88 protein-coding genes (1 of these 88 only partly in view) are annotated in these 115,343 nt (G+C 57.2%); 42 read left to right on the top strand and 46 right to left on the bottom strand.

From position 1 onward, the window contains the following. Positions 1-217: 217 nt before the first annotated feature. From BXP70_RS19150 to BXP70_RS19120, 7 genes are all read right to left on the bottom strand, one after another. Entirely contained in the window at positions 218-3,238 is a 3,021-nt protein-coding gene (locus tag BXP70_RS19150; RefSeq protein ID WP_086595726.1) for a PAS domain S-box protein, read from the bottom strand. Between the two features lie 162 nt (positions 3,239-3,400). Then, complete coding sequence (locus BXP70_RS19145) at positions 3,401-4,465, bottom strand: chemotaxis protein CheB (protein ID WP_086595725.1); 1,065 nt, start codon at positions 4,463-4,465, stop codon at positions 3,401-3,403. Positions 4,466-4,589: 124 nt separating this feature from the next. Then, positions 4,590-4,958 (bottom strand): hypothetical protein, encoded by a 369-nt coding sequence (locus tag BXP70_RS19140; protein WP_143436581.1) that lies wholly within the window; start codon positions 4,956-4,958, stop codon positions 4,590-4,592. 276 nt (positions 4,959-5,234) lie between these two features. Then, complete coding sequence (locus BXP70_RS19135; RefSeq protein WP_086595723.1) at positions 5,235-5,888, bottom strand: response regulator; 654 nt, start codon at positions 5,886-5,888, stop codon at positions 5,235-5,237. 2 nt (positions 5,889-5,890) lie between these two features. Then, positions 5,891-9,358 (bottom strand): sensor histidine kinase, encoded by a 3,468-nt coding sequence (locus tag BXP70_RS19130; protein ID WP_086595722.1) that lies wholly within the window; start codon positions 9,356-9,358, stop codon positions 5,891-5,893. A gap of 206 nt (positions 9,359-9,564) precedes the next feature. Next, a complete protein-coding gene (locus BXP70_RS19125) occupies positions 9,565-9,759 on the bottom strand; it encodes a hypothetical protein (RefSeq protein ID WP_086595721.1) in 195 nt (64 codons plus the stop codon). Between the two features lie 610 nt (positions 9,760-10,369). Beyond that, positions 10,370-11,518, bottom strand: a complete 1,149-nt coding sequence (locus BXP70_RS19120) for an MBL fold metallo-hydrolase (RefSeq protein ID WP_086595720.1) — start codon at positions 11,516-11,518, stop codon at positions 10,370-10,372. Between the two features lie 400 nt (positions 11,519-11,918). Here BXP70_RS19120 and BXP70_RS19115 point away from each other — a divergent pair, with 400 nt between their 5' ends. The 3 genes from BXP70_RS19115 to BXP70_RS19105 all read left to right on the top strand — a co-directional run bounded on the left by BXP70_RS19115 (position 11,919) and on the right by BXP70_RS19105 (position 14,436). Next, positions 11,919-12,725 carry an SDR family oxidoreductase gene (locus BXP70_RS19115; RefSeq protein ID WP_086595719.1) on the top strand — a complete coding sequence of 269 codons (807 nt, stop codon included), beginning with the start codon at positions 11,919-11,921 and terminating at the stop codon, positions 12,723-12,725. A gap of 63 nt (positions 12,726-12,788) precedes the next feature. Next, positions 12,789-13,595 carry a helix-turn-helix domain-containing protein gene (locus BXP70_RS19110; protein WP_086595718.1) on the top strand — a complete coding sequence of 269 codons (807 nt, stop codon included), beginning with the start codon at positions 12,789-12,791 and terminating at the stop codon, positions 13,593-13,595. Between the two features lie 148 nt (positions 13,596-13,743). Then, positions 13,744-14,436 carry an SDR family NAD(P)-dependent oxidoreductase gene (locus BXP70_RS19105; RefSeq protein WP_086595717.1) on the top strand — a complete coding sequence of 231 codons (693 nt, stop codon included), beginning with the start codon at positions 13,744-13,746 and terminating at the stop codon, positions 14,434-14,436. A 114-nt stretch (positions 14,437-14,550) separates the two neighbouring features. On the opposite strand, the gene BXP70_RS19100 is transcribed toward BXP70_RS19105, so the two are convergent. The 4 genes from BXP70_RS19100 to BXP70_RS19085 form a co-directional block, all read right to left on the bottom strand. Then, entirely contained in the window at positions 14,551-14,847 is a 297-nt protein-coding gene (locus BXP70_RS19100) for a putative quinol monooxygenase (protein ID WP_086595716.1), read from the bottom strand. 12 nt (positions 14,848-14,859) lie between these two features. Continuing rightward, a complete protein-coding gene (locus BXP70_RS19095; protein ID WP_086595715.1) occupies positions 14,860-15,489 on the bottom strand; it encodes an NAD(P)H-dependent oxidoreductase in 630 nt (209 codons plus the stop codon). Positions 15,490-15,597: 108 nt separating this feature from the next. After that, the gene (locus BXP70_RS19090; protein WP_086595714.1) at positions 15,598-16,170 is read right to left on the bottom strand and encodes a TetR/AcrR family transcriptional regulator; all 573 of its coding nucleotides are present in this window, start codon (positions 16,168-16,170) and stop codon (positions 15,598-15,600) included. A 110-nt stretch (positions 16,171-16,280) separates the two neighbouring features. Then, positions 16,281-17,168 (bottom strand): ThuA domain-containing protein, encoded by an 888-nt coding sequence (locus tag BXP70_RS19085; protein ID WP_086595713.1) that lies wholly within the window; start codon positions 17,166-17,168, stop codon positions 16,281-16,283. Positions 17,169-17,422: 254 nt separating this feature from the next. Here BXP70_RS19085 and BXP70_RS19080 point away from each other — a divergent pair, with 254 nt between their 5' ends. The 7 genes from BXP70_RS19080 to BXP70_RS19050 all read left to right on the top strand — a co-directional run bounded on the left by BXP70_RS19080 (position 17,423) and on the right by BXP70_RS19050 (position 27,184). Further along, positions 17,423-18,013, top strand: a complete 591-nt coding sequence (locus tag BXP70_RS19080; protein ID WP_086595712.1) for a TetR/AcrR family transcriptional regulator — start codon at positions 17,423-17,425, stop codon at positions 18,011-18,013. A gap of 139 nt (positions 18,014-18,152) precedes the next feature. Continuing rightward, a complete protein-coding gene (locus tag BXP70_RS19075) occupies positions 18,153-18,893 on the top strand; it encodes an SDR family oxidoreductase (RefSeq protein WP_086595711.1) in 741 nt (246 codons plus the stop codon). A gap of 33 nt (positions 18,894-18,926) precedes the next feature. Next, positions 18,927-19,685: a glucose 1-dehydrogenase gene (locus BXP70_RS19070; protein WP_086595710.1), complete on the top strand. Its 759-nt coding sequence runs from the start codon at positions 18,927-18,929 to the stop codon at positions 19,683-19,685. A gap of 70 nt (positions 19,686-19,755) precedes the next feature. Beyond that, complete coding sequence (locus BXP70_RS19065) at positions 19,756-21,222, top strand: MFS transporter (protein ID WP_086595709.1); 1,467 nt, start codon at positions 19,756-19,758, stop codon at positions 21,220-21,222. 248 nt (positions 21,223-21,470) lie between these two features. Beyond that, the gene (locus BXP70_RS19060) at positions 21,471-22,355 is read left to right on the top strand and encodes an MBL fold metallo-hydrolase (protein WP_086595708.1); all 885 of its coding nucleotides are present in this window, start codon (positions 21,471-21,473) and stop codon (positions 22,353-22,355) included. 225 nt (positions 22,356-22,580) lie between these two features. Beyond that, positions 22,581-25,730, top strand: a complete 3,150-nt coding sequence (locus BXP70_RS19055; RefSeq protein ID WP_245849685.1) for a SusC/RagA family TonB-linked outer membrane protein — start codon at positions 22,581-22,583, stop codon at positions 25,728-25,730. Between the two features lie 23 nt (positions 25,731-25,753). Beyond that, positions 25,754-27,184: a SusD/RagB family nutrient-binding outer membrane lipoprotein gene (locus tag BXP70_RS19050; protein WP_086595706.1), complete on the top strand. Its 1,431-nt coding sequence runs from the start codon at positions 25,754-25,756 to the stop codon at positions 27,182-27,184. 252 nt (positions 27,185-27,436) lie between these two features. On the opposite strand, the gene BXP70_RS19045 is transcribed toward BXP70_RS19050, so the two are convergent. The 3 genes from BXP70_RS19045 to BXP70_RS19035 form a co-directional block, all read right to left on the bottom strand. Beyond that, positions 27,437-30,517 (bottom strand): glycoside hydrolase family 2 protein, encoded by a 3,081-nt coding sequence (locus BXP70_RS19045; RefSeq protein WP_086595705.1) that lies wholly within the window; start codon positions 30,515-30,517, stop codon positions 27,437-27,439. A 111-nt stretch (positions 30,518-30,628) separates the two neighbouring features. After that, positions 30,629-32,359 (bottom strand): T9SS type A sorting domain-containing protein, encoded by a 1,731-nt coding sequence (locus tag BXP70_RS19040; protein ID WP_086595704.1) that lies wholly within the window; start codon positions 32,357-32,359, stop codon positions 30,629-30,631. 163 nt (positions 32,360-32,522) lie between these two features. After that, on the bottom strand, positions 32,523-35,108 hold the full coding sequence (locus BXP70_RS19035) for a pectinesterase family protein (RefSeq protein WP_086595703.1): 2,586 nt from the start codon (positions 35,106-35,108) through the stop codon (positions 32,523-32,525). 365 nt (positions 35,109-35,473) lie between these two features. Between BXP70_RS19035 and BXP70_RS19030 the strand changes: the two genes are divergently transcribed. The 4 genes from BXP70_RS19030 (at position 35,474) to BXP70_RS19015 (ending at position 38,633) form a co-directional block, all read left to right on the top strand. Next, entirely contained in the window at positions 35,474-35,998 is a 525-nt protein-coding gene (locus BXP70_RS19030; RefSeq protein WP_086595702.1) for a sigma-70 family RNA polymerase sigma factor, read from the top strand. A gap of 346 nt (positions 35,999-36,344) precedes the next feature. Then, positions 36,345-37,388 carry a ribokinase gene (gene rbsK, locus BXP70_RS19025; protein ID WP_245849684.1) on the top strand — a complete coding sequence of 348 codons (1,044 nt, stop codon included), beginning with the start codon at positions 36,345-36,347 and terminating at the stop codon, positions 37,386-37,388. A 355-nt stretch (positions 37,389-37,743) separates the two neighbouring features. After that, positions 37,744-38,145, top strand: coding sequence for an SHOCT domain-containing protein (locus tag BXP70_RS19020; protein WP_086595700.1), 402 nt, complete (start codon positions 37,744-37,746; stop codon positions 38,143-38,145). A 224-nt stretch (positions 38,146-38,369) separates the two neighbouring features. Further along, positions 38,370-38,633 (top strand): hypothetical protein, encoded by a 264-nt coding sequence (locus BXP70_RS19015; RefSeq protein ID WP_143436580.1) that lies wholly within the window; start codon positions 38,370-38,372, stop codon positions 38,631-38,633. A gap of 36 nt (positions 38,634-38,669) precedes the next feature. Here the strand turns inward: BXP70_RS19015 and BXP70_RS19010 are convergent, their stop codons facing one another. Beyond that, on the bottom strand, positions 38,670-38,879 hold the full coding sequence (locus BXP70_RS19010; RefSeq protein ID WP_218779816.1) for a hypothetical protein: 210 nt from the start codon (positions 38,877-38,879) through the stop codon (positions 38,670-38,672). 100 nt (positions 38,880-38,979) lie between these two features. On the opposite strand from BXP70_RS19010, the gene BXP70_RS19005 reads away from it, so the two are divergent. The 3 genes from BXP70_RS19005 to BXP70_RS18995 all read left to right on the top strand — a co-directional run bounded on the left by BXP70_RS19005 (position 38,980) and on the right by BXP70_RS18995 (position 40,312). After that, positions 38,980-39,264, top strand: coding sequence for a hypothetical protein (locus tag BXP70_RS19005; protein WP_143436579.1), 285 nt, complete (start codon positions 38,980-38,982; stop codon positions 39,262-39,264). Positions 39,265-39,553: 289 nt separating this feature from the next. Next, positions 39,554-39,841 carry a hypothetical protein gene (locus BXP70_RS19000; protein ID WP_086595696.1) on the top strand — a complete coding sequence of 96 codons (288 nt, stop codon included), beginning with the start codon at positions 39,554-39,556 and terminating at the stop codon, positions 39,839-39,841. A 33-nt stretch (positions 39,842-39,874) separates the two neighbouring features. Continuing rightward, positions 39,875-40,312 (top strand): hypothetical protein, encoded by a 438-nt coding sequence (locus tag BXP70_RS18995; RefSeq protein ID WP_086595695.1) that lies wholly within the window; start codon positions 39,875-39,877, stop codon positions 40,310-40,312. 366 nt (positions 40,313-40,678) lie between these two features. Here the strand turns inward: BXP70_RS18995 and BXP70_RS18990 are convergent, their stop codons facing one another. From BXP70_RS18990 to BXP70_RS18980, 3 genes are all read right to left on the bottom strand, one after another. Continuing rightward, positions 40,679-40,942: a hypothetical protein gene (locus BXP70_RS18990; RefSeq protein WP_086595694.1), complete on the bottom strand. Its 264-nt coding sequence runs from the start codon at positions 40,940-40,942 to the stop codon at positions 40,679-40,681. Positions 40,943-41,130: 188 nt separating this feature from the next. Further along, the gene (locus BXP70_RS18985; RefSeq protein WP_086595737.1) at positions 41,131-43,203 is read right to left on the bottom strand and encodes a glycoside hydrolase family 65 protein; all 2,073 of its coding nucleotides are present in this window, start codon (positions 43,201-43,203) and stop codon (positions 41,131-41,133) included. 146 nt (positions 43,204-43,349) lie between these two features. After that, positions 43,350-44,987 carry a DUF6377 domain-containing protein gene (locus BXP70_RS18980; protein ID WP_086595693.1) on the bottom strand — a complete coding sequence of 546 codons (1,638 nt, stop codon included), beginning with the start codon at positions 44,985-44,987 and terminating at the stop codon, positions 43,350-43,352. A 1,220-nt stretch (positions 44,988-46,207) separates the two neighbouring features. On the opposite strand from BXP70_RS18980, the gene BXP70_RS18975 reads away from it, so the two are divergent. From BXP70_RS18975 to BXP70_RS18920, 12 genes are all read left to right on the top strand, one after another. Further along, positions 46,208-49,282: a SusC/RagA family TonB-linked outer membrane protein gene (locus BXP70_RS18975; protein ID WP_086595692.1), complete on the top strand. Its 3,075-nt coding sequence runs from the start codon at positions 46,208-46,210 to the stop codon at positions 49,280-49,282. 22 nt (positions 49,283-49,304) lie between these two features. Next, complete coding sequence (locus BXP70_RS18970) at positions 49,305-50,873, top strand: RagB/SusD family nutrient uptake outer membrane protein (RefSeq protein WP_086595691.1); 1,569 nt, start codon at positions 49,305-49,307, stop codon at positions 50,871-50,873. 235 nt (positions 50,874-51,108) lie between these two features. After that, complete coding sequence (locus tag BXP70_RS18965; RefSeq protein ID WP_086595690.1) at positions 51,109-51,993, top strand: sugar phosphate isomerase/epimerase family protein; 885 nt, start codon at positions 51,109-51,111, stop codon at positions 51,991-51,993. A 48-nt stretch (positions 51,994-52,041) separates the two neighbouring features. Beyond that, on the top strand, positions 52,042-53,718 hold the full coding sequence (locus BXP70_RS18960; protein ID WP_086595689.1) for a GMC oxidoreductase: 1,677 nt from the start codon (positions 52,042-52,044) through the stop codon (positions 53,716-53,718). Between the two features lie 19 nt (positions 53,719-53,737). Continuing rightward, positions 53,738-54,352 (top strand): gluconate 2-dehydrogenase subunit 3 family protein, encoded by a 615-nt coding sequence (locus BXP70_RS18955; RefSeq protein ID WP_086595688.1) that lies wholly within the window; start codon positions 53,738-53,740, stop codon positions 54,350-54,352. Between the two features lie 237 nt (positions 54,353-54,589). Next, a complete protein-coding gene (locus BXP70_RS18950) occupies positions 54,590-55,747 on the top strand; it encodes a Gfo/Idh/MocA family protein (protein WP_218779815.1) in 1,158 nt (385 codons plus the stop codon). Positions 55,748-55,857: 110 nt separating this feature from the next. Then, entirely contained in the window at positions 55,858-56,910 is a 1,053-nt protein-coding gene (locus tag BXP70_RS18945) for a sugar phosphate isomerase/epimerase family protein (protein ID WP_086595686.1), read from the top strand. Positions 56,911-56,998: 88 nt separating this feature from the next. Further along, positions 56,999-57,520 (top strand): c-type cytochrome, encoded by a 522-nt coding sequence (locus BXP70_RS18940; RefSeq protein ID WP_086595685.1) that lies wholly within the window; start codon positions 56,999-57,001, stop codon positions 57,518-57,520. Between the two features lie 158 nt (positions 57,521-57,678). Next, positions 57,679-58,932 (top strand): nucleoside permease, encoded by a 1,254-nt coding sequence (locus BXP70_RS18935; protein ID WP_086595684.1) that lies wholly within the window; start codon positions 57,679-57,681, stop codon positions 58,930-58,932. 106 nt (positions 58,933-59,038) lie between these two features. Next, the gene (locus BXP70_RS18930; protein WP_086595683.1) at positions 59,039-59,911 is read left to right on the top strand and encodes a hydroxypyruvate isomerase family protein; all 873 of its coding nucleotides are present in this window, start codon (positions 59,039-59,041) and stop codon (positions 59,909-59,911) included. A 91-nt stretch (positions 59,912-60,002) separates the two neighbouring features. After that, positions 60,003-60,749: a 3-keto-disaccharide hydrolase gene (locus BXP70_RS18925; RefSeq protein WP_245849683.1), complete on the top strand. Its 747-nt coding sequence runs from the start codon at positions 60,003-60,005 to the stop codon at positions 60,747-60,749. 295 nt (positions 60,750-61,044) lie between these two features. Continuing rightward, positions 61,045-61,257 (top strand): hypothetical protein, encoded by a 213-nt coding sequence (locus tag BXP70_RS18920; protein WP_086595681.1) that lies wholly within the window; start codon positions 61,045-61,047, stop codon positions 61,255-61,257. 74 nt (positions 61,258-61,331) lie between these two features. Here the strand turns inward: BXP70_RS18920 and BXP70_RS18915 are convergent, their stop codons facing one another. Continuing rightward, positions 61,332-63,614 (bottom strand): mechanosensitive ion channel family protein, encoded by a 2,283-nt coding sequence (locus BXP70_RS18915; RefSeq protein ID WP_179197745.1) that lies wholly within the window; start codon positions 63,612-63,614, stop codon positions 61,332-61,334. A 389-nt stretch (positions 63,615-64,003) separates the two neighbouring features. Between BXP70_RS18915 and BXP70_RS18910 the strand changes: the two genes are divergently transcribed. Continuing rightward, a complete protein-coding gene (locus tag BXP70_RS18910; protein ID WP_086595679.1) occupies positions 64,004-64,921 on the top strand; it encodes a pirin family protein in 918 nt (305 codons plus the stop codon). Between the two features lie 30 nt (positions 64,922-64,951). Here BXP70_RS18910 and BXP70_RS18905 read toward each other — a convergent pair whose 3' ends face one another. Further along, on the bottom strand, positions 64,952-65,542 hold the full coding sequence (locus BXP70_RS18905; RefSeq protein WP_179197744.1) for an RNA polymerase sigma-70 factor: 591 nt from the start codon (positions 65,540-65,542) through the stop codon (positions 64,952-64,954). Positions 65,543-65,903: 361 nt separating this feature from the next. Between BXP70_RS18905 and BXP70_RS18900 the strand changes: the two genes are divergently transcribed. From BXP70_RS18900 to BXP70_RS18865, 7 genes are all read left to right on the top strand, one after another. After that, positions 65,904-66,920, top strand: coding sequence for a FecR family protein (locus BXP70_RS18900; protein ID WP_086595677.1), 1,017 nt, complete (start codon positions 65,904-65,906; stop codon positions 66,918-66,920). Positions 66,921-67,007: 87 nt separating this feature from the next. Continuing rightward, positions 67,008-70,358, top strand: coding sequence for a SusC/RagA family TonB-linked outer membrane protein (locus BXP70_RS18895; RefSeq protein WP_179197743.1), 3,351 nt, complete (start codon positions 67,008-67,010; stop codon positions 70,356-70,358). A gap of 24 nt (positions 70,359-70,382) precedes the next feature. Then, positions 70,383-71,999, top strand: coding sequence for a RagB/SusD family nutrient uptake outer membrane protein (locus tag BXP70_RS18890; RefSeq protein ID WP_086595675.1), 1,617 nt, complete (start codon positions 70,383-70,385; stop codon positions 71,997-71,999). A gap of 512 nt (positions 72,000-72,511) precedes the next feature. After that, the gene (locus tag BXP70_RS18880; RefSeq protein ID WP_179197742.1) at positions 72,512-73,078 is read left to right on the top strand and encodes a biliverdin-producing heme oxygenase; all 567 of its coding nucleotides are present in this window, start codon (positions 72,512-72,514) and stop codon (positions 73,076-73,078) included. Beyond that, positions 73,075-75,375: an ATP-binding protein gene (locus BXP70_RS18875; protein ID WP_086595672.1), complete on the top strand. Its 2,301-nt coding sequence runs from the start codon at positions 73,075-73,077 to the stop codon at positions 75,373-75,375. The genes BXP70_RS18880 and BXP70_RS18875 overlap by 4 nt, the downstream gene beginning before the upstream one ends. A 4-nt stretch (positions 75,376-75,379) precedes the next feature. Then, on the top strand, positions 75,380-75,826 hold the full coding sequence (locus BXP70_RS18870; RefSeq protein ID WP_086595671.1) for a response regulator: 447 nt from the start codon (positions 75,380-75,382) through the stop codon (positions 75,824-75,826). Between the two features lie 8 nt (positions 75,827-75,834). Next, positions 75,835-77,130, top strand: coding sequence for an ATP-binding response regulator (locus BXP70_RS18865; protein ID WP_143436578.1), 1,296 nt, complete (start codon positions 75,835-75,837; stop codon positions 77,128-77,130). A gap of 102 nt (positions 77,131-77,232) precedes the next feature. Here the strand turns inward: BXP70_RS18865 and BXP70_RS18860 are convergent, their stop codons facing one another. The 8 genes from BXP70_RS18860 to BXP70_RS18825 form a co-directional block, all read right to left on the bottom strand. Then, positions 77,233-77,643 (bottom strand): hypothetical protein, encoded by a 411-nt coding sequence (locus BXP70_RS18860; protein ID WP_086595669.1) that lies wholly within the window; start codon positions 77,641-77,643, stop codon positions 77,233-77,235. Between the two features lie 441 nt (positions 77,644-78,084). Further along, positions 78,085-79,605, bottom strand: coding sequence for a glycoside hydrolase family 32 protein (locus BXP70_RS18855; protein ID WP_086595668.1), 1,521 nt, complete (start codon positions 79,603-79,605; stop codon positions 78,085-78,087). Positions 79,606-79,771: 166 nt separating this feature from the next. Beyond that, positions 79,772-81,304 carry a glycoside hydrolase family 32 protein gene (locus tag BXP70_RS18850; protein ID WP_086595667.1) on the bottom strand — a complete coding sequence of 511 codons (1,533 nt, stop codon included), beginning with the start codon at positions 81,302-81,304 and terminating at the stop codon, positions 79,772-79,774. A gap of 47 nt (positions 81,305-81,351) precedes the next feature. After that, positions 81,352-82,272 carry a carbohydrate kinase family protein gene (locus BXP70_RS18845; protein ID WP_317044476.1) on the bottom strand — a complete coding sequence of 307 codons (921 nt, stop codon included), beginning with the start codon at positions 82,270-82,272 and terminating at the stop codon, positions 81,352-81,354. A 98-nt stretch (positions 82,273-82,370) separates the two neighbouring features. Further along, positions 82,371-83,708, bottom strand: coding sequence for a sugar porter family MFS transporter (locus BXP70_RS18840; RefSeq protein WP_086595666.1), 1,338 nt, complete (start codon positions 83,706-83,708; stop codon positions 82,371-82,373). A 225-nt stretch (positions 83,709-83,933) separates the two neighbouring features. Continuing rightward, positions 83,934-85,655, bottom strand: coding sequence for a RagB/SusD family nutrient uptake outer membrane protein (locus BXP70_RS18835; RefSeq protein ID WP_086595665.1), 1,722 nt, complete (start codon positions 85,653-85,655; stop codon positions 83,934-83,936). A 21-nt stretch (positions 85,656-85,676) separates the two neighbouring features. Continuing rightward, positions 85,677-88,853, bottom strand: coding sequence for a SusC/RagA family TonB-linked outer membrane protein (locus BXP70_RS18830; protein ID WP_086595664.1), 3,177 nt, complete (start codon positions 88,851-88,853; stop codon positions 85,677-85,679). A gap of 832 nt (positions 88,854-89,685) precedes the next feature. Next, positions 89,686-92,475, bottom strand: a complete 2,790-nt coding sequence (locus tag BXP70_RS18825) for a substrate-binding domain-containing protein (protein ID WP_086595663.1) — start codon at positions 92,473-92,475, stop codon at positions 89,686-89,688. Between the two features lie 234 nt (positions 92,476-92,709). Here BXP70_RS18825 and BXP70_RS18820 point away from each other — a divergent pair, with 234 nt between their 5' ends. The 3 genes from BXP70_RS18820 to BXP70_RS18810 are packed head-to-tail and all read left to right on the top strand — an operon-like array spanning position 92,710 to position 95,242. Then, complete coding sequence (locus tag BXP70_RS18820) at positions 92,710-93,882, top strand: acyl-CoA dehydrogenase family protein (protein ID WP_086595662.1); 1,173 nt, start codon at positions 92,710-92,712, stop codon at positions 93,880-93,882. Between the two features lie 46 nt (positions 93,883-93,928). Further along, a complete protein-coding gene (locus BXP70_RS18815; protein ID WP_086595735.1) occupies positions 93,929-94,639 on the top strand; it encodes a PIG-L deacetylase family protein in 711 nt (236 codons plus the stop codon). A 3-nt stretch (positions 94,640-94,642) separates the two neighbouring features. After that, positions 94,643-95,242 carry a class I SAM-dependent DNA methyltransferase gene (locus BXP70_RS18810; protein WP_086595661.1) on the top strand — a complete coding sequence of 200 codons (600 nt, stop codon included), beginning with the start codon at positions 94,643-94,645 and terminating at the stop codon, positions 95,240-95,242. 41 nt (positions 95,243-95,283) lie between these two features. Here the strand turns inward: BXP70_RS18810 and BXP70_RS18805 are convergent, their stop codons facing one another. The 8 genes from BXP70_RS18805 to BXP70_RS18770 form a co-directional block, all read right to left on the bottom strand. Next, a complete protein-coding gene (locus tag BXP70_RS18805) occupies positions 95,284-96,480 on the bottom strand; it encodes a glycosyltransferase (RefSeq protein ID WP_143436577.1) in 1,197 nt (398 codons plus the stop codon). Between the two features lie 357 nt (positions 96,481-96,837). Further along, positions 96,838-97,278: a nuclear transport factor 2 family protein gene (locus BXP70_RS18800; protein WP_086595659.1), complete on the bottom strand. Its 441-nt coding sequence runs from the start codon at positions 97,276-97,278 to the stop codon at positions 96,838-96,840. 667 nt (positions 97,279-97,945) lie between these two features. After that, a complete protein-coding gene (locus tag BXP70_RS18795) occupies positions 97,946-98,803 on the bottom strand; it encodes a DUF4097 family beta strand repeat-containing protein (RefSeq protein WP_245849682.1) in 858 nt (285 codons plus the stop codon). After that, positions 98,800-99,672, bottom strand: coding sequence for a DUF4097 family beta strand repeat-containing protein (locus tag BXP70_RS18790; RefSeq protein ID WP_086595658.1), 873 nt, complete (start codon positions 99,670-99,672; stop codon positions 98,800-98,802). The genes BXP70_RS18795 and BXP70_RS18790 overlap by 4 nt, the downstream gene beginning before the upstream one ends. Next, positions 99,620-100,525, bottom strand: coding sequence for a HEAT repeat domain-containing protein (locus BXP70_RS18785; protein ID WP_086595657.1), 906 nt, complete (start codon positions 100,523-100,525; stop codon positions 99,620-99,622). Before BXP70_RS18785 ends, BXP70_RS18790 begins: the two co-directional genes overlap by 53 nt. 9 nt (positions 100,526-100,534) lie before the next feature. Continuing rightward, positions 100,535-101,059 (bottom strand): RNA polymerase sigma factor, encoded by a 525-nt coding sequence (locus BXP70_RS18780; RefSeq protein WP_086595733.1) that lies wholly within the window; start codon positions 101,057-101,059, stop codon positions 100,535-100,537. Between the two features lie 314 nt (positions 101,060-101,373). Then, on the bottom strand, positions 101,374-101,742 hold the full coding sequence (locus tag BXP70_RS18775) for a DoxX family protein (RefSeq protein WP_086595656.1): 369 nt from the start codon (positions 101,740-101,742) through the stop codon (positions 101,374-101,376). Positions 101,743-101,903: 161 nt separating this feature from the next. Continuing rightward, positions 101,904-102,347 carry a winged helix-turn-helix transcriptional regulator gene (locus BXP70_RS18770; RefSeq protein WP_086595655.1) on the bottom strand — a complete coding sequence of 148 codons (444 nt, stop codon included), beginning with the start codon at positions 102,345-102,347 and terminating at the stop codon, positions 101,904-101,906. Between the two features lie 270 nt (positions 102,348-102,617). Between BXP70_RS18770 and BXP70_RS18765 the strand changes: the two genes are divergently transcribed. Then, a complete protein-coding gene (locus tag BXP70_RS18765; protein WP_086595654.1) occupies positions 102,618-103,241 on the top strand; it encodes an FMN-dependent NADH-azoreductase in 624 nt (207 codons plus the stop codon). Between the two features lie 173 nt (positions 103,242-103,414). After that, a complete protein-coding gene (locus BXP70_RS18760; RefSeq protein WP_143436576.1) occupies positions 103,415-103,915 on the top strand; it encodes a hypothetical protein in 501 nt (166 codons plus the stop codon). Between the two features lie 126 nt (positions 103,916-104,041). Here the strand turns inward: BXP70_RS18760 and fabF are convergent, their stop codons facing one another. The 10 genes from fabF to kdpC all read right to left on the bottom strand — a co-directional run. Continuing rightward, complete coding sequence (gene fabF, locus BXP70_RS18755) at positions 104,042-105,295, bottom strand: beta-ketoacyl-ACP synthase II (RefSeq protein WP_086595652.1); 1,254 nt, start codon at positions 105,293-105,295, stop codon at positions 104,042-104,044. 183 nt (positions 105,296-105,478) lie between these two features. After that, positions 105,479-107,038 carry a DHA2 family efflux MFS transporter permease subunit gene (locus BXP70_RS18750; protein WP_086595651.1) on the bottom strand — a complete coding sequence of 520 codons (1,560 nt, stop codon included), beginning with the start codon at positions 107,036-107,038 and terminating at the stop codon, positions 105,479-105,481. Positions 107,039-107,082: 44 nt separating this feature from the next. Further along, positions 107,083-107,679, bottom strand: coding sequence for a TetR/AcrR family transcriptional regulator (locus BXP70_RS18745; RefSeq protein ID WP_086595650.1), 597 nt, complete (start codon positions 107,677-107,679; stop codon positions 107,083-107,085). Between the two features lie 227 nt (positions 107,680-107,906). Continuing rightward, the gene (locus BXP70_RS18740; RefSeq protein ID WP_086595649.1) at positions 107,907-108,644 is read right to left on the bottom strand and encodes an SDR family oxidoreductase; all 738 of its coding nucleotides are present in this window, start codon (positions 108,642-108,644) and stop codon (positions 107,907-107,909) included. Between the two features lie 79 nt (positions 108,645-108,723). After that, positions 108,724-109,626: a helix-turn-helix domain-containing protein gene (locus BXP70_RS18735; RefSeq protein ID WP_086595648.1), complete on the bottom strand. Its 903-nt coding sequence runs from the start codon at positions 109,624-109,626 to the stop codon at positions 108,724-108,726. Positions 109,627-109,757: 131 nt separating this feature from the next. Continuing rightward, positions 109,758-111,617 (bottom strand): ATP-binding protein, encoded by a 1,860-nt coding sequence (locus BXP70_RS18730; RefSeq protein WP_086595647.1) that lies wholly within the window; start codon positions 111,615-111,617, stop codon positions 109,758-109,760. A gap of 237 nt (positions 111,618-111,854) precedes the next feature. Next, positions 111,855-113,015 carry a histidine kinase gene (locus BXP70_RS18725; RefSeq protein ID WP_086595646.1) on the bottom strand — a complete coding sequence of 387 codons (1,161 nt, stop codon included), beginning with the start codon at positions 113,013-113,015 and terminating at the stop codon, positions 111,855-111,857. A 171-nt stretch (positions 113,016-113,186) separates the two neighbouring features. Beyond that, positions 113,187-114,071 (bottom strand): HAMP domain-containing protein, encoded by an 885-nt coding sequence (locus BXP70_RS18720; protein WP_086595645.1) that lies wholly within the window; start codon positions 114,069-114,071, stop codon positions 113,187-113,189. Between the two features lie 108 nt (positions 114,072-114,179). Continuing rightward, positions 114,180-115,292 (bottom strand): porin, encoded by a 1,113-nt coding sequence (locus BXP70_RS18715; RefSeq protein ID WP_086595644.1) that lies wholly within the window; start codon positions 115,290-115,292, stop codon positions 114,180-114,182. 7 nt (positions 115,293-115,299) lie between these two features. Continuing rightward, positions 115,300-115,343: the 3' end of a potassium-transporting ATPase subunit KdpC gene (gene kdpC, locus BXP70_RS18710; protein ID WP_086595643.1), read on the bottom strand. The gene runs 523 nt beyond the window's last position; the window shows 44 of its 567 coding nt (coding positions 524-567); its start codon lies off the right edge, out of view; its stop codon occupies positions 115,300-115,302.

Here is a 115,343-nt window from a genome sequence, read left to right as displayed (position 1 = left end):
GTACCGCCACCTAGCTACCCTTACGTCCCGTTGGAGGTAGTGTATTTTTAGGTGTTTGCCAGCGGCGGGCACCAGGCCAACGACCGGCCGTTGTAGTGGTGCTCACTACGGTCGTGCGTTCACGCGACTAGCTACGGACGAATTAGTTTCCCGCCGCCGCTTACGTAGCCAAGCCCCTCACTCCCCTACAGGTTGAGTTGGTGCTAGCTCTACGTTTCTAGGCGGGAGCGGACGTTGTAGCGGTGGGAAAAGGTCGGTAGGGTAGATAGACCGAGAAGGTGGTACCTACCTGTAGTTGGCTCTGGACTTCCACGCGCCCGCCTTCGTTCTCAACGATACGCTTAACCATGTATAGGCCCAAGCCAGAACCCTCTACGTGCGTATGCAAGCGCCGGAACATAGTGAAGAGTTCTTGGTACTGGCTTTTCGCAATACCCAATCCGTTGTCCTGAACGCGCAACACGAGATACTGGCCTGCTGGGTCTAGCTGGCAGAAAATACGCACCTGCGGTACCCGGTCAGGGTGGCGGAACTTCACCGCGTTGCTGAGCAAGTTGTAGACTACCGAGCGCAGATTCTTCGGGGAGAACCACACGCCGGGGCAGGCGGCTACGTCCACTACGACCTGCGCTCCGGTTGCGGCCAGCAACGGCTGCAGGTCCTGGCGCACTTCCTCAATAACGGGCTGTAGCAGCACCGCCGTAACAGGTGCCGTGTGCTCCTTCTGCAACTTCACAACATCACTCAGGTGGTCGAGGGTGCGCTTAAAACGCGTCACCGCGTCCTGCATCATATCGAGGATCGGCTGTAGCTCGCGGGTGAGTGGCAACTCGGGCGGCAACTGCTCCTGCACCAAGGACACGAGGCCTTCGATGTTCGTAATAGGTGCTTTCAGATCATGGGAAGCTGTATAGATGAAGTTGTCCAGATCGATATTGGTGTGGGTGAGCTGCGCATTCGAGTGTTGTAGCTGTTGTTGCGACTGCCGCAACGCTTGCTCGGCCTCTTTGGCCGCCGTGATATCGATAACGACCATGACGTGGCCGCTTACTTGACTCTGACCATTTAGGAGCGGTACAGCGCTCACCCGCGTCCAGACCTGCGTGCCATCCTCCTTCGTGTAAACCATCTCGACGCCGGGCACCACCTCCTCGCCCCGCAACGCCCGGGCGCCGGGAAACTCGGTGCGGTCGAGCAAGTGGCCATCCGGGTGGTAGGCGCGCCAGCGCCCGCGCCGGGCGTCGCGCGCGGGGATGACGCCGGTCGACAGATACTGTTGCATGCTACTATTGGCTAGCACGACGTTGCCCCGAATATCTACAACGCCGACGCCAACGGGCAAGGCGGCAAACACCACGGCAAGTTTCTCTTCGCTGGCTCGCAAGGCTTCCTGAACGCGGACGCGTTCCACGGGTCCCCAGATGCGTTCGGCAACCTCTTCGACCAGCGCTACCTCTTGCGCCGTCCAGGCCCGGGGCGTAGTTTGGTTGGCAACAAAGGTGGCTACTAGTCGCCCTTGTTTCAGTAAGGGCACCACTACGGCCGCGCGAATATCGTTGCCTCGGTAGGCGGCCCGTTGCTCGTTGGGCAGCACGGGGTCAGTGTCGACGTCGCGGCAGACCCAGGTTTGGCCGTCTAGCAGCCAGGGCATGGCCCAGTCGCCAAGCGGGTAGCGTCGCGCGTGGCTTGGGGCACCGGGCCGGTGCCAATCGTGAGCCACCACGAACTGCTGGGCGGTTTCATCAATGTCGATGTAGTAGGCGCGGTCCACTGCTAGGTGCTCGCCGAGCAATCGGGCGGCGGTGACCTGTACGGCGACCGAGTCGGTGAGCGGGCGCAGCGTATCGCTGAGCTGAAGCAGGAACGTTAGCTGCTGCTCCCGCGCGCGCAACGTTTCTTCGGCCTGCTTGCGGTCGTCGATGTCGGCGGAAGAGCCATACCAGCGAATGATCTGGCCACTGGCCGGGTCGCGAAACGGCTCGGCGCGCACTAAAAACCAGCGGTACGTGCCATCGGCAGCCCGAATGCGGTGTTCTACTTCGAAGACGGTGCCAGTGCGCCGGGCTTGCTCGAAAACCTCCATTGTGCGGGCTCCATCGGCTGGGTGCACAAACCCACCAGCCACCGCGGCGGCCGTGCTTGGCTCAAAGGCTACGCCGGTGTAGCGGCTCCACTGCCGGTTGAAGAACTCCGTGCGGCCTTCCCCATCCGTGATCCAGATGATCTGCGGCACAGCATCAGCCATGGTTCGAAACCGCTTTTCCGACGCGCGCAGCGCTGCCTCGCTGCGGGCGCGCATCACAGCCGACCAGGTGCGCTCGGCCGTTTCCTCCAGCAAAGCTAGCTCCTCATCGCGCCAGGCGTGCGCCTGCGGGTAGTGCATGAAGAGCACGGCGATGAGCTGCCCGTCCTTGAGCAGGGGCACGTTGATGGTGGCCCCAAGCTGTAGCACCGCGTGGGCGGCTTTTTCCTGCTCGCTCAGCTCCGGGTCGTGGGCAATATCCGGCCGTACGACGGAGCGGCCCTGCTTAAAGGCGCGCAACAGCTCCGGGCCGTAGTCGTCGTAGTGGTAATAGCCTTCGAGGCTGGCCACGCCCGCTTGGGTGTAGTTGCGCGTCACGACGATGTGCGCGTTGTCGCCCTGGTCTTCGGCGTAGCCCACGCGGCTGGCTCCCACATATTGACCTAGGGCGCAGGCGGCCTCATACTGAATGCCGGCTGGATCGGCTAAGGGGCGCAGTCGGTCGCTGAGGTGGAGCAGAAAGGCCTGCTGCTCTTGGGTTTGCCGCAAGGCTTCTTCGGCCTGCCGGCGTTTTGGCTCCGCAGCCAAGGCCGCCGCTTCTGGTTGAGCAGCCTCCGTCGTGAGGCTCAACAGCAGCCCGCCACCCACGCGCTGGCTTTCTACCTGCCAGCGGCCCAGCTGGTCATTGAGCGTGGCGGTCAGTTGGAAGCTGCGCCGTTCGTTTGAAAGAAACGCGTCGAGTAGCGCGGCCCAGCTCTCATCGGTTCGGCAGTTAGGAAACTGTTGCACATACGCAGTCGATGGTTGGGCCGGCAAGCCTAGCATTTGTTGCGCAACGGGGTTGAGAAAGGCGAAGGCTAGGTCCTGCAAGGTGCCTGCCGAATCGTACACCGGCGTACAGAGCACTAGGCCGCTGGACGAAACGTCGAGCACCGTCGTGAGCAACGATTCGCAAGGGAACACATCGGGGTACTGAAAGGAGGCAGCAACAGGCATGGAAGAGCTACCTAGGGAGTGAAGATACACCCTAGGTAGCGCTGTCTACGAGTCTATAACGGATAGGGAGGGAGAAGCATCCTTTTGCTTCTTCTAGAGCGAGTAATTCTCGAAAGAAATAGACTTCTCGCCGAAGGGCCTCACACGAATAGCCGCGCTAGGCTAGCCCAACTTCTTTCGTTCAAACTGTAGGTCGCCGCTGAGGGCTTCGTGCTTCAGGATTGAGTCGTGCACGATGCGGGCCTGCTGGCCGGTTTCGTCGGCTTTGCGGAAAAACAGTTGCGCCACCGCTTCTTGTAGGTCGTCGGCAAAGTGGCGACCTAGGTTTTGCAGCAGCATCTTGGTTTCTTCCAGCCCGCGCATAGATTGGTAGAGCATACTTTCTACCGACTGGGTAACCTCGCTGAGCAAGGCGCTGACGGTGTACGCGTGGCCCGTGTGGCAGCGGTAGCGAATAAGCTTGCCTTCAATGAGTTGCGTTAGCGCCCCGTGGCAGTCGGGGCAAGTCAAGGGTGTGGGCCGACCTTTGTCGATGATGCCTAGCTCGAAGCCGCCTCCCTGCTTGGCAATGGTCAGTTCGATTTTGAGTAGATCTAGCTCGGCGGCGGGCAGGCGGGTTTTGGCGGGCGCGCGCTCTTGGGTCAGACGACCTAGCAGGGCACCTAGCTGGGCCAGCGGCACGACGTAATCGGCCGCTACAAATTCTAGGGCGTTGGTCGGCATGGAGGGCTGCTCGGCATCTTGGGGGTCTTGCACGATGGCCCGCCCGCCCATGCGCTGCACCGACCACAGGCCCGAGGTGCCATCATCGAGGTAGCCAGTCAGCACGACGCCAATCACCCGGGGACCATACGTGTAGGCCGCCGACCGGAATAGGGCGTCGATGGAAGGCCGGAAGCGGTTCTCCTTGGGCCCTCGCGTGACCAGCACCCGGTCGGCTTCCAGTAGTATGTGGTGGTCAGCGGGGGCCACGTAGATGACGCCTGGCTCCACCGTTTCCTCGTTTTGGGGGTGCCGAACCGGCAGGGCCGAAACCGAGCTGAGTAGCTGGGGCACGATGCTGGGCGAATCAGCCGCTACGTGCAAAACCACGAAAATGGGAGCCGGAAAATCGGCCGGCAGGGCTTGCACGAGGGCCATCAGGGCCGCCGTACCGCCCGCGGAGGCGCCAATGACGACAATATCCCGGTAGGGCTTCCGGCTTTTTGCGGGTGGGGATGTGGTCATGGCGTTTTTTAGGGCTAGGTTACTTACCGAGGCTTGGTGCGAAGGACACTAGACCTAGCGCCTCTCAAGGTGCGCACCGCCTCCTTCATGGATACGGCTAAGCGGGCAAGCTAGGGCAACTGCTTCAGGCACTCATTGCAAGAGAAGAAGAAATGGCTGCCGGGCCTAGGTCAGGAAGAAGCGGCCGGTTGTCGTTCCCCACTACCGGAAACAAGGTTCCTAATCCCAATTGGGACAGGCTGTGGTGCAATACGAGCGGCACGTTGCACAACCAGACGCGCGTCCCGCGCCGCCGCAAGCACAACAGCTGCGACACAAAGTGGCACACGCCCAGTGGGTGCGGAATACCTAGCTCGCCGCAGTCGATCAGGAGCTGCGGCAGGGGCGCTACCAGCAGCTCCGCCAGTTGCTTTGCATTCAAGCTAGCTAAGACAACGGGCGTGAGCGCAGCGGTAGTCGAATCATTCAGCATAACAGCAGTAGAAACTTGCATACACGGAAAGAGGAAAAAGTGAGTGAACCACCAAAGCGCGGCACGAGGGGGCGCTTGCAACAGCGAGGCGCAGCTAAAAAGCCGCTTGGAAAACGAGCCTACCAATACGGCGCTCGTGTTGGTCTGCGGGAAACGCAGCCGTCCGACAACACTACAAAGGAACGGCTTCCTATGCCGCGCCAGCCCCGCAGATTTACGGGATTCGCTTGGGGTGGCTACCTGATTATGGCTCCGTATGAATACGCAGTACGGCTAGGTTGCCTAGCCACTACCGGGCTAAAACCAGCCTTGCTCCATGGCATATTTTACCAAGGCCGGCGTGTTGCTGGCGCCGGTTTTCTCCAGCAGGTTCTGGCGGTGCGACTCGACCGTACGCCGACTGGTAAAGAGCTTATCTGCAATTTGTTGATTCGTGAGCCCCGTGGCAACCAGCTGCAAAATTTCCCGCTCCCGGTGCGTCAGCGTTACTTTAACCCCGGCGCCTAGGGTCGTGCTTGGCTGGCCCGACTCAAGGCGGAGGACTTTTTCCAATAGGCCCAAGCCAATTTCCGAACAGAGAAACCGCTGGCCGGCGGCAACGCTCTGCAAGGCCGCAACCACTTCGTGCTTCGCCGCATTTTTGAGCACGTAGCCGTGGGCGCCCGCCGCCAGTGCTTCCCCAATGGTATGCTCGTGGGTCATCATCGAGAGTAGCAGGATGCGCAGGTGCGGGTACTCGGCCCGCAGCCGGTGCGTGGTGGCGAGGCCGTCGAGCCCGGGCATGTTCAGGTCGAGCAGCACCACGTCGGGGGCGATGGTGGACAATTGGTCGAGCAGCAGCTGCCCGTTACTGGCTTCGCCTACCACGTCGAACAACGGGTTGCCGGCGAGCAGGGTACGCAGGCCTTCGCGGATTAGGACGTGGTCGTCAACGATAAATACGCGAATCATGGCTATGAGAAAAGAGGAAGGGGAATACGCAAACGAATATGCGTGCCGAATTCGGGCGAGGAGTCGATGGCGACGGTACCGCCCAGCAGGGCCACGGCGTCGCGCACGGTGCGCAGACCTAGGCCTTCGGCCACGGTCTGCGGGTCGAAGCCGCGGCCGTTGTCTTCGGCCCGCAAACTGACCCAGTTGGGTAGCGTTTCTAGTTCCAGCAGAGCCCGCGTGGCCCCGGCGTGCCGCACGATGTTATGGGCCAGCTCTTGGGCTAGGCGGAAGAGGGTAACTTGCACGGGTTGTGGTAGTTGTTGTTCCTCACTCCACACCTGACACTCGATGCGCAGCTGCGGCGTGGATAAATCGCGGCATACGTCGCGGACGGCCACGGCGAGGCCAAACTTGGCGAGGGAGGTGGGCACCAGCTCATGCGCCAGGGTGCGGGTCTGGCGCATGGCTTCAGCCAGCAGGCGAGCGGTTTGCTCGTGCAGGGAGGCCAGGGCGGGCAACTCTTGCAGGGCGGGGGTATCTAGCTGATCGAGGCGCAGCTTGGTGGCGTACAGCACTTGGCCTAGGCTGTTGTGCAGCACTTCGCCCAGGCGTTCCCGCTCGTTTTCTTGGGCTTGCAAAATGGCCAGCAGCAGCTCCTTGTGGCGGTCCAGCTTCAGGGCTAGGTTTTCGGCTTCCAAGCGGCCTAGGTCGCTCACATCCAAGCACACGCCCAGCACCCGCACCGGGGGGCCCGGCGAGTGGGGGAGCGGCACGGCCTTGCAGCGTACCGTTTTGACCGCGTCGCCCACGCGCAGGCGCAGCGATTCGTCAAACGTATCGGTGCCGGCGGCCAGGGTGCGTACCAGGCGCGCAGCGAGCGGCCGGTCGTCGTCCAGCACGGCATCGAGAAAAAATTGGGGCTTGACCGGGCTACCTACTGCCCGACCTAGGAGGTGATACAAGCCGTCAGACCAGATAAGTTTTTTGGTAACCAGATCGTAGTTCCAGCTACCCATGCCAGCCACTGCTTCCGACTCTTGGAGAAGCGCTAGGCTCTGGATTTTGGCTTGCTCCAGCAGCTTGCGCGCCGTGATGTCCTCGGCTGTGTACAGCAGCCCGTCGGCTAGCTTCACGGCTACCAGCCGCAGCCAATGGTTGTGCCCTTGCTGATCGTCCAGCACCTCAAAGTCGGCGCGGCGGCCGGTTTCGACCACTCGCGCGAGCTGCTCAAACACCAGGGAGCCCGTGCCCGCCGGGTGCAGGGTGCGATAGTGCTGACCGATCAACGGCTGGCCGCTGTAGTACGCCTGCGCGACGGGGTTGGCCAGTACGTACTCAAAATCGAGGAGGAGGCCGGCGTCGTCGCGCACGCTGCGCAGCAGAGTTACGGCGTTGGTGGTCAGGTCGAACACCGATTGCAACCTAGCTTGGCTTTCGCCCAGGGCTTGCGTGCGCTCGGCTACCTGCCGTTCCAGCTGGGCATTAAATTCCAGGAGCTGCGCTTCGGCTTGCTTGCGGGTACTCACGTCGCGGGCCGTTCCTAGCCACCCGGTAAGCTCATCTTGGGCACCGAGCACTGGAATAGCGCGCGAATGCGCCCAGCCCACGGTGCCATCGGCCCGCCGCACGCGGTGCTCTAGATCAAACGGGCGCTTTTCGCGGATGGCCTCGGCAATGACGGCTTGCACCTGGGGCAAGTCCTCGGCCGGAATGTACTCCTCCACCCAGGCGCGGGTCGGGCCCGAAGCGTCGGCCAGAAAATCTTTGCCGATCAGTTGCTCCATCTGCGTCCAGTCGGCGTCCATCCGGTACACGGTATCGGAGGTGGCGGTAACGAGCAACCGAAACTGCTCCTCGGATTGGCGCAGGGCTTCGGCCGCTTCGTGGTCCGCCGTCACATCGAGCAGCACGCTGCTGACGTGCGCGGGCTTTTCTTGCTGCCGCTCCACTACCCGCCCCACTTCGGCAATCCAGCGCACGGCCCCATCGCCAGGACGCACAATCCGGTAGCTCGCCCGAAACTCGCCGTGGGCTTCCACCTGCTGGCGGATGCTCGCCCACGTTTCGCGGTCGTCGGGGTGCGTCAGGGCCATGGCTTGCACCAGCGTCAGCAGGCCCTGCGCGGGGTCGAGCCCCAGCATCCGAAACCGCTCTTCGTTGCCCCACATCGTATCCTGTTGGTAGTCCCAGTGGCAAATACCGAGGTGGGCTAGCTCCACGGCCTGCCGCAGGCGGTCTTCCGATTCGCGCAGGGCCTGTTCGGTTTGCTTACGGGCAGTGATGTCGCTGAAGAGAACGGCGACGTGCCGATCAGGCGGGGAGCCCACGGCAAAGGCATTCACATCAAACCAACGGCCAACGGACTCGGCGTACCCGTCGAAGCGCGCCGGCTCCCCCGTGCGGGCTACCTGGCCGTAGATGGTGGCCGAGAACGGCTCCCTGGTAGGTACCAACTCGCTGGCAGGTACCAGCTCGCTCATGGTCTGGCCTAGGGCGGGGCTCAGCCCCGTATGCTTTTTGAATGCTGGGTTGACGTCGAGAAAGCGATAATCAAAGGGCTGCTGCGCCGCGTCAAATAGAACCTCCACAATGCAGAAGCCTTCGTCCATGGAGTTGTAGAGCACCGTGTAGTTAGCGACGGCGCGCTGGGCTAGCTCGTCTTTCACGCGCAGCATTTCCTGGGCCGCTTGCTCGCGCTCGGTCACGTCTTGCAGCAGGCCCAGCAGCTTCACGGGCTGGCCCGCAGCGTCGCATTCCACCCGGCCGTGGGCTTCCAGCGTGCGCAGTTGGCCGTCGGAGCGGTAGATGCGGCGTTGATAGGCGTACGGTTGCTGGTCCGCTACGGCACGAGCGAGTATCTGCTCGACACGCCCTGGGTCCTCGGGGTGGGAGCGGGAATCAATGAGCGCCACACTAGGGATAAAGGCGCCGGGCTCCTCCCCAAACAAGCGAAACAAACCGTCGGAAAAATGTAGGTGGCCCGTAGCCAGTTCCAGCTCGTAGCTGCCGGTGCGGGCCACGGCTTCGGTGCGCCGGAGCAGGTTGTCACTGGCAAGCTGCTGGGCTTGCTGCTGCCGTTCCTCCTGCTTCTGCGCCGTAACGTCTTGCCAGTACACCACCCAGTGGTCAGCTTGCCGGGCGGTGGTCATGCTGATCCACTGCTGGTGTTGGGGCAGAAAGAACGTGCTAGGTATTAACTGCCCGCTCACCACCAATCGTAGCGCCTGCTGTAAGTTGGGGGGCAACGTGCCGGCGGTGTCCGGGCCTAGCTGTTTTCCTTGCAAAGCCTGCCCCGATATGCCCCACCAGTGCGCCGCTTGCTGGTTGAGGTGCAGCACCGTGCCCTGCGCATCTAACACTACCACGCCCCACGGCAGCGTTTGGAACAAAGAGTCCACCTCCGTCCCGGCCCCGTCGGCAGCACCGACGGGTTCTGGGGGGACGGCGGGGTCCGCCGAGGGAGTAGCACGAGGGTTAGTTTTACGCATGCATCGACAGCTGGCAACCAGGAGTAATTGTTGCCTTTCTAAGAGACTTACGCAGGAGCTTCCATTTTAGCTAAAAGCTAGAGTGCGTGAGACCTAGAACCTTGTAAAGGGAACCTAGCCCCTGCCGGGGGGCTGGTCCGTTTTCAGGTTAATGACTTGTTTGTAAAGGGTGAGTAGCCGAGACCGAGAGAACGGGCCGACCTAGGCTAGGGAAGAACGTGGATGGCCTGGCGCATGTCGGTCCAGCTTAGCTCGCCGGCTACGTAGCGGGCGTAGAGCTGTCGGTCAGCAGGCGTGACCTTGGTTTTCAAGCCAGGAATAACGTCCTGCATCTGAGCTAATACCCAAGCCCGCTGTGCGGGAGTTTGGGCGTTGGGGCCAAAGCGTGCATCGTATGCCATACAAAGAACCGAAAAGGAGCGCCGTGGTACGCTGCCCCAAAGGTGCGGTTTGAAAAATCGCAATGCGCTACGGATAATACGAGAATGGCGCTGCGGATTATACCTAAATTTTACAGAGCAGGAGGGCCATATACGCTCGCTGTCTGTCTGATGGCCAACCTCTTGCAGCTAGTAGTTATCCTTGTGCTGGCCTAGGCCGGAACGGATTCTCTGGTAGAGCTTGCCGGAACGTGCCTGCCTAGCCCTGCCGATTGCAGCCGGCCGCCGTTTGCTCAATGTTTGCTCAATGATAGCCTAATGGGGCGTTCGGCTTGCGACACGCCAGCGACAGAAACAGTAGAAATTCACGCCGTTTAGGATGACAACTGGCACATGAGTCAATCGGTTGCTGCTTGAAAACAGGTATTGGTGTCGCCGAATGATCACCGGCTAGCCTTGCTCACTTGAGCCCGAATTCGGTTCAGCAATGCCCCTTGATACCTAGCTACAAAGCCATGTACCCTAGCGAAACCCGGTCGAGTACTCCAAGCAGTTGTTTCAGCAACGCTTTGAAACAGCAGCGCCTCGGTCTTGGCCTGACGTAACACGCAACAAGGTGCTAGCTATGGCATTACGGGTTGCTCTTACTCGATAACTCTTCCCACCACCGCTCCTGTGGTAAGGGGTTCCCAAGCACCACAGGCTGACCTAGGCGAGGGGTAGTGAGTAGCAAGTCGGGATGGGCGGCGGCAGCGGCTAAGGCGCGTCGCACCGGCTCGTTCCACGGGTGGCGTGCCTCCGTGAAGGCGCCCCAGTGCACGGGCAGCATTACGCGGGCGCGCACATCCAGGGCCGCTTGTACGCTTTGCTCAGGCTCCATATGAATCTGAGCCCAGTCGGCATTGTATTGTCCGCATTCTACCAAGGCTAGGTCGAAGGGCCCATACTGGCGACCGATGGCGGCGAAGTGCGTGCCGTAGCCTCCGTCTCCGGTGTAAAAGAGCCGCTTGTTGGGGGCCTGCATCACCCACGAAGTCCACAGCGTCGTGTTGCGGTTCCCGAGGCCGCGCCCCGAAAAGTGCCGGCTAGGTGTACTGATCAACGTGAGGCCCGGTAGGCGCACACTGTCGCCCCAACTCACTTCCCGAATGTGCTCGGGCGCCACGCCCCAGGCCCGCAGATGCGCGCCAATACCTAGGGGTACGCAGAACAGGCCGACTTTATCCTTGATTTTCTGCACCGTCTGATAATCGAGGTGGTCGTAGTGGTCGTGGGAAATAAGCACGGCGGCAATAGGGGGCAGCTGTTCGGGGCGAATGGCTAGCTCGGGGTTGTAGCGCTTGGGCGTCGCCCAGCGCGCTGGGCCCATGCCGATGCTCAGCATGGGGTCGAGCAGCAGGTTCTGGCCAGCTATTTCCACCAGGCTCGCCGAGTGGCCAAACCACGTTACGCGCACCAGGTCGGGCGTTTTTTGGGTGATAGTCAGCGAATCTAGCTTTTGCCAGGGGAGCGGACCGGGTGGGTCGGCATGCGGTGCGGTTTGGGTCAGAAACTTCCACATCGTGCTGATGGTGCTCCCGCCCGTCATTACCGCAGTGGGTTGCAGATTTTGAAATTCGCCGTCGCGGTAGTGGCCGGTTTGGACGAAGGCGACGCGCTCGGCCTTCGTAGGCTTGCCGCCGAGCTCGGGGCTCAGAAAGTTGAAGGCCACGGCGGCCAGTAACAGGGTCCCAGTAAGTCCGCTGATGGTCATCAGGAAAGTCTTGAAGCGTTTACGCATTCTAATAGGAAGTCAAACGGTACATGCGCTTGCGGCACACACCTACTCTAAACGAGGGTTCAATGAGTTCTACTGGCCATAGCCGACCTAGGTGATGAGCGCATACAAAACGGGCACACTAAAGGTCGTCAGCAAAGGTAGCAGGAGCATCCTCCTAGTACGGGCCAGCCAACCGTCTGGCGGCTTGGGTGCCAGCACCGGAAGCAACTACCAGCGGCAGTACGCCCAAGATACAGGCAAGCAAGATGATGACGATAAGATATAAACGCACCTACGCTGCTTCTACGGGAGTATCAGCAGCATTCTTTTGTGACCCTCACAACAAGGTAATTTGACCGTTTCAACAATACGCCCACCGGGCCTTTTATCTTCCTTTGCAGAGCAAACACACGCACGAAAGATGAAAACAATATTCATTACCGGCACCTCCAGTGGCTTGGGTAAGGCAGCCGTTCAGCTGTTCCATCAGAAAGGGTGGAAGGTCATTGCCACCATGCGCGATACCACCAAAGCGGGGGGCTTTGACTTACTGGAAAACGTAACGGTCTTGCCGCTGGACATTACTAAGCCGGAGCAGATAGCTACCACTGTCCGAACCGCAATTGCGTCGGGCCCCATAGATGTCGTCCTGAACAATGCGGCGTATGGCGCTATCGGTCCGCTGGAAAGTGTGAGCCCAGAGCAGCTCGCTACACAGATAGACACGAACCTGCTGGGCGCCATTCGCGTCACCCAGGCCTTTATTCCGCATATGCGGGAAAAGAGAAGTGGTTTGTTTATCACTATCACGTCCGTTGCCGGCCTCGTGACCTTCCCGTTTGATAGTATCTATCATGCCGTAAAGTGGGGGCTGCATGGCTGGAGTGAAGGACTAAGCTATGAGCTAGCCTCCTTTGGGGTGGGGGTTAAAACCGTTGCGCCCGGCTTCATCCGCACCGCGTTTGGGGCCAATATGGTGGTAACTACCTCCGAGCCTTACCAGCAGCAACTCGATCAGTACTTGCACGTGGTCAACAGCATGATGGACCCCACGACCAGCGGTTCGACGGCGGAAGAAGTAGCCGCACTAGTTTATGAGGCGGCAACCGATGGCAAAAGCCAAGTCCATTACAGGGCTGGCGCAGACTGCACAAGCCTGTATGAGCGCCGGGTAGAAATTGGGGCAGAAGCCGCTATCAAAGAAATGGCTAGCTTGTTTCTGGGGTAATAACGTTCGGCAGACTGGCCGGCTTCGCTAGGTCGTCTGGTTTGCTTTAAGTAATTGCATCCTATGGCCAATACGACCGATCCGCACGTACCTCAGCTTGTGTATTCCTGCGTTTCAAAAAGAGTTGTCGAAGGTGAGCTCTTCATTCGGCAGCATGTGGTCGACTACATCATCGCCGGCACATCCGAAGTTTCTTTTGGCGGCCAGTCGCATCTGTTTCAAGCCGGCGACTTTCGCTTCGCTGCCCGTAACCGCCTCAGCAAGTTTGTGAAGCAGCCGCCACAAGGTGGAGAATACCGCTCCCTTTCCATTTGCATCGACCAAACCACTTTACTGGAATTGAAAAGTCAATTCCAATCCGATGGAGCGGACGCTGCGGCCTACGACAACGTGTTTGTCTTAAAACCCAACCCTCTATTCAACAACTACATCGACTCCTTGCTGCCGTATGTAGAACATAACCACCAGCTAGAGGCCTCATTGGTCAGGGTTAAAGTAAAAGAAGCGGTATTGATTTTCCTGGCGGCAAATCCCCATCTGAAAGCGTTGCTTTTCGATTTCAACGAACCCGGCAAAATCGATTTGCAGGCGTACATGGAGGAGCATTACCACTGCAACAGCACTTTGGAGCACTTCGCTTACCTGACTGGTCGAAGCCTTTCCACCTTTAAACGCGACTTCGGCAAACTATACCACACAACGCCCAGCCGGTGGCTAGTACAAAAACGGCTGGAAGACGCACATTATCTATTAAAGGAGAAAAAGCGTAAGTCTACGGAAGTATACTTAGAGGTAGGCTTCAAAGACTACGCGCATTTTTTTGTGGCTTTTAAAAAACACTTTGGCATCGCTCCGTCCATGATGCAATGATCTTAGGGCAAATGGCGCGTATACTGGCCACTACTTTTCGACAATTGTTTCTGAGGTTCCTTCGAGGCCTCGCCTGCCTGTGCAGGAAGGTGACCACCTTCCTGCACAGGCAGAAAAAACATTCCTTCTTGTACCTTAAATGCACAGCATGGAAATGACTAAAACAGTCCTGGTTATCGGTGCTTCGCGCGGGCTGGGGCTTGCGCTGGCCGAAGAGTACTGCCGGCGCGGTTATCAGGTAATTGCCACCGTCAGAAAGCCCTCTGAGGCGCTGATCCGTTTACAGCAGGCCTATCCAGGTACGTTGGAAATTGAAGACAACGTCGATATAGTCCAACTACACGAGGTGCGTTCCTTGCAGCAACGGCTACACGCGCGGACCCTAGATGTTCTATTTGTCAATGCTGGTATCAGCCGGGCAACGGAACAAACCCCTCTACAAGTAGAGGAACAAGATTATTGGGAGATGCTGCTGACTAATGCCTTAAGTCCGATGCGCGTGATCGAATTGTTTCACGCCCAAGTAACGCAGCAGGGCGTCATTGCCGTGATGTCTTCCGAACTCGGAAGCATTACCCAGTCAACCGGGTTTTGGGAATTGTACAGTTCTAGCAAGGCAGCACTGAATATGCTGATGAAGGCCTTTGCCGCCCGCCATCCGCACGACCCGCGCGCGTTACTACTCATTGCCCCAGGGTGGGTACGCACCGATATGGGGACGGCCGATGCGGTGCTCGACGTTTCGGAGAGTATTCCGCGGGTAGTAGATGTGGTGACGCAAAACGAGGGCAAGCCTGGTTTGCGCTATATGGATCGTTTTGGCGAGATCTTACCTTGGTAACGAGCAAAATGGGACTCAGTGCAAATGGTGCTGCCAGCGAACATTTGAAATCCGCACTGTTCGTTCAAACTTGCTGACGAAAGGTTAGATAATCATCCGAGCTCGTGGATCAACTCACAGGTGGTGCAGCAAGGTCATGGTGGGCTTTTGGGCCAACTTTCCTTGCACTCCGGCGAAGAATGCCTGCGTGTACGGCGCATCTAGGTGCAGTTGGTTAGCTGCTTCGGACGAGAAAACCTCGAAGAAAATCAGTGTATTCGGGTCGTCCTGCTTGGCCGTTTGCACAAAGATTTCGCAGCCCGGTTCGCGTAGGGTGGGGATGAGGGTAGCCTTGGCCAGCGCCGTGATTTCGGCCAGATGCTCGGGCAATACCGTCACTTCGGCCAGCAGCATAAACGTTTGCGTTTCCATACGGGGTTGGCGTTAGCGCGTGGCGATGATGGTTGCCTCGTCTTTGCGGACTTTGGCGAAGGTGGCAAACTCGTCGTCGGGCGCCCGGAAGCCGAGCACGGTGAGCACCGTCGCCGTTAGGTTTTGCTCGGTCAAACCCAAAATGGCATTCACTTGCGCCGGGTCGAAGCCTTCCATGGGCGAGGCGTCGACGCCCGACTCGGCAGCGGCGCTGATAAGCACTCCTAGGGCCAGGTACGTCTGGCGCTTGCCCCACTCGATGCGCTGCCCGGCCGACAGCTTGTTGATGGCGGCATTGATTTGGGCTTCGCGGGGCGCGAGGGCCTCGCGCGGCGCTTTGCGGGCCACGGCGGCCGCGTCGATGTAGTTGGCGACCGACTGCTCGTTCAGATTAGTCTCGGTGGCAAATACAAGCAAGTGCGACCCACCCAGGATTTGCGGCTGGCCCATGGCGGCCTGGCTTATCTGCTCGCGGGTAGCTAGGTCGTTGACCAAAAATAACTTGTAGGGCTGCAAGCCATACGACGAGGGCGACAAGCGCACCGTTTCGAGCAAGTCCTCCAATTGGGCTGAGGTCAGCTTTTTGGTGGCGTCGTACTTTTTGGTGGCGTAGCGCCACTGGAATGATTTCAGCAATGACATGCTTGCGAAGGGGTAGGGGTGAAAAATAAACGGCAGGTAAAAGGCCTGGCCGGTGAAGTGAAAAGCTAATCTACCTACATGCAGGTAGGTAGCACAGGTAAATTTTTTTTAGCGAATGCTTTGGCGCAAATAATCCAGCGCCTGTTCGAAGTGCTTCGCCCCGTGCGTCCGGCCAATACTCAGCGACCCCACCAGCGTACTCGTCCAGCCCGAGGTCATGGCCTCGGCCGTGCCCGCAAACTTGAATTCCCCGGTGCGCAGGCCCTCAGCAAAGGTGGCGGTCAGCCAGGTCGCAATCTGCTCGACGTGGGAATCGATGGCCTTTTGCAATGCCGGCGAAATATCCTGGTAGCAAGCCCCAAAACTCCCCACGATGCACAGCTTGCGCCCGTCTTCGAGGTAGTGCCGGTAGATGCCCAGCAGCGCCTCTACGCGGGCAGTAGGCGACTTGGAAGCCCAGCTTTCGGTTGCCGCCGCGAAGTCCGCCTTGGCTTGCTCAATCACGGCTAGCCCTAGGTCGTCCTTGGCCGGGAAGTAGTGGTGAATGCTGGCGTTCTTAATGGACAAGTCCGCCGCAATCTGCCGGTAGTTGAACGAATGGTAGCCAATGCCCTGGATATAGTTCTGGGCCAAACCGACAATTTTTTCCCGGGTGTTGCTGAGTGGGCGAAGGGCTTTCATAGTAGTGGCTCTGGTTTGGTGCGGCAAAGATAACCTACCTATCTGTAGGTAGGTTAATTTGTTTTAAGTTTTTTAGATGTCTATTGAAATGGCCCACTCATAGCACGCCATTAATGCCGGCCTAGCCACCGCAAACTATTGAGGATAAATCGGCTCTGTGCCGGGCTGCTGAACGTGGCTGATAAGGACTGGTTGGTGCCGTGCTCGTAGTCCATGTCGTTGTGACCCATGTTGGCGTATACCATGCGGTAGCGCCGGTTGGTCCAGGCTACCGGGTAGTAGCCCGCGTGCCAGATTTCGTGAGGCTTGGGGCCAGTGCCGAGCGGAAAGCTGCTCGGGTCGATGGCCAGCAGCACGTCGATGTCGGGGTTTTGACGCAGGTCATGTTCCCATTTATACCATTCATTGGGGGCCGAGGTGAAAGTGGCCGGCAGGTGCCGGGTAGTTGGGTGGTGCTGGTCAGCTACTTGCAGCACGGCCGCGGTGGGCCGCCAAGTATTGCCTACGTACTGCCCGGACCCCAGAAATCGTTCGTGGTACCAGTCCCAATTCTGCGCGTAGGTGGAGGGCGAGAGAGCAAACGCCGCGAAGTGAAAGCCCAGCCACGCCCCACCGCGCTCCATGTATTGCTGAAAAGCTGCCCGCTGCGCTGCCGTTTCCGGCCGCGTATCCAAAAACACCACCACTTGGTAGCGCTTCAAGAACTCGGCATTCATATTCTGCCAGTTAGACGTGGTATCGTAGGTGAAATGGTGCTGCGCCGCCATGCGGGGAAACCATTGGTTGGCCTCGCGCACAAAGCTGATGTGGGCCAAATCGTGTTTCCCCGTGAAGAAAGCAATGACTTGAAAATCCGGCTGGCGGCTTGGTGCTCGCCCTCCTAGGCTAGCCAAACCTAGGCCCAGCGCCAGCCACTTCCTCCACCCACCAGCCCACCAGCTGCCCGCCGAGCGCTTGAACGCAAGAGGATTCTCCCGAGCCTTTTCACCTGTTTGCATGCAACTTCAACGTAAAGAGAAGCAGCCTCTGCCCTTCGCCGAGGGTGAGGCCGTTAGAATAAAAAGCTTTTTTCCAAGATGGCAAAGTAGCGCTTTTAGCTTCGTTGCGTTTTCCAATCACCAGTCAGGATTCGTTAGCCGAAGGCTAAGCAGTAGAACCTAATGGGCTACTGAAAGACCGAAAAATATTGTGCTAGTAATTTCTTAAAAAAAGACTTTTTGGTCTATATTTGCATCGTCATCCCGCCACCGTCATGCGCAAAGCCGAGCGAACCAAGCAAACCATCATCGAGCAAGCAGCCCCTTTATTCAACCAAAAGGGTATTGCGGGCACAACCATTGATGACGTGTTGCAGGCGGCTAAAGTCGCGAAAGGCTGCTTATACAGCCACTTCGAGAACAAAGACGACCTTTCGGCCCAAACGGCCGACTTCCTGCTGGCTAAGATTACGGGCCGCATCCAGGAAGCCATGAGCCACGCGACATCGGCCAAAGGCCGCATCTTCGCCTACCTCGACTATTGCAAAAACCCGCTGGATACGACTGTGGTGGGCGGTTGCCCCATCTTCAACCTGGCCGTGGAGGCCGACGACAACAACCCCGCCGTGAAGCAAAAGGTAGGGGCCGTGTTGGAGGCGGCCCAGGAGAGGTTCGTTGCCATTCTGCAAGAAGGCATTGCCCAGGGAGAGTTGGCACCGCGCCTGAATGCCGCGGATTTTGCCTTTAAAATGTTCTCCGCGGTGGAGGGCGCTACCGTCATTTGCCGGGTGCTCGCCAGCAGCCAGCCTATGCACCGGCTAGTCAAAACGCTTAAGGATGAGCTAGAATCCTACTCGCTCGAGTAGGCTTTTTTAGCTTTGAAAATAGACCATTTGGTCTTTTATTAAATTAAAGTATTGGCCTCTGGGCAGCCAAAATTGTCTCTAAAAATAGACTAAAAAGTCTTTTTTATTCATTTTACCCTTCACCTTTTTTTCAACCACCATGAACATTTCCAATAAAACCATCCTCATCACCGGGGGCGGCTCCGGCATCGGCCTAGCCACGGCGCAACTCCTGCTCGAGAAAGGCAACCGTCTCATCATCACCGGCCGCAGCGAGGTGCGCTTGCAGCAGGCCCTAGCGCAGCTGCCCGGGGTGACGGCCATTGCTTCCGACCTGACCGATGCGGCGTCCGTCGCTTCGTTGGTAAGCCGGCTCGAAGCCGAGTTCAGCGACTTGAGCGTGCTCATCAACAACGCCGGCCAGGCCTATGCTTACCAACTAGCGACCGGAGCCGACGCTTTCACCAAAGCCGGCGAGGAAATCACCACTAATTATCTGGCCGTCATCCGGCTAACCGAGCAGTTGCTACCCCTGCTGAGCCGCCAGCCCGAGGCGACCATCGTGAATGTGACGTCGATTGTGGTGTTTGCGCCGAGCGCTTCCATCCCCACTTATTCGGCCAGCAAAGCAGCCTTGCGCTCCTACACCCAGGCGCTACGCCACACCCTGGCCAAAACAACGAAGGTGAAAGTATTTGAGCTGTTGCCGCCGTTGGTAAACACCGACTTTTCAACCGAAATAGGGGGGGAGAATGGTATTCCGCCGCAGCAGGTAGCCACGGAGCTAGTCGCGGGCCTTGAGCAGGATGTGCAGGAAATTATGGTTGGCCAAACCGCTCAGCTATACGAGTTTCACCGCGCTTCCCCAGCCGAGGCCTTTGCGGCCATGAACCAAGGCTAGGTTGCTAACTTAGGATAAGACCATACATCATCAATGGAAAACGCACAGAAGTTAGCCGGCAAAGTGGCTTTGATTACGGGCGGTACGCTGGGCATTGGCCTAGCTACCGCGAAGCGTTTCGTCGCTGAGGGTGCTTACGTCTTTATCACCGGCCGGCGACCGGCTGAGCTAGAAGCCGCTGTGCAGGAGCTAGGTGCAAATGCCAGCGGTATTCGGGGCGACGTGGCTAGCTTAAGCGACCTTGATCATCTCTTTGCCGCAATTAAAGAGCAAAAAGGATACCTCGACATCGTATTTGCTAACGCCGGGGTCGCGGACTTGGCGCCGCTCGCCGATGCCACGGAAGCGCACTTCGATAAGCACTTCGATATCAACGTGAAGGGTACGTTCTTTACGGTGCAGAAAGCCCTACCCCTCCTGCGCGACGGGGGCGCTGTTATCCTTACCTCTTCCACCGTGGGCTCGCAAGGGCCAGCCAACTTGAGCGTCTACAGCGCCACCAAGGCGGCCATCCGCTCGTTTGCCCGCACCTGGACGGCCGAGCTGAAGGACCGCAAAATCCGCGTCAATGCCGTGAGCCCCGGCTCCATTAACACGCCCGGCCTGAGCGCGTTTGGCCAGACGCCCGAGCAAACGGCCCAAATTTTTGAATCGCTAGCTAGCCAGGTGCCGTTGGGCCGCCTAGGCGACCCCGACGAAATCGGCAAAGCCGTGGTGTTCCTGGCCTCCGACGACAGCAGCTACATTGCTGGTATTGAGTTGTTCGTGGATGGGGGAGTAGCGCAGATATAAGCGGATTTATCATGTCGGCGGGCAACGCTCAGCCAGACGCAGCGGCGGGGCTTTCAAGTAACCAGGAAGTATGAAGCAGAACCCACATTCCTTTATCGACCGCCGCACATCGGTTGCCCCCGCTCACCCGTGGGGACTGCTCCTGGTAATTCTGACGGCGCCGCTGCTCTCCGTGCTCGATGTGTTCATTGTGAACATGGCAATTCCGGCTATCCGCTCCGATCTAGGCGCTACTGGCGCCGACTTAGAGCTGGTTATTGCGGGGTATCTGCTAGGCTTTTCTTCCTTTCTGATCACCGGCGGCCGAGCCGGCGACCAATACGGCCGGCGCCGATTGTTTATTCTGGGGCTAGCCCTGTTTACGCTCACTTCCTGCCTGTGTGGGGTGGCGCCTAGCATTGGGCAACTCATTGGCTACCGCTTTCTGCAGGGCGTGAGCGCGGCGGCCATGCTGCCGCAGACTATTGCGCTCATCCAGGTAAGTTTTGCCGAGTCGGAGGCGCGTAACCGGGCATTTGGCTACTACGGCATCACGCTGGGCCTGGCCTCGATGCTAGGGCAACTGTTGGGCGGCTACTTAGTCAGCACCGAATGGGGCGTAGCGGGCTGGCGGCTTACGTTTCTGGTCAACCTACCCATTGGGCTAGTAGCCATCGGTGCGGCGCTGCGCCTGTTGCCGGAAACCGCCCGCAACCAAGGCCAGCGCTTCGATGTGGGCGGTGTGGTGTTGCTCACGACGGGCCTAGGGGCTCTGCTCTACCCACTGAGCGTGGGGCGCGAGCTAGGCTGGCCGACGTGGAGCCTAGGTATGATGCTGGTTGGGGTCGGGCTGATGAGCTGGTTTTGGCGGCAGCAAGGTGCGTTGCGGCGGCAGGGCGGCAATCCGCTGCTCGACGTGGGGTTATTTCGTTACCCTTCTTTTAACCTAGGTTTGGGCACGCTCGTTTTCTTTTTTAGCGTGCACAACTCCTTTCTGCTGATTAGCACGGTGTATTTGCAAAGTGGGCTGGCGGTGAAGGCACAAGCCGCGGGCACCACCTTCGTTTTTTTCGGCGGTGGATTTCTGCTTTCGTCGTATCTCTCTATTCGTTACATCGCCCGGTTCGGGCGGCGCTTGTTGCAGTTTGGTTTGCTCCTGATGCTGCTTGCCTTGGCCGGACAAGTCGCTTGGGCGCCCACCTTCGCGGCTTCTCTCACTGGCTTAAAAGGCCTGTTGTTACTCTATGGCCTAGGGAGTGGCTTGGTCATGCCATCGTTGCTGAACGTCGCCCTGCGCGGACTGCCGGGCTACCTAGCTGGTGGGGCTGCGGGGGTGTACGCCACGTTTCAACAGGTAGCCTCGGCGCTTGGCGTCACGATGATTGGAGGCGTGTTCTTCTCGCTGTGGCACGCCGGGCAGGCCGCAAGCTACGTGCGTGCCTTTCGCTATGGTTTGGCGCTGGATATGGGCTGCTTGCTGCTTGCGGCGCTGTTGCTGGAACAATTACCGGAAACGGAGCCAGCTGCTCCCCAAACTGCAGCGCCTGCCCTTGAGTAAACTAGATAGCTTACCCGTGCTGCTCCTGCGCTTCTCCAAAACTATGGTTGAATCCCTGTTCATATATTACTACTGACCGCCGGCGAACGTCAGGCGAGTAAGAAACGAAAACCATTCAAGTGCACTTCTGATTTAAGCAGAGTACTTGGATGGTTTTGTTCTTTTTGTGTGGCAAAGCCAACGGGGTATGCCTTTGCTGCCGCTGCCTCCCACTCAGAGGTTTTGTCCTAGGAGTTTACTAGCCTTCTATGCCCACTTTTCCTCCAGCTGCTTCTGTGTGGCAGCACTTTACGCTGAATGATTGGCAAATAATTGCCCTAGCTGATGGCACGACCACGGTCGATTTAACCCAAGTGCTGCTAGACCGAGAGGTACAAGCCGTAATGCCGCTACTCGATGCAGCGGGCCTTACGAACCCAGTTACTATTTCTATTAACGCCTACTTGCTGGACAACGGTCGGCAACGCTTCCTGCTGGATACGGGGGCGGGCGGCTTGATGGGCGGCACGGCGGGCCACCTAATTGCTAGCCTGGCGCAGGCTGGCTACCAGCCCGACCAGATTGACGCCGTGCTGCTCACGCACATCCACGGCGACCACTCCGGCGGGCTGCTAAGCGGCGAGAGCCTAGCTTTTCCGAATGCCGTGGTATATGTTAACGAATTGGATACGGCTTACTGGCTTAGCGAGACGCAGATGCGACAGGCCCCGGCCGCCCGCCAGCGCAGTTTCGAGAATGCCCGGCGTAAGCTATTGCCTTACCAAGCAGCTGGCAAGCTACGGCCGTTCACAGCGGGTAGCGCTTTGCTACCAGGCATAGCTACTCTTGGTCGCCCGGGCCATACGCCTGGCCACACGTATTATATCTTGGAAGAGCTAGGCACCCGCCTTGTATTCTGCGCCGACCTTGCTCACTTCGTTCCGCTGCAACTGGCTGACCCGACTATAGCGCTGGTTTACGATGTAGACCCGGCACAGGCCATCCACTCGCGGCAGCTGGCCCTAGCCGAAGCTAGCGCGGCAGGTTATTGGCTGGCAGCTGCCCATGCGCCGTTTCCTGGCATCGGGCGGATTGAGGTGGCAAAAACCGGCTACCGGTGGCAACCCATTGACGCAGCTACTAGCACACTATAAGTAGACCTTATCGAGCTTCTTTTTGACAATAGACAAAAGACAATTTTACTTATTGCTACCAATCTTGGGTTGCGCGCTCTTGACGAGAAGTGCTGCTACGCAAACTAAATAGTTTCATAGTGTTACCGTAACACTCTCATAATGCTGCGCCAATAGCTTTGCGGGCTACAACCAAAACGCAAATGCATGGCATTCAATTACTTAAACTTTTTAAGCAAACCTTGTGTGGCGGCTGCTTCGGTCGTTTTGCTCAGCCACACGGCCTTTGCCCAAGCCCCGACGGTAACAGGAGTTGTGACTGATGAGAAGGGCCAGGCCTTGCCGGGGGCAACTGTCGTAATCAAAGGCTCCACGACGGGCACGTCGACCGATGCTAGTGGCAACTACTCCCTGCCGGTGAAGAGTAACACCGTGCTGCTGGTCACTTACATTGGCTTCGTTACCCAGGAAGTTCCCGTCGGCGCCCAAACCACCGTGAACATTCGCTTGGTGCCCGATGCCAAGCAACTCAGCGAGGTCGTGGTGACGGCCTTGAACATCAACCGCGAACAGAAAGAACTCGGGTATGCCACGCAGACGGTAAGCGGGGAAAGCTTGGTGCAAGCCCGGCCAAACAACTTCGTCCAGGCGCTGTCGGGCAAAGTAGCCGGGCTGAACCTGCTGTCGTCGGGCTCAGGCCCTGTTAATTCGACGCGGGTTTCGCTGCGCGGCGATAATTCCCTGAACCCCAATGGCAACAATGCGCTGATCGTGCTCGACGGCGTGCCCATGAACAGCGGCCTGACCAGCTCCGGCGTGGGGAGTGCCTACGGAGCGGGTTCGGGCAACGACGTTCCCGTCGACTTTGGCAACGGCATTGCCGACATCAACCCCGATGATATTGCTAGCATCACGGTGCTGAAGGGGGCCAGTGCCACGGCGCTTTACGGCAGCCGTGCGGCCAATGGTGCGCTGATCATCACCACCAAGTCGGGGGCTCGCGCCACGAAAGGGATTGGGGTGTCGGTTAACAGTAACTTCAGCGTGAACACGGTGCTAAAATGGCCGGACTATCAGTATGAATACGGCCAGGGCACTGGGCGCTCCTTCAACGCGGCGGGCGAGCCTTACTACTCTTACGCCGCTTCGCCGGACGGGGCCGGCACGGGCGGTACCAGCAGCGCCTTCGGACCTAGGTTCAACGGCCAGCACTACTACCAGTACGATCCGGCTACGCAGACGCAATCTACCGACCCTGTGCCGTGGGTGCCCTACAAGGATAACATCAAGGGTTTCTGGCGCACTGGCTCCACGATTACCAATAGCGTCGCGTTGGAAGGCGGTAACGAAACCAGCTCGGCCAGGGCCTCCATTACCCACTCCAAGAACCAGTGGATCATGCCCAACACGGGCTACGAGCGCATGGCGGCGGCCCTGAGCGTGCAGCACAACATTTCCAAGAAGCTCAAGCTCACGGCGAAAGCGACGTACACCAACCGCAAGAGCGACAACTTACCGGCCACGGGGTACAACAACCAGTCGATGTCTTACTTCATGATTTTTCAGAACCCCAACGTGAGTCTGGACGCGTACCGGGGCATCTGGAAAAAGGGACAGGAGCAACTCGACCAGATCCACCCGTTCAGCTCCTTCATCGACAATCCTTACCTGATTGCCTATGAGATGACCAACTCCGTGGATGCGCGCAATACGGTGGGCAACCTAGCGGCCACCTACCAAATTTCGCCCAAGTTCGATCTGCTGCTGCGCTCCGGCCTCACGATGGGCCAGGAAGAGCGCGAGCAGCGTCGCCCTTACAGCACGGCCAACTTCCAACGCGGCTACTACAAGCAGCAGAACATTGCCAACTCGGAGTCCAATACCGATTTCCTACTTACCTATCACCAGAAGCTTAGCAGCAAACTGGAGTGGCGAGCCTCGGTGGGCGGTAATGCCATGAGCCGCCGCTACCGCAGCACCGACGCGTCGGTGGTGGGCCTGGTGATTCCGGGCGTGTATAAGCTGACCAACGGCGCCAGCAGCCCCTTGCTGCTGACCAGCATCAGCAATAAAAAGATCAACAGCCTCTACGCTTTCACCACGTTGGCCTTCGACGAGAAGATTTTCGTGGACCTGACGGGCCGTAACGACTGGTCGAGCACGCTGCCGATGCAGAACAATTCGTTCTTCTATCCTTCTATCAGCTCTAGCTTTATCCTGAGCGAGTTGCTGCCTCTGCCGCGCCAGATCTCACTCTCCAAGCTGCGCTTGTCTGCGGCTCAGGTCGGCAACGATACCGACCCGTACCGGACGCGCAAGTACTACGGGCAGAGCGACTTTCCTGGCTCGGGCTCAGTGCCAACCACTTTGCACAACGCCAACTTCAAGCCCGAAATCACGACTAGCTACGAGGCGGGCTTAGAACACATTCTGTTTCAGGGCCGGCTCGCGCTCGACGTGACGGTGTACCAGAACGTGACGCGCAACCAGATCTTGGACGTGCCCCTGGACCAGACCACCGGCTACAGCCGCGCCGTGCTGAACGCCGGGGCAGTACGCAACCGCGGGATCGAAGTCGTGCTGAACACCACTCCCGTGGAGCTAGCCAACTTTCGCTGGAAGAACACGCTCACCTGGTCACGAAACAAAAACAAGGTGCTTGAGCTGGCCGATGGCGTAGACGACCAGCAGGTGATTGGCGCGGGCGGCAACGCCACCATCATTGCCAAAGTGGGTGGCACAACCGGCGACCTCTACGGCTTTGGTTTTCTGCGGGCCCCCGATGGGCAGATCATTTACAACAAAGACGGTCTGCCGGCCCGCCCGGCTGATATTCAGTACATCGGCAACGCCTATGCGAAGTGGAAAGGTGGGTTCCTAAATGAGTTTTCCTACAAGAACGTCCGCTTCAGCTTTTTGCTTGATGGGCAGTACGGAGGCATCATTTACTCCCAGACCCACCACAAAATGACGGAGCAAGGCAAGCTGAAGCACACGCTGAAAGGCCGGGAAGAAGGGTACATTATCGGGGAAGGCGTGGTGGCTAACGCGGACGGCACCTACGCACCCAACACCACGCAAGTGATTCCGGCTACCTATTACGGCGACTACTACCGGCGGGCCAATGTGGAATCCAACTCCTTCGACGCCTCTTACCTGAAGCTGCGGGAAATGCGCTTGGACTTCACTTTTTCCAAGCAACTGCTGGCTAGAACGAAAGCCCTTACCGGCGCCACCATTGGCCTCTACGGCCGCGACCTGGCCATGCTGACGCGCTTTCCCATGTTTGACCCCGAGACGGCCGCCCTGAACGGGGGGACCCTGCTGCCCGGCGTCGAAATTGGTCAGCTGCCCTCGATGCGCACCATGGGCGTGAACGTGACGCTGAACTTCTAATCCCGCTTAGTCTCTCCAACCTTATGATTAAGAAAGTTTTATTGCTGCTGGCCTTGAGCGGCAGCATGGTTTCGTGCACCGATGAGTTTGAAGAACTCAACACGGACCCGACGCGGATTGAAAAGATAAGTCCTGGTACGCTGTTAAATCCCATTCTCTACGAGATGGCTAGCTTTAACACCGACCGCAGTGCGGGCTTCACCTTTGACCTGATGCAAGTGTCGCTGCCGTACCCCAGCGTCAGCGGGGGCATCCACCGCTACGACGTGAGCGAGAGTGCCGGCAACTCCACTTGGACGACCTATTACCGCTGGCTGGCCAACCTCAAAGAGATGCGCGTGGCGGCCGAGGCAGCGGGAGATCCTAACTACCAAGCCATTGCCCTTACGCTGAACGCGTGGACCTATTCCCTGCTGACAGACTGCTTCGGGGATGTGCCCATGACGGAGGCCGCCCGCGGGGACGAGGGCTTGTTTTATCCAGCTTTTAATTCGCAGCGGGAGATTTATGCGCAGATTCTGGAGGACCTAGAAACCGCCAATGGCCTGTTCGCCCCGGCTAAGTCCATGGCATACGGCACGGATCTGCTGTACGGCAACAACGTAGCCAGCTGGCAGAAGTTCTGCAATTCGCTGCATATGAGGCTTTTGTTGCGCGTAGCGAAGCGCACGGAGATGAATGCTGCCACGAAGCTGGCCGAAATCATTAACAATCCCACGAAGTACCCCGTCTTCACCCAAAACAGTGAAGCGGCGCTGCTGAAGGTCACGGGCGTAGCGCCCAACTTGTCGCCCTGGGGCCGTGCCATTGACTTTACCACGGGGCGCGCCGCGGCCGAGTTCTTCGTGGAGAATCTGAACACGCTCAATGACCCGCGCCTGCCTAAGTTTGCTAGTCAAGCGCGGGCCAGTGATGGCAAAACCATCATTGGCTATAAAGGCATCCCGAGTGCTTACACGGGCAGTGATGCGCAGTTCAAGTACGTGCCTTCTAACCTGAACGTCGCGTTAATAACGGCGCCCATGGTTTGCGTGATCATGACTTATGCGGAAGTGGAATTCATCAAAGCCGAGGCGGCGCAGCAAGGTATTACCAAGGGCGATGCCAAAACCGCTTATGAGAAAGGCGTAAAAGCCGCTGTGGAGCAGTGGGGCGCCACGCTACCGGCTACGTACTTTCAGAACGCGGCGGCGGCGTACGATGGCACCCTCGCCCGCATTATGCTGCAGAAGTACTACGCGCTGTTTTTCAACGATTATCAGCAGTGGTTTGAGTACCGCCGTACCGGACTGCCCGCCTTGCCCAAAGGCCAGGACTTACGCAATGGTGGCGTGATGCCGGTGCGCTTTCGCTATCCTACCACAGTCCAAATCAGTAATGGCGCCAACTACCAAAAGGCCGTGGAAGCCATGGGGGGCGATAACATTAATATCAAAGTATGGTGGGAGAAGTAAGGCGCGTAGCTAGTCTATGCTCCCTAGCTTCAACTGACGGCAAGCAACGCCTTGACTGACAAGGCCGAGTAAGGTGCTAGCTAGCCAAGCGTGCCTTGGTTGCTGGTCCATTGCCAAAGCAACTTGTGCGCCTACGACCAAATAAAAGCCCCCAGCAAGCTAGTTTGCTGGGGGCTTTTATTTGGTCGTATATCTCTTCGCTAGCAAAAGGCTCTGGGCTTACTTGGCTTCAACCTAGCTTTGCCATGTGGGCTAGGGCTGCTCGCCAGCCCAGCGGAGCATATTCAGCAGGAGTTGCTGGCCCACGATGTTGGCTTTGTTGCTGCCGGAGGTATTCAGGGACGCCAGCGCCGCATTTTCGCCGTCGCCTTCGGCTTTGGTAGTGGCTTTTACGCCGCGGAGCGTGGAGAAAATATCGAGGGCGCAGAGCACGATACGGCCCCGGCCGTGCGGCACGATGCTCAGCGCTGAGTACACCTCCTTCTTGTGGTCTGACACGCAGGCCACGACGGTTTCGCCGTTGAACAGGCGCAGACCTAGGCGGTTGCGGTCGTAGGTGGCAAAGCACTGGTACTCCCAGTTGAACACGCCGGCCGGCGGCAGCCCAGTGAACAGCGGGTGCTTTTTCGCGAAGAAGTTGCCGCCGTACCACGATGTACCTAGCTCTTTCAGGCCGCGGTAATCTACCACCTCTTTCCGACCTAGGTGGGTGGCCCATTTGTCGATGTTATTGACCACGATGAGCGTGTTGCCCTCGTTCACCCATTCCAGAATGTCGGTCACAAGGGGATTACCGGTTTGCTGGGGGGTGAAGGCGCCCACCAGCAGATACTTGCCCCGCGGCCTGCCCAATTTGAACTCCTTGAACGAATTCACGCCCACCGCCCGCAGGTAATTGGCGAGCACGCCGCTGGTGTCAGCCACCATGCCGGCCGCGGGCAAACCGGCGGCGTTCAGCTTCACGGCGAATAGTTTATCGTCGCCGGAAGCCACGACGTTGCTCCCGCGCAGCAGCTCGGCTTTGACGGTGGTATAGCCCGCGCTGGCCGGAATCAGGGGCAAGCCCGCCGACAGCAATTCGCCGTACCGGGTGCCGCCCGTCACGCGCACGGGCAGCGTTTTGCTGAGCACGGTGCGCCCCTGCTCGTCGGTGGCCTGCACGCGCAGGCGGTAGCTGCCTTTCAGATTAACTTCATTGATGAGGTGAAAATCTACCCGGGAGGTGTCGCCGACGCCCAGCACCTTGCGGGTCAGCTTCACGGCCACGTATACGGGGCGGTTGTAGCGGGCAATCAGCTGCACGTCGCCCTTGGGGTTGCGGTAGTTGTCCACGATGCCGGAGTGGTTTTCCAGCATCATGCTTTCCCAGCCGTTCACGGCGTAGCCATCGACAATGTTATTCAGACGAATATTCTCGATGGCGCGGCCTTGGTAGTAGTAGGCCGTGTTGCCCATGGCCGTCGTCAGGGCGTCGACGGTTGGGAAGAGTTGCCGAAAGCCGGGCGTGTTGGTCAGAAACTGGTCGTAGGCGTCGTACCAAGCTAGGTAAGAAGCCGTTTCCCAGCCGATGTTTTTGCCGGTTTTCAGAATCTCTTCTCGAATCAATTGCAAGCGCGGGGGCGTGCCGATGGCGCCCTCCTCGCCGTAGTAGATGATTTCGTCTTGATGGTCGGTGTAGCGCAGATACTTTTTGGGGCCGCTATACAGGTTGTCGTGGTACACGCCGGGGCCGCCCGCGTGGTGCTGGTCGAACCAGCCGTAGGCGCGAAACGTGTTGTCGTAGGGCCGCAGGTGCAGCTTGAACCTAGGATTGGGCTTGAGCGTCGGGTCGCCGTTGGAGGAGTTATAGGTCAGCAGGCGCGTGGGGTCGAGCTGGTGAGCCGCGCACATTTCGGCACTGTCCTTAGCTTGGGGCGGCGCGCCCCGCTCGTTGTGCAGGTTGTAGATGACCAGGGACGGGTGGTTTCGGTCGCGCCGAATCATGCGCATCACCTTCTCCGTGCGGGCCGCAAAATAGAAATCGGCCTGCTGCTTGCCGAGCGAATCGGTGGGGTTAAAGCCGTTGGCGGGGTACTGATTGCCGCCCGGTTCCTCAAAGTAGAGCAACCCTAGCTCGTCGGCGTAGTCGAGCACGTTGGTTTGGCCAATGGTGCGGTGGAAGTTGAGCATGTTCAGCCCCAAGGCCTTCGCCGTTTCTACCTGCTTGCGGGCCAGCGCGTCGGAGGGCATGATGCCGTTCACGGGCCAAAATCCCCAGGAAATAGACGTGCGCAGTACGATGCGTTTGCCGTTTAGGAAAAACTGCCGGTCGCCGCCAGCCACGTCGCGCACTTCAAACCAACGAAAGCCAAACCGCTGCTGGTAGCGGTCCTGGGTGCGGTCGGCGCCCTTCCAGGTAGCGGTTAGCACGTATAGATTAGGACGTTCGATACTCCAGAGCGCGGCATTTTTCACCCGCACTGTCATGGTTTTCAGGCTTTGGCCAGCGGGCACTTGCGTTTGCGAGTAATCTTGCGCAAATACGGTTCGTTGGGCGCCGCTGAGCTCTTTTACTTCTAGGTGCAGGGTGCCGCTGGTTGGTTGCGGGCTTTGGTTGTCGGTGGTTACCTGCACCTCCACCTCATCGAGCCTAGGTTTGTTTTTCACGAACACATCCTGCACGTATACCGGATCAGTGGCGACCAGCTCGACCTTACCCGTGATGCCACCAAAGCCGTGCGTGGGCTGAATCCGGTAGTTGCCCCACATAAAGGTCTGCGAGTCGCGCCAGTCGAAGTTGCCGTTGGGGTCGGTGATGCGCACGGCCACCGCGTTGTCTTGGCCGTAGCGTACAAACTTGCTGATGTCGATTTCAAACGGCGTGCTGTTGACTAAGTCGTAGCCAACGAGCTGCTGATTAACAAACACTTCCGCCCGTAGCCGCACGCTCTCGAAGCGCAGCGTCACCCGCTTGCCCTGCATGGTCGCGGGAACCGCCAGCTTCGTGCTAAACCACGATACTCCTAGGTAGTTGCCACTCAACCCAAACGCATTGCCGTTTTGCCCCCAGAAGTACTGCTCCACCGTGGCGGGCAAGTGCACTACCTGGGCAGAGGTATTTTGCAAGGCCGCCCAGCCGCCGGTCGGGGAATTTATGGGCAGCTTCGCTAGGTTCACGGGCGGGGCGTAGAGGCGGTCGTGCACCCAGGGCGCGGCGGGGTCGAGCCACAGCCGCCACTCCTGCTGGGACAAATCCTGCACCACGCGGCCACTGCCGGATTGCGCTTGGGCCAGTACGCTAAGTAAGCAAAAGCTAGTTAGCGTCAGCAGGTGAGAAAGACGAACTCTGAACATAGAAGCAAAGCGGCGTAAAATATTGTACTAATACTACTTACATGAAAGCGCCCCCTAGCTTTAGCTTCAACCCAGTTAGTTGAAACCAAAAGCTAGGGGGCGCACTGGGTGTTATTGCTTCACAAACGTTGTGGTGAGCGTTTCTTGGCCGCTGGTAATGCGCACCAAGTAATGGCCAGCCGCTAGGGTAGGAAGCGTTAGCTGGGTGCTGGTGGTGCCCGCCTGCGCGGCCATGGTCGCTACCTGCCGTCCCTCAAACGTGTAGAGCGTGATGCTAGCCTTCTCCTTAAACGTGGGGTGCGTGATGGTCAGGCTCTTCTGCGTCGGATTCGGGTAGATGTGCACCCCGAGCTTCTCGCTCTGCTGGCGGTTGCCTAGTATAACAGTGGGCACCAAGCTATTGAGGTAGGTTTCTACCATGGTGTAGCCAGTGCTGCTCAGGGTGTTGCGGTCGGTGGGGTCATTGGGGTTCAGGCCGTTGTTAAGCTCCCACGTGTCGGGCATACCGTCGTGGTCCGTGTCCGTTGGGGCCGTACCGGTGTTGTACACGGGCCAGCCACCCACAGCTTCTTGCGTATCGATGATGCCTTGGTTCAGGCCGTAGGTGGTGCTGCCTTCGGGACTGCTGCCGGTGGCAGTGCCCGTGCGCGTTTCGTTCACGATGCGCGCGTCCACCACGTCGCGCTTTGGGAGCGAGGCGCCCGCATTGGCCAGCACGGCGAGGTAGGCATCCTCCGCCGATTGGGTGGTGATGGGGGCTAGACCTGGCGTGGGCGCGTTTTGCTTGAACTGGGGCAGAGCTGCAGCCGGGTAATAGCGCGCCACAATGCCGCCGTTCCAGTTGTCCGCCGTCACGGCGGGATAGTTATTTACGTAGTTGCCATTGGCATACACCGTGGCAAATGGCTTGTTCGGATTGGCGGCATCGTAGGCGTTGGTGTTGTCGAAGATAAGTTTGGCGCGCGAGGCGGGCGTGGCAGGTCCCGCTTTGTAATAGTTGTTCACGAGGTTCAGCTGTCCCGAGCCTCCGTTGATCTCCACCTCGTTGCCGTAGGCGGCGTTGTTATTGCCCCAGTTATAAATCACGTTGTTGCGGTAATCCACAATGGCTGTGGTATCGTGGGCCCGGGAGCCGTTGAAGCGAATGGTGCGGCTGTGATGGTGGGCAATCAGGTTGTGGTGGTAGGAGGAATATTGCCCGCCCCACACGCCGGCGTAGCCGTGGTCGCCCTTGCCGTTGAAAGACGAGTTCAGGCTCTCACTGAAAATGGACCATTGCACCGTCGAAAACTTGTTGTCGTAGAAGGTGCCGACTTCCTCAATGGCCCAACTCAGCGAGCAGTGGTCCACGATGAAGTTCTTGCAGTTCTCCATGTTCATGCCGTACACCGCGGGGCTGTTTGAGCCTTGAACGTCGCCGGGCCGGGAGCGAATGTAACGCACGATGATGTTGTTGCCGAAAAGCTTAAAGGTGCTACGCTTCAGGCAGATACCATCGCCGGGCGCTGTCTGGCCGGCAATGGTCACGTTCGAGCGGCTGGGGCGGAGCGCCGTCTTTAGCTCGATAATGCCACCCACCCGAAACACAATGGTAAGGGGCTGGCCCGGAAACTGGTTAAAGGCGTCGCGGAAGCTGCCCGCGCCCGCGTCGTTTAGGTTAGTAACCTCTACCACTTGGCCGCCCCGACCGCCGGTGGCAAAGCGCCCAAAGCCCTCCGCTCCCGGAAATGCGACTAGCTGCGCATGAGCCGGCAGAGCAGCTAGCGCACACACGGCAATGAGACCCGTTGTAAACCGCTTGCCACGGGTCAGTGGGCGTAAGAAAGTAGGAAAGGAATGCATAAAGATGATGGGTTTTAGGTAAGAAAAAGAGGTATAAAAGCACGTATTGAGAAAGAAGAAACCGTTTGTTAGCGCACTTCACTGCCTTAGTTTCAAGCGCTTTAGCACGTGCCACAGAACGCTTGACGAAGGAAAAAGCCGCCATACCTAGGTTCGCGGGCCACTACTGCTTCTGGAGCGTAGCCGAAAAGTGCTGCTTGCCATCGGTGTAGCGCACTAGGTAGTGGCCGCTAGCTAGGGCCTGCAGGTGCAATGTTGTTTGCTGACTGCCAGCTGTGCACGCAATAGTGGCGACGCATTGCCCAAGCGCGGAGTAGATGCGCACGATACTGTGAGCGGCGGCGGGGTGCACCAACGTAGCCTGGTTGGTTACAGGGTTGGGGTAAAGCTGCACGAGGGTGGCCGTCGCCGAACGAGTGGCCGTAATGATGGTCGTCCCGCCTTTCACCACCACGTTGCGCAAAGTGGCAAAGCGCGCCGACGTGGAACCCGAACCACAGCTGTAGTACAGGCGGAAAGTCAGGCGCTGATCGGGTTGCAGGGTAACGCCACTGGTGCCAGCAAACGCCAGGCGGTACGTGCTTTGGCTACCTAGCAGAATAGGCGTCGCGAACCCACCATTGGCGGTGCTCAGCAGCGAGCCAGTCGGCCCCCAACCTCCGCTCACATCAGCCGAATCAGCCGAGAATCCGGTTCTCGACCAAGCTACTGCTAGCTTCGTGCTGCTGGTCGAGCCAGTCACGTAGGAGGTCAGCAGCAGCGAATCAACCCGCATGGTAATGCCACCCGTGGGTACTACCTGAAACTGCTCGTAGTAGGTGCGGTTCAGGTTGCTGCCGTTGCCGCCGGCTGAAGTTAGCCACGAACCCTCCGCGAGAGGAGCAAAGGCTTGCCCGTATTGGGCGGAGTAAGGCGGAACGCCAGCCGTAGCCGAGCCATTGGAGAGCACAAACTTGCGGAAGGTAGGGGTACTAGCTTGCACCGCCGCGCGCACGGCGCTGCTGTCCTGATTGTTGCGCGTCATGGGCCACCACTGCACGACGCCGGATTGTGGCAAGGGCGCGGCTTGTGTTATGCCGTTAATGGACAGCGTGATGGTCGTGGCGCCGGTGCTGGCTAGCGTCAGATTGCCGCTGTAGGTTCCTGTCGCTGAGGCGTTCAGTCGCACCCTAAGGATCGTGCTAGCTACTGTGTTGTCGGTTGCAGGCAGGGTAAGCGGCGCCGTAGTTGTGTACCAGGTGGTGCCATTGTTGGAAACCTGGTAGCCTGCGGGCGGGGTGATAACGAGGCCGGCAGTTAGGTTCTCGCCTGCTACCAGCACGCTTTGTTGGGTCGACGGCTGCCCCAAGCCTTGCAAAAAGGGCTGGAACGCGCCCGTGGTGGTGATTGTGGTAGGACGGGAAATTTGCAGCGTGTCGCTGAGGTGCGTGAGCAGGCCCGCTTTGCTAGCCCGTACGTAGTAGAAAAGTGAGACACCTGCCGCCGGAACAGCATCCGTCGTGGCAAAGTTGACGTCGATGGCGTTGGCGGCTGTGGTGGTGTACAGCGGCGTGTACGCGCCGTTGCGCGTCGCGCTACGAAATACCTGATATTGCACACCCGCAATAGGCCAGCTCGCGTTCCAGGTGAAAGCCGACGGCGTGGTGCTGGTTCCCTTTACGGCCATGAAATTCGTGATGGCAATTTCAGGCGCCTTGCTAGGGCAGAAGTTCGGGTATACCGCGCACGGGTCCCAGGTGCCCAGCATGGCAGCGCGCGTGTAGGTCGCCGTGTCGGCGTCGGTGAGCTGAATCGACCACGGCACGCGCTGGCTCACGTCGAGCAGGTTACCGTTGGTGTCCCGACTTTTGTACTCGGCGTAAGTGATAACACTGGTGTTGGTGCCGGCATCCCAGCTGCTCCAGCCTTCTGGTTTGACAACGTTGGGGCCTATTACGGTGCTGAGCCACACCACTTTGTTGTGGGCGCGGTTGGCGTTCGTATTACTAGCGTCATTGCCCCATGGCCGACCTAGGGTGTAGGTGGTGGTGCCGCGGTTGGCCGGAATGTAGCACTTGCGGAACACGTAGCCATATGCTTGGTTCTGCGGGGTATTGGCCGCCGTGATGTAGCCGCCGCTGCCACCGTCGCGCCGGGTTTTGGGATAGATCACGCAACCCTCAAATAGCCCCCGGGCACCCCCATAAATGAAGTCGACGGTGCCATCGATATAGCAGTCCTTGAAGTAGTTGCGGGCGTTGTTGGTATTGGTGTACACCGTGTCCTGCCCACCCAGGAAGCGACAGTTCTTAAACGCCACGCGGTCGGCGGTGATGCGCATGGCCAGCGCCTGGGGCGAGTCGCCGGTGGTATTCTCGAAAGTGATGTTTAGGGCCGAGAAGTCGGGGCCGCTGATGGTCACCGTGGCCGATGTGGTGGCGCTGAAGGTGCCGCCGGCGGGGTTGGGTTTCCCGTTGTAGTCGTCGCCGGTGAGCACAACGCCTGCCACGCTCTGACCAATGAGCTGCAAAAACGGCTTGGTTGCCGGTACGGTGACTTTCTCCTTGTACTTGCCATTCTTGATGTAAATGGTGTAGGGCGTGGTGCGGCCCGTCGGGGCGGCGTTGATAGCGGCCTGCACGGTAGTAAAGTTGCCGGTGCCGTCTTTGGCCACAACTACTTCATAAGATTGAGCGTGAGCGGCTAGTGTTACCAGCATAAGTAGCCAAGTTGCGCCAACGTGCTGCCATAGCGTAAAGAAGTGTTTCATGGGTAGGAATTAGAAGAGCAGAGCAAGGGGAGAGGCTAGGCCATAGCCAGATTTGGGCACTACCTAGCTGCGCAGCAGGAAGGGTGGCTAGCCATCCTAAAGGTTGAAGTATTTAGAAGCCGTGCATTGTATCATTTAAGCATTGTATTGTTTGTTCTTTGCATGTTCTTCGCAAAAAGCAAAGCCATTTCGTAGCCAGCCGAAAAAAGGCGCTTAGGCCAGAGGCTTTGGCGATTTTAATGAGTTCCTGCACCTTGTGGGCCTAGGCGCCGTCCTTTGGAAGGGCTTGCCTCCCTAGACTCACCACTGCCCCCGGGCCTTTGGTATTAACTTTCACAACCTTCTGTGCGCTGCCCGCCTAGGCTTTGGACGTAGGTGGCAATATAGAAGGCAGCCCGGCAAAACATTTTTGGTATTTTACCAGGCGGCTCGCGCTGCACAAGGATCCAGAAGTTTGTGCCAGCCTCATCCACGACATTTTCCTGAACTTGTGGTTGAAGCGTCACCAGCTCGCAGTAGATTTCTTTCCGCGCTACCTCATGGCCGCCACACGCTACCATGCCTACCGCCACGGCCGCACGGCACGCCAAATTCCGCTGCAGTATTCTGACGATCTAGCCATGACTACTACCAGTCGCAATGCGGGGGAAGAGTACCTGCACAGCCACGAGTTGGAGCAGCGCGTAGCGGCTCATTTAGCGCAGCTGCCCAAGCGTTGCCAGGAAATCTTCTGGCTCAGTCGGCGCGAGCAGCTGTCGGGCGACGAAATTGCCGCGCGGCTCGGAATCTCCAAGCGCACCGTTGAGAATCAAATTACCGCCGCCTTGCATCACCTTAAGCTGTCATTGAAAGACTTACTGATCGTGCTCCTCTTGTTGGGTAATTGGTAGTAGAAACGCGGGAGTAGTTTCCGAAGCCATAGGCGGCAGTCAATAGCTAGGATTTGCTAGTCGTTTTTGAAAAGATGAACGTGAATGCTTGTGTCTAACAGGTGTTTATTGTAGAATACGCTGGGGCTAATAGCCAGGGGTGGTTCTGCTGACCTTCGCTCGATAACTCCCTTGTACCTAGCCCTGCTGGAAAATGCGCGACTGCCTAGCTACCTAGATTGTTTGCTCGTGTTTGCGTGCGGATAATAAGTGGGCCTGAAACCTAGGGTGTCTGTCGTGCTACGTATAAGGCTTCCTAGTAGTACACGGAGTTGTATCTTGGCAGGGCTTGCCACCGTCTTCCTAGATGCGCGAATGCACCCGCCCGCGAACCGCTCGACTAGGTGAGGTGCCCGACGGCGACACGGTCGGGGGAAGCGATGGACCGGATAACGCATTGGGCTGGCATCAATCCCTACTACGAAACAAGAGCATGAACACGGAACGCCCCTTATTGGTGATCGTAGGCAGCGCTAATACCGATTTGGTCGTGCACACGCCGCAATTTCCTGTGCCGGGCGAAACCCGCCTGGGCAGTGCATTTCAGCTCTCCTGCGGCGGCAAGGGCGCCAACCAAGCGGTTGCGGCCGCCCGGCTAGGTGCCCGCGTCGCGCTGGTGGGCAAAGTCGGGCGCGACGACTTTGGGCAACGTGCGCTGGCCAACTTGCAGCAGGAAGGGTTAGACACGACTCACGTGTACCAGCACCCAGAGGCGGCCACCGGTGTGGCCATAATTACGGTCAATGCTCAGGGACAGAACACGATTGTCGTGGCCCCCGGCGCCAACCACGAGCTGCTACCCGCCGACCTAGACCAGGCTGTTACTCTGCTCGAGCAAGCGGCTTACCTGGTGGTGCAACTCGAAATTCCGCTGCCCACGGTGCTCTACTTGGTGGCGTGGGCCCGCCGCCGGGGCAAGCGCGTAGTGCTGAACCCCGCGCCGGCCCTACCCTTACCCGACGACGTGTACCACGACTTATTTCTGCTAACCCCCAATGAAACGGAAGCCGAAGCGCTGACGGGCGTCCCCGTGCGGGATGCCGATTCGGCACGGGCGGCAGCGCAGGTCCTGCGCGAGCGGGGCGTGCGGAACGTGGTGGTGACCCTAGGAGCGCAAGGCGCTTTCTTGCATACAGCCACCTACACGGGCCTGGTACCGGCACCACATGTGGAAGCGGTAGACACCACTGCTGCCGGCGACGTCTTTACCGGCGCGCTGGCGGTGGCGCTGACGCAAAACCTAGACTGGGAGAGGGCCGCGCATTTTGCCTGCCAGGCGGCCGCCGTAGCCGTGACCCGATTGGGCGCGCAGGTATCAGCCCCTTACCGGCACGAGCTCCTGGCCAGCTAGCTATCCGGGGCAAACGCTGTCGTCACCCTATTAAAGCAGTTACGCCGCGCCCCAAACCAACTGGCTCGTTCTTACGCGCCGCTACCCTTACCCCCGACGTATTTGCCCGCTTGTTCGTTAGTCAGGTTATGCATGAGGCCAAGGCAGCTGCCCTGACGTACCACTTCTTTTGAGGAAACCGCTGCCGCTGAGGCGAGGCTGCGCCAACTGGATAGCAACCTCACGGCTGCACAAGTGAGAAACAGCTAGCGCACGGCAAACCTAGCTGAAAGAATGTCGGCAGAAGGAGGATAGAAAGTAGGTAACAGGCGTATATTACCCAACCGAAGCTGAACGACTATTCGGAACTGAACGCATGGAAGAAAAAAAGCACTGGGACTTTAGCGGCCACGCCAGCATCGCTATCGAGAATAATCAGCTAACCTGGAAGGCAGCAAGCGGGCAAGCTGGTTCGTATCCGCTGCCAAGTGTAAGTGGTGCCAATTACGAAGCGGGCGGCTTCCTGCGCCTGATCGCCACGCTACAGAACCAGTTGATTCCCGTGCCTAAGACGCTGGCCTCCGAACAAATGGTCAGCGAAATCCAGGAGTACCTAGCCGTCTTTCACGAACAAGCGGATACCCATACGTCGGCGCCGGGGGACGGCCACACGAATAGCGGGCTGACGGATGAACTGGCCAAGCTAGATCACTTGAAAACGCTGGGCTTCATCACAGAGGAGGAATTTCATCAGATGAAACAGAAGCTTCAGCTCTAATAGTTGCTGTTCTGGCTAGCGTCTGCGGTGTATTGAGCTATCAATTCGTAATCTACAGACGACAACTAGTGCTTCGAAAGCCCCTTGTATAAGGGGCTTTTTTATTGTAGGTACTATTGGCAGAGCTGAACATAGCCGCGCGTAGCTCCTGAGAAATATAGCTAGCTGTTACGATAGGAATCGGCTGCCTTGCGTAACACCTCTATTCACTTTCTCTTTCCGCCATGACCACGCCTACTCCTGATCCCGCTGCCCATCTCTCGCAGATTGTCCGCTACAGCCTCCAGCTACCTGCAATGGTCGACCCGGCTAGCCTAGCCACCGTGCGAACCTTGCTCATGGATCACCACTTGGTCGTCGACCGCGTGGTACCCGGGGAGGCGTTAGTCGCTTCGGCCACGAGCTCAGATCCGGATTGGCCAGCTATTAAGCTAGCCCTGCAAGAAGCAGGCTATCCTCTCATCCACACCACCACTGTTGATGATTAAGCATTGGCGGCTTCGCCATGACGTAGTCGCCGGTGGTTACTCTACCAAGCACTTCCTGAGCTTAACCTCTTGTTGCAAAACTCGTTCTGCTGCCACCGTGATGGGTAGTGATGGGCTAAACTCTAGAACCAGCGTGGCAGCGCTCCTAACCGTACGTGGCGCACCTAGCGTGCCGGTGGCAATGCTCAGCGGCATAATAAGCAGCGTTTTAATGATGACCTGCGCCGTACCGATGATGAGTTGCAATCTTTGCAAATGAGCACTCAAAGGGCACCGAATTTCTGCTTCCCGTCATGGAGAATGGGGAAAAAGACTAGATTTGGAGGTCGTATGTATGTCCTTGCTGATGGCTGCTCAAGCTTTACTCACACGTTTACGGGCCCTTGGCCAAGCATTGGAAGAGGCCACTGATACCGGGGATGTAGGGAGTAGTAGCCCATTACACCAAGCTCGCGAATTTCTGCTCACGCACTTACCCCAGGAGCCTAGCCTGCCTTATCGAGCGGATGATCTGCTGGAAGAGCTAGCTCCTTCGCCGCACATTCATTTGCGCTGGGAAGAGGAGCGAGAGTTGGTGCTAGAAGGCTTGGGGATGCTGCATTACCTATGGCAGCGGCAGCTGACTTCCTAATGAAGCTAGCTGCCGCTGCCATCGTGTTTGTACGGTTTCGTCGGAAGCGCTTTTACTTGGTGGCAAAATTGCATAAACATAAACTAGTTGAATCAAAAGAAGTTTCAATTGATATAAATGCAATATCAATTGATTTATCAATATGGCGAGTACAACCATAAGTCAGAGACTCAAACTCCTGATTGATGCACTAGATTTGAAATTAGGTCCTTTCAGTAGAACCTTAGGGGTAAGTGAAACCAACGTTCGTAATTACATAGAGCGTGGGTCTAAGCCTAGTTCTGATTTTTTGGAAAAGTTGATTAACCATTTTGAACATGTCAATTCAACGTGGCTGCTGACCGGGCGAGGAGAAATGCTTCTCAATGAGACGAAGTCGTTACAATCAAAGCACGCAGGTAAGCATAAAAGCCAAGCCATTAACACCGACAATGGCAGCGCCCTAATGAACTTCAACACCGTTGATGACTGCCGACGCGAGCTAACTGCTGCCAACAATACCATCGAGCTTCTCCGTAGCCAGCTCCATGACAAGGAGCGCATCATTCAGCTGCTAGAGATGCAGCTGCAGAAGTAACCTACCGTCTACTTAATCTTTTTCTCTTTTCTCATGCCCACAGAACTAGTTAACGGGTTCGGCAAAGTCTACCTCACCATCGAATACGATCCTGCTAACCAGTGGGTGTACAACAACTGGGTTGGCTATCAAACCTATGTGGGGATCATCCGCGGGGCCGATGAGTGCTTATATCCGCTGCTAGAAAATCAGTGTTCTTACCTGCTCAACGACAACCGCCAAGTGCTCGGTCCGTGGGACCATGCCGTACAATGGCTCGTCACCGATTGGGCCCCGCGTGCCGTTGCGCAGGGGCTTACTCACTTCGCCCAAGTGGTTAGTCCAGAGTCGTTTGCGGCTCAATCAGCTGATGCTATGTACAAGGGCATCAGTGACCGATTCCAAATGCGCATGTTCGACAACATCGTCATTGCGCAAACCTGGTTATACGAGGAGCAGAAGCTTGCCGCTAAGAGGCGATTAAACGGGTAAACGGTATTTCAGCTGCTGGAGAAGAAGTTGAGAAACGGCAAATTGGCTGGCCGAACAGCGTAGTTCATATAGCATCATTGAGCCGGCCTGTGCCTGCCTCTAGCGGAATCGTATAGAAGCGTAGCTGACTATAACTCACCGGGTACTAACAGAACTTACCGCACTTGTACTGAATGAAGCGGTTAGTAGTTGCCACTAAGCTACTTGCGGCGGGGAGTATAATTGGGAACAGGCTTCGTATAACTGATCTTCCTACAGCACAACGCTACGATCACTCGGTAGCCAACACAAAGCAGCGCTTTCGTGCATAGCAGTTGAGCCACTTGTAAAGGGTGAAAAGAGTAAAATGGGAGCTAGGCTTGTTATTTAAGCAGGCATAAAGCGGTCTTCGTCGAAGCTAGGCTCGGCCACGCGGCCGCTGCTCAGCTTCATAACGGGGTTGCTGATTTCGGTGAGCAGTACGCCGAAGCCCCAGGGTTTTGGCTCGATGTCCCGAACGTGATACACTGGTCCGGAAGCTGGTACTTGTAAATTGGAGGAAGCAACTAGAGCAGGCCATTTGGCATCTACACAGATGATGGCTTGGCCTACGTGAAATCTAGCAATAGGGTGATTGTACTCTTCTGACATTGATGGGTAGCATATAAAGCAGTTCTGAGCGCTTCTAAATCAAAATCGCGCCATATTTCTGCTTTAGCTCCTCCCACACAAGCAAAATAGTACGCCCTGCCAGAAAATTCCTACATTCTATCAACAGAAGAGAATTGCTTGTTCGCTAGCCGGAAAAGGTTACTCTCCTGCGCCGATGGCCTAGGTGCTCAACGCGTGACAGAATACGTTTTGTGTTGCGGGCCGACGCCTGTGATTTTCACGGCTTGCCAGCCCGTCGGTAGCGTTGTTTTGCGCTGTACGACACCCGTAGGGGCAATATCAAGCCCGCCGAAGCCCATGAGCACGGCCTGGAGTACCCCGCCCGCTCCAGTGGCAAAGTAGGGATTGGTACCTCCCTTCGTCTCGGCAATGACCCGGAAGGGAGCTAGCAGATTAGGCGCGTAGGCGTCCTGGAAAAAGTGCTGTGCCTTATCACCATCGCCTAGCCGCGCATAGAGCAGCGCAAAGATAGCCTGGGTCATGGCGGGGGTGCCTTCATTGGGCACGCGGGTTTCGTAGTAAGCTAGGTCCTTGCGGATTTGGGCGGGTTCCTTTACCACGCCTAAAGGGTAGGCCAGCAAGTTTACGTCGCCCTGCTTGATGCCTTCGCCGTGGTAGCTGGCGTGCTCCTGGGTTACGCCGTCGGGGAAGTGGAGCAGCGGAATATTCTGCGCGACGTGTTGCCAATCGGGATTGGCTGGTAAGCCGAGCAACTTGGCAGCAGCGGTAGCATTGCGCAGGTTGACTTGGGCGGCGGCGTTGGTGAAGGCGTTGTTATCGACGTTTTCGGCCCACTCATCGGCGGCCACCACATTTTTGATATCGTAGTGGCCGGGGCCGTTGCGCTCCACCCGGCTCGTCCAGAAGTCGGCCGTGGCTGACAAGATGGGCCAGCCAGTTGAACGCAGCCACGCCTTATCTTGCGTTACGCAGTAATACTGCCAGGCGGCCAGCGCTACGTCGGCCGAGATGTGGTGTTCAAATGGTCCGCTCAGAGCCCACACGGGGGTTTCTTCCACGCCCGTATCGGCGCTTTCCCACGGAAACATAGCTCCTTGGTAGCCATGCGAAAAAGCATTGCGCTTCGCTGCCTCCAAGCGTCGGAAGCGGTACTCTACCAACGACTTGGCAATTTCTGGGTGCAGCACTGCTAATACCGGGAACATCCACAGGTCCGTATCCCAGAACACGTGTCCGTTGTACCCTAGGCCCGAAAGACCCATCGGCGAAGGCGAGTAGTCGGTGCCAGCCCGCGAGAAGCTGTAGAGGTGGTAAAGCATGCTGTGCACATCTTGCTGGGCCTGGGCGTCGCCCGTTATCTGGATGTCGCTCTGCCACAGGTCTTGCCACGCTTTGGTGTGAAAAGCTAGCAAGCGTGCTTTGCCCTCGAGACGAGCAAAAATGGTGAGGCGCTCGGCTTGGTTGAGCGGATCGGGGTCGTGAGCAGAGGTGATGGTGGAGCCAGCCACGGCATAGGTGTAGCGTTGGCCTGCCTTTAGTGTTTTGCCAAACTTCATGAGGTGCATGTTGCTGTCCCACATCTCATGAATAATGCGGGGCTCTTGTTCGTGCGGCTCCTCAAACAGAAAGCTGGTGCTGGCGCATAATTGTAGCTTACCGGTTGGGCTCTTAGCCGCGGAAGTTAGCAAACTTAGCGTAGCATGTGGCCGGTCGATTTCGTTGTAATAGTTCTGCGCTTCGCGCAGGGCGTCGGGGGCTTCGAGCACGCTAGCGGCCGTGAGGGCTAGGTCCTTTTTGGCCGTGATAGCGACGTCGAGCAGCGCCGTGAAAGGCAGATGGCGCAAGGCATAGTAGGTGTAGCTGATGGTTGCCTTGTCCGCGTAATCGAACGTGGTAGTGAAGGCCGCCCGTTGCATGTCGAGCTGCTGACGGAAGTTGGTGGCGTCCTGCGCGTTTAGGCGGTGCCCATCTACTTCCAAGTACATGTTCAACAGATTGAAGCCATTGAGAAAGTTGCTGACCCGCCCGCGGCCGTATTGGTCGTACGTGCCGGCTAGCACCACATTCTTCACCTGAAAAGGCACGGGCGAGGAAACAATACCCAGCACGCCGTTGGCCACGGTGATGCCGTAGTAATTAGTAGGGTCAATCTTATCGGCGGTGATGCGCCACGGATCAGGCGTTTGCGCAGCAAGCGGCAGGTGCGCAGCTAGTAGAAGCAGCCAAGCGTAGAAATAAACTTTCACGGGCGGAACGGTACGGTAAAGAGTGGGAAACATAGCAGCAGCGAACGGCACAAGAGCCACATCAACCCGTGCTGCCATACGGGGGAGGAGGGGGCTAGCTTTTACGACACGCTACAGGTAGCTAGGTAACATAAAGCATCAGCCAAGTGGCACGGCACCAACTTAGCGAGCAGAGCGGGCTACGTTGCCTGGATAGCCAAGACGCGTGCTTCAAACGCTTCGTTTGGCAGAAAAGAACGGTTCTTGACCCGCGTTTTGTAGGCGTATACGGTATGAATGGAGTAGCCTAAAATGCGGCTGATCTGCTCGTTATCATTGATGCCTAGGCGAATAAGCGCAAAAATGCGCAGTTCAGTCGTAAGCAAACTGTTTTCGGCCAGCTGGATGCGGTCGGCTTCCGTGAACAGCGCATTGAACTCGGCGACGAAGTTAGGGAAGAGGTGAATAAAGGCGGTATCAAATCCTTTGAAGAGGGCAGTTCGCTCCGATTTGATATCAATATCTTTTACCAGCTGTTGCGCCGCTGCTACTTGCTTCGTTGAGAGCAGGGTGTTTAGCTTTTTCTGCAACACCTCTAGCTTATCAATGTAGCGGGAAGTGTTATTAAAATAGTAACCAATGTATTCTTCCTTTAAATGATTGGCTTCGTTGAGTCCCTGGTTCAACTCCCGGAGCTTTTTGTTCAACTCATGCTGCTTGTCGTTGAGCACGTGCAATTTGGTGTTGTTTTCGTTCAGTTCTTGGTTAGTAATAGCCAACAAACGTCCCGTTGACTGCAACCGCCGCAACTGAAAGTAAATAACGAAAGCAGTGCCTAGCAGAAGAGAGGCTAGTACGCCAATCGCAAGGGCGTACCTTTTGGCTTCTCGGCGCTGCTTCTCAACAATTGTAATCTTCTGGCCATCAATTAGAGAGGAGATAGGCGACATCTGCACCAGCCGTTGGCGAGCCGAGTAAAAAGTGGCACTGTGGCGAGCTTCCTTGATGTAGCGGTAGGCACGTTGCAAGTCGCCCCGCTGGTAGCAGTAATCAGATACGTTGAAGAGGGCAATACCTTCCTTCGTCGACGACTTGATATCGTTGATGGCCGCTAGGGTCATGTAGTGGAGAGCTAGGTCACATTGCCCGGCATATTCGTAGAGCTTAGCTAAGTCGCTCGAACTAATGGCTAACTGATGCGCCGTTAGTGGCAAACGCCGAAGCTGGCGGTAGATGTTTTTGCCCGCCGCCAAGTCATTTTGCTGCTTGGCCCTAAATAGCTGTTGCGATAAATCGAGATAAGAACCAGGCTGGCCATACCGCGCCGATGTATCAGCGTAGGCGTAGGATTTGGCTGTGTAAAAAGGGCTATAGTAAGAATCTTGGTTGTATTCCGCTAGCTCGGTATAAACAAGACTGTACGTTGAGTAGAATTCGGCGCGGTACTGAGGCGCTAGCAAACGGCGGTTTATGGCCCTTAAGGTGTCAAATGCGTCCTTATACAAGCCACCCGAGCGTAATGTAAAAGCTAGCTTTGTACGGGCCGTCTGAATTTTAGTGGGGTTTCGTAAGGTACGGGCTAGCTTCCCTAGCTTCAAGCTGTAAGCAAACGCCGAATCATACTTAAATACCTGGTATTCATTGCAGATCAAAAGTACTAGGTCGAAGCTAGCATCAAGATCGGCTTTGCCTGAGTGAAGCTCTGCCTTAAGTGCCGCTAATCGGTTGAGCCGCTGTTTGTCGTAATTCGTCTGGTTGGCTAAGGTGTAGTCAAGCGTTTGGAGGAGGCTATCTGTTTGCCTGTCGTTGGCAAAGCTTGCTATGGGTTGTAATAGCAAGGGACATAGACCGATGAGCCACGCAAGTAACAGGGTAAGAGGTTGTGACACGGGCAGGAGTGGGATGCATAGTGAAAGATCGGAGGGATGTTGCGCAGATAAGGTGTGACTCGCGGCAGGGACAGCCGATTGACAATCCCTTAAACTGTTGGTAACTAGGACAAGCTCAAACATCTTGAGGCAGTTCGGCCCTAGCACAAAGAGCGGCTAATGGAGCTACTAAATCAGGCTGATTTAGGAATGAAATCCTAAGCTAATACAGCTACTGAAGGGCAAGCGCTACTAAGAAATTCGCGGATCTTAGCTAGCTAGGCACGGTAAGATAGTAAGACTCTTCGCACAATAGCAATGCTAAAGAAGAAAGGTCTTTCGAACAGGAAGCGTAGAGAGCTAAACCCATAACGAAGACTCGCAGCCTAGTAGACTATAACGCCTAAAAAGAGGCATCATGAGCTATATTGGTCTAATAAAAAGTTTATATAATTTTCTAGCATATTTTTTATAATGTGCTGATATAAAGGATCTTATCACTGAAAGGTAATTATAATTTTTGATACATTGTTTGTACACATTTTTAGATAAGCACTAGAGCAAATTCTTTTGTCAAACTTGTCTTAGATAGCTACTGCAATCGTTTGCGGTATAAGCGCTTCTTCAGCTTGTTAGAAGATGCTGTTGGGCTTGTATAAACTTGACTACCCACTAAGTGCTTCTGCTCGACGCATTAACTACGGATTGAAGACTGAGCAAAATAATACAACGACTATAGGAGGCAGTCTGCGGTCATGATACTGATAAAGCTTCACAAAGTTGTAGACCAAGAAATACTCACTGCACCTGTTTGAGAACCTAGGTAGACAGCTCGAAGCAGCTTTTGAAGTAAACTTAAAAAGAGCACGACACTGCTTAGAAGTAGGCTCGACGGTAGTTTGTGCTCTTAGTATACTATGGAAGAACTTATCAGACCTCCGTTGGCTGATGTAACAGAGTTAGGTGCTTATACCCTGAGCAAGGCTTAGGGAGTGTCCGTCCAAGCAAAGCCGAAAAGCATATTCGGTGGAAGTAGTAACCTAGAGCGACTCCGTTTTCCCTTTAGTGCCACCCAGCCATTGAGCTATGAAGCATCGTTTTCGAAAACGTTTGCCCCTGCTTTAAAACGTTTGCGGTGCCTCGCTAGGAAGCTAGGTGTAGTTTATTTCCCACTCTTTATCCATCCTCTTATGCGTAACAACTGGTACAAGCGACACAGTACGTCTGAACAGTCAGTAGCCACGCAAGCTACTAGTACTCCGCCGCTGCTGAAAGCGTGGGCGCTTTGCTTGCTAATCATCCTGGTCTCCTTGGTAAGTCAGGCGCAGAACACACGGACCATCACGGGCAAAGTAGTAGATGCGCAATCCAATGGCTTGCCCGGTGTGACGGTAGTAGTGCCAGGCACTACAGTAGGAACTAGCACTGGCGCCGATGGCAGCTTCCGAGTAGACGTGCCCGCTACGGCTACCACTTTGTCCTTCTCATATGTTGGATATGCCGCCCAGCAGGTCAAAATCACGGATCAAGCAACGGTGCAAGTAACGATGCGCGAGGATACCCAAGCCTTGGCCGATGTAGTCGTGGTAGGCTACGGCACTGTGAAGAAAAATGACTTGACGGGAGCGGTCAGTGCTTTGAACCCCAAGGACTTCAACAAAGGCACTTTCACCTCGCCCGACCAACTCATTCAAGGACGAGCCTCAGGGGTGCAGGTGACGCAGAACAGCGGTCAGCCCGGAGGTGCCAACACCATTCGCATCCGCGGCAACGCTGCCGTAACGGGTACTGGTCAACCTCTGTACGTAATTGACGGAGTACCGCTCGATGGTCGTTCGGCCCGCCCCGGCTTGAATACCACCTTCGGTGATAGTCCAGACAGCAACCCGCTCAACTTCTTGAATCCCAATGATATTGAGTCGATTGATATTTTGAAGGACGCTTCGGCTACGGCTATTTATGGTTCGCGTGCGGCCTACGGAGTAGTCATTATAACTACGAAAAAAGGTAAATCAGGCGAGCCCAGACTCGATGTGAGCGTGTCGGGTGGCTTCTCAAAAATTCTGCGCCGCATTGATGTACTCGACGCCAATGAATTCCGGCAAGCGCTAACGTACTACGGGGCTTCGGCCAGTAACGATAGAGGCTTGAGCAACGATGCCCTCGGAGCAATCCTGCGTACGGCTTCGGTACAGAACTACAATGCCGCTATCAGCGGTGGCAACGAAAACGCCCGCTACCGTTTGTCGCTCGGCTATCTTGATCAGCAAGGAATTATCAAAAAGACCGGCTTCCAGAAGTACAGCGCCAACTTCTCCACCAACATGAAGTTCCTGGAAAGCAAGCGCCTAGGAGCGGATATTAGTATCACCGCCAGCCAGTTTCGTGAGCAGCTAGCGCCCGTTACCAACAACGGCGACTACCGGGGCAGCCTTATCGGCCAGGCTTTGCAGTGGAACCCTACTGACTCGTTATACAACGCCAAGGGACTTCCAGTATCGAGGCTAGGTACCTCCACGATTAATCCCGTGGCCATGCAGCAGTACTACAACGATAACTCACGTGTAACCACAGCCCTAGCTTCCATCTCGCCCTACTACAAATTCACAGATTGGCTGGAATATCGCGCGCTAGTTTCGGCTAACTACAGCACGGGCGTTCGTCGCACTTCTATCGATCAGCGCCTCAACGTTGAGCAGTACCAACGGCTAGGGTATGCGGCTGTCAGCAACAACGAGCTGCTTACCCAGCAGATGACCCACACGTTGAATTTCAATAAAAAGCTTGGCGGCAACTTTAATTTGAATGCACTGCTAGGCTACGAATACCAAAAATTTGGCAACTCGGGTACGGGCTTAAGTGGCTTAGGACCAGTAAACACGCAGACGGGCAATCCGGTAGGCTTTGGTACGTATGGGTTGGATTACACGAACTACCTACAATTTTCCAACCCTTCGGGCCGCAAGATTACAGCCTTTGTAGACCCTGTGTCGGAGCTGCAATCGTACTTTGGGCGTGCCATTCTTAACTATAAGGAGCGTTACCTCTTAACGGCTACTTTGCGCGCTGATGGTAGCACCAAGTTCGGCGACAACAACAAGTACGGCTACTTCCCGTCGTTGTCAGCTGCCTGGGATATTAGTCAGGAAGATTTCTTTGCTGTAGAAAGCATCAACCAGTTGAAAGCGCGGGTAGGCTACGGCCGCACCGGTAACCAAGAGTTTCCGGCTGGCTCAGCCCGAGGACGGTACGCCTTCCTACCTGACAACGGCGGCCTAGGCCAAACCAATAACCCCAACCCTGATCTGAAATGGCAATCAGATGAGCAGTATGATGCGGGCCTCGATATAGCCTTGTTCAACAATCGCCTGACCCTGACGGCCGATTACTTCTATAAGCGTACCACGGACCTGCTGTATCCTAGCGCGCCCATTCAGCCCGCTGCACCAGCCGCAAACGGAGTGTCGCTCGTGACCTGGAGCAACCTCGATGGTGTGATTGTCAACAAGGGAGTGGAGCTAGCTACTGGCATCACGGCCATTGATAATCCACGGATTGGCTTGAGCTTCAATGCTAACGCTACGTTCATCAAAAACAGAGTGTCGGACGTGAGAGGCGTAATCCAGACAGGCGCACTCAACGGCCAAGGCTTGTCGGACGTGACGGTGGAGGTAATCCAAAGCGGCTTGCCAATCAATGCTTTCTATACGCAGCAATTCCAAGGAATAGAGGCTGGCTCGGGCCAATCTACTTATGCCGATAATGGTGCATTCCGCTACCTAGGTAATCCAAATCCGACAGCCATAGCGGGGCTGAGCGCCAATGTACGCTTCTTGAAATTTTCCCTAACGGCCAACTTCAACGGCGTGTTTGGCAATAAGATTTACAACAACACTTTCAACAGCGTGCTCAACGTGAGCCAGATACAGGGCGGCAAAAACATTGCGCGTGAATTCTATAAGTCGCCCGTTAAGGAAGCGCTCAGCAACCGCCTCGCGCCTTCTTCTCGCTTCTTGGAAAGTGGTAACTACGTGAAGCTCTCCAACCTGACATTGAACTACGCCTTTGGTGACCTAGGTCGGGTGTTCAAAGGCACTAGCATTTACGTCACTGGCCAGAATCTCTTCCTCATCACGAAGTACAAGGGCTTCGATCCTGAGATCAACACCAACAAGTCGGTGAACGGAGTGCCCTCAGTAGGTATCGACTACACCGGTTATCCGACGGCTCGCACATTCACGTTCGGCGCCAACTTTTCCCTGTAACCCACTCAGCAACTAGTATTGTATGAAAAAGGTATTCAGTGCAGCGGTCTTGCTGGCCCTACTCCAGCTGGTCAATAGCTGCGAGATCAACGAAGAGTTTCAAGGTTCTCTGACTACTGATCAAATAGGTGGCAGCGGTTCTTCTAATACGTCGTCCTTGCTCGATGGTGTATACACGGCCATGCGCAGTCCTTTCCAAGGAGCAGGTCAAGTATTTGCCCTTTCAGAAGTAACCACCGACGAACGCCTGATGCCCACGCGTGGAGGCGACTGGGATGATAACGGCAAGTGGCGCCAGCTGCACCTGCACAACTGGGACGCCAACCATATAGAAATACGCAACAGTTTTAATAACCTGAACGCCGTTGTATTTGCCGCAACGGACCTGCTGCGCTACAATCCCACGCAGCAACAGCAAGCGGAAGCGCGCTTCCTGCGCGCTTGGGCCACATATTGGATTCTCGACCTTTTCGACCAAGCACCCTACCGCGACCCAGGGGAGCCCGTGACGCAGCTAGCCCGCGTGCGAAAGGGTATTGAGGCGCTCGACTACGTCATCAGTGAGGTGAACGAGGTGCTGCCCAACCTGCCCGATGCACCAGCCTACCGCGCCAACAAGGACGCGGCCCGCGGCTTGCTCATGAAGTGCTACCTCAACCGGGGTGTATACACCAATCGTGCGGCGCCTACGTTTGCCCCGGCCGACATGAACCAAGTTATCAGCCTCGCCGACCAGATCATCAACACGGGGCGGTACAAGTTTGCGACCAACTACTTCGATAACTTCGCCCCCGATAACACCAACATCGGCACGGAGAACATCTTCACGGAGCTTAACCAAGGCGGTGTGAGCAGCGGTGCGCAATACGACTTGTGGCGTTTTATCTCGCACTACAACATGGTGCCCAGCGGCTACAACGGCCCCACGGCGTTGTCTGACTTCTACGACAAGTTTGGCGCAAACGACATTCGGCGGGGTACTGTGTACAGCTATACCAACGGGCCGCTCAACCCCGGCAAACGCCAGAACGTGGGCTTCTTGGTTGGGCAACAGTATAACCTGAACACGGATGCGCCCCTGACAGACCGTAGCGGCGCACCCCTCGCTTTCACGCGAGAGGTGAGCATTATTGAAACCGATGCCAAAACACTAGAGCGCACCGGTATTCGGCCCATGAAATACCCACCGGATTTTACGAACAACTCGGCCGGTACGACCGACAACGACATGGTGCACCTGCGTCTGCCCGACGTATTGCTGATGAAGGCAGAAGCTATTTTGCGGGGTGGCACGGCTACGTCGGCTGGTTCTTACGGCAATACACCACTGGCACTGGTAAACTCTATTCGCACGCACCCATCGCGCAACGCTGGGGCGCTCTCTAGCTTGACCCTCGACATATTGCTCGACGAGCGAGGCCGGGAACTGTACCTAGAAGAATGGCGCCGGCAGGATATGATCCGCTTCGGCAAGTTCCTAGGTCCTATTCAGGAAGGGCCTACGAGTAGTTCTCCTACTTACCTCATTTTCCCGATTCCGAACCAGCAGGTTGCGGTGAACTCCAATCTCACTCAGAACCCAGGCTACTAAATACGCGGACCGATTGTGCAAACGTTGTAAAGCTCTAGCTGCAACGTTTGCACAATTGTGGTGTCTACTTGTACATAATACGCATACATTCCCCTATATTGGCTACCGTGACCTCGACTGTGGCGCTTTGCTTGGTCTCTTAAACAGCTGATAAGGAGTTTTTTACTGTCGGCTACCTAGGTTCAGCGCCACTAGTTGCTTCGTTCTTTTCATCCTTTTCCACCAAACTATTTCTGTGACTTCCCGCCGCACATTCTTCAAATCTGCCGCCCTGCTTTCAGCCGGGGCGTTGGTGAGCCCTGCCTTGCTTGCTGCTCCTACTCAGTACATCGGTCTACAGCTGTATACCGTGCGCGATGCAATGCAGCAGGACCCCACGGGTACGCTCGCAAAAGTGGCCCAGCTTGGCTACAACTCGGTGGAGGGTGCTACCTACACGGGCACGCAGAAATTCTACGGAATGGAACCTGCTGCTTTCGCTAAAACGTTAAAGCAACTCAATTTGATCATGCCTAGCAGCCACTACGTGCTTGGTATGGCCGAAAATCAAGGTAAGCCTGTGCAGGGCACCATCCTGCACGGCTGGGATAAAGCCGTGGACGACGCGGCCCAGGTGGGCATCAAGTACATGGTGTGCGCTTACCTGCAGGAATCGGAACGCGGTAACATCGACCAGTATAAGCGCCTCGCCGAAACGCTGAACAAGGCTGGTCAGCGGTGCAAGAAAGCCGGCATCCAGCTCTGTTACCACAACCACGACTTTGAATTTGCGGCCCAGAATGGCCAATTACCTTACAACATCCTGCTGAAGGAAACCGACAAAGAGCTACTCAAAATGGAGCTCGACCTGTATTGGGCCACCAAAGCCGGGCACGACCCCGTGACCTTATTCCAACAGCATCCTGGTCGCTTCCCACTGTGGCACGTGAAGGACATGGACAAAACCGAAAAACGCGACTTCACGGAGGTTGGCAACGGCTCTATTGACTTCAAGAAGATATTCGCTCAGCGCAAGCTAGCAGGTCTCCAATACTTCTTCGTGGAGCAGGACCGCACGCCCGCTTCGCCCTTCGACAGCATCCGCAGCAGCATCACTTACATCAAAAGCTCGCTGCTGTAAGTCGCTCACCAGCGGCATTTACCTCATTTTATTTTCACTTCGTTTTTTATGGCACAAAATACCTATGACGCTATTGTCATCGGTTCCGGTATTTCGGGCGGCATGGCTGCTAAGGAGCTGACTGAGAAGGGCTTGAAAACGCTTATGTTGGAGCGCGGGCGTAACATCGAACACATCAAGGACTATGTGAACGCCAACAAAGCGCCTTGGGAACTTCCGCACCGCGGGGGCAAAACCCAGCAGATGATCAAGGACTATCCCGTGCTAGGCCGCGACTATACGCTCAACGAGAGTAACCTTGAATACTGGGTGAATGAGAAGGAGAGCCCCTATACAGAGGTGAAACCCTTCGACTGGTTTCGGGGCTACCACGTAGGCGGCCGCTCCCTGATGTGGGGCCGGCAGTCGTACCGCTGGAGCGACTACGACTTTGAAGCCAACGCCAAAGATGGCATTGCCGTGGACTGGCCCATTCGCTACAAAGACCTAGCTCCTTGGTATAGCCACGCTGAGAAGTTTGCAGGCATCAGCGGCAACCGCGACGGCCTTCCCCAGCTACCCGACGGCGACTTCATGCCCCCCATGGAAATGAACGTAGTGGAGAAAGACGTGGCTGCGCGCATCAAAGCTAAGTTCAAGAACCGGCACATGGTCATTGGCCGCACGGCTAACATCACCAAGCCGCACCACAATCGCGTAAACTGCCAATACCGTAACAAGTGCTGGTTAGGCTGTCCGTTTGGGGCGTATTTCAGCACCCAATCGGCCACACTACCAGCCGCTGTGGCTACCGGTAACCTTACGCTGCGGCCCTTTTCCATCGTTACTAAAATTCTCTACGATAAGGACACCAAGAAGGCGAAAGGAGTAGAGGTACTGGATGCCGAAACGAACAAGACCTACGAGTACTACGCCAAAGTCATCTTCTTGAATGCTTCGGCGCTGAACTCGGCGTGGGTGCTAATGAACTCGGCTACCGATATATGGCCTGAGGGCCTAGGTAGCAGCAGCGGCGAGCTAGGGCACAACGTAATGGACCACCACTTCCGGGCTGGTGCCCACGGCACGATGCCAGGCTACGAAGACAAGTACGTGTTTGGCCGGCGAGCCAACGGTATTTACGTGCCGCGCTTCCGTAACCTGTTCGGCGACAAGCGTGATTACATCCGGGGCTTCGGCTACCAGGGTAGCGCTAGTCGCGAAGGCTGGAGCCGCGACATTGCCGAGATGAACATTGGTGGCGACCTGAAAGATGCACTGTCGGAACCAGGTGCCTGGACCATGGGCATCACGGGCTTTGGCGAGATTTTGCCGTACCACGACAACCGCATCTTCCTCGACAAAGACAAGAAGGATAAGTGGGGCCTGCCGGTGCTGTCCATGGACGCAACCATTCGGGAGAACGAGCGGAAAATGCGCGTCGACATGATGCAGGACGCAAAAGAAATGCTGGAAGCAGCCGGCCTGCAAAACGTGAATACCTACAACAACGACTACGCCATGGGCGGCGGCATTCACGAAATGGGCACGGCGCGCATGGGTCGCGACCCCAAAACCTCGGTGCTCAACCAGCACAACCAGGTGTGGGATGCTCCCAACGTGTACGTGACTGATGGCGCCTGCATGACGTCGGCGGCGTGCCAGAACCCGTCGCTCACCTACCTAGCGCTCACGGCCCGTGCCGTAGATCACGCGGTGGGGGAGATGAAAAAGCAGAATATCTAATTCTCTCACTGATAAGGTTATGAACAGACGTGATGCCGTCGCCCGAGTAGCCCTGATTATGGGCGGTACCCTCATCGGGGGCGACTACCTGCTGACCGGCTGCGGCCCGGCCAGCACCGATAAAACTGCTGATAAAGGAAAAGGGCAAGCCCAGACCAATGGCAAACTGGCTGATGTGCTCGATGCCAAACAGGTGGCGTACCTGAACGAAGTGGGTGAAACGATTTTGCCTACCACCGCCACGCCGGGCGCCAAAGCCGCCAACGTGGGAGGCTTCATGGCGGTGATGGTGCGCGACTGCTACACGCCCACCGACCAGGAAGCCTTCGTGAAGGGACTTGATCAGCTGGAAGAAGTTAGCAAAAAGCAGAACAGCAAGGGCTTTCTGGAAAGCACGCCGGAGCAGCGCACAGCCCTGCTCCGAGCCCTCGACGCGGAGCAGAAGCAATACAGCAAAACCAAGTCGATTGAGGCGCCCAACCACTATTTCCGGATGATGAAAGAGCTGACCTTGCTCGGTTATTTTTCGTCGGAAGTAGGGGCAACCAAGGCGTTGCGCTACCTTCCCGTGCCCGGTAAGTACGACGGCAACGTGCCGTACAAGAAAGGCGACCGGGCTTGGGCTACCACTTAAAACGCTCAGCTGCTAGCTATTGGCTTAGCTACCGCTTAGGAGGAAGCGAACAGTCATTGGCTAGCAGCGAAGCTGTTTAAGAAGTCCGTTTTCGATCACGTTGCGCTGGTCGGAGCATTCTCTACCGCCAAAGTAACTTACTTGCTACTGGGGTAGAGCTGCTTCGACCAGCGTAGCATGACGGCCTAGGCTATTTTTCGGGACTTTTTAAACAGATCCAGCTAATAAAGCAACTGAATGAAATTACGACTTGGAATGATTGGTGGCGGGCAAGGCGCTTTTATCGGCGCTGTGCACCGCATCGCATCGGCTCTCGATAGCCAGTATGACTTAGTAGCCGGCGCGTTCAGCAGCAACCCCGATACATCACGGGCCACCGGACAAGCCCTGGGCTTAGCACCTGATCGGGTATATGGCTCGTACCAAGAGTTAATAGAACAGGAAAAAGCTAGGCTCGCGGCCGAGCGGGTACAAGTCATTAGCATTGTCACGCCGAATCACTTGCACTTCGCGCCGGCTAAGCTAGCTTTGGAAAGTGGCTTTGATGTGGTGATTGACAAGCCAATAACGTTCTCATTAGCCGAAGCTCAGGAGCTGGCTGATGTATTAAAAGCGACGGGGCGTCATCTGTGCCTCACGCACACCTACACCGGTTACCCCATGGTGAAGGAAGCCCGCCATCTGGTAGCTTCGGGTGTACTTGGCACCATTCGCAAGGCATACGTGGAGTACCCGCAGGGGTGGCTGAGCTCCTTCGCTGAAGGCAGCGCCGACAACAAACAGGCCGCGTGGCGCACCGATCCTGCCCGCAGCGGCATTGCCGGCGCCATGGGCGACATTGGTACTCACGCCTTCAACTTGCTTGAATACGTGACCGGCCTGCAAGTCGAGAAGCTGTGCGCCGATATCAACGTGGTGGTGCCCGGTCGCCAGCTCGACGACGATGGCGCGGTGCTGTTGCGGCTAAGCTCCGGCGCAAGTGGCGTGCTGGTAGCTACCCAAGTGGCAGCGGGCGAGGAGAATAACCTACGCCTGCGCGTGTACGGCGACCAAGGTGGCCTAGAGTGGCAGCAAGCCGACAACAACACGCTGCTGGTAAAGTGGCTCGACCGCCCGGCGGAGATTCACCGGACCGGCGCTTCTTACCTCAGTGCCGCCGCCCGCCACAATGCGCGCGTGCCGGCCGGCCACCCGGAGGGCTATCTGGAAGCGTTTGCCAATATTTATCGCAACTTCGCTCTGCACCTGCAAGCCGAGCAAGCGGGCGAAACCGCTTCGCCCGAAGCGCTAGATTACCCTAGCATTGCCGACGGTCTGCGTGGTATGGCCTTCGTCGAAACCGTTATTGCCTCGGGCCGCTCCGACCAGAAGTGGACCGAGTTTCCGTCTATCTAGAAGATACAACTTAAGACTGCGAAACCAGCGGTGAGACTTTCACCGAAGCTCATCTAAACGGTATAGCTCTTCGCGTTACGTTTTAAGCTTTCAGACCTAAGTTCTACTGCATGAAAACACTTAAAGGACCCGGTATTTTCCTGGCGCAGTTTATTGGCGAGGAAGCGCCGTTCAATGGCCTAGCGGCTATGTGTGAGTGGGCCAAAGGTCTCGGTTACAAAGGGGTACAGCTACCCACCACCGACCCACGTTTCATTGACTTGAAGCGAGCTGCCGAAAGCCAAACCTACGCCGATGAGCTAGTGGGTACTGCGCGGGCCGCAGGCCTGGAAATCACCGAGCTTTCAACGCACTTGCAAGGCCAGTTGGTGGCGGTAAATCCAGCATACGACACGTTATTCGATGCCTTTGCGCCAGAAGAAGTGCGTGGCAACCCCTCGGCTCGCCAGGCGTGGGCCGTGCAGCAACTGAAGTACGCCGCCCAAGCCTCGCAGCGCCTAGGCCTGACGGCACACGCCACCTTTAGCGGGGCGTTGCTCTGGCCGTACGTGTATCCGTGGCCCCAGCGCTCAGCGGGGCTGGTCGAGACGGGCTTTGAGGAGCTAGCTCGGCGCTGGCGCCCCATCCTCGACGAGTTTGACCGCAATGGCGTGGACTTGTGCTACGAGATTCACGCTGGCGAAGACCTGCACGACGGCACAACCTACGAGATGTTCCTGGAGCACGTGGATAATCACCCGCGGGCCTGCTTGCTGTATGATCCCTCGCACTTCATCCTGCAATGCCTGGATTATCTGGAGTACATCGACATTTACCACGAGCGGATTCGGGCTTTCCACGTCAAAGATGCCGAGTTTAACCCTACGGGGCGGCAGGGCGTGTACGGCGGTTACCAAAACTGGATCGACCGGGCGGGGCGGTTCCGCTCGCTCGGCGACGGGCAAGTTGATTTTAAAGCCATCTTCAGCAAGCTAGCCCAGTATGACTACGCGGGCTGGGCGGTGCTAGAGTGGGAGTGCGCTCTTAAGCACCCCGAAGATGGCGCCCGCGAAGGTGCGCAGTTTATCAAAGACCACATCATCCGCGTCACCGACCGCGCTTTCGACGATTTCGCCGCGGCCGGTACCGACGAGGCCAAGAACAAACAGCTGCTAGGCCTTTAGTACCTAGCGCTGACCATTTATTTAACCGCGGCCGTTGCCTGCTTCAGCGTAGCAGCCACCTTTTACCAACTCACCACTGATTGACCCTATGAAAAAAGCTTTTGTCTTGTTGAGCTTTAGCGCAGCTTTGCTGGCATGCTCTTCCAACACGGAACAAACGTCCTCACAGTCAACGGAAACTTCCTCGCAACCAACTGAAAACACCCTAGCAACGGAAGGTTCGGCTGAAGAGCAACCCCAAGCCGCGCTAAACCCTGACAGCGCAGTAGGAGCCGATGTATCAGCCACCGCCCACCAGCCGCAGGTGAACACCAGCGTCAACGACATCGGGACGGAGCCCACGGGCGTGCCCGTCGGCGGAAAGGGCGGTAAGCTCATCGCCGCGTCGGACTGCGGTGGTTGCCACCGCGAAGGGGAAAAGCTGCTCGGCCCAGCCTACGTAGCAGTAGCCGAGAAATACCCTGATACAAAAGCCAACATTGACATGCTGGCCAAGAAGGTTATCACCGGCGGTAAAGGCAACTGGGGCGAAATCGCCATGACGCCTCACCCCGACCTGAAAGAAGCCGATGCCAAGGAAATGGTAACCTACATTCTGAGCCTGAAATAACCTAGGTTCTTTCTGCCAAACCCTTGGTCGTTCTGGGTAGGAGCGAGGAGTGTGCCTGACCTTCAACGGCGCCTCTTTGCCCTGCCCGGAACGGCCAAGGCTATCTATTCTTTTGCTAGGCTCCGCTGGCCCTTCGCTAACCTTAACCTTTCCTGCCCATGACTGCTACTACCCGAGTTAAGCTCTCCTTTATGATGTTCCTGGAGTTTTTCATCTGGGGCGCGTGGTTTGTAACCCTAGGCACGTACTTGCTGCGCAACCTAAATGCCTCGGGCACGCAAGTCGGGGTGGCCTTCCTCACCCAATCCATCGGTGCCATTGTGGCCCCGTTTATCATTGGGCTGATTGCCGACCGCTTCTTTTCAGCCCAGAAGATTCTGGGAGTGTTGCACTTAGTGGGCGCTTTTTTATTATGGCGTGCAAGCAAAGCTCCCGATTTCGACAGCTTCTACCCAAACATCTTGGCGTATATGGTGGCCTATATGCCCACGCTGGCGTTGGTTAATTCCATTGCGTTCCGACAGATGCAAGATCCGCAGAAGGAGTTTGCCCCGATTCGGGTGCTTGGTACCCTCGGCTGGATCATTGCGGGCCTGACTATTGGCTGGCTTAACTGGGAACAAAGCAACAGCCTACAAGCCACTTTCGTGATGGCCGCGGGTGCCTCGGCATTGCTAGGGGTGTTCAGCTTTACGCTGCCAGCCACGCCTCCCATCAAGCGCGGTCAGTCTAGCTCGCTGGGGCAAATGCTAGGCCTCGATGCCATTGGCTTGCTAAAAAACCGTTCGTACCTGATCTTCTTCCTGGCGTCTATTGCCATTTGCGTGCCGCTAGCGTTTTACTACGGCTTCACCAATCCCTTCCTGAACGAAGTGGGCATGAAAGGCGCAGCAGGTGTGCAGAGCCTCGGTCAGGTATCGGAGCTATTGTTTATGCTAGCTATTCCGCTGTTTTTCAAACGGTTGGGCGTGAAGAAGATGCTAGCCATCGGCATGGCCGCGTGGGTACTGCGCTACTTGTTCTTTGCCTACGGCGACGGAATGGGCAATTATTGGATGCTCATCCTCGGTATTGTGCTGCACGGCGTGTGCTACGATTTCTTCTTCGTGACGGGCCAAATTTACACCGACAACCTAGCTGGCGAGCAGTTCAAAAGCTCGGCGCAGGGCTTCATCACCTTGGCCACCTACGGCGTGGGTATGTTAGTAGGCACGTTGCTGTCGGGCCGTATTTTCGATTCGTATCAGCTCACCGGTGGCACCCACGATTGGCGCATGATCTGGCTGATTCCGGCCGCCATTGCCGCCGTAGTGCTGATTGTATTCCTGCTTTTCTTCCGCGAACGAAATACCGCTACCGTCCCCACAGAAGTGGCCTACGGCTCAGCGCCCTCGCTGGCCGAAGCAGGTTAGTGAATCGCTGTTGGTCCTGCGCTTAGCGCCTTCTGCGCAACCCCTGGCGTCCTCCGCAGGAACCCGGTAAAGGTTTGTTTCTTAAAAACTCAACAGCTTACACTACATGGCTGCTTCTCACTCCCGACGTGCTGCCCTCAAAGGGTTGTTAACTAGTACAGTAGCCCTAAGTGCCCCCCATATTATGGCCGCTGATCAACCTGTAGCTCCCCCTGCTGATGGCAGCATCAAACAATCGGTTTGCCGCTGGTGCTTCCAGAGTATGGCTTTAGAAGACTTGTGCGTTGCGGCCAAGGGCATGGGAATCAAGGGTATTGACCTGGTAGGCCCCGCCGACTGGCCCACGCTTAAGAAGCACGGCCTTGATTCGCCCATGTGCAACGGCGCCGAAATCAACCTGACCGACGGCTTCAACGATCCGAAGTTTCACGCCCAACTGCAGGCGCGCTATAAGGAAATGATTCCGAAAGTGGGCCAGGCCGGCTATACCAACCTGATTTGCTTCAGCGGCAGCCGCCGGGGCATGTCGGATGAGCAAGGCTTAGAAAATGCTGTGCGCGGCCTGCAACCGCTGATGGACCTAGCCGCGAAACACAAAGTAGTGCTGGTGATGGAGTTGCTCAACAGCAAGATTGATCACAAGGATTATCAGTGCGACCGAACCAGCTGGGGCGTGGCACTGGCCAAAAAGCTAGGTTCGGAGAATTTTAAGCTGCTCTACGACATCTACCACATGCAGATTGACGAGGGCGATGTGATCCGCAACATCACCGACCACCACGCCTACATCGCGCACTACCACACGGCGGGTGTGCCCGGTCGCCACGAGCTCGACGACAAACAGGAGCTGAATTATCCGGCCATCATGCGGGCCATCAAAGCCACCGGCTTCAAAGGCTACGTGGCCCAGGAATTTATTCCTACCCAGTCCGACAAGCTAGCTTCGCTGCGCCAAGCCGTGAACTTGTGCAACGTATAGCGCTTCATTCTTTCACCTTATTGAATTCAAGGTTAGTACGCTTCTTATGATGATGAAAACTGCGCTTCTTTCCACGCTATTGGGGCTGGGAATGACCTCACTCGCTACCGCCCAGCAAGCTGGCAAACCCGAAGATACTGAAGTGTGGGAGCCGGTACCCAAGGTGGTAACGGCCACGGCCCTCACCACCGCACCGCCCTCCGACGCGATTGTACTGTTCGACGGCCGCGACCTGAGCCAGTGGGTGATGACCGAGGACCGCAACACGCCCGCCAAGTGGAAGGTAGCTGGCGGCCTCATGACCGTGGATAAAAGCTCAGGCAACATCGAAACCAAGCGTAGCTTCACCAACTACCAGTTGCATATCGAGTGGCGCGTGCCGGCCAACATCACTGGCACTGGCCAGGCCCGCGGCAACAGTGGTATCTTCCTAGCTTCGCTGGGCAAAGGCGACCTAGGCTACGAGTTGCAGGTGCTGGATTCGTACAATAACAAAACCTACGTTAACGGGATGGCTGGCAGCATCTACAAGCAGTTTATCCCGCTGGCCAACCCTACGCGTAAGCCCGGCGAGTGGCAGTCATACGACGTGCTCTGGACGGCGCCCACGTTCAAAGCCGACGGTACGGTGCAAACGCCGGCTCGCGTCACGGTCATTTTTAACGGCGTAGTAGTGCAAAACAATACGGAGCTTCTGGGGCCTACGCAGTACATCGGTAAGGCAAGCTACCAGCAGAGCCATGGCGCGGCGCCCATCAAGCTGCAATCGCACGGTGACAAGAGCGAACCGCTCAGCTTCCGTAACATCTGGATTCGGGACCTAGGGGCAAAGCAATAGTCCGCTTTAAGGTAGCGCGTGAAGCGCTGTTTGTGTAAATACAAAAAGAAGCCGGCACTCATAGTTGAGTGCCGGCTTCTTTTTGTATTTATCAAGTACGAAAGATGATTCTGTGCTGCGGTCTTAGCTACTAAGTGAATTCGCCTTTCTTGGTCAAATTCAACTAATATACTCACTTGCATCAACTATTACTAATAATCATTGATATTATTAATAACGCACATAAACGTGTGTTTTTGGCATAGATTAAGCAATGATAACTTTATATTAGTGAAATTTTCATAATAGCGAAACAATGAGATTATCACATCAAACTCCTCTCGGTGGCACCATTGAACGCATCACGCGGGTAGACGCCGTAGTATTGCCTTATTACAAGCCCGTGCACAGCGAAATGGCGCACCACATCCTGATCATTCACGAGTCGCCTGCGATGGAAAGCCGCTACGAGGGCCGGGCTGTAGTAGCCGTGTACCACTACCAGTTCCCGGGCATTTTTCCCAACTGATTGCTAGGAGCTAGCACGCTCATTGGCTCAGAATACCATATAGGCACTCTAAGCTAAGATGTAGGCCGTGTCACCTAGGTCAGGCTAATGCCTTCTTGAGTGAAGCGGCGGTGAATGCCAGCCAGAATCTCGCTTTTCAGCGCCTGTTCTTGGCGGATGTTGTTGATCCAGAACAACACTTTCAGGTCGTACACTTGGCCGTTGATGCCGCTGAGTAGGATTTCGGGCGCTACTTTGTGCAGGGTGTTGGGGTTTTCCTGAATTTCTTGACTGATTACCTCTTTGGCGCGGTCGAGGTCGGTGTCGGGGCCTAGCTTCAGGCCTAGCTCAACGCGGATGTGGTTGTTGCTCAGCGTCCAGTTGATTACGTGACCGGAGAGCAAGTCGCCGTTGGGCACAATGATTTCGGAGCCTGACAGCGAAATGAGTTTGCTAGCGCGAATGCCGATGTCTTTCACGCGCCCCGTTTTGCCCGTTACCTCGATGAAGTCGCCTACCTGAAAGGGGCGCTCGAAAATCAGGATGATGCCCGAAACAAGATTGTTAATGATGTTTTGCAAGCCTAGGCCCACGCCGACGCCTAAGGCGCCTAGCACAATAGTAATCTTGTCGAGCGGCAAGCCGGAGGCCATGGTGGCTAGCAGGAAGCCCGCGGCCAGCAGCACCAGCCGGATGGCCACCAGCCAGGAGCCGCGGCGGTCCGGGTCGCTGTTGAACTCGTCGTCGGTTTCGCCGAAGAAGTAGCCGACGTAGCGTTGGAGGAGAACCGATAGATAGACGATGGAGAAGAACGCCACGATATTGCCCACCGTAAAGGTGAAGGTGCCCATGTGGTGCGGCGTGCTAAGCAGATGATCGAGCACCCCGTAGAGAGGCCGGAAGATATTCAGGTTGGAGGTAAAGGTCATCAGCCACAGCCCGCACACCACAATAGAAAGCCCTAGGCGCAAGCCTTGCTCAATCTTGCGAAAGTTGAAGTGCGCTGCCACGCCGCCTGCCAAGCGACTGCGCTGCATTTGCAGGTGAAACGCCTCCGTGAGTAGGCGCACGAAAGCCGACAGCGAAATAATTTGGGTGAGACCTAGGATGCCGCTGCTGCTGCAGACTTTGGCGAGGCTGAGACGACCGGTCAGGTTGCAAAGAACGGCCAGCCCATTCAGCAGCATAAACAGCACGAGCACCGGTGGTACGAAAGCCGCTAGCCGAGGGCCGCGTTGTAGCTCACGCCGAAACCCGATACCTACTGCAATAGCTATCAAGTTGAGTAGCAGCATAGCCCAGCGCAAGCCGGGGCTAGGTTCGTTGGCGGCATACACGAACGTAAGCCCAAAAAACAGCCCCACGATGCTGAGCCAGTACAGAAACTGGCGACGCGGCCAGCTGCGGCCCAGCATCACGCTGAGCGTAAGCAGCAGCAACAGTTCCAGCAAATCGGTGTAGGCGGCCGGCGGATTTAGATCGAAGAAAGGAGCCATGCTGAACACGACCACCAGCGTGCCAGCCAGCGGCAGCGGGCGCAGGTAGCGGAAAGGCTGCTTCGCCGCATTGGTTGCCGCATTCACGACACGGAAGTTGCGGAATACCCAGGCGAAGAAAACGGCACCGAGCAGCACCATCCAAATTCCGAAGTACCAATTCTCGCTGAAGTAGTAGCCTAGCAAGCGTCGTTGGCTCGTGTACGACTCACGCACGAGCTGCCCAGCGGCAGCTTGGCGGTTTGCATCAACGGCCGCCGCGCGCCACAGTGGCGGGTTGCTAGGGTCCAGCGTGCGCCGGTTGAAGCGCCGCAGCTGTTCGCGCGTTTCATCCTGGAGCTCCAGCGCCTGAATGTAGCAATCCGACACGCGCGTTTGCAGTTGCGTAACGGTCCGCTGATTGCGTTGGATGAGCAAGTTGGCGCGGCGTTGCTTGCGTTGCAGGCGGGCGGTGGTCCGGCCGAGGGCCGTGGTGGTATCAGGCTGTTTGGTAATGGCGTACCGCCCCAGCGAGTCGAGCTGGCCTTGCATGCGCGTCAGTTGTTGCCCTTGCGTGGCCAGGGCCGTACGCCACGTGCCTAGCTGCGCCTGCATATCGGTGAGCAGGATTTGAAATAAGTGAACCTGCTTCAGGTTAATGACGCTGCTGTACTGCGTTAAATTTTGCCGGATAGTCTTCAGGTTGGCTTCCACCTCGGGCAGCTCTTCGGCAAGCTCCTCCGTATCCACGCCGCGGCGTACGGCCCCACTAATACGACCTAGCTTCAGGTAAGCCTGTTCCACGCGGTGCGCAGCATCTTGTGTTACGGCGGGTGCCAGTGGCGGCGGGGCTCCAGGGGTGGTTTTTGCAGCATCTTGGGCTAGCGCGTGAAGCGGCGCCAACAACCAGACACACAGTATGACCAGCCACAACTGCTTAATCAGTAGCTGCCCACGGCGAGTTAAAAGAAGAGATACCCTGTAAGCACAGGGAAGGGGAAGCCGCTGAGAGAGCAAGGAGCTAGGGGAAGAAAACGGAAGCATCAATACGTAAGCTTGCTGAGTGCACTTAGTGCAATACAACGTTGGAGTAAGTGCGTGGAACAACAACCCGGCCACCTCAAGGTAATGGCCTGCGCACGACCAAGGGGGTGGCGCAGGCAGCGTAGCACAAAAATGACGCTCTTGGCCGCGGGCAGCGCGGCACCAAAACTACGCACAGAAAGCTAGGCGGCGCGTGCTGCCTGCCAAGTGCGCGTTGTGTACCTTGCCTACTCACAACGGCCACTGCCATGCTAGATCTAATCATCGACGCTCGCCCCGCCGACCTAGGTAATGGGTTCGGCGTCCGGCGCATTCTCCCGTACCGCCTGAAGCGGATGCTAGGTCCGTTCATCTTCCTCGATCATGCCGGCCCGGTGCACGTGGCGCCCGAGCAGATGCCCGCCCTCGACGTGCTGCCGCACCCGCACATCGGGCTTTCCACCGTCAGCTACTTGTTTGGCGGGCAGGTGATGCACCGCGACAGCTTAGGCGTGGAGCAAGTGATTCGGCCGGGAGAGGTGAACTGGATGACGGCCGGCAGCGGCATCGCCCACTCCGAGCGCTTCGAAGACCCAGCGGCCCTGGCCGGTGGTGCCCTCGAAATGGTGCAGAGCTGGGTCGCTCTGCCCGAAGCCGACGAAGAAAATGCACCTAGCTTCGCCAACTACCAACCGCACGAGCTGCCTGTCTTCACCGACGCGGGCGTGTGGATGCGCTTGATTGCCGGCGACGCTTTTGGTTTGCGCAATGAAGTGAAAACGCACTCACCACTGTTTTACCTGCACGTAGTGTTGCAGCCCGGTGCCCGTTTCGGTTTGCCACGGGGCTACCCCGAGCGCGGCGCCTACGTGGCCAAGGGCAGCGTGGAAGTAAATGGTCGTGCCTACACCGCTGGTCAGCTGCTGGTGTTCACACCGGGCATCGACCCCGTGCTGGTGGCCCGCGAAGCTAGCACGCTGATGCTGCTAGGAGGGGAGCCCCTCGGTGAGCGGTACATCTGGTGGAACTTTGTGTCGTCGCGGCGCGAGCGTATAGAGCAGGCCAAAGCCGACTGGCAAGCCGGCCGCATTGCTCTGCCACCCACCGACAACGCCGAATTTGTGCCCTTGCCCTCGGATCGTTCGCGCCCAGCTTCGTCGTCACCGCCGCCTCAGCCTTTATCCTAAGCACTGCTTCTCGTGCGCGTAGCATGCCTTTTATTCCACAGCCGATAGTAGGGCCAGTAGCAAGATCAAGGAGATACCATGCGCCCGAAAGTAAATACGGAGAAACTTCAGGGCATGCGTCATCTGGGTTTCGACGCTCTTCACCGAGATATTCAGCTCCTGCGCGATGTTGGCGTAAGACAGGCCTCTTTGCCGGCTTAACGTGAATATCTCCCGGCGCCTCGGGGGCAATTGCGCGAGAGCGGCTTGGTACAATTGCTCCAGCTCATGAAATTCGGCTTGGCTGCTTAGGAAATTCTCTTCTATTAGAATTTCCTCGTGGCAATCTTCAAAAACCCAATACTGCTGCCGGCGGAGTTGTTTGAGAATAGCGTGGTAGGCAGACGTGTAGAGGTAGGTTTTGAAGACGACATCGTCCGTTAGCTCGTGCCGCTTCTCCCACAACTTCAAAAAGCAATCCTGCACCACCTCCTCCGCATCAGCAGCGGACTTTAGGTGACTAGTAGCAAATCGACAGAGCCCGGGCGCGAACTGATGAAAAAGCACGTCGAATGCTTGGCTGTCGTTTGCCCGCAATTGGGTCAAGCAAACGTAATCGGAAAACGTGCGCGCAGCTTTCAACAGCAGGATGAATGATACAGAGTGGATTCGAAGGCTTTAAATATACAACACCAATTACGATTTGCTACTACAAGCAAAGTACAGATAAACAGAGGCTAAGCTATATATAATGCCTCTCACGCATGCGCCTAGCTTATGCTGCTTGCAGCGTTGATTCATCCTCTGTTACTCTGTAAGTCAATTACCTACTCCTAGGTTTTGAGGCTAGCCATTCCTGTTTGCTTGCGCTGCCTTGCAAGGGCAGTCGGCTGGCCCGTTGTAACCTTCTCACAAACTTTTTTCAAAAAAAATTACAACGCGCTTCAGGGTAGCAGCAAGTTCGTGGACTTTACTACAAGAGGCGCCTTAATCGTTTGCGGAAATGACAGAAGTTAACTTTGAAGCCTACTTGCGTTACGTGCGCGGCGAAGCCTCGCTGGAAGAAGCGAAGGCCGTGCGTGCGTGGCTCATGCAGCCTTCCAACGAGCTGGTGGCGCAGTACTGGATGAGTACCTACGCCAGCATGGCGGAGAATCAGGAGGACAAACAGCTAGCGCAGGCGCACGACTACGATAACATGTTGGCCGATTTGCGGACTCGCATCGGCTTGGACGTTGTCTCGCCAGAGCTAGAAACCACCGCCGCCGGCCGGACCTGGTACCGCTGGGCTGCAGCAGCCGTCTTGACGGCCGGCATGGCCGGCGCTAGTGGCTGGTGGCTTTATCAGCAACAGCAGGTGGCCCCGCTGCCTGTGCAGTACAGCACTGCTTACGCACAAACCCGCCTCGTGCACTTACCCGACGGTTCGGACGTGACGCTGAACGCGCACTCGACGTTGCGCTACACCGACACCTGGAACAACAAAGCAGCCCGGGAAGTGTGGCTAGATGGCGAAGCCTATTTTGCTGTCAAGCATTTGTCTGAAAACCAGCGCTTTATTGTGCACACTACAGCTGGCTTCAACGTAGAAGTATTAGGCACTAAGTTCACGGTGTACCGGCGGCAAGAGCAGGCGCGCGTTGTACTTCTCTCGGGTAAAGTACGTGTGGCTTTCGCCGACAGCAGCAAGCGCAAGCCCATCATTTTGAAGCCCGGCGAGTTACTCCAAACCTCTGATAAGCAACCGCAGCGCCTTCTGCACCAAGCCGTGCAGACCGATGCTTACGCCGCCTGGCGCAACGACAAAATGGTCTTCAACAAAACGCCTCTGGCCGAACTCGTTATGCGGCTGCGCGACACCTACGGGGTAAAAGTGACCGTGAAAAACACGGAGCTGAACCAGCGCAAACTCACGGGTACCATCCCACTCAGTGACCTAGACCTGCTCTGCGAAACCCTAGAGGAAACGTTCCATCTGCGGGCTGAGCATCACCAGAACAGTATCATCTTATCTAATTAACACCTTATCCCACCTCTTTCTCACATGAATTTACCTCGTACCCGAACAAACAGATACCTGTTTTGCTCCGCTTGCGTTGCAACTGGTATGCTGCTGCTAGATGCTTCTGGCTCTGCCGTCGTGGCACAAGTCCTAGCTTCTGCACGGCAGCAGGCAGCCCCCGGCGCCAATCCATTAACCCAAGCGGTACCTCTGTCTCGATTGCTCCGGCAATGGGAAAAGCAGTACAAAAGCACCATTGCCTACGACAGTGATGTGGTAGAAGACAAGCGCGTAATACCCCAAGAGGGGCCAGAAAAGCTGGAAGAAAAACTGCAAGCAGTGCTAGCTCAAGCTGACTTACAGTTTAAGCAGCTGCGTGCCAATTATTATGTAATCACTAAAATACCTTTAGCCAGTTCTGCTCCCGCAAACGTTTCCGGTAGGCAAGATGTAACGGTTGCAGGCCGAGTAGTAGACGCGAAAGGCGCAGGCTTGCCCGGCGTAACGGTCGTGGTGAAGGGAACTTCAATCGGCGCGGGCACTGGCCCCGACGGCAGCTTTACCCTACAAGCACCCGAGAATAGCGTACTCGTATTCAGCTTCGTCGGCTTCACACGCAAAGAAGTACCCGTAACAGGCGCCACCAGCAACCTGACCGTGACGCTGGCCGAAGACACGCAGGCCCTGAACGAAGTAGTAGTAATTGGCTACGGCACCGCCCGCAAAAGTGACCTTACGGGCGCTGTAGCCTCGGTTACCAGCGCGCAGCTCACGCAAGTAGCTACCTCCGACCCTGTGCAGGCGCTGCAAGGCCGCGTGGCCGGCGTAGAAGTGACTTCCAACAGCGGCCAGCCGGGCTCGGGCACCCGCATTCGGGTGCGGGGCGTGGGCACTATTAACAACAGCGACCCGCTGTACGTAGTGGACGGCATCCAGACCAGCGACATCGGCTTTTTGCTGCCCGCCGACATCGAGTCGACCGAGATTTTGAAAGATGCTTCGGCCACAGCTATCTACGGCTCGCGCGGGGCCAACGGCGTGGTACTGATCACCACCAAGCACGGCAAGGCGGGCGCCACGCAGTTCAACTTTTCTGGCTACACCGGCTTTCAGCAAATCCGGCACACGTTGCCCCTCACCAACGCCGCCCAGTACTCGACGCTCGTGACGGAGGCCTTCACCAACGCCGGGAAGCCGCTGCCCGACTACGGCGCACGGTTGCAAGACGCCATTGCTACTAATGCTGAAGGGGTTGATTACCAAGATTTGGTAACCCAGAAGGGCTTGATTACCAACTACAGTTTATCGGCCTCAGGCGGCTCCGAGCAAAACCGCTACCTCGTGAGCGGCAGCTACTTTCAGCAAAACGGCATTATTAAGAATTCGGGCTTTAAGAAGTTCGTGATTCGGGTGAATGACGACGTGGTGCTCACCAAGCGCATCAAGGCGGGCGTGGCGGCTACGTTTACCAACAACAACCAGACGGGCAGCGGCGATGGCCAGGGGGGCTCGCAGCCCTACACGATACTGCAATATGCGCAGCAAATAAACCCGGTTCTCAACCCGTTCGGCCCCAATGGGACTTACAACGACGACGTTATCACGCGCAACGCGCTGAACGTGCCGCGTCTCCTCGACGAGCAGAAGTATAACAAGCTTCAGAACAACAACCTATTCACCAGCAGCTACCTCGATATTTCGCTGTTCAAGGGGTTGTCGTTCCGCTCCACGTTCGGCATTAACTACTTCAACAACCACCCCAAAGTATACCAGCCGCAGTACTACATTGGCCCAGTAGACCAGCGGGCCCAGAGCGCGCTCATCGAAACGCGCAACGAAAACGTGAGCTGGGTGTGGTCGAACTACTTCAACTACAACAAAACGTTTGCTGATAACAGTAACCTCTCCTTTACCCTAGGCCAGGAGGCGCAACGCGGCTACGGCAACGGCATCTCCATCACGGCTTACAACGTGCCACTTGATGCTTCGCTGCAATACGCTTCGGCCTCGCGCAGCACCGGCAATGTGGTGCGCAGCAGCCAGTACGATGGTAGCTTATCCTCTTACTTCGGCCGGGCTAACTATAACTTCCGCGACCGTTACCTCGTGACGGGTACGTTGCGCTTCGACCAGACGTCGAAATTCCTCGGGCCAGTGCGTACCGGCACGTTCCCGTCGGTAGGGGCGGCCTGGAACATCTCCAATGAGCAGTTCCTCAAGGATGTAAGCTACTTATCAGTGCTGAAGCTACGGACTAGCTACGGCGAGGTAGGCAACCAGAACGCTGCCCCCAACTACGGCTACGCCTCGGTAGCGCGTAACAACCAGATCTACTCCTTCAACGGAGTGGCCGCTCCCGGCTTGGCCATCAGCCAAATTAACAACCCGGACCTGAAGTGGGAAACGGCCATCACCACCGACGTGGGCCTTGATGCCGAGTTTTTTAATAGCAAGCTGACGCTTACGGCCGACTATTTTGAGCGCCGCACCAAGGACATGATTGCCTTGTCGCCGGTGCCCGATTACGTGGGGCAGGCTCCTGCTCCTGCCAACGTAGGTTCGCTGCGCAACCGTGGCCTAGAGCTGGCGCTGAGCTACCGTAATGCCATTGGCAAGCTGCAGTACAACGTAGGGGTTAACTTCACTAAAATCAACAACGAAGTAACCAGCCTAGGGGGCGGTAATGCCATTGCTGCTGGCAATGTGCTCCCGCAAATCGGCAATACTACCCTTACCGACGTAGGCCGCGAAATAGCCTTCTACTACGGCTTGAAAGCCCAGGGCGTGTTTCACAATCAGGGCGAAATTGACGCGTACAAAAATGCCGCTGGTGGGCTGGTGCAGCCCGGGGCCAAGCCCGGCGATGTGCGCTACCAGGATACGAACGGCGACGGCACCATCACGGCTTCCGACAACACGTACCTAGGCAGCGGCACGCCTAACTTCAGCTATGGCGCCTCGCTGAACCTGAACTACTCGGGCTTCGACTTCCGGATGTTGCTCTACGGCGTGCAGGGCGCCGAAGTTATCAACGGCGGGGCCTTCAACCTGTCGAAATCGGCCGACTTTGTGGGTGTGTGGAGCAATTTCTACGCGAACCGCATGGACCGCTGGACGCCCAGCAACCCCAACAGTAACCAGCCCCGCGTGACCTCGACCGACACCAACGGCAACGACCGCTTTAGCAGCCGCTACGTGGAGGACGCGAGCTACCTACGCGCCCGCAACATGGAGCTAGGCTACACGCTGCCTAAGGCACTGCTAGACAAGGTTCAGGTGAAAGGTGCCCGGGTGTTTGCCTCGGTTGATAACGTGTTCACCCTCACCAAGTACACGGGCTACGACCCCGAAATATCGACCGTAGCTAACTACAACAACCCCCTGTCGTACGGCGTGGACTACGGTAACTACCCGCAGGCGCGCACCTACCGCTTGGGCTTCAACGTGCAGTTTTAATCAGCTTTTTCCTTCCCGCTTTATATGAAACCCACTCGCGCCGCCATATTGCTCGGCCTACTGCTCACTACTGCTCTTGCTCCGGGCTGCAAAGACTTTCTGGACAAAGAGCCCCTAGGTACCACTACCCAGGATAATCTCTTCAAAGACCCCACCAATGCCGTACAGGCCATCAACGCCGTGTACGACGTGACCGCCTGGGACCAGGGGCCCAAGTGGGGCGACCCGAGCGGCCAGTACGTAGCTCAGACTTACGAATGGATGTTTGGGGACCTGATGACCGATGATTCCGAAAAAGGAGGCAGCTCGGCCAGCGACTTTCTGCCCCTCATCGAACTCAAAACCTGGAACATTCCGCCGTCCAACCAGACCGTTACCACGCTGTGGGTACACAGCTTTACGGGTATTGCGCGGGCTAATACGGTCATTAACAACATCGATGCTGGTACTATTGACGCGGGGCTGAAATCGCGCTTGAAGGGCGAAGCCTTGTTTCTGCGGGCGTATTTCTACTTCAACTTGGTGAAAGGCTTCGGCGGCGTGCCGCTATTTGAGAAGACCGTGACGCCCGCCGAGGCGTCCAACGTAAGCCGCGCTACCATTGCCGAGACCTACGCTTTCATCGAGAAGGACCTGAAGGCCGCTGCTACCCTGCTGCCCGAGAAGAGCGCCTACGCGGGCGCCGACCTAGGCCGGGCCACCAAGGGCGCCGCCAACGGCTACCTAGCCCGCGCCATCATGTACCAGCTGGGCACCGTGAATGGCAACAACCACACCTGGCAGGAAGTGTACGACATCACGAGCACCATCATCTCGTCGGGTCAGTACAGCCTGCTGGCCAATTACGCGGCCATTCACCAGGAGATTGGCGAGAATAGCAGCGAGTCGCTGTTCGAGATTCAGTTCGCGACCTCCAACGACGGCTACGGCCCTATCTCGGTAGGTACGACTAACAATATTTTTCAGAATAACCGCAAGACGTTTGGCTACGGATTTAATAACCCCACGCAGAGCTTGGTAGACGAGTTTGAGCCTAACGACCCGCGCAAGGAAGTCACGATTATCAAAAACAACGACATTGTGCTGGGTATCCTCAACCCCGTTGATATCACGCAGAATGCTACTGGCTACTTCAACCGCAAGGCGGCCATTATCGCCCCCAACGCCCCGGAGTCGGGCCCCCAGAACATCCGTAAAATTCGCTACGCCGACATCCTGCTGATGAAAGCCGAAGCGGCCGCGCAGCTTAATAAGAGCGGTGAAGCTATTGGCTTAGTAAACCAAGTGCGGCAACGCGCCAAAAAATCCACTCGTCCTCCGGGCACCACGATTGGTTCACTGGCCTATGAGCCCGCTAACACGCCCGCTAATGCCTTGCCCGACCTCTCACCTAGCCTGTCGGGTTCGGCCCTGCTCAACGCCATCTGGCACGAGCGCCGGGTCGAGTTTGGCGAGGAGTCGCTTCGTTTTTGGGACCTGGTTCGCACGGGCCGCTACCTGAGCACCCTGCCAGCTGATGTACGGGCTCGGGCTGCATCGCACGTTGCAACCGAAACCTCGGTAAACCCGATGCCCCTGCTACCTATCTCGCTGAATGACGCTCAGAGTTGGAAACTACCCCAGAATCCAGGCTATTTGTAATTAACGCATAGGCGGACGTGCTTTCATAAGCCAAAGCACCTAGGTTCATCGCTAAACATCACGTAGGCTAGCGCCCTGCTTTACACGTGGTAGAGTGGGGCGTTTAGCTAGTAAGTAGGTTCCTAGCGAACAGATGGGTACACATAGCTTTCCAAGCTGACTTCCTATACCATACAAAAGGCCTTCCGCAGCTGCGGAAGGCCTTTTCGTTATCCGTAGTAATACTTATCCTGGATGACAAGCTGGTAAGTGTACAAGTCGCTTCCTTCATCTCTGCATAGCCGTCGTCTTTTCCTGGCAGCCTAGGTTTCTTTTCTGCTGCCAGGTCACAGATGAGCTTGTCAAAAGTGGTTTCTCCTTTGCAGGTGAAAGTTGCTTGCTTGGCAGGGTAGAAGTGAAACTCAAACCGGCCAAACATGTTAGGGTGTTGTCACGCGCAGCTGGTAAATTTGCGGTTTCTCTCTTGGCTGCTTTTTCTGCCGGGCCTTTGCTTGGCTTCGTTTATTCTTTGCATGCTTTCTTCTTCTAGCGTACCCGAAATTCTTCAACGTCTGCGCTCCGAAACGCGTCCGTACCACGATGCGTTGGAGCAGAATAGCTTCAATCAAGAATTGACGGCGGGCGTCCCATCGCGGGAGGCAACGGAACACTTCCTGAGAAAGCTGTACGGGTTTCTGCAACCCTATGAGGAGCAGCTTTGGCAACATGCGTTGCCGGAAGCTTGGGAGATAGAGCGCCGCTCCCGTGCGCATCTGATCCTGCAAGATTTGCAAGTGCCTGCCGCTAGCTTGCCGCGCTGCCCTGCTATGCCACCGTTGCAAACGTGGCCTCAACTACTCGGGGCCATGTACGTACTGGAGGGCTCTACGCTCGGCGGACAGGTAATTGCCCGGCAGCTAGCCAAAGCCGGCATTCCGACCCGTACCTACTTCAAGGGGTACGGCGAGCAAACCGGCCCGATGTGGAAGTCTTTCTGTTCTTTACTGACGCAGGCTGCCACCGAAACCAACCACGACGAGATTGTGCAATCGGCCAGTCGCACGTTTCAACACTTAGAAGCCTGGCTCCAGCAACCATGAATCATACCGACGAGCGCCTGCTGAACGCTGAGATCAACTTAACAAACTGCGACCGGGAGCCTATTCATATTCCGGGTGCTATCCAGCCGTATGGTTTCTTGCTGTGCTTGCACGAGCAAACCTTGCGCATTGTGCAGGCAAGTGAAAATACGTTGGCCCTCCTCGGTATTCCTGCCGAAGAACTGGTCGGGGCCGGCCTCGACCGGCTGCTAGGACCAGCGTGCGTGGCCGAAATTCAGCAGTTGCAAGCAGGCCTTACGGAAAATGCGAAGCTGCTGGGCGCGCGCCTCGAACACGTGGCTGAGCATCCCTTTTACAAGATTATTCTACACCGCCACGACAAGCTGCTGTGGCTGGAGTTTGAGCCGGTGGTAGAGAGCCCAGCAAGCGGAGTCGACTTGTCGATGCTGAACGAGGCGCTGGGAAAGATGCTGGCCGCCGATAAGGTGCTCACCTTCTGCCAGTATACGGTGGAGCAAGTGCGGGGCCTCACCAACTTCGACCGGGTGGCCATCTACCGCTTTGCCGAAGACGAAAGCGGCGAAATCATTGCCGAAGCCAAGCATGAAGACCTCGATACGTGGTTAGGGCTGCATTACCCCGCCACCGATATTCCGAAGCAGGCTAGGGCCATGTACCTAAAAAACTGGCTGCGTTTTATTCCGGATGCTTCCTACAAGCCGGCGCGGCTCGTGCCAGTGAACAACCCGCGTACCAATCGGCCCCCCGATATGACGTACTCGGTGCTGCGTAGCGTGTCGCCGATTCACCTGCAGTACCTGCACAACATGGGCTCGGCTGCCACTATGACCATTTCGCTCGTGAAAGATGGGCAGCTGTGGGGCATGATCACCTGCCATCATCGCACGCCCAAGCTGGTGAGCTACGAGATTCGCGATTTGTGCCAGTTTATTGGCAAGACGTTCTCGGCCCTTATCAAAACCAAGGAGCAGCACGACCAGCAGGAGTACCAGCTGCGCATCCGCGAGAGCCAAGTGCACCTACTCGAGCATGTATCCAGCAACGCCAACTTTGTCGAAGGGCTCTACAAGCACGAAACCAACCTGCTACACGTATTCGACTGCGGCGGCGCGGCCATCTGCTTTGATGACGAGATTATTACCCTCGGTAATACGCCCACGAAAAGTCAGGTTCAGGACCTACTCGACTGGTTGCAGGAGAATGCATCGACGGATCTTTTTTACACGAATTCCTACGTTCAGCAGAATCCGGCAGGCTTATCGATTCGGGCTACGGCCAGTGGTATCCTTGCTATTTCGCTAGCCGATGCCCCAGGTAACTATATCATTTGGTTCCGGCCCGAAGTTATTCAGTCGGTGACCTGGGCTGGGCAGCATCAAAAAGTGGAAACCCTCAGTGATGGCCAAGTCTTCCTGTCGCCGCGGCAGTCGTTTGAAGCCTGGAAGCAACTGGTAGAAAACGCGGCAACGCCGTGGAAGCAAGTCGAGATTGACGCCGCCAACGAGATTCGCCTGCATATTTCCGACGTGCGCCTAAAGGTATTTAATGAGCTGCAAACCCGGGCAGCTAGCCTAGGCCGCCTCAATGCGGAACTGGAGCGCAGCAATGACGAGCTCGATTCCTTTGCCTACGTAGCTTCCCACGACCTCAAAGAGCCGCTTCGGGGCATTCACAACTACTCGCTGTTCCTGCTCGAAGATTACGCAGATAAGCTCGACGAAGACGGCGTGTCCAAGCTGCAAACGCTGGTGCGGCTGAGCCAGCGTATGGAAGGGCTGATTGAGTCGCTGCTCCAGCTTTCTCGCGTGGGCCGCCTGGAACTAGTGGTAGAAGAAACAGATATAAATGAGTTGCTGACTGGCGTACTGGAGCTGCTTGCACCGCGTCTTGAGCAAACCCTGACCACGGTAGATATAATTCGGCCATTGCCCACCGTGCGCTGTGACCGGGTAAGAATGCAGGAGGTTTTCAATAACTTGTTAACCAATGCCATGCGTTATAGCAACGAACTTGAGAAGCAGGTCGTCATCGGAACAATTTCTGAAAACGAAGCTGAACAGAAAAGGCTTGTGAACCATGATGATTTTCACGTGTTTTACGTACGTGACAATGGCATTGGCATTGACCCCAAGCACCACGAGAGTATTTTCAAGTTATTTAAACGGCTACATGGCCAAGATAAATACGGCGGAGGTACGGGCGCGGGGTTAGCTATTGCCAAAAAAATGGTTGAAAAACACGGCGGCACCCTATGGGTGGAATCTGCCTTGGGGCAAGGTGCCACATTTTACTTTTCAGTATCCAAACACCTATAAATACATGGCTTCTTCGCTCCTCAAACCCGTTCTAGTAGTAGAGGACAGTGCCGAGGACTTCACGGCGTTGGGCCGCGCTTTCCGCAAACATGCACTCCGGAACCCCGTGCTGCGTTGCGAAGATGGTGACCAAGCTTTGGAGTACCTACAAGGTTATGGTAAGGCTATTGGCTGGCCACAAACGCTACCCGCCATTGTGCTGCTTGACCTGAACCTGCCCGGCACCGACGGGCGGGCTGTGCTCAGCGTGCTCAAGCAAGATCCGCGGCTACATTCTATCCCGGTTATTATTTTTAGCACTTCTTCCAGCATTCGCGACATCGAGGATTGCTATCAGCTAGGTGCCAACAGCTACTTGACTAAGCCGATTGAGTATGCCGCGTTGGAGGAGAAAATTCGATTGACAATTCATTATTGGTTGGACACGGCGGAGTTGCCGTCGGTGAATTAGCTTGCTTGGTGAAAAAGATTTTACTCGTTGACGACAGCGAGCAGGACCGCATGCTCTATAAGCGGTACTTGAGCAAACATGCAGATTGTGCGACCTTTCAAACGTACGAAGCCGGCTCTGGCGAAGAGGCTCTTGCCCAATTCCAGGCCCTGCGTCCTGACTGCGTATTGCTCGATTACAACCTACTGGATACCGACGGCCTCACGCTGCTGAAAGAACTACGGGACCTAGCGCCGGCCGACAGCCTATGCGTTGTGATGATTACTGGCGGCGGTAACGAACGGCTCGCGGTTAACGCGCTGAACGGTGGTGCTTTAGATTATTTGGTGAAGCAACAGTTTGACAAGGAGTTGTTGTGTAAAACTGTAATGCACGCCATCGAGAAAAATGAATGGCGCCAGGGCGTGGCGCGCCATCATCAGGAGCTGCAAGAAGTAAACCAGCAGCTGCGTGCTTCCGTGGAAAGCCTGACGGAGGCGCGGCAGCAAATCAACCACCAGAACAAGCTGCTTACGCTTACCAACCAGGAGCTGGCCACGACCAACCAAGAGCTAGCCCGTACCAACGCTGACCTCGACAACTTTGTGTACGCGGCCTCCCACGACCTGCGGCAGCCAGTGCATAACCTGCGCGGTCTGTTCGAGGAACTGCACCGCACGGCTACCGTCAACGACCCAGATGCGGCGCAAATCTGGCAGTTGCTGGACGACTCGTTGCGTGCCCTCACTACTACCATCACCGATTTGTCGGATGTGGTACAGGTGGCGCGTCAATCGGGGACGCTAATAGCCGAGCCCGTGCGAGTAGCCGAACTCGCCAACCAAGTGTTGCAAACCCTGCGTCCGCAGCTGCAAGCCGCGCAAGCTGACGTACAAACCGACTTTAGCGCCTTGCCCGAACTGACGTATGTACGCAGCAACCTGCGCACAATTCTGCTCAACCTGCTGGCCAACTCCCTGAAGTATCGGCACCCCGAGCGGCCGGCGCGCGTGCAGGTATGCACCTACCTGGCTGCCGGCCAACCCGTGCTGGAGGTAAGCGACAATGGCCTAGGTATGAATATGCAGGTGCACGGCAAAGAGCTGTTTCAACTGTTCCGGCGCTTTCATCCGCAGGCTAGCTCGGGTACGGGCGTGGGCCTGTTTCTCGTCAACCGCTTGGTGCAGTCGCAAAATGGCCATATTGAAGTAGATAGCAGGGTAGGGGAGGGCACTACGTTCCGCGTGTACCTGCAGGCGGTAGCACCGGCTAAGCCATCTGGCGAAAAAAATGCCCCGCAGCATACGGCTGTCGACCACTTATAGAAACACTAGGTATACACTCGGATAGAGCTAAGCAAAAGCCCCCGCTTCTAGCTAGAAGCGGGGGCTTTTTGTGCTTTAACAGAAGGCTAGCGAGGGGCTAGATTAGTCAGTAGTAAGCTTAAAGTCGCCGTACACTTCCTTTGTGTCAGCGTTTTCCAGTACTAGCCGGATAGCATCCTGCCCGTATACATACTGGCCGGTTGGCAGGGTCGAGTAGTTAATTTGTTGGTTCTCTTTGGGATTCAGGAGCCGGGTATAATCATCAGCAATTTGGACGTAGTTAACGCCGGTATATCGCCGCAGCAAGAAGTGGTAGCGTACTTTCACGGCATCAGGATTGCGGAAAATTACGGCTACGGAGTCTTGAGCAGGGCCATATTTAGAAGGCACTACTAGCTGCAAACGATTGGTAGGCGTAGTGTACCAGGTAGGATCAATTTTAGGATCATTGTTCTTTTTGGAGCAAGCACCTAGCAGCGCGCAAAAAACAAGAGAAGGGAGCAGAAGCTTCATAAAGTAGTAGGTGGAGAAATGATCAGGTCGGAAAAATCAAAAGAAGAACCAACACTTATGTACGAACGAGGAAGGCAACTATTGTCACTTAACGACAAGATAATGTAAGTATTTTGATTAGAGGACACGTAGTTGATACGCTCAGAATAGGTTTTTACCTCAGTTGTAATGCATACCCACAAAAATCAGGCATTTATCTTCTGAGGTGATTATTTTACACTTGAGCTATTTATATAAAGGATATACGCACAATAACGGGATGTTGCCAACTGGGAATAGTACGCAAACATATAAATATAGTTTAAATACTTTATAATTTTTTAATGCGTAATTTGCGCGAGACAGCCTTGAATGAAAACCAACGCCCCATCGCTCCCTTTCCAATGCTTCTTGAGCTTGGAGTTTGGGAACAATGGGGCGAAAATAGAAAGAAATCGGCGGCTACTTCATCGGCGGCGTCATGCTCGAATAGGCTAGCTCTTGCACTGCAAAGGCACTATCCGATTTTAATTTCAGCGTAGACAGTACCTCAGAGGGGAAAAACAGCTCACTCATCACCGTCAGGCCCTGGTCGGCAAACAGCTCCACTGAGCTAGCATCGAAGAAGAGAGTGAGGTCGGTGCCGGACGTGGTGGCCAAGCGCGGGGCCACATGGCGGCCCGCGAACTTATTGCTGAAGCCTGATTGCCCAGCCTTCGTGCGGTCGATGAAGTACTGGTTCTTGGCCTTGTCGTAGCCGATGACCAGCTCTTCGCCTTTGCTGTTCGACAACACCAACGAAAAACTAGCTAGCTGCTTGGCACTGAGCTTCAACTGAAACTTGTCGCCAGGGTTCTTGATCATCGATGCTAGGTCGTATTCTTTGTTTACGGCCACGTCCTTCAGCACGACGGCCGGCTGGGCTAGCTTGCTGAGCTCCTTCACGGGCTGCGACGCTAAGTAAATATCCTGGCCTACTTGCCGTAGGGCTAGCTCGCGGGGCACGGTGGTGGCGTTGCGCCAGGGCGAAGTGGGCACTTGGTTGGCGTAGTCCCAGTTGCTCATCCAACCCAGGAAGATGCGGCGGTTGCCGGTGTTGTTCCAGGTCACGCCCGCGTAGTCGTCGGGGCCGTAGTCGGCCCATTTGGTTTTGGTGCTGCTCGGGGTGAACGTCCTGCCGTCGAAGTTGCCCACGAAGTACTGCGTGGCCGAGCCGCCGTTCGGGCCGCCAGGGTTCAGGTTGACAATCAGCACCCAGTGGGTTTTGCCGTTGAGGGTGAGCGGAAACAAGTCGGGGCACTCCCACACGCCGCCGTGGGCGCCTAGCTTCTCGCCAAACTCGCTGAGCTTGGTCCAGTCTTTCAGGTTCGGGGACGAAAAAAACGTGATACGGTCTTTGGTCGCGAGGGTCATTACCCACTTCTTGCTGGCTTCGTGCCAGCTCACCTTTGGGTCGCGAAAGTCCTGAATGCCGGGGTTTTTCAGCACCGGGTTGCCGGTGTACTTCGTCCAGGTCTTGCCCGCGTCGAGGCTGTAAGCGAGGCTCTGGTTCTGGTGCTTGTTGGTGCCTTTCTTTTCCTCTTTGGGGTCGTGGTGGGTGAAGATGGCCACCAGCGGCGTTTGGCCGTTTTTGCCAAAGCCGCTGGTATTCTTGCTGTCTACCACGGCGCTGCCGGAGAAAATGTACCCTAGACTATCGGGAAAAAGGGCAATGGGCTGTTCCTGCCATTTCACTAGATCGGTGCTGGTGGCGTGACCCCAGTGCATGGGGCCCCACACGCTTGCCTTGGGGTAATACTGAAAAAACAAGTGGTAGGTACCCTGGTAGAACACCATGCCGTTGGGGTCATTCATCCAGTGGGCGGCGGGGCTGAAATGGTAGGCCGGCCGGTATTGTGGCGTAGCAGGCGGGGTAGGTGTTTGACCTAGGGCCAATTGTGCTGCGCCGAATAAGGAAAGCGTCAGAAGGAGGGATTTTTTCATAAACAGAGTAGAAAAGCAGATGCAAGGGCTGCGTCGTCGCGGTGGTTTTGGGGCGGGGGCCGCTGTGTGCGCTTCCGAGAGCGAGGCAGCCTAGCCGCTCAACAGAATAGATATTGTAATGCTGGCTAGGTGTCAGCAGCCTAGGTGCGCCAGGGAAAGGCGCGTGTTACTTCGCGTCGGCAACTAGTTTGGCGTAGGCTAGGTCACTGACGACCAGGCCCGCGTCGGAGCGTAGCTTGATGGTGCTGAAGGGTTCGGTTGGGAAGAACAATTCCGTCATGACGGTCAGGCCATTGTCGGCGAAGACTTCTACTGAGCTAGCATCGAACAGCAGCGTTAGGTCAGCGGCGGGGATGGTGGCCCGGCGCGGCGCGGTGTAGCGGCCGGCAAATTTGTCGTTGAAATCGGCCTTGCCTGCCTTCTGGCGGTCTACGTAGTAGGCGTTGGTCGGCTGGTCGTAGCCAATCACCAATTCCTCGCCGCGGCTATTGGCGAGCACAAGGGAGAAGCCTGCTAGCTGCTTGGTGCTGAGCTTGAGCTGAAATCGGTTGCCGGCACCTGCCAAGCCTGGCAGGCGGCTGCTCAAGTCGAGTTCTTTAGTTACAGGTAGGTTTTGCAGGGTCGTGCTGCCGGGCTGCAACAGCTTGTTGACTTCCGCCACCGGCTGCGCCGCCAGCCAAACGTCCTGGCCGACTTGGCGCAGGGCTAGCTCCCGCGGTATCGTGAGGGCGCTGCGCCAGGGCGAAGTAGGCACCTGCCCCGAGTACTCTAGGTTAGTCATCCACCCTTGGAAAATGCGCCGCGCCCCGGTGTTGGCCCACGTCACGCCGGCGTAGTTGTCCTTGCCCTGATCCACCCACCGGGTTTGGGTAGAGCTCGGGGTAAACGTGTGGCCGTCGAACTGACCCACGAAATACTGAATGCCGGAGCCGCCATGAAGCCCGCCCGAGCCCACGCTCACCAGCAGCACCCAGTGGGTTTTGCCGTTGAAGGTGAGCGGGAACAAGTCGGGGCACTCCCACACACCACCGTGGGCGCCTAGCTTCTCGCCGAATTCACTTTCCTTCGTCCAGGTTCTCAGGTTCGGGGACGAAAAAAACGTGATGCGGTCTTTGGTCGCGAGGGTCATTACCCACTTCTTCGTCGCCTCGTTCCAACTCACCTTCGGGTCGCGGAAGTCACGGATACCAGGATTCTTGAGCACCGGGTTGCCAGCGTACTTGGTCCAGGTCTTGCCCGCGTCGAGGCTATACGCTAGGCTCTGATTTTGAAACGTGGAAGTGCCGGCTTTGTCGCCTTTGGGGTCGTGGTGGGTGAAGATGGCCACCAGCGGCGTTTGGCCGTTTTTGCCAAAGCCGCTGGTATTCTTGCTGTCTACCACGGCGCTACCCGAAAAGATATAGCCGAGGCTATCGGGAAAAAGGGCAATGGGCTGCTCGCGCCAATGCACCAAGTCGGCGCTGGTGGCGTGGCCCCAGTGCATGGGGCCCCACACCATGGCTTCGGGGTAGTGTTGGAAAAACAGGTGATAAGTGCCCTGGTAGTACACCAGCCCGTTGGGGTCGTTCATCCAGTGCGCGGCCGGGGTGAAGTGGTAGGCCGGCCGGTACTGCGGCGTAGCAGGCGGGGTGGCCGTTTGGGCTAGGCTGAGGTGGGCCTGGGCGGCGAAAGCCAGACCCAGCAAGAGCGTTCTTTTCATCGGGCGGGAGAGTGCGAAGGTGGAACTACCAGAATCGGGGCAGGAGGTCAGACGGCTCGGGCGTCTAGCAGCTCGGCAACATCGGCTTCGCTGATAACGGGCGTGGCCCCCTGGTGAGTGGCAACTAGCGCACCCGTGGCGCAGGCACGACGCAAGCATTCTTCTGGCGCCAGCCCGGATTGCCAGCCCGTGAGCAACGCCGCCAAAAAGGCGTCGCCGCTGCCGATGGTGTCGCGCACCTCGACGGAGAAGCCTGAGCTGCGGTACAGTTGTCCGTTGGTCCACAGCTGGGCGCCGTCGGCCCCTAGGGTCACGCAAACGGCTTGCAAGTTGAAGCGCGTCGCTAGCCATTCCAAGGCCGAGTCATCTTCGGCACTCTTGCCAAACCACTCCAGAATTTCGGCTAGCTCGTGGTGGTTCATCTTCACTAAGTCGCAGTGCTCCAATAGGTACTGCACCACCTCGCGGGTGTAGTGCGGCGGGCGCATGTTCACGTCGAACACCTTAAACTTGGCCTGTTGGAGCAAGCGGTACAGGGTTTCGCGCGTGGCGGGCGTGCGAGCGGCTAGGCTGCCAAACACGAACATATCGGCCTCGCTGACCAGCTCGCTGAGCGTGTCGTCGTACTGGATGTAGTCCCAGGCCACGGGCTGTACAATCTTGTACACCACTTCGTTGCGGTCGTCGACGTTAGCTTTTACCACGCCCGTAAGGTGGGTGTGGCCTTGCTGCATGAAGTTGGTGTGCAGGCCGCGCTCGTGCAGAAAATCCACCAGTTCCTTTCCTAGGTCGTCGTCGCCGATGCGGCTGATAATCTCCACCGACTGGCCCAGCTGGTGCAAGTGAATGGCTACGTTGAAAGGTGCGCCGCCGGGCTGCTTGCCGGTGGGCAGTACGTCCCAGAGAGTTTCGCCGAAACAGACGATGGTATTAGGCATAAGATCTTCGTTTTTAGAAAGGAGCGTCATGCTGAGCTGGTCGAAGCATCTCTACCGCCAAAATAGATGATTACCATTGCAGTAGAGATGCTTCGGCCAGCTCCGCATGACCCTTCAAGTGATTTTTCTTAGTGAATAACCAAGGTTTTTTCTAATTGCTCTAAGCTGGTGCCTTTTGTTTCGGGCATGATGCGCCACACGAACAGCAGCTGAAGCACCATCATGGCGCCGAAAAAGGCGAAGGTGTTGCCGCCACCTAGCTTTTCGGCAAAGTAGGGGAAGGTAAACGTGATGATGGCGGCCATGACCCAGTGCGTGGAAGAACCGAGGGCTTGGCCCTTGGCGCGCACGGCATTGGGGAAAATCTCGGAGATAAACACCCAGATAACAGCACCTTGCGAGAAGGCGAAGAACCCAATGTACACGAACAGCAGCACCGGTACCAGCATGCCGCCAAACTCGCCAAACTCCTTCAAATAGAACGCCCGCGCCACCAAACCGAGGGTAGCAATGAGCCCGAAGGAACCCACCAGCATGAGCTTGCGCCGCCCGAATTTATCGATGATGTTGACGCCCAGCATGGTGAAGATCAGGTTGACTAACCCCACGCCCGCCGACGACAGCAGCGCCGAATCCTTACCTAGGCCCGTCATTTCAAAAATGCGCGGGGCGAAGTAGATGATGGCGTTGATGCCCGACACCTGGTTGAACACCGCAAACAGCACGGCCAGCATCATGGGCTTGCGGTAGGAGCCCGCCAGCAATGATTCGCCGCCGCCGTCGGCTTTGTCGTTGGCGTTGGAGGTCAAGATGGTCGTCACGTCTTGGTCGGCGGTGGTGGGGTCGATACGGCGCAGCACGTCGCGGCCTTCCTCCACGCGGCCCTGGCTCAGGAGCCAACGGGGGCTTTCGGGCACTTTAAATAGGAGCAGGAAAAAAGCGAGGGCAGGCGCAGCTTGCACGCCAAGCATCCAGCGCCAAGCATTGTCACCAAGATTGACCAGCAAGTAGTTAGAGAGGTAGGCAATGAGGATACCGAACACCACATTAAACTGGAACATGCCCACCATGCGTCCTCGGTTGGCGGCGGGTGCCACTTCCGAAATATACACCGGCGCCGTCACCGACGAAGCGCCCACGCCCAGGCCGCCCAAGAAGCGGAAAGCCATGAAAGCGTACCAGTTGGACGTAAAGGCGGCCCCCAGGGCCGACACCAAGTAGAATACGGCAATCCAGATCAGGGTCTGCCGCCGACCTAGCTTGTCGGAGGGGATGCCGCCGAACATGGCGCCAAACACCGTCCCGATCAGCGCAACGGCAATGGTAAAACCGTGCTCCAGCAAACTCAGGCCCCAGAGCTGCTGAATGGCTTTCTCGGCCCCGGAAATAACGGCCGTGTCGAAGCCAAACAAGAAGCCGCCCAGCGCGACGACGATAGACCAGAAGAAGACGTTGCGGTTTTTCATTGTAAAAGGAAATCTGAAGTATTGCTTTGGAAGCTAGGCTAGCTCCCCTCCTCAACTGAGGAGGGGCTGGGGGTGGTTGATCAATCGTTGAACGACAAGTAGCGCTAGGTTGATAGCTCTAGCCTTTCAACCACCCCCAACCCCCTCCTCAGCTGAGGAGGGGAGCTAGGTTTTATACCCTAGCTTTCTGATTTGAGTAGCTATTAGCAGCTGAACGTAAGAGATTTACCACCCAGGGTTCTGCTTGTAAACGCCTTTGCTGAAGTTGATTTGGTTCAGCGGGATGGGGAGGTACTCGTCGCGGCCTTTAGTGAAGCGGGCGTCTTTGAGGTGTGGGCGCTTCACTTTTTCTTTGTCGAAATAGGTGTTCAGGTAGTCGCCAGCGATGCCCCAGCGCACTAGGTCGAAGAAGCGGTAGCCTTCCAGGGCAAACTCTAGGCGGCGCTCGAAGCGCAGGGCTTCGCGGGCGTACTGTTGGTTCCACTGCCCGGCGTTGTAGAGGCCGATTTTGTAGTTGGAAATAGGTTGGCCACTGGTGGTTTTCAGGCGGGCCGTACTGTTCTGGGCACGCTGCCGAATCTGGTTGATGATAGGCAGCGCCTCGTTCTGGCGACCTAGCTCAATGAGCGCTTCGGCCTTCCACAGCAGCACATCAGCGAAGCGGATGATCGTCCAGTTCTTTGAGGTGCTCATGAAAGGGGGCGTCTTCTGGAAGCTAGGGTCGGAGGGCAGCACGTTTTCCTTCATCGACATGAACACGCCGTAGGTGTTCCGGTCGCGCAGCCACGAGGTTTGGAAGATGAACGCGGGGTCGTACTTGTAGGGGTGCGCGGGGATGCCCACCGAGTGGTCGAGGCGCGGATCGACGGTATTCGTCTGGAAATCAGCGGCGGCGCTCAGGTCGGAGTTGTTGAAGGTGGTGAACAGCGGCAGGCCCTGGGCATCGGTCTTGAAGGAGTTGACCAGGTTCTGGCTGGGTTGGTGGAAGCCGCAGCAGCCGTACTCGGGGTTCATGGGGTAGTTCAGCTGGTTGCCGCGGTCGGTGCGGCCCTTGGGCGTACCATCGTTGCGCGAGAACTGAATGGCGAACACCGATTCCACACCATTGTCGCCGGCGGTGAGGAAGTTGGTGGCAAAATCGGGGTGCAGCGAGTACTTGCCCGAGGCAATAACCGCATCCGTGAGCGTCACCACCTCTTGGAGCTTGGCTGGGTCGGTGCCCGTCACAGTGTTGTTGTCGCTCTGCTTGTAGGCTTGGAACAGCAGCGTCTTGGCTAGGTACGCCTGCGCCGCCGACTTCGTAGCGCGGCCGATTTCGGGCTGCGTAGCGGGCAGGTTGGCAACCCCGAAGCGGAAGTCATCGGCAATCTTATCCCACAGCTGGTCGCTGGTCAGGGCCACGTTCGAAACAGTGTTGTACTGGTCGGTGGGCACTGTTTCGTCGATGTAAGGGACTTGCTTAAATAGCTCCTTCAGCAAGAAGTAAAAGTGTCCGCGGAGGAAGCGGGCTTCCGCCTGCCGAATGACTTTCGTCGGCATGGCCGTTTCGTTCACGGCATCGAGGCGGCGCAGGGCATCGTTGGCGCGGGAAATCCCGATGAAGAGCAGGAACCACACCTGGTCCGTATTGCCGATGTCGACGCGGTTGAAGGAGAAGGTTTCGTAGAAGTGGAAGGCATCTACGTCGGCCGTGCCGTTGCCGCCCTTGTAGGCGTCGCCGCCGCGCACGTTTCCGTAGGGCCACATCGACGTGTAAGGAGCCGTGTAGACGTCGTTGCCGAGCTGCGAATAAGCCGCAATTACTTGTTTATCAATGTTGGCAGGCGTGTTCAGGTCCTCATTCGTGAGGCTGCCTTTGGGGTCCACCTCCAGGAATTTCTTATCAGAGCAACCGAAGGAAAGCGTTAGGAGCGAAAGCGCCAGCACGCCGGTTTTTATCGTTTTCATGGGAGTTAGGCTAGCTGGGAATTAGAAGGAAACGTTGAGGCCCGTGGTGAAAATGACCGGAATGGGGTACTGGTAATAGTTGGTCAGCTCAGGGTCGGGGCCGCTGAACGACTTGCTCTTGGCGGTGAACAGGTTCTGTCCCTGCACGTAGATCCGCACGGCTTGAAGCTTGGCTTTCCCAATCAGATCGGTGGGCAGCGTGTAGCCGAGTTGAATGTTGCGCAGCTTCAGGTAAGAGCCGTTCTCGACGAAGTAGCTGGAGGCGCGGGCTTCGTTGTTGCTGTTGATGAGCGTGACGGCCGGAATAGAGGAGCTAGTGTTGGTCGGCGACCAGGCGTCGAGGGTGCGCTGGCCCCAGTTTTCGCCCGAGGCAATGGAGGCGAAGTCGGTGCGGAACTTGACGTTGTTGTACACATCCAGGCCCTGCACGCCTTGCAGAAATACTTGCAGGTCAAAGCCTTTGTAGCTGGCACCTAGGTTCAGGCCGTAGGTGAAGTTCGGCACGCCTTCCGTAATCCAGGTTTGGTCGAAGTTGTCGACTTTGCCGTCGCCGTTCAGGTCCTTGTAGCGGATGCGGCCAGGGGCGGCGCCCACTTGCGTGGCGTGGCTAGCTACTTCGCCTTCATTCTGGTAGATACCATCGGCTACGTAGCCGTACACGGCGTTGATCGAGTGGCCTAAGCGCGTGACGTCCTGACCGTTGCCGCCGTAGGCGTTAATTACCTCATCGGGCAGGTAGGTGAGCTTGTTGCGGTAGGTGGAAATGTTGCCCGTGATGTTGTAGGCAAACTTGTTGCTCAGCTCGTTCTGGTAGCTCAGCAGGAATTCCCAGCCTTTGTTTTGAATCGAAGCGCCGTTCACGTACTTGTCGCCGCCTTCGCCCACCGCACCTAGGTAGGGCAGGTTCACCAAGATGTCCTTGGAGTTCTTCACGAAGTAATCAACCGAGCCCGTAATCTTGTTCTGGAGGAAGCCGAAATCCGCACCTAAGTTGGTCTGGGTTGTAGTTTCCCACTTCAGGTTGGGGTTGGGCTGCTGAATGCGGCGGTAGCCGGAAGGCAAGCCGGTGTCGTTGCCGTAAATGTCGTAGGCCGTGCCCTGGTCGTAGTTGAAGTTCGGGTCGAGCGTACCGAGCAGCGACTGATACAGGCCACGCGAGGCGAAGTTGTTAATCTCTTGGTTACCAGTCTGTCCCCAGCCAGCGCGAAGCTTGAAGTCCGTAACGGCGGGCACAGTCGTCTTCAAGAAGTTTTCCTCGCTCAAGCGCCAGCCAGCCGACACGGCCGGGAACACCCCAAAGCGGTTATCGGCCCCGAAGCGGGAGGAACCGTCGCGGCGCAACGTTCCCGATATCAGGTATTTGTCCGCGAAGGAGTAGTTGACTTTGCCGAAGAGGGACGCCAGCTTGTACGCCGTGGCGGAACCGCCATTGTCCTTGTTGGCCGCGCCGGCATCGAGGTACATGTAGTTGGGGTCTTCGCTGGCGAAGTTGGTGCGCGAGGCGTAGGAGCTTTCGGAGTAGTAGCTGATGCGCTCGTTGCCGGCCAGGAAGCTCAGCTGGTGCTTGGTGCCTAGGGTTAGGTCGTAGTTCAAGGTGTTCTGCAACACCCAGTTACCGTAGAAGCTATTGGTTTCCGTCAGGCGGTTATTGGCCTCCGAGAGGAAGCCCGAGGTGTAGGTTTTGTAGATGTTGCGGTACTTGAACAGCGAGTAGTCGATGCCGAAGCTGCTGCGCAAGTGCAAGCCTTTGATCAATTCCAGGTCGGCAAACACGTTACCGAAGGCCCGGCCGGTGTTGGAGCGGTTTTGCTTGTTGTCGTTCAGCACCCGTAATGGGTTGTCCCGGTCGCTCATGCCCGCCACGGGGCCGCCCCAGCCCACGCCGTCCACGGTGTGCACCGGCACGATAGACGGCAGCTGGCTCGACCGGTCGCGCACGAAATCAATGGCTACTTCCGACTGCCGAGACTTCACCAGCGTGAAGTTTTCGCCGATTTTCAGCTTGTTGTTGAAGAAGTTATAGTCGGAGTTGAGGCGGGCCGTGATACGGTTGAAGCCCGTGTATTTCAGCGTGCCTACGTTGTCGTAGTAGTTGACTGACAGCAACATGCTACCCCGCTCACCGCCGTTGCTCAGGCTGAGGTTGTAGGACTGGATCAGGGCCGTTTGCTGCGTTTCCTTGAACCAGTCAGTATCAGCAGAGCGCTGAGTTTTGGCCGCATCTATAAATTCCGGGACAACGACTTGATCGAGCACGGGCCGTCCGTCGGGACCTAGGCGTTGCTGGAAGGAGTAGAACTGACTGGTCGGGTTGAGGTTGCCATCATTCACCGCTGCCTGCCAATACACCCGGCCGTAGTCTTGGGTGTTCAGCATTTTCAGGTTCTTGCCGGGCTTTTGCGCGGTGAAGAACGTCGAGAAATCAACCCGGCTGAAGCCCTTCTTGGCTTTCTTCGTCGTGATGATAATCACGCCGTTACCAGCCCGCGAGCCGTAGATGCTGGCCGCCGAAGCGTCCTTTAGCACCTGAATCGACTCGATGTCGTTCTGGTTGATCTGGTTGATGCCCTCCCGCGTCGGGATGCCGTCGATGACGTAGAGCGGATCGTTGTTGCCGAGGGTACCAATACCGCGGATGCGAACTGTAGGGGTGCTGGCAGGTGAGCCGGTATTAGTGATACTTACACCCGGCACCCGGCCTTGCAAGTTGCTGACGGGGTTAGCCGCCGGCATGTCTTTGATCTGGTTCACATCGACCACGGCCACGGAACCAGTCAGGTCGGCTTTGCGCTGGGTTTGGTAGCCGGTCACGACTACTTCGTCTAGTGCTTTCGTGTCGGGAGCCAGCGAAACGGTGATGGTGGTGCGCCCCGCCACGGCTACTTCTTGGCTCAGGTAACCCACGGAGGAAACCACTAGCGTGGCATTGTCGGCCATCGTCAAGGTGAATTTGCCGTCGCCGTCGGTGGAGGCGCCGTTGGTGGTGCCCTTCACCACAACTGTTACCCCCGGTAGGCCCGCGCCCTTCTCGTCCGTGACCTGGCCAGTCACTTTAATATCAGCCCAGAAATCGTTTGCAGTACCAGCGTTTGTCAGCGCAGCTCGTGCCTCGGCAGGATGCGCGGCCACTAATATGGGCGTGGTAGCTAGCAGCGTTGGCAGCAAAAGCCGACGCGCTAAGAGTACACTTTTTTGCATGGGAATTGGAGAAAGGAAAGTGAGGGTATGGATGTATCAGGGAATATGTACCCGCCGTAGAGCTAGCTCAAAAGGCCGGTGCAAGCACCCGCACCAGCCGCCCGAAAACGATTGCAGCTAGTAGGTAGTAAAGAGGCTAGCGAGCGAAAAGCAGGAGAGGAGCAGAGCAGGTGCAGCTGATTCATGGCTCAAAGTTGAGCGGAAAGCACCTCGGTAGGCTAGCTCGATTAATTCAAATGCTATAAGAAATTGAACAAGCTGGATAGTTTATATAATTGCTTGTAATTCAATGTATTGTTGAATGGTTTGTAGAATTTATTGCTACAGTAGTTATCAATAATGATACGCCACTATAAAAAATGATTCACCAATTATCTTATATAGAATATGTGCAGAGTGCCAAAGGCGTCAGACGACCTAAGGCGAGCCCAGGCACACAGCTCGGCTGAGAACGACAAAAGGCCTACGACGCGAAAGTCGTAGGCCTAGTGAGAGGAGCCGATCTAGTAAAGACAGTGGGTTCGACAGCGCTTAGCAGCCGGCTGGCTGGACATCGTTACATGGACAGTTAGAACCTGGCGACAACCGGTCGGACTCCCTAGGCGTCCGACCGGTTGTCGCCAGAACAAGCTTTGTGTGGTCGTTGCAACCCTGACAAAGCTTAAAGCCCCGGTCAGGGTTATCGAAGAACGGGCACCTAGCTTTTGCAGACGTTCGCCGTCAACAACCGGTCGGAAACATAGGGCGTCCGACCGGCAGGCGCGAGTTGTTCTTGCGGCTTGTGTATCGACAACTGGTCAGACACCCTCGGCACCGGACTGGCCGGCGACTTCTATATACTCGGCGTGGTATGAAGCGCCCGGAACTCGGAGGGCGAGATTTGGTACTTGGCTTTGAAGCTCGCCGAGAAATAAGAGGGGGAGGAGAAGCCTAGGCGGTAAGCCACTTCGGCAATGGTAAGCTCAGTGTCGAGCAGCTGCTGCCGAGCTTTCGTGAGGCGGATGCCCTGAATAAACTCCGTGACGCCGGTGCCGAGCAGGGCTTTTACTTTGCGGTAGAGCTGCACCCGCGAAATACCGAGGCTGCGGGCGACGTCCTCCACGCTCAGCTCGGAGGTAGCTAGGTTCGCCTCCACGATGGCGGTAAGGTCGGCCAGGAACTTTTGATCGACGCGCTGGGGCGCCACGGTGGCCGTATCGACCGACAGTTCACGGCGGAAATGCTCGCGCTGCCGCTCGCGGTTGTTGAGCAGGGTGCGTAGGTTTTCGAGCAAGAAGGTGGGGTTGAAGGGCTTGGTCAGGTAGAGGTCGGCGCCGGCTTGCACGCCTTCTACTTGCTGCTCGGGCGCGTTGCGGGCCGTGAGCAGCACCACCGGAATGTGCGAAGTGCGCCAGTCAGCCTTGAGTTGCGCCACCACTTCCAGGCCGCTGATTTCGGGCAGCATCACGTCGCACACAATCAGGTCCGGGATAGTTTCGGCGGCTAGGCGCAGGCCCGACGCCCCGTCGGTGGCCGTTTTAACTTGAAAATGAGTGCGTAGCTTCTGCGCCACGAAGGCATTTACCTCAGCATTGTCTTCAATAACCAGCACCAGCGCCTCGCTGTCTTTGCCCGCGCTCAGCACCGGGACCACTTCCTCAAGAAGCGGTGGCGCGCTGATTTCTTCGGCGAGGGCGAAGGTCGGGGCGGGCAGGGCGGTGATGCTGCGCAGCTCGGCCGGCAACTCCAGCGGCAGCGTCACGGTGAACGTGCTGCCTTTGCCCGGCTGGCTGGTGAAAGCTAGTTCGCCCTGGTGCAAGCGCACCAAGCCCATAGCCAGGGCCAGGCCCATGCCCGAGCCTTTGGCTACTTCTTGGTTGCCTTGGTAGAACCACTCGAAGATGTGGGCCTGGTCTTGTTCGCTGATGCCGGAGCCGGTGTCCTCCACGCTCACCCGCACGCTACGCTCACCAGGAACCAGCTGAATACTGACGGTGATTTGCCCGCGCTCAGGGGTGAATTTCAGAGCGTTAGAAAGCAGATTAAAAAAGACTTTGTCGAGGATATTCACGTCGAACCACAGGCGCAGGCTAGGTTCGGCGGGCAAGAACCGCAGGTTGATGCCCCGCTGCCGGGCGGGCCTCTCAAACACGTCCATAATCTCCCGTACGAAGGCCACCAAGTTGCCCTCGGTGGCGCGCACGGGCATTTTGCCCACGTCAATCTTGCGGAAATCCATGAGCTGATTTACCAGCTGCAACAGGCGCTGGGTGTTGCGGCGCACCAAAGCTAGGTCGTGGCGCTGGGCAGCGGAGAGGTCGGCGCCGTTGGTGAGCAGCTCTTCCACCGGCCCCATGATGAGGGTGAGCGGGGTGCGCAGCTCGTGCGAGAAATTGGTGAAGAAGCGCAGCTTGGCTTCCGTTTCCACCTTGGCGCGGTCGGCAAAGGCCTGAATCTGATTGCGCTGCGAAAGGATTTCCTGGTTTTGCTGCGCGAGCTGCTGCGTGATACGGCGGTTCACGCGAAACGCCCGCCACACAATTATCCCGAGTACCATCGCACCCAGCAACGCGGCCGCCAAGATATAGAGCACCGTTTGCTGGCTGGTGTAGGTGGCGAGCTGGGCCTGCAGCAAGCGCTGCTGCCGCTGGATATCCTGCTGCTGGCTGGCTAGCTTTTCGGTTTGCAGCTTTATCGTCAGCACGTTGGTCGAGTCGATGACCATGGTGCTGAGCGTGTTTTCCTTGTCGTAGGGCTGTTTACGCAAGATTTTCATGGCCACCCGGATAGCTTCCTCGCCGCCCGTTGAGTAAAGCAGCGTGGCCTTCAGGATGCCATCTTGCACGAGCTGAATGCCACCGTGGGCACCGGGCAAGCCATCGACCCCCACAATCTTAACGCGGTGGTCCAGCCCTAGCTGCTTGCACACTTGGTAGGCGCCCAGGGCGAGGCGGTCGTTGTGGGCAAAGATCAGGTCAATGGTGGGGTGAGCGCGCAGCACGGCGGGCAGCCGCTCCAGCACCGAAGGCCGTTCCCAGTTGCTGTTGACTTGGGCCGTTAGCTTCAGGTTCGGATAGGCGGCTAGGGCTTGCACAAACCCGCGGTGCCGGTCGATAGCCGGCGAACTGCCGGGCGCGCCGAGCACTTCCAGTATTTCGCCTTTCTGCCCCAGCAAGCTAGCCGCGTAGTTCCCAGCCGTTTGGCCTACTTCCTCATTATTGCCGCCCACGTAGGCCGTATAGAGTTTAGAAGTGGTGCGGCGGTCGAGGATAACCACCGGAATGCCGCGGTTATACACTTCCTCCACGATGGGCGTCACCGGCTCGGTTTCATTAGCCGAAACGATCAGCAGATCAATGCCTTCCTTTAGAAACTCCTTGATCTGTTGCTCCTGCAAGGCGCTGCTGTACTTCGCATCCTTAATCTCAAAGTTGACCTCCGGGTAGAAGCTGAGCTCCTTGGTCATGCCCGCTAGCATGGCCTGGCGCCAGGCGTCGCCGTTGGTGCACTGCGAAAAGCCAATGCGGTAGTGCCGGGGCGGAGCGGAGGAAGTACACGCGCCAACTCCTGCCAGCACCAGCAACCAGATGCACTGCGTCAGGAAGAAAAGCTTGCTCTCCCAAATGGCAGCAACTGTTTTCATAGCACGGAGGAAAGAAGAGGCGGGGAAGCAGACCGCACGTTACCGCCAGATTCCTTATCAGCTGGCGGCAGTGCGACCAACGAAAGTAAGCAAGCCAGCCGACATTATCCTCCCGCCCGAGGGCTCGCCTAAAGCTAGGGTCAGCTAGCTAATGGGTTCTGAAATCATAATCCTGTACCGCCGAGTTACCCATAACCAGCAACAACTGGCGCACTGTGCAGGTTAAAGGGGGGTATGCTGTCTTCTACTGCCCTCGAACAAACACCTGCTCCGCCGTTATCTACTGGCCAACCACCCGAACAAGCGGCCGCTGACCTCGCGCCGCGCCTAGCGGCGCACGCTGCCCAGTCCGACTACGAGGGCGGCTTCCCCGCCGACGAAATCGACTGGCTGCGCGAAGCGGGTTTGCTGAGCGCACCCCTGCAAGCGCAGTGGGCTGATTCTCAGGTATCGGCGGCTGCGCAGCTAGAAGCGCAACTAAAAACCCTGAAACACATCGGCCGCGGCAACCTAGCTGTTGGGCGGGTGTACGAAGGCCACGTCAACGCCCTGCAACTGCTGCAACGATTTGGGCTTCCGGCGCAGGTTGCTGGCTGGGCCGCTGATGCCGCTGCTGGGCACTTGTTTGGAGTGTGGAACACCGAGGCCCACGACGGCGTGCACCTAGAGCCGCTGCCCGATGGCCGCTATCGGCTGCGCGGCAGCAAAACGTTTGCCTCGGGCTCGGGCTACGTCACACGGCCCCTGCTCACGGCGGCGCTGCCCGACGGGGGCTGGCAGATGCTCATTCTGCCCGCCGATCAGCAAGTTCCTGCGCTCGACAAGTCGTTTTGGCGCCCCCTCGGGATGCGCGCTTCTGCTAGCTTCCGTGCTGATTTTACGGGCCTGGAGCTAGGTGTCGATGACTTGTTGGGCCAACCCGGCGACTACTACCAGCAGCCTGGTTTTAGTGGCGGGGCTATCCGATTTGCGGCCGTGCAGCTGGGCGGCGCTGAGGCTGTTTTCAACGAAACGCGCCATTTCTTAAGTAAAACGGGTCGCACCGAAGACCCTTATCAGCGTATGCGCCTCGGCGAGCTAGCGGTGCTCATCGAAAGCGGTAATCAGTGGCTGCACGGCGCGGCCACGCACGCTACCCGGCCTGGCGCCGATACAGAGGCAGAGGCCACGGTAGCTTACGCCAATATGGTACGCACCGCCATTGAGGGAATCTGCCTGCAAACGCTCCAGCTGGCCGAGCGCTGCGTGGGGGCCCGCGGCCTGTTGCGCCCCGAGCCCTTCGAGCGCCTGCACCGCGACCTGACGCACTACCTGCGCCAGCCCGCTCCCGATGCCGCCCTCGCCGACGCGGGTCGGTTTGTGTTGGCCAACGCCTCCAACCCGGCGCACACTTTGTGGCATGCATGAATCGACGATTTTACCCTTAGACACGTTGCCAATTCAGCCCGCAACGATGGCCAACTCATTGGGGCGCACCGTCGTTATTGCGCCCCACCCCGATGATGAGTCGTTGGGGTGCGGGGGACTTATGGCGTTGCTGCGCGCGGCGCAGGTGCCCGTGGCGGCCGTACTCGTCACCGACGGCACCATGTCGCACCCCAACTCGCAGAAGTTTCCGCCCGCCGCCCGCCGTGCCCTGCGAGAAGCCGAGTTTGCTGACGCCTTGCGTATCCTAGGGGTTGAGCCGACGGCTAGCTTGCTCCTGCGCTTGCCCGACGGGGCTACATCAAACCTAGGTCCGGAGGCAGTGGAGGCCGCAGTAGCTAGCTTGGTTAGGTATCTGACCGAGTGGAAGCCGGCGACCATTGTGGTGCCGTGGCGCCGCGACCCGCACCCCGACCACCGCACCACGAGCCGGCTGGTGCACGCGGCAGTAGCTAGGCTCCCGAACCCGCCGCGGGTGCTGGAGTACCTGGTGTGGGCCTGGGAACGCGCTGCCCCCGCTGATTTGCCCCGCCTCGACGAAGTGACCGGCTGGCGCCTTGATATCAGCGCTGTTACTGCCCAAAAGCAGCAAGCCATTGCCGCGCACCGTTCCCAGATCGAGGGCGTTATCGACGACGACCCCGCAGGCTTTCAGCTCGCCCCGCAGATGCTAGTGCACTTCGCCCGCCCCTACGAAGTGTATCTGGAAGCGCTGCCTCTCACCACTGCTACCACCTAAGCGATGAACCAGAACCAACCGAACACGCTGCCACCCAACTATTTCGAGCAAGTATACCAAGCCAACGCCGATCCGTGGCAGTTTGAAACGAGCCCTTACGAGCACGCAAAATATGCTACCACGCTGGCCGCGTTGCCCCGCCCTAGCTACGCCCAGGCCTTTGAGGTGGGCTGCTCGCTCGGGGTGCTCACCGAAAAGCTAGCGGCTCGTTGCACGCACCTCCTGGCGATTGATGTAGCCCTAGAGCCGCTGGCGCGGGCCAAAGCTAGGTGCGCCCACTTGCCACAAGTCACGTTTCAGCAGATGTTCTTGCCCCAGGAGTTCCCCACCCAACACGACTTCGATTTGGTGGTGCTGTCGGAAGTAGGGTACTATTGGAATCTCCCCGACCTAGGCCGGGTGGCGGATGGGCTGCTGGAACGGATGGTGCCCGGCGCCCACCTGCTGCTGGTGCACTGGACCCCCGAAGTGCACGATTATCCCTTGACCGGCGACGAAGTGCACGAGTTCTTTCTGAGCCGAGCTGCGGCCGATGGCCCCCTGCACCACCTGCACGGCGAGCGGCACGAGCAGTACCGCCTCGATTTGCTAGAAAAACGCTAGCTCTTTATTCTCTTGCCGATACGCAACGGCCGGGCAGGCGGCTAGCTGTGCTGCCGAAGCAGTTGTCGTACCTCGGTTAGGGCTTGGCCGAGCGGAACGGGGGGCCACCGCAGCGGCCATTGACCAACTGAATGGCGAGTTTGCTCGACCCAGTGCCAGAGCGCGCCAAAGGTGGCCGCAATGCTCAACTCTTTGGCCAAGGACCTTGTCGGTACGCCGAGCGTGTTAGCTAGCTGCCGCAACGCCAAGGTGGACACCCTAACGGAGTTGTGCTGCTGTTGTTGCCAAATAACCCGCAACTGACGCCGCGCCAGCCACTCTACCTGTAGCCCCTGGGGGCACTCAACGCAGGGCTCTTGCCGCTGCTGGTGCAACAGCGCCCACTGCCGCAGCTGCCACGACAAGCCCACGGCCACCCGGCCCGTTTGGCGGTCGGAGGTAGTAACCTGAACGATCGGGCTATGACGCACGCGCAGATCGTGGCGGCGCAGGGCTTGGTACAGGGCTTCGTCTTCTAAATACGGAACCACGGGCAAGCCGCCCACATGGCGGTAGGCTTGTGGCGTGAGGGCTAGGCTGGCCCCAAAGTGCTGATGATGACGGGGCCAAGGGTCTGCGGGGTCGGGGTCAACCAAGCTTTCTAGGCGGGCCCGCAGAATGCGGTAAGTGGCGTCGCGCAGATGTTGATGATGAACTGCGCACCGCGCGGTCCGGCGGGTGTTGGTTAAAATGCGGCCGCCTACGGCATCGTTGCCGGCCCCTAGCTCCGCCCGAATAGCTGCCAGCCAAGTGGGGGCCACGTGCGTGTCGGCGTCGGTGCTGGCCAAGAAGGTATTGGCGTTGCCAGTGTGTTCGAGGCGGCGGCAAGCTTCATCCATGAGCAAGCGACGCGCCCGGCCAACGTGCGCTTCCGCCGCTGGCAACGTTATTTCTACTACGTGTATCGCTAGCCAAGGGCGCGCCTGGGCGAAGCGCCGAGCCGTAGCCGCCGTGGCATCATCGCAGTTATTTGCCAGGACAATAACCTCAAAGCTGCGCGGGTCTAGGGGCTGACCCGCAAAGTCGACCTGCGCGGCCAGGGCCGCCAGCGTCTGGGGTAGGCGTGCCGCTTCGTTTTTGGCCGGTACCACCACGCAAGCCAGCAGCTGCGGGGCAGGCGGCGTTTCAATAGCTAGGGTAGCAGGTATTTCCACCGAGCTGGTCAGCGTATCGACCAGAGAAGACGAGTCTCGTTGCATTAGCGAAGCCAGGAAATAGGCCAGCTGCAAGCGCTACGGGGAGCAAAATAGGTGCTTGAGGTGGGAGTGAGCGTAGAAATAATACCGGTCATAGAAAGCTACTGCCACCTTGAGGGGAAGAGAGCAATAATCAAACTCGGCATTAAGTGAAAAGTTAACTGGAATGAATCCAACTTGAGCTCAACGTTACGCTAAGTTGAGCTGCTTGTTTGTAAATTACTGATAAACAGCATGTTGGTTCTGTTAAGCTGTTCTGTAGAAAAGGGGGTGGCTAAAATCTTATACAGTGCATAACACAAATCCGCCGTGCTACGCTAGGCGCAACACGGCGGCGGAAGAATTTCGGTACGCTACAGCTTACTTGAGCGTGAAGGCAGGCTGCTCATCCGAGACGGAGCGGATCTGGTTGACGACCTTCCACTCGCCATCAATTTGCAGTAGGTTTAGGAAGTCGGTCACTGAGCCTTTAGCCGATGGTCTTTCTACGCGGGCCACGGCAGCTGTGCCTTGCAAATCAACGTAGACGATATGGCCAGGGCGCAGGGCTTCAGCAGTTTTAGCAGAAGTTTGCTCAGTGGCGTTCTGGGCCATCAGCGTGCCGCCTTGCACTTGCATCACCTGAGCGGCGGGTAAGTAGGCCTGGCTAGCTCCACCCGCCTCAGAAGTGAGCAAGTAACCGTTGATGGTTTCCTCGATGCGGGCTATCTGGTACTTGGTTTTGGCCGTGAGGCGCTGAGCAAAGGAAACGGAAGCGAAGCTGATGAACAGGAAGGCGAGCAACAGAACTTTAGTTTTCATGGCTTGGAAAGGCTAGGAAGGAGTAGAAAGGAAAAGGAAAGGAAGAGTGAAAAGCGGAGCGTGGAGTAGCTGAGGAAGGTTCAGCAGGAGGAGAGCAGAACTACAGGAAAGGAATAGAGCGGGGAAAGCTAGGGTGCCATCGGAGTAGAGAGAAATTGAACTTTTTCGGCAAGAGGAGGCTGTTCCAGGCGGCCGCGGTTCCGCTGGTTACCCCCAAGAGGGGAAGTGTTCAACTGTGGAGGAGGCTCAGTTGTTGAGCATCGGTGCAACGCCCTGATAGATGCCGGCAGGTGATGGAAGGTTGTCTGGCGTTGCAAAAAAATGCGGACCGACTTACCTGCTTCTGGTGGCGTTGGCGCTGGGCGGGTGTCGCCCCGGTTGGGCGGCTACATTTACCTAGCGGTGGTTCGAAGTAGTGATACAAATGTAGTAGAAGGTACTATGTGACGCAAGGTACCTTGGAAATATTTTTTCTTAGTATTAGTAGATAGGTTGATTGAAAAGTGGTTTTTTGATTATATATAACTAGTAATCAATAATTTATATTGATAATAATATTTGGTGCTTAAATTTTGCTGCTTGGCTAAATGCGTAGCAAAGGTGGTGCTTATCCAGATACTAGGGTAGATTTCGGAGTTATCAATAGGTTGTGCTGGTGTTAGCAAATCTATTTGGCCTTACGGATATAGATATTTCCGTTCAAGGTCTTCATCATCACTTCTGCCCCGCCGCCGTTGATCTTACCGTACGTCCAGTTGTCGACGTTGACGCGGTAGGTGCCGCCTTCATTACTCCGATTTACCTTGGGTGCGCTACGTTCCGTCACGAGGTCGAAGTCGCTGTAAATCTCGCCATGATCAGTCTTGAGCTTAAAAGCAGCTTTTGTACTATTAGGGAATGAGACATCTACTGCGCCGTTGACGCTAGAGAAGGCCATAGGCGCGCCATTCGATACGCTCCGGAACGTGGCAGTTACGGCGCCATTCACGGTGTTTGCTACCGCCGAGCCGCCCACGTCTTTGAGCTGAATTCCCCCATTCACGTTGCCGACTTCCAGCTCACCTGTCACGTTTTCTACCACAATGTTGCCATCCTGCACGGTGCTGACTTGCAGCGAGAAGTTTTGCGGCACCTTGATGGTGAGCTGAACGGGATGCCGGTAGGAGTCCGTTTTCACATTTACGCGGTTGTCGTTCTCGTCCACGGTAAGCTCCACGCCCGAGTCATTATCAATGCGGCGCAGGCCATTGGCAGTAGCAGGGAGGTGGCGCGAAGCGGTGCGCTTGCTATCCCGAGAAGCCGCGTCAATCACAACGTCTTTACCCGAGTAGCCAACCACGTTGATGGAGCCGTTGACGAGCTTCACGCGCAGCATGCCGGGTTTGCCCGGTGAGCTGAGCGGTACCACCAGCTGATCTTTATCGCCCGATTGGGCTAGGGTGGGAAGCGTGGCGCTTACGAGTGCCGTGAGCAAGCTAGCGCGGAGCAAATGGCGGGTAGCGGTAGGAAGGAAGGTCGTTTTCACTTGGTTTGCTGTTTGATGGTTACGTCGCCGTTGAGGGTCTCGAAGCGGAAGTCTTTGCCGCCTTTGCCGAGCCGCATGGCCGTATCCTTGTTGAGTTTGTAGCGGGTACCGTTGCCGCTGTTTTGTTTGTTTTGCGTGACCTGCGCGGGCAGCGTCTCCACGTTGGGAAAATCGGTGAACAGCTCGCCGTGCATGCTTTTGAAATGCACGTCGGCCGATACATCTTTCGGGTAGCTCACGATGATCTGCCCGTTGATGGTGTGGTAGGACGAAGCGCCGTTGGGGCTAGCCACGTAGGACGCTTCCACGTTGCCGTTCACGGTGTGGGCCTTGGTCGTGCCGCGCACATTGGTAAGCGCAATGGCGCCGTTCACGTTGTAAGCCTCGAGCTTCCCGGTCACATCTTGAATCGTGAGCTTGCCGTTATTCACCGTCGACACGTGCAGATTCAGCTGGCGCGGCACTTTTACCACGTAGTTGAAGGTGTAGTGGTAGTCAATTTCCTTGTGGTTCCAGTTGCCACGGCCATTATGGGGGCGCGAGTCGTAGGGGGCGGCGGTGTAGGCGACGATGCTGTCGCCGCGCTGCAGAAAGCCTAGCTGCGCTTCTTTCTTGCCTAGCTCCAGGGTTTGCGGGTCATCAGCGGAAATGATCTTGGTGGCTTCAATCACTACTTTGTTGCCGTCGTAGCCTTGCACCGTCACCGCGCCGTCGATGTTATAAAGGGCTAGCACGTTGCGGCTGGCGTCGGAAGCGATGGTGAATTCCTTGCTGATTTTCTCCGTGGCTTCGCGGCCTTGGGCCTGGGCTTGGCAGCTAGACAGCAGTACCAGCAGCCCCGTCAGATGGGGTAGGATGGAAGGTTTCATCGTAGGGTTTGTTGGAAGTGGAAGGGGCCGCTTGGCCATTCGATAAGGACTGGATGCTCTCTTTGATTTTGCCCCGCACGGCTTCGTTCAGCGCCGGGTCATTCAGCAAGCGACGCAAGGGTTTCACGGAGCGCTTTTCCTGGAGCTGCACCATCACATCGGCCAGCGCCGACTGCACTAGCGGCGACTCTTGCTTCGCCAACGATTGCACCAGGCCTTGGCGCACGGCGGGCTCGTGGGCGAGCTGGGCTAGGGCTTCGAGGGTGGCTAAGCGCACGTTCACGTTTTCGTCGTGGTTCAGCGTGCTCAGCAAGGCCTCGACTACCCTAGGGTTGGCGTTGTTCAGCTCCTTGGTGTAGCTCACCGCCCGTAGCCGCTCGGTGGCCGAGGGGTTGTCGATAAGGGAGAGCAGCATCACTTGGCGCATGTCGGCAACCTGCTTGGTGAGGGTGGCCAGCTGCTGGTTGTCAGCGGTTTGTGCGGGCTGCTTGTTCAGCCAAAACCCAACGGCCACCCCAACGCCGACCAATGCTAGGCTGTAGGCTAAGCGCAGGGCTTGCTGCGGCGTGAAGACGGCTTGCAGCCACTGCCACACGGCCGCCCAAGAGCTAGGTTTGGCTTGTGTCTCTTCCTTGTAAGCCGAAAGCATGGCGTAGAAGGCCGGCCGCACATTTTCGCTAGGTTCTGGCACTGGTATGGCGCTCATCGTACCCCACACTCTTTGTAGGGCCAGTAGCTCCTCGCGGCACTCGGTGCACTCCTCGAGGTGGGCGGCCACAAGGGGGCGCTCAGCCTCGGGAAGTTCGTGGTTCAGGTAATCGAGGAGCTGCTCTTTGGCGTGTTCACAATTCATTATCTATCGTCAGTTTTCAATTCGTAGGTAAATGGTCTTCAGCTCGTTCATGGCCCGGTGCACCCGCACTTTCACGGCGCCCTCGGTTGTGTTTAGCACCCGGGCAATCTCCTCATACTTCAGCTCCTGAAAACGGCTCAGTACCAGTACTTCTCGGTAATCCTCGGAGAGGTGCGCCAGGGCCCGGTGCAGGGTAGCTACTTCCTGCTCGCGCTGCAACTTCTCATCGGCACCCGCTCCCCCACCAATTTTCTCGCTCCACTCGGCCACGTCGGTGTGGCGGACGCTGTGGCGGTTCTTCTTCACGTGGTCGGCCAGCACGTTGCGAGCTAGGTGGTACATCCAGGTGCGAAACTCGCCCTCCCCCGTGTAGGTATGGCGATATTTCAGCATCCGGTAAAACACGGTTTGTACCAGGTCCTCGCTGGCTTCGGCCTGACCGAGCATGTGGTAAAGAAAGCCGAACAGCTTCCGGTGGTAGCGCTCGAAGAGCAGGCCCATTCGGTCGACATCACCGGCTTTCACCCGGAGCATGAGCGCGTTGTCAGTAAGCGTATCCAACCGAGAGCGAAGGTTTGGTGGAGGTGATTTTGATGTGGACACTGCGGCTAAGCAGTAAGGTTACAGCCAGCCGAAAACTTTTTCCGAAAATGGCTAAAACCGAAGCAGCGCGAAGCCTGCGCTTCGCGTGTCGAAGAACGATGAAAGCTAGGTGTGACCCTAGCCCACATCATTCAACGACACGCGAAGCGCAGGCTTCGCGCTACTTCGTATAGTTCAGCGTATATCGCTCGGCCAGATTGTAGATCTGGCCGAGCTGCCAGACAGCACGATCCGGCTAGGCTAGCTTACGCCACCGATGCCCCTGGCCGGCGCAACCACAGCACGAGGGCTAAGAGCGCCAGCAGCACCAGCGCCGGCATGCCGCCCGCTAATCCCCCCGGGATTTTAGTGGCGTGCATTATTACCGCGCCAACCATAATGATGATCAGGCCGATAGCCGCCAAACGTGTGAAGCGCGGCACCAGCAAGCCAATGCCGCCCAGCAGTTCGGCCGCCCCTACCACGTAAGCGAGGGCGCCGGGCAGCCCCATGCTGCCGAACATGCCGACGGTGGCAGGTAAGTCGGAGAGTTTTTTAAATCCGGACGCAATGAAAGCTAGGGCCAGTAGGCCTTGCAGAATCCAGGCAATGATGTTGCGAGTGGAAGAAGACATAACGACAGAAATAAACGTGAAAAAAGAACGATTGCCCCGGCCGACAAACGGCCCTTTAGATTAGGAGTAAAGATGGCGTTTACTTGGTTTATTTCGGCTAGCGGTTTCCCGCAGTATACCGATGTTCTTTAGTATACCGAATTGGCCTAGAATACTTTGCGTTAGCCGGCTTGCTTCACTTCTTCGCTGGCGCTAGGCTGCTCGGGCGCTAGCTGCAACACTGATTCCGACTCATCAGCCACCGACGGGTGCATGATGTGCGTGCGGTGCAGCTGCCCCCACATGCGCAGGGCCTCAATCACCGGAAACAAGTTCTCGCCGTAGGGCGCCATTGTGTAGGTGACGGCCACCGGCGCCGTGTCGGCCTCGACGTGGCGGGTGAGCAAGCCGTTCACTTCCAGCTCTTTTAGCTCCTTGCTGAGCATCTTGGCGGTGATGCCGGTCACGTCGCGTTGCAGCTGTTTGAACCGCTTCGGCCCGTCGATGAGGCCGACGATGATGGGAAGCTTCCACTTGCCGCCGAGCAAATCGAGGGCGTCGCGTACGGAGCGCATGGCGCCGGTGCATTCCTGCGCACTAGTAGGTCGAGGATAGGGCTGTTGCATGCCCTAAAGGTCGCTCAAAATCAGGTTTGTATCCTACAGGATACCGGTATCCTTTGGTAAACCACTAGCCAAAATAAACCACCTAGCCTCCACCTTTGCCCGCACCAAACCACTGCGAGTTGTCACGTTGGGCAAGCCTGTTGCGCGCAGGGCCTGCCAAGCTTGAAGCTGATGGTTGGCGTTGATTTTTGGCTAGTAGCAACCTAGGTAGCTGACCTAGCCCGGCTACACCGACACGTTGCATTTACTTCTCTTTATTTCTCTTCGATCATGCACATTCTGCATATAATTTCCAGTCCGCGCGGTAGTGCGGCATTCAGTGTTCAGCTAGGCAATGCCCTGGTGGATAAACTTGTGGCTGCTAATCCGGGCAGCACGGTGCAGGTGTACGACCTTACCAACAAGTCGTACCCTCATATGGAAGAGGTGTACCTGCAAGCCATCAATACGCCCGCCGAAGAACACACGTCTGCCCAGCAAGCGGCGGTGCGCCACTCCGACGAGGCCATTGCTGCCCTCCAAGCCGCCGATGTTCTCGTTATTGGCGCGCCCATGTACAACTTCGGCATTTCGTCGACCTTGAAAGCTTGGCTCGACCACATCGTGCGGGCTCGCGTCACGTTCCGTTACAGCGAGCACGGCCCCGTCGGTTTGGTGCAAGGCAAAAAAGTGTACCTAGCTGCTTCTAGCGGCGGTATCTACTCCGAAGGGCCTATGGTCGGCCACGATTTTGTAGTGCCTTACCTGAAAACCGTGCTCGGTACCCTCGGAATGACGGACGTAACCGCAGTACGGGTAGAAGGTACTGCCATCCCCGGCGTTCAGGATACGGCGCTGGAGAAAGCGCTAGCCAGCATTGATCTAGCCGCTACCTCTTCGTTGGTGGAAGTATAGGAAGTGGCTATTTTAGCAACAACTGCCTGCCGCATACCCGTCTTGTAGTGGTTTGCGGCAGGCAGTTTTTTTTGCTTTATCGTTCTCTTAATAAGGCTAACCGTTCTTTATGCGTTGACGCAGAGCGGCTCGGGCGTTGCGTTCCTTCTTATTTTGCTAGGCTGCTCTTTACGATGTCAAGATCTACTCTATTAGCCATGCGGGCGTTCGGGCTGGTTGTGCTGCTGGCCGCTGCCGAAGAAGCCGTTGCCCAAATCGATTGTTCGGCGCCCATACTCAAAGTGTTGAGCAACAACCAGGAAATACCAGCTACCGGCAGTGTCTTAACGCCCCAGATCACCTTGCGCGTGACTTCGCCCGACGATTGTTCGGAGCAGGTACACTACCGCTTCCGCAACGCCCTGATGACATTGGTGCGCCGCGGTCGTCCCGTTATTCCCTCCTCGATCGTGAATCAATCCAACGTGAACCTAGCCCAATGGATGAAGTATTGTCAGCCAGGCGACCGTATTACCTTGTTTATCTCCTACCACGATATCGCAATAGTTAAGGCCAATGGCTCCTTGCAGCCCTACGCACAACCCAAGCCAGAAGACCTTAAAGGCCAGAAATTCGACATCCGCACCGAACAGGCTAAAGGCATCAGCTTCACGTGGCCCTTGCTAAAGCCTTGATAGCTAGCTGCTATTGCGTGCGATGAGCTAGGTTCGTTGGAGAGCTAGGGAATCGTATTGCACGGGAATAGGAGAAATGTTGCGCAGAGCTACCTTCCGGGCCAGAAGCTATCATATGACCTCTCCCTACGCAACGAACTTCTTGAGTATCAAGGTAGCTGTGTGGCCGCCGAAGCCGAACGAGTTGCTCATGGCGTATTCCACGGGGCGGTAGGCCGGTCGACCTAGGGTCAGGTGGAGCTGGCTGGCAAAGCCTGCATCCGTCTGCGTCGTATTGATGGTGGGTGGTATTACGTCTTGCTGCACAGCCAGCACGCAAGCAATGGCTTCCACGGCGCCTGCCGCTCCTAGCAAGTGCCCAGTCATCGATTTGGTGGCGCTGATGTGTAGGTGGGGCGCTGGGCCAAACACCCGTTCAATGGCCCGCAGCTCGCTGGCGTCACCTAGGCCCGTGGAGGTGGCGTGAGCATTCAAATAGTCGATTTGCGCGGCGTGCAGGCTCGCATCATCGAGGGCGGCCTGCATACTGAGGTAAGCACCTTCGCCTTCCGGGTGCGTGCCCGTGAGATGATAGGCATCGGCGGCCATGCCGCCACCTACCACTTCTGCCAAGATGGGGGTGCCCCGCCGGCGGGCGTGCTCGTACTCTTCCAGCACCAGTGCCCCGGCGCCTTCGCCCACCACGAACCCGTCGCGGCTGACGTCGAAGGGGCGTGAGGCGGTAGCTGGCGTTTCGTTGCGGGTGGAGAGGGCGCGCAGGGCGTTGTAGCTGCCAATGCCAGTTTCGTTGATTGGCGCCTCCGAGCCGCCGGAAATCAGCACCTCGGCCTTGCCCCAGCGGATGTAGTTGAAGGCGTCAAGCAGGGCCGTGGTAGAAGTGGCGCAGGCCGACACGGTGGCGTAGTTCAACCCCCGCAGCCCATACTTAATAGAAATCACGCCTGCGGCAATATCCACAATCATCTTAGCGCCGAAGAAGGGATTGAAGCGCGGCGTGCCATCGCCTTGGGCAAACTCGCTTATCTGCTCTTGCAACGTCAGCAACCCACCCGCTCCTGAGCCCCAGATCACGCCGATGCGGTTGCGATTCAGGTGGTCAAAATTCAACTCGGCGTGGCGAATAGCTTCATCCGCTGCCACCAAGGCGTACTGCGTGAACGGATCATATTTGCGGATTTCGGAGCGCTCAAAATGACCGAGCGGATCGAAGCCTTTTAGCTCGCAGGCAAAGCGGGTCTTGAACTTGGCCGCATCAAAGCGCGTGATGGGTGCGGCCCCGCTCACCCCCGCCACGAGGGCACGGCCAAAGCCAGCTGCGTCGTTGCCAATAGGCGTCAGCGCCCCCACACCCGTCACGACTACACGTTTTAAATCAGGCATATATGTACTAGTAGAAGAAAGAAAGGAATCGGTAAGTAGGGCCTAGCCAGCCAAGGCGCGACGGGAAAGCGAACGTCATTTCGACCAGCGGGAGAAATCTCGCCTGGATTGGTAATGCCTGCCTGGCGCCAGTACGCGAGATTTCTCCCGCTAGTCGAAATGACAACTTATTAGGATAAGCTATTAGTGATCCGACAAGCTGACTTGCACCGGCCCACTGCTTTGCGGGCGACGCAGCACGAGCAGCAGGAGCGGCATGGCTGCCAAAAAGAACACCCCAACTAACAAAAAAGCGTCGTTATAGCTTTGAATACCCGCCTGTTGGTTCACCGTCGAATCGAGCAGTTGATAGGCGCGGTGCTGGGCCTCTAGTACCGGCTGCCCCAGCCGAGCAATTACCAGCTGCGTACCGCTGGCTAGCCGCTCTGGCACGGGCAAATCTACCGCGCTCAGGTGCGTTACCAACGATTGGCGGTGCTCGGCGAAGCGCGTAGCGAGGTAGGTATTCACGATGGCAATGCCGAACGAGCCGCCGAGTTGACGCATCATGTTATTCAGGGCCGCGCCCTGGGCAATGTCCTTCAGGGCCAGTCCCGACACAGCCAGCGCCGTGAGTGGCACCGTGAGCAGCGCTAGGCCTGCTCCGCGCAAAATCAAGGGAAAGTAAAAATCGTCCTTGCCCGCTGCTCCGTTTAGCCCAGCCATGCGCCAGCTAAAAGCGAAAAACAGCACGAAGCCCAGCGCAATGACCACCGGAATAGGTACGCCTTTTTGCAGGGCACGGGCCGTGAGCATTAGGCAAAAAATGGCCAGCACAGCGCCCGGCAGCAAGAGCAAGCCGGTATCGAGCACCGGAAAGTGCAGCAGGCGCTGGGCAAATACGGGCGTGAGATACACCGAGGTAAACAGCCCCATGCCCGTCACGAAGGTGAGCAGGGCTGCCACGGCGAGCGTCCGGCTTTTCAGCACGCGTAGGTCCACGATGGGGTAGTTGGTGGTAAGCTCCCACCAGATAAAGGCCACGAGGCCTACCACCGCCGCTACACTGAGCTGCGTGATATAAGGCGTGGCAAACCAGTCTTCCTCTTGCCCGCGCTCTAGCACCACTTGCAAGGCGCCCACACCCACAATGAGCAGCAGCAAACCTAGCCAATCCATGCGCAGGGTGGCACGGTTGGCAGCCGCTGGCTCTGGCACCAGCAAAAACGCCGCGATGGTGACCACTATGCCAATCGGCACGTTGACTAAGAAGATCCAATGCCAGGTGCTCACGTCCAGAATGTAGCCGCCTAGGGTCGGCCCGATAGTCGGGCCAGTGAATACGCCGATACCAAACAGCGCACTCGCCACCCCGCGCTTCTCCGGCGGAAACGCCTCAAAAACAATCGTCTGCGAAGTTGAAAGCAGCGCACCGCCTCCTAGGCCCTGCACGAAGCGGAAGGCCACCAAGGTCCAGATGTTGCTCGCGGTGCCGCACAGCGCCGAAGCGATGGTAAACAGAATAATCGAGCCGATAAAGTAGCGCCGCCGTCCGAGCCGGGCAGCCAGGAAGCTCGTGATGGGAATGACAATGATGTTGGCGATGGCGTACGAGGTGATAACCCACGAGGTGTCAGCGAGCGTCGCACCTAGGTTGCCGCTCAGGTGCGACAGTGCCACGTTCACGATGCTGGTATCAATCAACTCCATCACGGCCGCCGCAATGACCGTGGCACACAGCAGAAAGAGAGGCAAAACACGCATGGGAAGGATGTTTATACCGTTTGGTATATTTTTAGAGAAAAAAGTCAGACGGCTAATTCCGTGTTGATCAGGTGCTCGATGTGGTCGAGGGTGGTGAACAGTGCGCTAGCGTCGCTGGTGGCTTTGGCAACCAAGATGCCGCCTTCTACCAGCGCAATAAAGAGCGTGGCGTAGCGGTCCGCTTCGGCTTCGGGCCGTAAGTCACCTACCTGTTGCCCTGCTTTAATAATCTGGACGATGTTACCTCGCCAGCCCCGCAAACTCTCTTGCACGCGCTGGCGCAGGGCCGCTGGTGGGGCATCATCAACTTCCACGGCGGCGTTGAGAATGGGGCAGCCCCCTACACCTCGCAACTCCAAAAAGGCTTTCCGGTAGAAGCGAGGCATGGCCAGCAACCTTTCGCGGGCAGGAGCACTGCTTTCTGCGCCGGCCCGCATTCCTTCCCGGACCAGACCTAGGTTGTAGTCGAAAGCGGCCAGCGCCACTTCTTCCTTGTTCTCAAAGTTGCCGTAAATAGCGCCTTTCGTTAAGCCCGTTGCCGCAGTGAGGTCATTCAAGGACGTGCCGGCGTACCCCTGTTTGTTGAAAATGGAGGCCGTTTGCTCGATGATGAACTGGCGCGTACGTTCGGCTTTGGACATGAGGCTTAACAAAATCGGTGTAAATATACCATTTGGTATTAAACTGCCAACAGCGCAAAAAGCTGGCTACTCTTCTACCATCCGAGCGTTCTTGTTTTCCTCGCCAGATAAAGTGAAAACCCTGGCAAAGGCGCCGGTTTCGTTCGGCGGCTTTGCCAGGGTTCCCGCAGACGGAGCACAAGTAGCCGCCTGAAACGCTAGGTAGGTAGTATCGTTCTGCAAGAAAGCTAGCCCTGCGCGGTAGGGCGAACTACGACTTCATTCACATCTACATCAGCCGGCTGCTCAATGGCAAAGACAATTGCGCGGGCAATGGCCTCTGGTGAAATAGCTAGCTGGTCTCTCGTGCTGAGGATCTGCGCCTTAACCTCGGGGTTGGTCATGGCTTCCGCAAAGTCGGTGTGGATGAAGCCCGGCGAAATGAGCGTGACCCGCAGCTTTGCACCCGCTTCCTGGCGCAGGCCTTCGGAAATGGTGCGCACGGCGTTTTTGGTGCCTGCATAAACTGATTGGAGTGGAACAACCTTAAGCCCAGCAGTAGAAACGACATTGACAAACTGGCCAAAACCCTGCCGACGGAAGATCGGCAGCGCCGCCGCAATGCCGTACAGCGTGCCTTTGAGGTTGACGTCAATCATCTGCTCCCAGTCCTCAACGCGCAGGTCATCGAGGGCGGAAATCAAGCCAATACCGGCATTATTAACCAGTACGTCCAGTTGGCCGTATTGGTCGAGGGCGAGTTGCACGAGGTTGGCGACGTCCGCGCGCTGGGTCACGTCAGTCGGTATGTACGCCACCTGGCCACCTGTGGCCGTAATGCGCTCCGCCAACGCTTCCAAGCGCGCCGCTCGGCGGGCGCCGAGTACAACAGTTGCCCCGCGCTCAGCCAGCAACAGCGCCGTGGCCTCCCCAATGCCGCTACTGGCACCCGTAATAGCGACTACCTTGCCTGTGATATTCTCCATAGCATCTTATGTGTGTTGATGAAACCGCACAAAGATCGAGGCACTAGGCTAGGTTGAATTATGCAAATCAAGCCAAAACTTATGAAAGCACAACCGGCAGCTTACGGTAGGCGTTGGGCGGCTGGCCGGTGTGCTTCTTGAAAAAGCTGTTGAAATTGGACGCGTGCTCGAACCCTAGGCAGTAGCTTATGTCGGCCACGCTCCAGTTGCTGTGTCGTAGTAAGGCTTTCGCTTCGTCAATCAGCTTTTCGGCAATGTGCTGGGTCGTGGTTTTGCCCGTGGTTGCTTTCAGCGCTTTGTTTAGGTGGTTGGGATGAACTGCTAACTGCCGGGCAAACTCATTCGCATTTTTGAAACCTAGGGTATGCTGTGGCGAGGCAAGCGGGAACTGACGCCCTAGCAAATCCAAAAATAAAGTGCTCAGGCGGGCCGCCGACGTCCCTGGCTGGTAGCAGGGCGGGGCAGGCGCTATTTTGAGCGACTCATGCAAAATGATCTGTAAGTAGTTGCGCATCAGATCATACTTGTGCGCGTACGGGGAGTGCAACTCCGCCAGTAACTGTTCAAAAAGAGCGCGCAACAGGCGGGCTATTTCGGGAGGCGGAAACAACACCGGTGTGCCTCCGACCCGAAACAGCGGCGAGCCCGCCACACTGGCCGTGCGTAAGTGCGGGGTAATAAACTCCTCCGTGAACAAACAGACAAAGCCCGTTTCGCGCCCACTAAGTCGCTGCCAGGAATACGGAATCAGAGGGTTCACGAAAACCAACGCGCAATCTTGCACCACGACGCGCTGATCGGCGTACGCCAGTACGCCTTCTGCGCCGCAAAGCAACTTCACTTTGTAGAAGTCACGCCGGATATGCGGAAAGGCGCTGGGAGACGCAACATCTTCGATGCGGTAGGCACTGACTTGCCCAGCCGCCGGCCATTCCCTGCCGTATTGCTGAGCGTACTCAAAGATAGTTTCGGGTGAGTTCACCGGCCAAAGTTATGCAAATCAAGTCAACTGGCTACTATTGATTTGTGCGCATAAAGCAAGTTGAACCCCTGGAGAAATGCAGGCAGCTAGTAATTGATCGGACACATAAGGTGGCGGACCAGAATGTAACCCTAGCTTACCTCACCTTGCGCTACTACGGGCAAGCTAAACACGAATGTGCTGCCCGACCCTAGCTCGCTTTCTACCCACAGCCGCCCGCCTTGGCTCGTGATAAACTCGCGGGCGATGCTCAGCCCTAAGCCGGAGCCGCCTTTGTAGCCGTTTTTGTCGGGAATTTGCACGAAGCGCTGGAAGATTTTCTCCTGGTACTGCGGCGCGATGCCGGGGCCGTGGTCGCGCACGCGCACTTGCACCTGCTGCCCGTCGGGGGCTAGGTCGGCGCGGATGTGAATGGCTTCTTGCTCCGGCGAGTAGCGGATGGCGTTGGCAAGTAGGTTAAGCAGCACCCACGTGGTTTTTTCGATATCGGCGCGCACCGGCGGCAGGGTTTCCGGCACTTCGATATTGAGGGTGAGCTGTTTGGGCTGAAGCTGAAGCTGGATGGTGTCGGCGCCAAACTGCACGATGTCGTGGATGCGGCTGGGCTGGAAGTTGAGCTGAATGTTGCCCGACTCCAGCCGCGATACGTCGATCAGCTCGCCCACGAGCTTCAGCAAGCGCTGGTTTTCGCGGTTCAGGGTGGCGAGTAGCTTCTGCTGTGCCTCGTTGATCGGACCCACGCGCTGATCTTGCAACAGCATGAGGCTGAAGTTGATGCTCGACAGTGGCGTCTTCAACTCGTGCGACACGGTGGCCAGGAAGTTCGACTTGGCTTGGTCTAGCTTTTTAAAATCCGACACGTTGCGCAGCAGCAGGATGGAGCCCACAAACGCCTTCTTCTCCAGCGCCTCGTTGTAGGAAACCACGTCGTGCACGATGAGGCGGTAGTAGGCTTCCTCGCCGGCTTGGGCTAGGGTGAGCAGGGGCGGGTCGGCTTCGCGGCGGTTCGGCGGCAGGTCCAGGCGGTTCAGCATCTCGCGCAGCAGATCATTTTCCTTCGCTACTTCATCAGCCACGCGGTTTTCGAGCTGCTCCAACGGAATGCCTAGCAGGTTGCTCACCACGGGGTTCGCCACAATCACGCGGCGGTTTTGGTCGATCAGCAGCAGTCCCTCGTCGAGGCTGTTCACGATGCTGACCACGCGGTTTCGTTCGGTAATCAGCTCGGCGAGGGTGGAGGTGCGGTAGTCGCGGAGCTGCAGCAGCATCTGGTTGAAGGAGCGCGCCACTTGGGTGAATTCGTCGTTGCCTTCTTCGGGAATGGAGGCGGTGAAGTCGTGGCGGGCGGCATTGGCGAGGCTGGCCGTGAGCTGGCGCAGCGGGGCTACCGTGGCCTCAGGCACGCTGAAGATGAACAGCATCGTAAATAACACACTGAAGGTCAGCAGAGCTACAGTGTAGCGGTTGGCCTTCGTAGCGGTTTGCTGAGCGACTTTGTTCTTGCGCATCAAGGCCTGCATGTTGAGCTGCACCATGCGTGCCGTTTGCGCCCGCAGGAGTTGGTGACGGGGCAAAATTTGTTGCAGATAAAACGCCGATGTGGGCGCGTTAGCCGACTGCGGATCGAGCAAGAGCTGGTAGTCGGCGAAGAGGCGTGTGAGGCTGTCTACTACTTGGCGCTCACCTACTTCCGTGATGTTGCCGGCTTCGCGGGTTAGGCTTTGGCGGAAGCGTTGCAGCCCATTTTGCAGGGAGGCCGTGTACTCGGGGGGGGCGGTGCCCCCTAGGTAGCGTTGCTGCTCAAGAGGCGCCAACGCGTCCAACGCCGCGAACATCTGCTGCCCGAGCTGCACCGAGTAGAAATTGTCTTGCAACACCATCGACGAGGAGCGTTCTAAGCGCTTCACGGAGTACAACGCGTAAGCACTCACCCCAATGAGCATGGCCAGAACCGCCAAAAAGCCGAGCGTAATTTTATTTTTTAAGTTCATGCTGCTGAGCAGGCGAAAGATAAATGGCGATAAGGGAGTGAAAGAGCCAAGAACAACTAGCAGGACGTCATTTCGCGCCTAGCGAGAAATTTCGCGGGCTGTTGGTAGAACAGTCATGTCGATCAGCCGAAGACATCTCGCGTGCCATACTAACTCCAATCCTGGGGTCTACCATCCTAACATCAGCGCGCGAGATATCTTCGGCTGGTCGACATGACCGTTCTACCAATAGCATAATCAATACGTTACCAAGTAAATATCTACGTCCCGGTCCCAATCGGCGACGCGCCGAACAAGCTCGGCCGTTACGCTGCGCCGGGCTAGCTTATTCCACCAATTTTTCTCGCCCGTGACGCCACAAATCAACAGCGACACGTGCTGTTCGGCGGCTACGCGCAGTACTTCGGCCACCACGTCGGTGCCTTTTACCCGCAGAATCTGGCCGCCTAGCTCTGTGGCGAGCTGGAGGTTGTTGATGAGGTGCCGTTGGGCGGCCAACCCGATGCGGTCGGCCGATTCGGCAGGCGTTTGTACGTAGAGCACCGCCCACCTAGCCCCGCCGAGCCGGTCGGCCAGGCGCGAGGTTTTGCGGATGATTTCCTTGGCGGCTTCGGCGTTGGTGTTCACGCAGGCCAGCAGACGGTCAGCGTTGCGGCGCTGGGGCTGCACGGCCGCCGCGCCTGTATCAATCTGACGGCCAAGCTGGTTGGCTACTTCGCGCAAGGCTAGCTCGCGCAACTGCAAGAGGTTTTCGGGCTGGAAGAAGTTGCGCAGGGCGGCCGGCACTTTCTGCGGATCGTAGATCTTGCCTTCCTCCAGGCGCGCCCGCAGCTCGTCCACCGTCAAGTCGACGTTTACTACCTCGTCGGCTTGCTTCAGCACCTGGTCGGGCACGCGCTCGGTCACGTCGGTGCCGGTGATTTTCAGCACTTGGTCGTGCAGGCTTTCTAGGTGCTGCACGTTCACGGCCGTAATGACCGAAATGCCGGCCCGCACAATGTCTTCCACGTCCTGCCAGCGCTTCTCGTTCTTGGAGCCGGGCACGTTGGTGTGGGCTAGCTCATCGACAATCACCACTTGCGGGCGGCGCTGCAACACAGCGGCTAGGTCCATCTCTTCCAGCGCCCGACCCTTGTAATACAGCGTCTTGCGCGGTATCAGGGGCAAGTCGCGCAGCTGCGCCACGGTGCCGGGGCGGCCGTGCGTTTCCACGTAAGCTAGCACCACATCTACGCTATGTTGGTGCAGATCGTGGGCTTCCAGCAGCATGCGGTACGTTTTGCCCACGCCCGCTGCCAACCCTAGGTATACCTTCAGCCGGCCCCGGCGCTTCTGCTGCACCAAGCGCAAAAAACGCTCGGCAGATTGGTCGCGCAGTTCATCTTCGGCTGGGGGCATAGGGAATGGTGAAATGGTGAGGTGGTGATTGGTGAGTGCTTAATTATTTATGCTGGGCCGTCATGCTGAGCTTGCCGAAGCATCTTGCCCGCAATGGTAATCAAATACTACTGCGGGCAAGATGCTTCGGCAAGCTCAGCATGACGACCTGATGATTACGTTCTGTACGCTCTACTCCTTGAGCAGCGCGTCGGCGGTGCGTTGAAGCTGGCGGGCTTGCTGACGCAACTGCTCTACTAGCTGACGCTGCGCGCCTTCTTGGGGCAGAGAAGGCATAGGTGCGGTGCCAGGGCGGTGGTGGGTGGTTACCCGCTCCAGGGGGCCGCTGGCGTCGAGGCGCGGGGTGCCGTCGGCGGTTTCGTAGGTTTCGAGGCGGTGGGCTAGGTCGTTGAAGGCCACAGCGACGGGCGAAAACTCGTCGTTGGCACGCACGGGCAGGGGCTGGTCGTAGTGACCTTCGGCTACCCGACGAATGCCGACGGTCAGCTCCTCCACGGGACGGGTGAGGTAATCGGGGAAGCTGAAGATAAACGAGAACGTGGCTAGGATGCCCACCGCCGCCAGCAGCCCGAGCGTGCCGATGGTGCGGTTTGCAATCTGGCGGGTGCTGGATGCTTGGTGCTCAATGGCTTGCAGATTGATGGTTGCCACGCGGCTTACTTGGGCACGTACCTGTGCGTACAGTGGGGCTTGCTCGGCCGCCGTGCCGGCGTACTGCCGGAAAGAGGTCGTCAGCGAATCGACTAGCTCCCGCTCGCCGGGCTCGGTGATGTTGCGCTGCTCGGCAGCTAGGTGACGCTCAAACGTTTGGCGAGCCAGCGCGTAAGAGGGCGCCGCAACTTGCGGGCTAGGGGTGGTGCGCGCCTGGCGCATGTCGGCCAGCGCGTCGGCCATGAAGCGGGAGTAAGCCACCGAGCGGTAGTTATCCTGCAACGTAGCTTCGGTGCTGCGCGACAGCCGGTACAGGAAGTAGCCGCCGACGCCACTCAGCAGCAGGATAATGACGAACAAAAAGCCCAGCCCCAGCGTGAGCTTCGATTTGAGGGTACGTGCCATGGGTGAAAGCAGAAAACAGAACGAACAGCGTGCAAGTAGCTAGGTAGCAGCCGGTAGCGAACCGGGCCTAGCCGCGCCAAAGTGGCGCGGCTAGGGTAGCGGAGTGCATTAGAAGGACAGCGCAATGCTCGACGTTAGGTTGCCGTAACTGTCGGAGGTGCGGCCGTCTTTCTGCTGGAAGATGTTGCTCTTCGCGTCCAGCAGGCGGCCCTCCACGCGGAAGACGACGTTGCTGGTGGGGGCATAATCGAGGTTGAGCGAACCGCCTTTGAGCTTCACATCAGCATCGGTGGCGGCGGGCATGATGGAGTTGATAATCACCCCATGATCAGCGTTGTAGTACTCGACGCGGGCGGCGGCGGTCCACTTATCGGCTAGCTTGTAGCGCACAAAGGCGGCGCCGGTGTGCCACGTGTCGGCTTTGGTGCCATCCTGGGCTTTTTCCTGCTTGCCCACGTCGAACACCACGGCTAGGCTCAGGCGCTCGGTGGCCGTGTAGCTCACGTAGAAATCGTGGAAGTAGCGGCGGCGCTTCAGCGAGTCGGAGGGCTGCTCGTTGCCATAGAAGGTGCTGGAGTTGATGAGCAGCTTCTCGGTAGGTTTCCACTGAATCTGGGTACCGAGGGCTTTGCCTTGGTTGTTCTCGCGAATGTTCTGCCAGCCATTCAGCGCCAGCGCGGTCAAGGTCAGCTTGGGGTCGACTTCGTAGGTGAAGCGGGCGCCGGCCTCGTAGTAGGGCGAGTTTTCGGCCATGAGCGAGCGGGTCAGCGTCCAGTTGTCCTTGCTGATGGCCGACTCAAAGCCGATGTGCGAGGTGAAAATACCTAGGTCGAGCCACGCTTTCTGGAACGGCCGAAAACCGGCGTAGCCCTCGTAGATGTGCTTGAAAACCTGATCTTCAGCGGCGTAGTTGGCCGCTACGTACGTACCCGCATGTAGGGCGAAAGCACCGCGCACCTTCTCATCCTGGTAGCGCACCCCCACGATGCCGTTGTTGATGGTAAACTCGTTTTGGCGGTCGTGGGAGTAGAGGAAGCCGGGGCGGTCGTGGGTGTTGGCGTGCTTGAAGTCATAGCCATAGTAGCCATCGACGAAGCCGTAAAAGGTGAGAGGACTGGCACTGGGGGCTTTGATCGAATCAGCGGCGGAAGGCTGCTCCTGAGCTACGGCGGCGAAAACGGGCAGCGTGAAACCAAGGGCGAGCAGCAAAGAATTTTTCATGGGGCGGTTAGCGGCTAGCCGAAGCTAGGTTATCGAGGGCTAGGTTGAGGC

This window comes from Hymenobacter crusticola (assembly GCF_002154225.1).
Lineage (GTDB): Bacteria > Bacteroidota > Bacteroidia > Cytophagales > Hymenobacteraceae > Hymenobacter > Hymenobacter crusticola.
This window is presented reverse-complemented; position numbering and strand designations above follow the sequence as displayed.

Excerpts from the sequence above, each read along its gene's own strand:
- BXP70_RS19105 (WP_086595717.1), top strand. The coding sequence starts at position 13,744 with ATGGAAATGACTAAAACAGTCCTGGTTATCGGTGCTTCGCGCGGGCTG.
- BXP70_RS18750 (WP_086595651.1), bottom strand. The coding sequence starts at position 107,038 with ATGCGTGTTTTGCCTCTCTTTCTGCTGTGTGCCACGGTCATTGCGGCG.
- BXP70_RS18830 (WP_086595664.1), bottom strand. The coding sequence starts at position 88,853 with ATGCAAAAAAGTGTACTCTTAGCGCGTCGGCTTTTGCTGCCAACGCTG.
- BXP70_RS18765 (WP_086595654.1), top strand. The coding sequence starts at position 102,618 with ATGCACATTCTGCATATAATTTCCAGTCCGCGCGGTAGTGCGGCATTC.
- BXP70_RS18960 (WP_086595689.1), top strand. The coding sequence starts at position 52,042 with ATGGCACAAAATACCTATGACGCTATTGTCATCGGTTCCGGTATTTCG.
- BXP70_RS18860 (WP_086595669.1), bottom strand. The coding sequence starts at position 77,643 with ATGAAGCTTCTGCTCCCTTCTCTTGTTTTTTGCGCGCTGCTAGGTGCT.
- BXP70_RS18715 (WP_086595644.1), bottom strand. The coding sequence starts at position 115,292 with ATGAAAAATTCTTTGCTGCTCGCCCTTGGTTTCACGCTGCCCGTTTTC.
- BXP70_RS18955 (WP_086595688.1), top strand. The coding sequence starts at position 53,738 with ATGAACAGACGTGATGCCGTCGCCCGAGTAGCCCTGATTATGGGCGGT.
- BXP70_RS19020 (WP_086595700.1), top strand. The coding sequence starts at position 37,744 with ATGGAAGAAAAAAAGCACTGGGACTTTAGCGGCCACGCCAGCATCGCT.
- BXP70_RS18900 (WP_086595677.1), top strand. The coding sequence starts at position 65,904 with ATGACAGAAGTTAACTTTGAAGCCTACTTGCGTTACGTGCGCGGCGAA.
- BXP70_RS18950 (WP_218779815.1), top strand. The coding sequence starts at position 54,590 with ATGAAATTACGACTTGGAATGATTGGTGGCGGGCAAGGCGCTTTTATC.
- BXP70_RS19120 (WP_086595720.1), bottom strand. The coding sequence starts at position 11,518 with ATGCGTAAACGCTTCAAGACTTTCCTGATGACCATCAGCGGACTTACT.
- BXP70_RS18940 (WP_086595685.1), top strand. The coding sequence starts at position 56,999 with ATGAAAAAAGCTTTTGTCTTGTTGAGCTTTAGCGCAGCTTTGCTGGCA.
- BXP70_RS18760 (WP_143436576.1), top strand. The coding sequence starts at position 103,415 with ATGTCAAGATCTACTCTATTAGCCATGCGGGCGTTCGGGCTGGTTGTG.
- BXP70_RS18870 (WP_086595671.1), top strand. The coding sequence starts at position 75,380 with ATGGCTTCTTCGCTCCTCAAACCCGTTCTAGTAGTAGAGGACAGTGCC.
- BXP70_RS18855 (WP_086595668.1), bottom strand. The coding sequence starts at position 79,605 with ATGAAAAAATCCCTCCTTCTGACGCTTTCCTTATTCGGCGCAGCACAA.
- BXP70_RS18895 (WP_179197743.1), top strand. The coding sequence starts at position 67,008 with ATGCTGCTGCTAGATGCTTCTGGCTCTGCCGTCGTGGCACAAGTCCTA.
- BXP70_RS19075 (WP_086595711.1), top strand. The coding sequence starts at position 18,153 with ATGAACATTTCCAATAAAACCATCCTCATCACCGGGGGCGGCTCCGGC.
- BXP70_RS19135 (WP_086595723.1), bottom strand. The coding sequence starts at position 5,888 with ATGATTCGCGTATTTATCGTTGACGACCACGTCCTAATCCGCGAAGGC.
- BXP70_RS18985 (WP_086595737.1), bottom strand. The coding sequence starts at position 43,203 with ATGTTTCCCACTCTTTACCGTACCGTTCCGCCCGTGAAAGTTTATTTC.
- BXP70_RS19125 (WP_086595721.1), bottom strand. The coding sequence starts at position 9,759 with ATGGCATACGATGCACGCTTTGGCCCCAACGCCCAAACTCCCGCACAG.
- BXP70_RS18730 (WP_086595647.1), bottom strand. The coding sequence starts at position 111,617 with ATGAACTTAAAAAATAAAATTACGCTCGGCTTTTTGGCGGTTCTGGCC.
- BXP70_RS19050 (WP_086595706.1), top strand. The coding sequence starts at position 25,754 with ATGATTAAGAAAGTTTTATTGCTGCTGGCCTTGAGCGGCAGCATGGTT.
- BXP70_RS18790 (WP_086595658.1), bottom strand. The coding sequence starts at position 99,672 with ATGAAACCTTCCATCCTACCCCATCTGACGGGGCTGCTGGTACTGCTG.
- BXP70_RS18925 (WP_245849683.1), top strand. The coding sequence starts at position 60,003 with ATGACCTCACTCGCTACCGCCCAGCAAGCTGGCAAACCCGAAGATACT.
- BXP70_RS18945 (WP_086595686.1), top strand. The coding sequence starts at position 55,858 with ATGAAAACACTTAAAGGACCCGGTATTTTCCTGGCGCAGTTTATTGGC.
- BXP70_RS18995 (WP_086595695.1), top strand. The coding sequence starts at position 39,875 with ATGCCCACAGAACTAGTTAACGGGTTCGGCAAAGTCTACCTCACCATC.
- BXP70_RS19085 (WP_086595713.1), bottom strand. The coding sequence starts at position 17,168 with ATGCAAACAGGTGAAAAGGCTCGGGAGAATCCTCTTGCGTTCAAGCGC.
- BXP70_RS18970 (WP_086595691.1), top strand. The coding sequence starts at position 49,305 with ATGAAAAAGGTATTCAGTGCAGCGGTCTTGCTGGCCCTACTCCAGCTG.
- BXP70_RS19005 (WP_143436579.1), top strand. The coding sequence starts at position 38,980 with ATGGCTGCTCAAGCTTTACTCACACGTTTACGGGCCCTTGGCCAAGCA.
- BXP70_RS19080 (WP_086595712.1), top strand. The coding sequence starts at position 17,423 with ATGCGCAAAGCCGAGCGAACCAAGCAAACCATCATCGAGCAAGCAGCC.
- BXP70_RS18780 (WP_086595733.1), bottom strand. The coding sequence starts at position 101,059 with ATGCTCCGGGTGAAAGCCGGTGATGTCGACCGAATGGGCCTGCTCTTC.
- rbsK (WP_245849684.1), top strand. The coding sequence starts at position 36,345 with ATGCGCGAATGCACCCGCCCGCGAACCGCTCGACTAGGTGAGGTGCCC.
- BXP70_RS18880 (WP_179197742.1), top strand. The coding sequence starts at position 72,512 with ATGCTTTCTTCTTCTAGCGTACCCGAAATTCTTCAACGTCTGCGCTCC.
- BXP70_RS19140 (WP_143436581.1), bottom strand. The coding sequence starts at position 4,958 with ATGCAAGTTTCTACTGCTGTTATGCTGAATGATTCGACTACCGCTGCG.
- BXP70_RS18975 (WP_086595692.1), top strand. The coding sequence starts at position 46,208 with ATGCGTAACAACTGGTACAAGCGACACAGTACGTCTGAACAGTCAGTA.
- BXP70_RS18835 (WP_086595665.1), bottom strand. The coding sequence starts at position 85,655 with ATGAAAACGATAAAAACCGGCGTGCTGGCGCTTTCGCTCCTAACGCTT.
- BXP70_RS18740 (WP_086595649.1), bottom strand. The coding sequence starts at position 108,644 with ATGGAGAATATCACAGGCAAGGTAGTCGCTATTACGGGTGCCAGTAGC.
- BXP70_RS19070 (WP_086595710.1), top strand. The coding sequence starts at position 18,927 with ATGGAAAACGCACAGAAGTTAGCCGGCAAAGTGGCTTTGATTACGGGC.
- BXP70_RS18800 (WP_086595659.1), bottom strand. The coding sequence starts at position 97,278 with ATGAAAACTAAAGTTCTGTTGCTCGCCTTCCTGTTCATCAGCTTCGCT.
- BXP70_RS19065 (WP_086595709.1), top strand. The coding sequence starts at position 19,756 with ATGAAGCAGAACCCACATTCCTTTATCGACCGCCGCACATCGGTTGCC.
- BXP70_RS18920 (WP_086595681.1), top strand. The coding sequence starts at position 61,045 with ATGAGATTATCACATCAAACTCCTCTCGGTGGCACCATTGAACGCATC.
- BXP70_RS18840 (WP_086595666.1), bottom strand. The coding sequence starts at position 83,708 with ATGAAAAACCGCAACGTCTTCTTCTGGTCTATCGTCGTCGCGCTGGGC.
- BXP70_RS18850 (WP_086595667.1), bottom strand. The coding sequence starts at position 81,304 with ATGAAAAGAACGCTCTTGCTGGGTCTGGCTTTCGCCGCCCAGGCCCAC.
- BXP70_RS19100 (WP_086595716.1), bottom strand. The coding sequence starts at position 14,847 with ATGGAAACGCAAACGTTTATGCTGCTGGCCGAAGTGACGGTATTGCCC.
- BXP70_RS18935 (WP_086595684.1), top strand. The coding sequence starts at position 57,679 with ATGACTGCTACTACCCGAGTTAAGCTCTCCTTTATGATGTTCCTGGAG.
- BXP70_RS18745 (WP_086595650.1), bottom strand. The coding sequence starts at position 107,679 with ATGTCCAAAGCCGAACGTACGCGCCAGTTCATCATCGAGCAAACGGCC.
- BXP70_RS19095 (WP_086595715.1), bottom strand. The coding sequence starts at position 15,489 with ATGTCATTGCTGAAATCATTCCAGTGGCGCTACGCCACCAAAAAGTAC.
- BXP70_RS18775 (WP_086595656.1), bottom strand. The coding sequence starts at position 101,742 with ATGTCTTCTTCCACTCGCAACATCATTGCCTGGATTCTGCAAGGCCTA.
- BXP70_RS18875 (WP_086595672.1), top strand. The coding sequence starts at position 73,075 with ATGAATCATACCGACGAGCGCCTGCTGAACGCTGAGATCAACTTAACA.
- BXP70_RS19035 (WP_086595703.1), bottom strand. The coding sequence starts at position 35,108 with ATGAAACACTTCTTTACGCTATGGCAGCACGTTGGCGCAACTTGGCTA.
- BXP70_RS19110 (WP_086595718.1), top strand. The coding sequence starts at position 12,789 with ATGGCCAATACGACCGATCCGCACGTACCTCAGCTTGTGTATTCCTGC.
- BXP70_RS19130 (WP_086595722.1), bottom strand. The coding sequence starts at position 9,358 with ATGCGTAAAACTAACCCTCGTGCTACTCCCTCGGCGGACCCCGCCGTC.
- BXP70_RS18820 (WP_086595662.1), top strand. The coding sequence starts at position 92,710 with ATGCTGTCTTCTACTGCCCTCGAACAAACACCTGCTCCGCCGTTATCT.
- fabF (WP_086595652.1), bottom strand. The coding sequence starts at position 105,295 with ATGCCTGATTTAAAACGTGTAGTCGTGACGGGTGTGGGGGCGCTGACG.
- BXP70_RS18990 (WP_086595694.1), bottom strand. The coding sequence starts at position 40,942 with ATGTCAGAAGAGTACAATCACCCTATTGCTAGATTTCACGTAGGCCAA.
- BXP70_RS18805 (WP_143436577.1), bottom strand. The coding sequence starts at position 96,480 with ATGCAACGAGACTCGTCTTCTCTGGTCGATACGCTGACCAGCTCGGTG.
- BXP70_RS18810 (WP_086595661.1), top strand. The coding sequence starts at position 94,643 with ATGAACCAGAACCAACCGAACACGCTGCCACCCAACTATTTCGAGCAA.
- BXP70_RS19150 (WP_086595726.1), bottom strand. The coding sequence starts at position 3,238 with ATGCCTGTTGCTGCCTCCTTTCAGTACCCCGATGTGTTCCCTTGCGAA.
- BXP70_RS18845 (WP_317044476.1), bottom strand. The coding sequence starts at position 82,272 with ATGACGCTCCTTTCTAAAAACGAAGATCTTATGCCTAATACCATCGTC.
- BXP70_RS18930 (WP_086595683.1), top strand. The coding sequence starts at position 59,039 with ATGGCTGCTTCTCACTCCCGACGTGCTGCCCTCAAAGGGTTGTTAACT.
- BXP70_RS18720 (WP_086595645.1), bottom strand. The coding sequence starts at position 114,071 with ATGGCACGTACCCTCAAATCGAAGCTCACGCTGGGGCTGGGCTTTTTG.
- BXP70_RS18910 (WP_086595679.1), top strand. The coding sequence starts at position 64,004 with ATGCTAGATCTAATCATCGACGCTCGCCCCGCCGACCTAGGTAATGGG.
- BXP70_RS18890 (WP_086595675.1), top strand. The coding sequence starts at position 70,383 with ATGAAACCCACTCGCGCCGCCATATTGCTCGGCCTACTGCTCACTACT.
- BXP70_RS18725 (WP_086595646.1), bottom strand. The coding sequence starts at position 113,015 with ATGCCCCCAGCCGAAGATGAACTGCGCGACCAATCTGCCGAGCGTTTT.
- BXP70_RS18785 (WP_086595657.1), bottom strand. The coding sequence starts at position 100,525 with ATGAATTGTGAACACGCCAAAGAGCAGCTCCTCGATTACCTGAACCAC.
- BXP70_RS19015 (WP_143436580.1), top strand. The coding sequence starts at position 38,370 with ATGACCACGCCTACTCCTGATCCCGCTGCCCATCTCTCGCAGATTGTC.
- BXP70_RS18825 (WP_086595663.1), bottom strand. The coding sequence starts at position 92,475 with ATGAAAACAGTTGCTGCCATTTGGGAGAGCAAGCTTTTCTTCCTGACG.
- BXP70_RS19045 (WP_086595705.1), bottom strand. The coding sequence starts at position 30,517 with ATGTTCAGAGTTCGTCTTTCTCACCTGCTGACGCTAACTAGCTTTTGC.
- BXP70_RS18770 (WP_086595655.1), bottom strand. The coding sequence starts at position 102,347 with ATGCAACAGCCCTATCCTCGACCTACTAGTGCGCAGGAATGCACCGGC.
- BXP70_RS19090 (WP_086595714.1), bottom strand. The coding sequence starts at position 16,170 with ATGAAAGCCCTTCGCCCACTCAGCAACACCCGGGAAAAAATTGTCGGT.
- BXP70_RS19040 (WP_086595704.1), bottom strand. The coding sequence starts at position 32,359 with ATGCATTCCTTTCCTACTTTCTTACGCCCACTGACCCGTGGCAAGCGG.
- BXP70_RS18815 (WP_086595735.1), top strand. The coding sequence starts at position 93,929 with ATGGCCAACTCATTGGGGCGCACCGTCGTTATTGCGCCCCACCCCGAT.
- BXP70_RS19145 (WP_086595725.1), bottom strand. The coding sequence starts at position 4,465 with ATGACCACATCCCCACCCGCAAAAAGCCGGAAGCCCTACCGGGATATT.
- BXP70_RS19115 (WP_086595719.1), top strand. The coding sequence starts at position 11,919 with ATGAAAACAATATTCATTACCGGCACCTCCAGTGGCTTGGGTAAGGCA.
- BXP70_RS19060 (WP_086595708.1), top strand. The coding sequence starts at position 21,471 with ATGCCCACTTTTCCTCCAGCTGCTTCTGTGTGGCAGCACTTTACGCTG.